We start from the raw sequence: 110,754 nt of genomic DNA, 5'->3' as shown, positions 1-110,754 counted from the left end.
ACCATCGTAATCGAATATCTCACCGCCTATTATCCCGGGCCGGTCGAGCTCATTCCCGCCGACGTCGACCTCGCCATCACGGTGCGCCAGGCAGACCGCTTCTACGACTTCTACGTGCAGGAGCCGATGCAGAAGATCGTCGGCGACCGGCTGCGGCCAAAGGACAAGACCGATCCGTTCGGAGTCGAGCAGGCGCGCGAGCAGCTGCGCAATTCCTACGCCATCATCGAACGGGAGATGCAGTCAAAAACGTGGGCGGTCGGCGACCACTTCACTTTGGCCGACTGCGCCGCCTCGCCGGCGCTGTTTTACGCCAACAAGGTCGAGCCGTTCGGCGACAAATTTCCCGCCGTGAAACGCTATCACGACCGTCTGCTCGAACGGCCGAGCTTCGCCCGCGTGATCGAGGAGGCGCAGCCCTATTTCAAGTTCTTCCCCTACAACAATGGCTAAGCCTCGATGCTGCATGATCCCGCCCAGCTCGATCTGATGTTCCAGGCGCTTGCCGATCCCGCCCGGCGCCATATGGTGGAACGTCTGTCGCGCGGACCGGCATCGGTCAGTCAGCTCGCCGAGCCGCTGGCAATGTCGCTGTCGGCCGTCGTCCAGCATCTCGCCGTTCTTGAGACGAGCGGGTTGGTGAGCACCGAGAAGCTTGGCCGGGTGCGAACCTGCCGGATCGAGCCAAACGCATTGCGGGCAGCCGAGCATTGGATCAACGAGCGGCGACTGGCCTGGGAACGCCGGCTCGACCGGCTCGGCGATTTTCTCACGGACATCACCGACCAAACCTGAAGGGGCCCGTCATGACCGAACGATCCGTCGTCCATTCCACCTTCGTCATCGAACGCCTCTATCCGGCGCCGCCCGAAAAGGTCTATTTCGCGCTCAGCGATCCGGCGGCCAAGAAGCGCTGGTTCTTCGATCCCGACAACCCGATGCCGAGCCGGCATGAAATGGACTTTCGCATCGGCGGCAAGGAGGTGAATGCCGGCTGCCCGAGCGACGGGCAGACGCATTTCTTCAACGCCGTCTACCAGGACATCGTGCCGAACAAACGCATCGTCTACAGCTATGAGCTGCTGTTCGGCGAAACCCGAGTTTCGGTTTCGCTGGCGACGATCGAGCTCATCGCGGAAGGCAGGGGAACGCGACTGATCCTGACGGAGCAAGGGGCCTTCTTCGACGGCATCGACTCGCCGGCCACGCGCGAGCATGGCACCGGCGAACTGCTCGACGCGCTTGGCGCGGCGCTGCAGGGAGCGAACTGAGGGCCTCTGGCTGGTGGCCAGCGGTCACTCTCCAGGGGAGAGTTCCCAGAACTGATCCAGCCAGACATTCAGCCTGAGGAAGCCGGCGGTGCTGACGGCGTAGACGCGTCTGGTGCCCTCGGCCCTGGCTTTGACCAGACCGGCGTCGAGCAGGACTTTCAGATGCTGGGAAACGGCCGGGCGCGAAACCGGCAAACCGGCGGCCAACTCATTCACCGTCTTGGGACCGCGCCGGAGCTCTTCCAAGAGATAGCGCCGGTTGGGATCGGCTATCGCCACGAAAGCGTCGGAAAACATCATGCCTCATTTGTGGGGCAAAGTTCCCCAAATCTCAACCATCGGTTTCAACCTTTGTGCGCGGGTCGAGCCGCAAGGCTTCCGGCGTGACGGCGCGGTCGGCCGGCTGCGTCTTGAAGGCATCGCGGTTCTCGATCGGAACCGGCGCGCGGGCGCGGATGCGGAGCAGGGTGTAACCGGCAAGGCAGAGATGCGCGAGCGCGGTCGCAAGGAAGAGCGCTTCGGGGCGCAGCCAGCCCATCAAAGCGGCGGCCAGCAGCGGTCCGATCATGGTGCCGAAGCCATAGAGCAACAGCAGGCCGCCGGAAACCTTGACGAAATCCTCCGCCCGCGCGTGGTCGTTGGCATGCGCGACGGCGATCGAATAGAGCGTGTAGGCGAAGGCGCCGTAGGCGGCCGTCAGCAAGATGACGAAAACGCCGGAACGCGGCTCGACCAGAAAGACCAGCACGGCAAACAGTGCCGCGCCGAAGGCTGCGCCCGCCAGCACGAAACGGCGGTCCGTGGTGTCGGATAGCCGGCCCGCGGGAAGCTGCATGGCCGCGCCGGCGATGACCACCAGGCTCATCATCAGCGCGATCTCGGCGGTAGAGATGCCGATGCGGGCGCCATAGACGGCGCCGAGCGTGCCCCAGGCGCCATTGGCTATGCCGATCAGAAGGCAGGCAACCGCCGACACCGGCGAATTGGCGTAGAGGCCTTTGACGTCGAGCTTGACATCCTGCAGCGGCTTCGGATGCGACTGGGTCGACACCGCAGTCGGAAGGAGCGACAGGCAGAACAGGATGCCGGTGATCATGAACAGCGAGGCCGATTTCACATCGCCGCCGGCGACGATCATCTGGCCGCCCATGATCGAAGCATAGGTGACCATCATATAGAGGCCGAAGACGGTGCCGCGATTCTCGTTGGTGGCCTTCTCATTCAGCCAGCTTTCGATGACCATGAAGGCGCCGGCCATGGTGAAGCCGGTGAAGGCGCGCAGCAGGATCCAGAAATACTCGTCGATGATGAGGCCGGTGAGGAGCGCAATGATTGCGCCGGAGGCGGCGAAGGCGCCGAACGCCCTGACATGACCGGCACGGCGCACCAGCCGCGGCGCGAAGAAACAGCCAGTGACGAAGCCGCCCGCCCATGCCGTGCCCATCAGGCCGAGCGAGGCGGTCGAGAACCCCTCAAGCTGGCCGCGCAGCGGCAAAAGCAGGCCATGCAGGCCGGAGGCCGCCAGCAGGAACGCGGTGCCGCGCAGCAGCGAGAGGATCGGTCGGTAGGTTGCGAACATAGGCTGATCCGGCTGGTAATTTCGAAGCGCAGGTCTGTTTGAGGGTGCAGCTCTGGCAGTCGCTTTCAGGCTTTTCCGGGGCGGCTGGCCATGCAGCCAGGATTATCCGCGGCGAAACAGTGCCTCGGCGGCGGATTTGGTGGCGCCCCTGGCGGCCCGCTCGGCTTCCAGCCTCGCGATCTCTTCGCGCAGCAGGTCAATGCGCTCGGACAAATCATCGACAGACAGCAGCGACAGATCCTGTCCGATCTCGTGTGGGCGGGGCTTCTTCCTGGGTTCGTCGTCGAAGATCGCCATCGTCGCTTCTCCCTGATTTCACCATTTGCCTGATTTGGTAATGAGCATACATAGGGCAGGGATGCCGATGCAAACAGCCGGCCAGCGGCATGAGGAAACGGGACAATTCATGGCAAGCGGACAGCATATTCCGGCAAAGATGACGGCGATCGCAATCTCGCAGCCTGGCGGTCCCAGGGTGCTGAAGCCGGAGACGCGGGACGTGCCCACGCCCGGCCCCGGCGAGGTCCTCATCCGCGTGCACGCGGCCGGCGTGAACAGGCCCGACGTGCAGCAGCGCAAAGGCGCCTATCCGCCGCCGCCCGGCGCCTCGGACCTGCCCGGGCTCGAGGCGGCCGGTGAGATCGCGGCGCTCGGCGACGAGATATCGCGCTGGCGCACCGGCGACCGGGTCTGCGCGCTGACGCCGGGCGGCGGCTATGCCGAATATGTCAAGGTCCACGCCGGCAGCGTGCTGCCGATCCCGGCGGGCTTTACCTATTCCGAGGCCGCGGCCGTGCCTGAGAACTACTTCACCGTCTGGCACAACGTGTTCGAGCGCGGCGGGCTGAAGAAAGGCGAGACGGTGCTTGTCCATGGCGGCTCGTCCGGCATCGGCACGACGGCCATACAGCTCGCCTCGGCATTTGGTGCCTATGTCATCACCACCGCCGGCAGCAAGGAGAAGTGCGACGCCTGTCTTAGGCTCGGCGCTGACCGGGCGATCAATTATCGCCAGCAGGACTTCGTTGCCGAGGTCAAGGACGCAACCGGCGGCCGGGGCGCCGACGTCATCCTCGACATGGTGGGCGGCGACTATGTGGCGCGCAACTACGATGCGGCGGCGGTCGAAGGACGCATCGTCCAGATCGCCGTACAGGCCGGTGCGGTCGCCAGCACCGACTTCGCAAAGCTCATGGTCAAGCGCCTTGTCCATACCGGCTCGACGCTTCGGCCGCGCACTGTCGAATTCAAGGCAGCCATCGCGGCGGCGCTCGAGGCTCAGGTCTGGCCGCTGCTCGGCACCCGCAAGGTCGCTCCGGTCATGGACATGATCTTCCCACTGACGGAGGCCTGGCGGGCGCATGAGCGGATGGAGGAGGGCGAGCATATCGGCAAGATCGTCCTCGACGTCGGCTAGGATGTCGCCCGATAGGTGAGGCCGGCCTGCAAACAATTGTGTCCTGCGCTTCCGCTGCTCACGTTCCGCTCCGGTTTGCGGACCAACCGTTTTGGGCTTGGCCTAACCTGAATCCTCGACGCATCCTGGGCGTTCGGATCCCTGACGAGAGACTGAACAAAGGCCTAATGCTGCAATGCACAAAATGCATTGCCGCCATGCAAAAGAGTCCGTTCAATTCGTAGGCAAGGGTGCCTATTTACGCGGCATCGAACAACTGATCCCGTGAATGGAGGACTGAAATGAACCCGATCCGCGCTTTCCGCAACTGGCGCCTCTACAATGAGACGGTGCGTGAGCTGAACAAGCTGAACGCCCGCCAGCTGAACGACCTCGGCATCAACCGCGGCGACATCGAGCGTATCGCTCGCCAGGCTCTTTGATTTGAAGCACGACCCGGCCGCAAGGCTGGGCCGTAGTCTCGAAGCCAGAGCCGTCTCAGACGCTTGCTCGTCTCCGGTTCCGAACCCGCTGGACTCCGTCCGGCGGGTTTTGTCTTTTTGGGTCCCAGCTGCTCCCCTCCCAAAAACATTGCGAAATCGTGACGGAGCGTTTATACAGGCCGCGAATTTCCCATTTTGGTGGCTCTAAAACCACCGCCCGCGCGGGAACGCGGGCGAACGAGAAGGATTTTTGATATGGCCAATACGCTGCTGATGCCCAAGGCCACCGCCGTCTGGCTGGTCGACAACACCGCGCTCTCCTTCGAGCAGATCGCGCAGTTCTGCGGGCTGCATCCGCTGGAGGTCAAGGCGATCGCGGACGGCGAGTCGGCTCAGGGCATCAAGGGCATGGACCCGATCATGACCGGCCAGCTCACCCGCGACGAGATCGCGCGCGGCGAGAAGGATCCGAACCATCGGCTGAAACTCTCGGACCCCAAGGTGCGGGTGCCGGAATCGAAGCGCAAAGGCCCGCGCTACACGCCGCTGTCGAAGCGCCAGGACCGGCCGAACGCCATTCTCTGGCTGGTACGCAATCATCCCGAGCTCAAGGACGCGCAGATCGCGCGGCTGGTCGGCACGACCAAGTCGACGATCGAGCAGATTCGGGAGCGCCGGCATTGGAACTCGGCCAATCTGCAGCCGATGGATCCGGTGACGCTGGGCCTGACCTCGCAGATCGACCTCGACATGGAAGTCAACCGCGCCTCGCGAGGCCGCGAGCAGGCACAGCCGGTCGCCGGCGACACGCTGCTGCCGGCGGCGCTGACCGAAAGGCTGACGCCGGCTCCGGAGAAGCCGAAGGACGAGGATCAGGAGCTCGACGCCAATGCCGTGTTCGCCAAGCTTTCGGCGCTGAAGTCGAAGGACAAGAAAGAAGACGGGGAAGAGGAGTAAGGTCTCCCAGCCCGACAAAAAAGCCCGCTTCGCGCGGGCTTTTTTGTCGGCCGTGCCTGGGGAGGTCAGGTCCGCGCCGCTCGATCGGGCGCCATGCCGTAATCCTCGCTGCGTTCCACGGCGCGGTAGAAGTCGGCGAGCTGCTTGCCGCGCTCCGGCTTGTAGATACGCCCGGCAATCACCACCGAGGCGATGCGGTCGATGCGGAAGGCGCGAAAATCGTCGCGCATCTCGCACCAGGCGACCAGAGTCCATACCTTGCCCCAGAACCAGAGGCCCAGGGGCCGGATGTCGCGCGCCGTGCCGCGCCCGGCTTCGTCCGAGTAGTCGATGGTGAGCACCTGGCGCTTCTCGATGGCGCGCTCGATGAGGTCGATCGCCTCGCGCGCGGCATCGCTCACCACCCACATCGGCGTGTGGATCTCGGTGCGGGCGATGCGATCCTTTTCCGTGTCGGGCAGCACCGCGCCGATCTTGACCAGCGCCTCGTCGGCGGCCCTTGCCATCGCCGCGCCGCCAAAGGCGCGCACCATGCGGGCGCCGGCAACGAGCGCCACGATCTCGTCACGCGTGAACATCAGCGGCGGAAGGTCGAAACCTTCCCTCATCATGTAGCCGACACCCGCCTCGCCGTCGATCGGCACGCCGGTCGACTGCAAGTCGGCTATATCGCGGTAGATGGTCCGCTCGGACACCTCGAGCCACGTCCCGAGCTTCTGCGCGGTGACCAGTCTGCCTCCGCGCAGATGCTGCACGATCTGGAAAAGCCTGTCGGCGCGGCGCATCGTTTGACCCCTTGCCTTCGGTTCTACGCATGCCGCGGTCCCAAAACCGGTTCCCGCAGGTTCGAGGCTGCTTCAATAACGCAGGCCTCCTGACAACATACTGTCAGGAGGCTGCAGCCACTCCACCACCGGACAACGGCGTCTTTCCTGAAACCCAGCGTTTCAACCGACATTACATCTGGGCGCGGCATGGCCGCTATCCAAGTCATGCGCCGAAAAATTTCAGTTCTCACGCACGCGGCCGTTATAAAGGTCCGGCCAACCGATGTCCTTGCGAATGTCCGCCGGCAAAGTATTCAGGAAACGCTGGGTCCGGATCTCGTTCCGCACGGTGCGGATCTTGCCGACATAGTGCTGCACGCTACGCAGGATGGTAAAACCGTTCATGACCGAGCTCCTCTTTTTGACGAGAGGAGTATCTCACACCCCTGCTGACAGCAGTCTGTCAGCAGGGGTGCGAGGTAGCCGAAGCCGGCGCCAGAACGATCAGCGCGGTCCCAGGGCGCCCCTTTGTTTGTCAGGAGCGATACGATGGCGAAAGCGCCCAAGAACCGCTTTGACAGCCGCCGAGGATGCTGCTCAAAGGCGGCATGACGAAACTGCTCGCCCTTGTCATCATCGGCATCATGCTCATCCAAATCATCAAGCCGCTCGGCTGGCCGGGGCTGAAGCGCCGCAGCGATTTCTGGAAGCTGGCGCTGCTTGCAATGGCCGCAATCTCGCTGGCGGCCGTGCTTGGTCATTGGGCTTGAGGCACGTCGATATCAGGTGGGGACGGCCTGCGAAAGGCGGCGCTGGCCCCCCGCTGTTTCGATGCCTCAGCTAGGAGTGCGGCCGGCAAAAACAAAACCCGGGCCTTGGCACCCGGGCCTTGGCCCGGGTTTTCAGCGCTTTAGGGAAAGCTCAAAGCGCGTCGACGCGCTTCAAGCCGTTATTGATGCATATCGTTGCCCCAGAACCGCTGCACACTTCTGGGCGACATGCATTGCTATCAGGCGGCCTTTTCCAGCGCCGGCTGCCATTGTCCGAGCGCCGCCAGATGATTCATGTGGGCGCGATGGATGAAGGCAGCCTGGCCGGTGGCGACGTTCGACGCCTTGCCGCTCCAGGCCTTCTGCGCGGCCGCCTGCAGGGCGCGGCCGTAGGAGAAGGAGAGCTTCCACGGATGCGGGCCGATGACATTGATGGCGTTAAGGTTGGCCGTCGCTTCCTCGTCGTCCTGGCCGCCCGACAGGAAGGCAATGCCGGGCACCGCCACAGGCACGGCTTCGCGAAACAGCTTGATCGTCTTCTGGGCGACCGCTTCGGGACTGTCCTTCTTGCCCGATTTCTTGCCGGAGATGACCATGTTCGGCTTGAGGATGGTGCCTTCGAGGACCACGCGCGCGGCATAAAGCTCGCCATAGAGCTTCAGCAGGGTCGCCTTGCTCACCTCGTAGCAGGTGTCGATCGAGTGGGCGCCGTCCATCAGCACTTCCGGCTCGACGATCGGCACGATGCCTGCCTCCTGGCAGAGCGCGGCGTAGCGTGCCAGCGCATGCGCGTTGGAGGCGATCGAGGTGGCTGACGGCACGCCCTTGGCGGTGTCGATGTCGATCACCGCGCGCCATTTGGCGAACCGGGCGCCGAGCTTATAGTAGTCCGCCAGCCGCTCGCGCAGGCCATCGAGACCCTCGGTGATGGTGTCGCCGGGAAAGCCGGCGAGAGGCTTGGCGCCGACATCGACCTTGATGCCCGGAATGGCGCCGGCGGCCTTGATGATGTCGACCAGCGGCGTGCCGTCGGCAGCCTTCTGGCGAATGGTCTCGTCATAGAGGATGACGCCGGAAATATACTTGGTCATCGCCTCCTTGGCGCGGAACATCATCTCGCGATAGTCGCGCCGATTGTCGGCGGTCGATTCGACGCCGATGACGTCGAAGCGCTTCTTGATGGTGCCGGAGCTCTCATCGGCGGCCAAAAGGCCCTTGCCATCCGCCACGATCGCGGCGGCAATGTCTTCGAGACGTTCGCTCATGGTGCTCTCCTAAGGTGCGTTTATTCCGCGCTAGCAGAACACTACCGCCAAAGGAATGACGCCGAAAAGCTCGAATCGATTGAAAGTCTCGATAGCGGCGTCCGTTCGGAAAGTCTTGAATGACTCAGCGCTTCAGCACCTCGACGCCCGGCAGCGGCTTGCCTTCCATCCATTCGAGGAAGGCGCCGCCGGCGGTGGAGACATAGGTGAAGTCGTCGGCGACGCCGGCATGGTTGAGCGCGGCTACCGTGTCGCCGCCGCCGGCGACCGAGACCAGCTTGCCTTCCTTTGTGCGGGCTGCCGCATGCTTTGCCGCAGCCACCGTGGCGCGGTCGAAGGGTTCGATCTCGAATGCACCGAGCGGGCCGTTCCAGACCAGCGTGGCAGCGCGGTCGATCCAATCGGTGACGCTCTTCACGGTTTTCTCGCCGACATCGAGGATCATGCCGTCTGCGGGCACGTCGGAGATGGCGACGGTTTGGCTGGCGGCACCCGCCTTGAATTCCTTCGCCACGACGCCGTCGGCGGGCAGAATGATGGCGCAGCCGGCTTCGGCCGCCTCGATCATGATCTGCTTGGCGGTGGAGGCCAGGTCATGCTCGCAGAGCGATTTGCCGACATCGGTACCCCGCGCGGCGAGGAAGGTGTTGGCCATGCCGCCGCCGATGACCAGCGCGTCGACCTTCTTCACCAGGTTCATCAAAAGATCGATCTTGGTCGAGACCTTGGCGCCGCCGACGATGGCCACGACGGGCCGCACCGGATTGCCGAGACCTTGTTCCAACGCGTCGAGCTCGGCCTGCATGGTGCGGCCGGCATAGGCCGGCAGGCGGTGCGCCAGGCCTTCGGTCGACGCATGCGCGCGGTGCGCGGCGGAAAAGGCGTCGTTGACGTAGATGTCGCCATTGGCGGCGAGCTTTTCGGTGAAGGCCTGATCGTTCTTCTCCTCGGCCTTGTGGAAGCGGGTGTTTTCCAAAAGCAGGACCTCGCCATCCTTCATGGCGGCAACCGCGTCGGCGGCCTTGTCGCCGATGCAGTCGGAGGCGAAGCCGACCGGGCGGCCGAGCACTTCCGCCGTGGCGCGAGCGATCGGCTCCAGCGAGAATTCGGCCGACGGGCCGTCCTTCGGACGACCGAAATGCGCGAGCAGTATCACCCTGGCGCCTTTGCCGGAGAGCTCGGAAAGGGTCGGCGCGATGCGCTCGATGCGGGTGGCGTCCGTCACCTTGCCGTCGGCGACGGGAACGTTGAGGTCGACGCGCACCAGGATGCGCTTGCCGCCAACGGCGCCGATATCGTCGAGTGTCTTGAAGCCGGCCATGGTCGTCCTTTCCGCCAAAAACGCGGCGACCTTACCCGCCACCGGGCACGATGCAAGGCCTGGGCCGCACAGCGCGTGCAAAAATGATGTCGTTGTGTGACGTCAGCTCTCGCTGGCTGATTTTGGCGCTATGGGCTTGGACGTCGTCATTTCGTCCGGCTCGCTTTGAGGAACCTTGCTTGGCGCTGGTTTGCGCCAGCCGCGGATAAAGGCGGCGATGCGGTCGGCGATCTCGCCGGCGCTCAGGAAAACCGGCACGCGCGCCACCGGCGCGGTCGGCTCGAAGGACAGGCCAAGCCCGGTGATCCGGCCCTTCTCGTCGACATCGCGTACGATCAGCTCGATCGGGCCGATCATCACGCGGTCGGCATATTCGGCCTGGCCGCCGAGCCGCTCGGTGACCAGCGCCGCGACGGTGAGCTTCTGTTCGGCCTCGGTGAGGCCGGGCCCATAGGCGGCTTCGAGCTCGGCGGCGGAGCGGGCCGGATCGACGGCAAAGGCGCCAAAGAAGTCGGCATCCTCGGGGTCGACGACGGCGCGGCTGGCGAAGAGCTTGTCGAGCAAGCGCGGATAGCGGTCCGGCACGAAGATGTAGACCTGATCGCCGGCGGCGAGCCGGCCCATGTCCTGGAACCGCATGGAGCGGCCATCGCGCAGCACCAGCGAAGGCCTCGCCCAGCGCGGGATGCGTTCGCCGCGCGCCACCGGACTACCGGGAGCGACGCGATAGGCGAGCAGCTCGTGGTGAGCCGAGCCCGGCAGCTCGAGCTCGACCTTGTCGAGAGGTCCAAGCCTTGCCGGCACGATGAGGCCGAGGCGGCGCGCCAGCGGACCGACGGTCCAACCTTGCACCACCAGCGAGACCAGCACGATGATGAAGGCGACATTGAAGATGAGGCGACCGTTGGCGAGGCCGCCGAGCAGTGGCGTGATGGCAAGCAGGATCGAAACGGCGCCTCGCAACCCAACCCAAGAGACGAAAGCGACCTCCGGACGCGGCAGGCGGAACGGCATCAGGCAGAGCCAGACGGCCAAGGGCCGCGCCACGAAGATCAGGAACAGCCCGAGCAGGATCGCCGGCAGCAGGATCGCAGGGAACTGCGAGGGCGTGGCAAACAGGCCGAGGATCAAAAACATGATGATCTGCGCGAGCCACGACATGCCGTCCTGGAAGCGCTTCAGGATGGTGACGGCGCGAATGTCGGAATTGCCGGCGACGAGGCCGGCGAGATACACCGCAAGGAAGCCCGAGCCGCCGACGGCGCCGGCCGCGGCGAACACCATCAGCGACAGCGTCAGCACGAAGATCGGCAGCAGGCCATGGTCAAGGTTCAGTCGCTCGACGAGGCGCACGATCGCCAAGCCGCCGAGCACGCCGATGATGGCGCCGAGTCCCATGTTGATGACGAAGCCGATCACCAAACTGGTGGCGAGAACGTTTGCCTCGGGGTTGGCATGCGCGGCGATGATCTCGACCAAAGAGATGGTGAGGAAGATGGCGATCGGATCATTGGTGCCGGATTCAACCTCGAGCGTCGAGCGAACGCGCTCGCGCAAATGGATCTCCCCGGCGCGCAGTAGGAAGAACACCGCCGCTGCGTCGGTCGAAGCGACGGCGGCGCCGAGCAGCGAGGATTCCAGCCAGCTGAGATTGAGGAGGTAGTAGGCGGCGACGCCGAAGATGCCGGTGGTCAGGAGGACGCCGACGGTGGCCAGCGACAGCGCCGGCCCGGCCGCCTGGCGCAAGGCGTTGAGCGGCGTGCCGAAACCGGAATCGAACAGGATAATGGCCAAAGCCAACGAGCCGGCGAAATAAGCCAGCCGCGCATTGTCGAATTCGATGCCAAGGCCGTCGACGCCGGTGGCAAGGCCAATGCAGAGGAAGAGGAGCAGCAGGGGTGCGCCGAAGCGAAAGGCGATCAGGCTCGAAAAGGCGGCGGCGACAACAAGCGCTGTGCCGACCAGCGTCACGAGATAGATCGCATGCTCCATCCGGAATTGCCCCTCAAATCCGCGTCCCTCCCGCTTTACGGCAGAGTGGGGCGAAGACATGACCAGTGCAAGGCGGCAGCGTGGCTTTTTTGCCCCATGCCGCTGCGTCGAACGAAAAACGCCCGGCCGAAGCCGGGCGTTTCACACGATCAAAAAGGAAGCCTGAGGTCAGGCGATGGTCTTGCCGAAGGCGACAGCCGTGTCGCCCATGCGGTTCGAGAAGCCCCATTCGTTGTCGTACCAGGAGAGTACCGAGACGAAGTTGCCGTCCATGACCTTGGTCTGGTCGAGCGCCGCGATCGAGGAGTGCGGATCGTGGTTGAAATCGATCGAGACGTTCGGGTGATGGGTGACCGAGAGCACGCCCTTCAGCTTGCCCTTGGAGGCGGCGATCAGCGCTTCGTTGATCTCCTGCGCGGTGGTCGAGCGCTTCGCGATGAATTTGAAATCGACGACCGAGACGTTCGGGGTCGGCACGCGGATGGAGATGCCGTCGAGCTTGCCCCTGAGGTCGGGCAGCACCAGACCGATCGCCTTGGCGGCACCGGTCGAGGTCGGGATCTGCGACAGCGCCGCGGCGCGGGCCCGGTAAAGGTCCTTGTGCATGGTGTCCAGCGTCGGCTGGTCGCCGGTGTAGGAATGGATCGTCGTCATCATGCCCTTCTCGATGCCGACGGTCTCGTGCAGCACGGCGGCAAGCGGGGCCAGGCAGTTGGTGGTGCAGGACGCGTTGGAGATGACGACGTGGTCCTTGGTCAGCTTGTCGTGGTTGATGCCGTAGACGACCGTGAGATCGGCGCCTTCGGCCGGGGCCGAGACGATGACGCGCTTGGCGCCGGCGGTCAGATGCGCGGCAGCCTTGTCGCGCGCAGTGAAGATACCGGTGCATTCGAGCGCGATGTCGATGCCGAGATCTTTCCAGGGCAGCTGGGTCGGATCCTTGATGGCGGTGACCTTGAACTTCTCCTTGCCGACGGAGATCTGGTCGCCGTCGACCGTCACTTCATGCGGGAAGCGGCCATGCACGCTGTCGTAGCGGAGCAGATGCGCGTTGGTCTCTACCGGCCCGAGGTCGTTGACGGCGACGACGTCGATGTCCTTGCGGCCGGATTCATGAATGGCGCGCAGGATGTTGCGGCCGATGCGGCCAAATCCGTTGATGGCAACTCTGACGGTCATGTTTCTCTCCCTGGGGACTGGAAAGTGGATGGGTCCGCTGCTTCATAGCGGCGGGCGTGCAAAGAATCCAGCCGCAGAAGCCGGAATTTAAATCGATTAGGTTGGTCAAGTCCGCGACATCCTTTGAATGGGCTTCGCCGGACGGGGCGTTGCTTTTTATGCATGCCGCTCGAGATCGCTGCGCGCTTTTGAGCGACATGCGATGGCTCACTTGCCGTGCAGGCGCGCTTCCACGGCCTTCGCCGCGGCCTCGGCGGTGATGCCGAAATGCGGATAGAGCTGCTCGATCGAGCCGGAGGCGCCGAAGCCGGTCATGCCGACGAAGATGCCGTCGATACCGATCAGGTGGTCCCAGCCCTGGCGGATGCCGGCCTCGATAGCGACCTTCACCTTGGCGTTGCCGATGGTCTTCCTGCGATAGTTCTCGTCCTGCTGGTCGAACAGCTCGAAGCAGGGCACCGATACGACGCGGGTCGGATGGCCGTGTTTTTCGAGCAACTCGCGGGCGCCGAGGGCGACCTCGACCTCCGAGCCCGTGGCGAAGATCGTCACGGCCGCCTCGCCGTTTGCCGCGGCAAGCTCATAAGCGCCCGAGGCGCTGAGGTTCTTCTCGCTGTGTTCGCTGCGCACGGTCGGCAGGTTCTGGCGGGTCAGCGCGAGCGTCGAAGGCGTCTTTTCGGACTCCAACGCCAGCTGCCAACATTCCGCCGTCTCGACCGCGTCGGCCGGGCGGAAGACGTTGTGGTTCGGAATGGCGCGCAGTGCCGCCAGATGCTCGACCGGCTGGTGGGTCGGGCCGTCCTCGCCGAGGCCGATCGAGTCATGGGTCATGACGAAGATCGAGCGGATGCCCATCAGCGAGGCAAGGCGCATCGAGGGCCGGGCATAGTCGGAGAAACACAAGAAGGTGCCGCCATAGGCGATCAGGCCGCCATGCAGCGTCAACCCGTTGATGGCCGCCGCCATGCCGTGCTCGCGGATGCCGTAATGAACATAGCGCTGGCCGTAGTCGTCCGGAGTGATGTTCTTGGTCTGGCTGGTCTTGGTGTTGTTGGAGCCGGTGAGGTCGGCCGAGCCGCCGATGGTTTCGGGAACAGCGCCGTTGATCACTTCCAGCGCCATTTCCGAGGACTTACGGGTGGCCACCTTCGGCTTGTCGGCCGAGAGCTTCTTCTTGTACTCGGCGATGACGGCGTCGAAATTGTCCGGCAGCTTGCCGGCGAGGCGGCGCTCGAATTCGCCCTTCAGCTTGGCGTCGGCCTTGGCAAGGCGGCCTTCCCAATCGGCGCGCGCCTTGGCGCCGGCGGTGCCGACGCCGCGCCAGGCGTCGAGGATGTCGGCAGGAATCTCGAAGGACGGCGATTCCCAGTTGAAGAATTTGCGGGCGCCGGCGATTTCGTCGGCGCCGAGCGGCGAGCCATGCGCCTTGTTGGTGCCGGCCTTGGTCGGGGCGCCGAAGCCGATGGTCGTCTTGCAGGCGATCATCGTCGGCTTGTCGGAATGGCGGGCGGCTTCGATGGCATAGGCGATGGCTTCCGGATCGGTGCCGTCGATGTGGCTGGCGTTCCAGCCGCTGGCCTGGAAGCGGGCGACCTGGTCGGTGTTGTCGGCGAGCGAGACCGGGCCGTCGATCGAGATGTTGTTGTTGTCCCAGAAGACGATCAGCTTGTTGAGCTTGAGATGGCCGGCGAGCGCGATGGCTTCCTGGGAGACGCCTTCCATCAAGCAGCCGTCACCGGCCAGCACATAGGTGTAGTGGTCGACAAGGTCGTTGCCGAAGGCGGCATTCATGATGCGCTCGCCAAGCGCGAAGCCGACCGAGTTGGCGAGGCCCTGGCCGAGCGGACCGGTGGTGGTCTCGATGCCGGCGGCATGGCCGTATTCGGGATGGCCGGCGGTCCTAGATCCGAGTTGGCGGAAATTCTTAATCTGGTCGATCGTCATGTCCTCGTAGCCGGTGAGGTACAGGAGCGAATAGAGCAGCATCGAGCCGTGGCCGGCCGACAGGATGAAACGGTCGCGGTCTGCCCAGTGCGGGACCTTGGCGTCGAATTTCAGGAAGCGGGTGAACAGCACCGTAGCGATGTCGGCGCAGCCCATGGGCAGGCCGGGGTGGCCGGAATTGGCCTTCTCGACGGCGTCCATGGAAAGAAAACGGATCGCATTGGCCATCCGATCATGTTGTTCACGCGAGGTCATGCTTCCTCCGGAATAGGGGTTGGAGCTTTGGGAGAGCCCGTGGAAAGGGTGCGCGACACATAGCAGGCGCGGCCTTTGAGTCAACAAATCGGTGCTTTTTTGCCGGCCTTGTGAAGGCGCCGGCGACGCTACATTAGCGTTAGCGGGGGACAGTCGCGAGAGCTTTATTGACGCGCGCTTCACCCGGCGCCTAATCTTTCCGAGATAACGCGTTCTGAACGCGAGCGATTCGGTGACGGGCAGGGCATAGGACGAAGGCCATGACCGGGGAAACGACCCTCAAGGAAGTCATCGCCAGGCTCGGCAAAGCCATGGAGGGACTGGAAAACGCCGTGGCGGCGCGGCTCGAGCATGAGCGCGACTATTCCGAGGCCGAGGCCGAGGTGCAGCGCATGAACGCCGACCGCTCGCGGCTGGCGCAGGAGCTCGACAATTCCGAGGCCCGCGCCGAACGGCTGGAAGATGCCAACAAGGAAGTGTCGCGCCGGCTGGTGACCGCCATGGAAACCATTCGCGCGGTACTGGACAGGTAAGCCAATGGCACAGGTCACCGTTTCTATCGACGGCAAGCAGTACCGGATGGCTTGCGACGAGGGCCAAGAAGAGCATCTGATCGACCTCGCCGAGCGCTTCGACCGGTATGTCATGCATTTGAAGGATTCGTTCGGCGAGATCGGCGACCAGCGGCTGACCGTCATGGCCGGCATCATGGTGATGGATGAGCTTTCGGAGCTCAACAAGCGGGTCAAGGGCATGGAGAGCGAGGTGCTGACGCTGCGCAAGACGCGCGACGAGGCGCTGACCAAGGCCGACAAGAGCGACAGCGTGCTGACGACCGCGCTCGCGGCACTTGCGCAGCGCATGGAAGACCTTGCGACGACGCTGGCGGTGAAGAAGGCTTAAGCCGCCAATCCCCTGCGTCCGCTATGGAAATTCTGCTGTCTTTTCCAGGAAAAGCAGAAATTTTTCCATCGTTCCGATCACGCTTGCAGACACAAGCCTTTTGAACCGTTCCTTCCGGCGGTATAGAAGCTGACACGCGCCGATGGGGTTAGCCCCAGGCCGGCGCCATGTCACAGGGTAGGGAGCACGCGATGAGCCTTCGTATCAACGATATCGCGCCGGATTTCACGGCCGAGACTACGCAAGGGACGATCAATTTCCATCAATGGATCGGTGACGGCTGGGCAGTGCTCTTCAGCCATCCGAAGAACTTCACGCCGGTTTGCACGACCGAGCTCGGCACGATGGCCGGGCTCGAGGGCGAATTCAAAAAGCGAAACGTCAAGATCATCGGCATTTCCGTCGATCCGGTGTCGAGCCACGACAAATGGCAGGCCGACATCAAGACAGCTACCGGCCAGACGGTGAACTATCCGCTGATCGGCGACAAGGATCTCGCCGTCGCCAAGCTTTACGAGATGCTGCCGGCGGGCGCCGGCGAGAGCTCTGAAGGGCGCACGCCGGCCGACAACGCCACGGTGCGCTCGGTCTACGTCATCGGCCCGGACAAGAAGATCAAGCTGGTGCTGACCTATCCGATGACCACCGGCCGCAACTTCGATGAGATCCTGCGCGTCATCGATTCCATCCAGCTGACGGCCAAGCACCAGGTGGCGACGCCGGCAAACTGGAAGCAGGGCGAGGACGTGATCATCACCGCCGCCGTCTCCAACGAGGACGCGATCAAGCGCTTCGGCGCCTACGAGACGGTGTTGCCGTATCTGCGCAAGACCAAGCAGCCTTCAGCGTGAGCTTTCCTTCTCCCCGTGCTGCGGAGAAGGTGCCCGAAAGGCGGATGAGGGGCGGCGCGGCGTTCGATAGATGAGCGCCAAGCTGCTCGGAGATTTTTGCTGAGCAATCAACCTTGCAGCGTCGGCGCTGCCCCTCATTGTCCTGCCGGACATTTCTCCCCGTATCGTGACGGGGAGAAAGGGCTTGTTTCGCCGCCTTCGCCAATCGCAGGCGTTGGAACGTATTGTCGGACCGCAAAAGTGCGAAGCCGGAGGTCGACGAGTTAATATACCAATTCTGACTGCTCGCGTACGATCAACGCGTCGATGAAGGGTCGTCTGAAAACTTTTTGTTTGGGTAATAGCGCTTCTTCTGCCGTTTTAGCTGATAGAACAGTGTTCCGTGTATACCATTAACTTCGGTTTTTCTTTGTAAACCTCTACTTAAACTTTCTTGAACCTGCTTCGCCCTTTTGCTCCCAACGCGCTTAAAGAAATCCTCAATGAACTCGATATCCTGACCATTCGGAAAAATTAACTCAAAATCTTCATCTGAAACTGCATAGATATTGTACGCGGTGTTGTCGGCGCCATCGATTAACTGAACATTTTTCATTGACGCATCGCTCTGCACATGTGTCTGCTCGTTCAGAGCGCTAAATTTCCTACGCCGATACCTGTCGTAATACGGATAGCAACATTTGCCAAGGCTTTGGCGGTGCAACTCGCAAACGTGCCAAATTCTCTTCTTGTCTTGGCGGGAAGACATTTGCATCTGCCTTTGCGAAGCTTGCCAAATCGCAGGTGTTGCAACGTTAAAAAACGGCGGCGCCAGACGCTGGCGCCGCCGTTTTGTCTTTGCGTAATGCCTCGAGCTTTTACGCCGCCGGCTGCGCTTCGATGGTGCGCAGCGCCTGGTTTTGACGCTTGGCCGCGGCCTTGACCGCGTCCTGCACCTTCTCGAAGGCGCGCACCTCGATCTGGCGCACGCGCTCGCGGCTGATGTCGAACTCGGCCGACAGCTCTTCCAGCGTCAGCGGCTCTTCGGCCAGACGACGCGCCTCGAAGATGCGCCGCTCGCGGTCGTTGAGCACCGACAGCGCGCCCGACAGCATCGAGCGCCGGTTTTCCAGCTCGTCCTGCTCGATCAGCATCTCTTCCTGGCTTTCGTGATCGTCGACCAGCCAGTCCTGCCATTCACCGGACTCACCTTCGCTCGCCCTGATCGGGGCGTTGAGCGAAGCGTCGCCCGACAGGCGACGGTTCATCGACACCACTTCGGCCTCGGAAACGTTGAGACGCGTGGCGATCTCGGCAATCTGGTCGGGCTTGAGGTCGCCGTCGTCGAGCGCCTGGATCCGGCCCTTCACCTTGCGCAGGTTGAAGAACAGGCGCTTCTGGTTGGCGGTGGTGCCCATCTTGACCAGGCTCCACGAGCGCAGGATGTATTCCTGGATCGAGGCCTTGATCCACCACATAGCGTAGGTGGCGAGCCGGAAGCCGCGCTCCGGTTCGAATTTCTTGACAGCCTGCATGAGGCCGACATTGCCTTCCGAGATCACCTCGCCGATCGGCAGGCCGTAGCCGCGATAGCCCATGGCGATCTTGGCGACGAGCCGCAAATGGCTGGTGACGAGCTTGTGCGCGGCGGAAGTGTCCTGATGCTCGGCATAACGCTTGGCGAGCATGTACTCTTCCTGGGGCTGAAGCATCGGAAAGCGACGGATTTCTTCCAGGTAGCGGGCGAGACCGCCTTCACCGGAAACGATACTGGGTAGTGACTGGGCCATGATAGCGCCCCCTCTCTATTGGAGTGATGCCCCCGTAACGCGGCGGGCATGTGACGCGAATGCCAATCGGCTCACTCGCGGCAACTGCTGTATATAGGAACAAAACCAGAAAGGACAGGCATTTGTTCAACACGAAACAGTGTGTCACGCTGAAGTGAACAACGCCAGTCAGGTTTTTTGATGGCTGTTTGAAGCGTCTTGATGGCAGTTCAGAGCATTCGAAAGCCGCCGACAAGTTCCTCCATGTCCCTCGGCATCGGCGCCTCGAACCGCATCGGTAGATGGGAAGTCGGGTGTCGGAATTCAAGGAGCCAGGCATGGAGCGCCTGTCTGGAAAATGCCTTGACCTCGCCTTTCAGCGGTTCCGGCAGCCGGTTGGCCTTCGTGCGGAAGGCCTGGCCGTACTCCGGATCGCCGACCACGGGATGACCGATATGCGCCATATGCACCCTGATCTGGTGCGTCCGGCCGGTCTCGAGGCGGCATTCGATCAGACTTGCGGTGGTGAATTCCTTCTGCCGCCCGCCGAAACGCTCGACGACGGTGAAATGGGTAACGGCATGCCGGGCGTCGTCCCGGTCTTCGGGAACCACCGCGCGCCGTACCCGATCGGCGGCGCGGCCGAGCGCGGCCTCGACGGTGCCGGTCGGCCGCTGCGGAATGCCCCAGACCAGCGCCAGATAGGCGCGTTCGAGGTCGCCCGTCCGGCCATGATCGGCGAAGGCCTCAGACAGTGCCTTGTGGGCGCGGTCGGTCTTGGCCACCACCATGACGCCGCTGGTTTCCTTGTCCAGCCGGTGGACGATGCCCGGTCGCCTGACGCCGCCGATGCCGGAAAGACTGTCGCCGCAATGATGGATCAGCGCGTTGACCAGTGTGCCGGTCCAGTTGCCGGCGCCGGGATGCACAACCAGCCCCGCCGGCTTGTTGACGACGATCAGCTCGTCGTCCTCGTAAAGGATGTCGAGAGGAATGGCCTCGCCTTGCGGCTCGGCAGGCTCCGGCTCCGGCATGATGACCGCGACACGCTCGCCCGGCGCCATCTTGCGCTTTGCCTCCTCGACCGGCTTGCCGGCGATCGTAACCGCACCCTGCTTGATGAGGGCCTGCACGCGGCTGCGTGAGATCTCCGGGCCGAGCTGGGCGGTGAGCCACTGGTCGAGGCGCTTGCCTGCGGCATCGGCGCCGGCTTCCAGCTCCACCTTTCCATCCAACTCATCGCCCGGCAATTCATCCTGTCTCAAAATCGGGGCCCTATCAAAATCGAGGTCTCTTCGCTATGAGCGCTCATCGAAACCGTTGCGGATTGTTTAGTCATGGCCCGGCCGATCGCCGAAGAAGATGAGGAGAAGCCGCTCGACCCTGCGGCCGAAAAAGTGCGCCGGAAGCTCATCCGCTTCATGATCGTCAATCTCGGTCTTCTGTTCCTCGCCCTTATGGTGGTGATCGGAGCCCTTGTCTACAAAGCCCGCAATGCGCCCGGCGCCGGATCGGTGCATGCCGGCGATGTCCAGGCTCCGGCCGGCGCGCCCCTCTCCGGCGATATCGTGCTGCCGGTCGGCGCCAAGGTCGTCAGCCAGGCACTGTCCGGCAACCGCCTGTCGATCGATGCCGAGCTCGCCGACGGCAGCCGTTCCATCTTTCTCTACGACATTGCCGAGCGCCGCGTGATCGGCCAGTTCGCGATTCGCAACAAATGAGCGGCTTTGCCGATAACCGCAGCATTGCGACCGTGGCGCTCGTCGTCGAAAACTATGACGAGGCGATAGCCTGGTATGTCGAGCGGCTTGGCTTTGTGTTGAGCGAGGACGTCGACCTCGGCGGCGGCAAGCGCTGGGTGACGGTCACGCCGGCAAACAGGCAGGGCGCGCGGCTGCTCTTGGCGGCAGCCTCCGGCGAGAGGCAGGCAAGCCGCATCGGTGACCAGACCGGCGGCCGGGTGTTTCTTTTTCTCGAAACGGACGACTTCGCCCGCGACCATCAGGCGATGCTTGGCAGGGGCGTCGAATTCCGCGAGGCGCCGCGCTTCGAGCCCTATGGCACGGTGGCGGTGTTTGCCGATCTCTACGGCAATCTCTGGGATCTGATCGAGCCGAAACGGCAGGGTTGACGAGGGCAGTCCGCAAAGTCCGCGAACAGTCCGAAACCCCAGTTGCTTTTTTCCGGCCTTCATCCTATGTAGCCGGTTCTTGAGCGCGCCCATCGTCTAGCGGTCAGGACACCGCCCTCTCACGGCGGGAACAGGGGTTCGATTCCCCTTGGGCGTACCATTGATTCCAATAATTTAGCTGCCGCGTCGAATAGCGATCGAGAAGCCTTAGCCAGGCAATGCGCGAAGGAACACACAGCACCGTCGGCCGTTTGCCTTTCTTTCAGTGAAAGGATGAGACATGCCGACACCCGCTGAGCTCGAAGCGAAATTCTGGAAAGCACTGAAATCGGACATGACGATGATGATCGGCCTCGACGGCTCCAACATCATCCCTCGGCCCATGACGGCACAACTGGAGAAGGACGATACCGGTCCGATCTGGTTTTTCACGGCGAAAGACACGGAGCTTCCGATGGGCCTTTCCGGCGGCGACCAGGCAACGGCCACGTTCGTCTCCAAGGGACATGACCTCTTCGCAACGGTGCAGGGCAAGCTTCGCGTCGACAATGATCGGGCTGTGATCGATCGGCTCTGGAACCCCTATGTCGAAGCATGGTTCGAGGGCGGCAAAGACGATCCGAAACTCACGCTGTTGCGCTTCGATCCGGACCGAGCCGAAATCTGGCTCGATGCGTCGAGCGTGGTTTCGGGCATCAAGATGCTGCTCGGATATGACCCGAAGCAGGAATACAAGCATAATGTCGCCAAGGTCGACCTTTAGGGGCCGGTCGCGACAGGCTGTCGGCCGCGTAATTTCTGCTTCTCGGTTGATGCGGCAAAGGCCTCCAGCCTGGAATGCAACCACGCATCCACTCTATGGGCTCGCGACCAGAATGAACCGCGCCAGTTTGCGGCGGCAATGCGTTACGCGCCGGGATGGAAGATAGGCGCACGAATCCGCCACTGGCGCGCGCCTGGCGTTATACTCGACGTTATCGGAGCGCCGCTTTTTGCCCCTGGGCTTTGAAGCCCCTGTTTCCCCGCTGTCCCATGAGAGGAAGGCGCTGCGCTATTTCCCGGTAAGAAACGGCGTGGCTCAGTCATGCGATAGCGTCTAGCCACCGATTCGGCCTTGGCTACCATCCCAATTGGATTATCTGGGAAAGATCGGCGATGTCGCCATAGATCATCGAGCCTTTGACGAGAAAACACTTGCCATGCAAGACCTCGGACAGTGAGCTCGACGCGGTGCAAACCGGCAAAACTTTATGGCCATTGGCTTCGGTCGGGCCGATGCTGATGACGAGGAAAGCAATCGCAACGAGAGTCGTTCTGCTCATATCCAACCCCTCAAGCCTACTAGCTGCCAGGGCTGCAAAACCGGTTGCCTCCTCAAAGTAGCATCGGGCAATGATGGGATTCATCGTATCGATTGGAGAAGCGGCTCATCTATCTGCCGTAGGCGCAAAGACGGATTAGCCCCCGCCTGTTCAGTGGCCTCCACCTTGCAGGCTAACGCTTCTTTGTTTCCCAGCCGAACTACAACGCCTCGAATTGCCCACCACCAAGGCGCTTGAATTCCGAACTTCTTCAAAGCGTTCAGGAGCTTCACGACGTGCATCTATCGCGCTTGCTGAAAAAGGCGGCGCGGAACAGTGCAGCCTAAAGATGGGGGCGCCCGGCCTGTGGCATATCGGGGGACCTAGGGCAGACAGGCCGGGCCTTTTACCCCATGTGGGCAAGGGGCAAGTCTGTACTATGCGCCACCTTTCGACGGCTGACATCAGAACTTTAGGCGTAGCTAATAAACGCCGTCGCGATTAATGAGCGCAAGCGAGGGACCTTTGGTTGGCTCTGCGGCTACACCCCTGATGGGATTGACCGCTCATAGTCAGCACGCTCCCAAACGGAAGCGGCAAACCGCTCACCTGCGAAAGCGGGATGAGTTGCGCCATGACCGTTGCAAGTCCTCGCGCTTCTCAAGACAGGCTTTTCGCAAACGCTGACGGACTTGGAGTGTGACCTTGCGGCGCCATCAACGCTGTGGTGGCACCGGATCGAGCAGGGTGACATCGTCGGGCCCCGCGGGTGGCAGTTCGCCATTGGGCGTCAGCTTGTTGACCGCCTCGGGCAAGTCCCTGGTTATCCTGGCTATCAGCTCATCGCGGGACAAGCCGGTCTGCATTGAAAGAGAAGCGAGCGTTTCGTCGTCTATTGCCGCCTCGACCTCTTTCGGCTCGATCGGCTGGTTGGGTCCGCTACTAACCCAAGAATCCACCTTGGAACCGGCTCCCGCATTTCTGAAGCGGTCGACAATATCCCCAAGCGCCGTCCCCGATACGCCTTTGGACAGCTGATCCAAGATCCCTCCCTGCAGACTGTTTGGATCGCGATTTCCCGCGCCACGGAGCAGCTCTCCGATCTTGTCGCGATTTTGGTAGGCGAGAATGCCCAATATGGCGACAGCCAGTCTTCCCAGGTTTGCCATTGATTGCCTCCCAGCAATTACAAGGGAAGAGCCGGTGATCACAAAGGTTCCGTCTAACGTGAAAAGTTTGCCGAGAGGCCAGCAAGCGAGGTCATCTTGCAATCAACAGTCTGGATCACGAGCCGCTTGATTTAGACGCATAAAGTCCTGGACGAAGGCCGCTCGGAAAGCCGCAAAAATCTCCGGTGGCACCCCCTTCAACCTGCTTGCCACTGGCGACAAGCCATACTGAAGGAATCCTGCTGGCCGCGATCCTATTGGCTTTTGTTCAGGAGCGTGGCGGGACCGAAAACCCGGCAGCCGGGTCCTAGGGAAAAGAATGCCGGTACTCCTCGGCTAAATCAAACCGCGCTCGGAACAAAGATGTCGGACGCTTGTTGGGTTTGCAGCACGATCTGTGCCCAACCAGGAACCTCTCCATGAAAAATCGCCATCTATTGGTTGCGCTGACCACAGCCGCCGCCATCACATTTGCAGTGCCTGTCCTTGCCGCCGACGATGCCCAGGGGTTCGTCGACAAGGCTGCCAATGGGGGCATGTTCGCGGTCGAGTCGAGTAAGATCGCCCAAGCCAAAGCCCAGGATCAGGCGGTCAAAGACTTCGCCCAAAAGATGATCGACGATCATGGGGCGGCCAATGCAAAACTCGAAACGATTGCCGGCGAGCAGAAGCTCAAAGTGCCCGCCGAGACGGATGCCAAGCACAAGAGCGATCTCGACGCCCTTCAGAACGGCAAGGATCAGGTCGAAAAGACCTATGTGCAGATGCAGCGTGATGCGCACGCGGATGCCGTGGAGCTGTTCGAGAACTACGCCAAGGATGGCGACAATCCCCAGCTCAAGGCGTTCGCTTCGGAGACCTTGCCCACACTCAAAATGCATAAGGAAATGATCGAGAAGATCGCTTCCACCATGGACGATGAGACCGGCACGACGACGAGTTCGACAACTCCCGCCGTCACCACGACCGACACAAAAAATCCGGCTGCTCCGGTGCCAGGCGCCAATAGCTTCACCGAAGACCAGGCCAAGAGCCGGATCCAGGATGCCGGCTTCTCGGATGTCTCAGCGCTGACCAAGGACGATCAAGGCATCTGGCGCGGTCAGGCCACCAAGGACGGAAAGAAGACAACCGTGGCGCTCGATTATCAAGGCAACGTCGTTGCCGGCAGCAACTGAGAACGGATTGGAGTTCAACCATGAGAACTGTGACCGGACTATTTGACAATTATGACGACGCTTCCGATGCCGTCGGTGAACTCGAAGCAATCGGCGTTCCGCATTCCGACATCAGCATCGTCGCCAATAATTCGACCGGCTGGTACCAAGATGATCGCTCGAATGCCGCCGAAGATGCGGCTGGCGGTGCCGGTGTGGGTGCCCTCATTGGCGGCGCCGGCGGGTTGCTGACGGGGCTAGGGATCATGGCTATCCCAGGCGTGGGCCCTGTTGTCGCCGCAGGGTGGCTCGCCGCTACCGCTGCAGGCGCATTGGGAGGCGCAGTTGTCGGCGGGGCTGCCGGTGGCATCGTCGGAGCCCTTACCGACTCCGGGGTCCCGGAAAGGGATGCTCATGTCTACGCCGAAGGTGTGCGCCGCGGCGGGACGTTGGTCACGGCCAAGGTTAGCGACGCGTTGGCCGGCGAAGCCGAGAGCATCCTCGGTCAATCAAGATCGGTGAACTTGGAAGATCGCCGCAGTGCCTACGAAGCGGACGGTTGGACGAGTTTTGACGCTGGCGCCGAAAACTACACCGCCGACGAGATCGAACGCGATCGGGCGCGCTACGCAAATCGCGTTTGACCATATCGCCCCCAGGCGAAGGGCTTGGGGGCTTCACGCTCTGGCGCGTAGACAGCGCCTCCATGCCCGGAGCAACGCAGCTCGGTCCATCCGCTCAATAAAGTTCTCTGCGGCCTCGACGCGCGAGCCAGCTGTGATGCGGGGAGTGAAAAGTGATTTTGCGGCGCGCAACGCGCGGGTTACGCTATGTCACTTGCCAAAAGGAGGATGATGATGAAAGCCTTCCTCGGAACGATCTTAGCGCTGGGCCTGTCCGTCTCTGCAGCATCAGCCAATTGCCCGGCACACGCGAAGGATCAAGCCTCAGTCGACGCGCAGCAGACGGCGAGTGTTGACAAGTCCGACACGTCAACATCGACGGAAATCAAGAAAGAAACCCCGGCGAAGTCGGAGTAGTGCTTCTTCTTCGAAGGTAGATTGAGAGAGTGTCCGCGCTGCGGGTAGTAACACCCGAGAGCGGGCTACCATGAGGAGCCATGCGGCGCGAGGACGGCGTGAGTGTCGCCGCTATCGCTGAGAAGCTTCGCTGATCGGCGACGTGAAAGCGTAGCGGTGGCGCCATTTCGGGCGCCCTCAAGGACGGTCTACAAATAAGGCTTCCGCAGGCTGCCGACACTGAACCAAGCGGCCAAGTCTAAAATGCCGGCTCGGGTCCGTTCGCGAGACGCTCTCTCCAACAACAGCGACAGATGATGCAGGTGCATCAATTGGGCGTCTTCAAGCAACTGCAAAAAGCTGGACGCCTTGCATCGCGGCAACCGGCGGCGCTTTAGCGCAGCGATGCGCGCGCGCTGGCGCTTGATGTGCTGCTCGGCCTACAGAATATGGCGTTCCGCCATTTGGATGTCGTCAGCCAATGCCATCGTTGCAAACGGCGGTGTCGGGCAGGCGGTTCCGCTGGCCCGGCCGGCCCTCGAGCATGACGCAGCAGAGCCTTGCGCATCCTCCTTGCGGCCGGCGATGACCTGCTGGTGCGATGCCGTGTCGCCGCTTCTGGCGCAACGCGTCGGATTGAATTAGCATCCGATCAAAGTTTCGGCCGCGATCCAGCAGGATGCGGATTGCGGAACCAAGGGGGAAGCCGTGCGGCGGTCGCCTGCCGGGCGCCGATTTAAAGGCTGCCTGACCACATCGTCCGGCGGCAGGCGCGGCGGCGCCGGGAGGAGCCAATGCAAAAACTGCAGTCGCAAGGCGTCCATCACATCACGCTGGTCGGCGCCGATCGCCAGACCTCCATCGATTTCTGGGAAGGCGTGCTCGGCATGCCATTCATCTTCGAGCAGCCCAATCTCGACAAAGCGAGCGAAAGCCACCTCTATTTCGACCCGGGCGATGGCCGGCTGATCACGGTCTTCACCGACGAGAGCCGCAGCCCGGTCAAGCGGCGCACGCCGACCGATACCGGCTGTGTCCACCACATCGCGTTCTCGGTGTCGCGCGTGACGTTCCTGCAGGCAGTCGGCCGGCTCGACGAGCGCGCCATCAAGCACAGCGGCGTCAAGGATCGCGGCTTCATGGATTCGATCTATTTCGAGGATCCGCTTGGGCTGCTGATCGAGCTTGCCTCCTACCGGTTCGAGCCGCCCGCGGGCTTCAGCCATGCCGACGTGCTGATGGCGGCGCACAAGATCCGCGTTGCGCGCGGCGACTACAATATCGCCGAGGCGCACCTTGCCGACGCCATCCAGGCGCTGGTCGAGCGATCGCGCGAAACATTGTCCGAGAACCGGGCGGCGAAAAATCCATACTGAACAGGTCAGAGGGAGGACCAGATGGCAAAGGCTGCAACGAAGGGAACGAAGAAGGCCGCCGCCAAGCCGGCAGCGAAGATGGCAAAGCCGGCGGCAAAGGTGACTGCCGCCAAGATGTCGGCCAACGCAGTCAAGCCGGGCGCAAAAGCCGCGCCTAAAGCGACGGCAAAAGCCGCGTCTAAAGCAACGGCAAAGGCAGCGTTTAAAGCCAAGGCGAAGCCGGCGAAGAAGCCCGCGGTCAAGCTCAGCATGCTAAGACCCAGCGTCAACAACATGACGGTCCGGGTGTTCACGCGAGCGGCCGGGCTCGACCATGCCGAGACCGACGCCTGGGGCCTGACGCGCACGCCGGAATTCCTGGCGCGGAACCCGGCGCATCTGACTCCGATGATCGAGGACAAAGGACTTCCCAGAGGCGTGCTTTGGGAAAGCTGCGCAATCATGCAGTACCTCGCCAACAAGCACGGGCTGGACAAGTTCTATCCGAAGGCGCCGGCCAAGCGGGCGATGGTCGACAGCGCCATGTTCTACCTGGTCGGAACGCTCTATCCCTATGTGGCCAGGGCCACTTATCCGGCACTTGGCTTTCCGCAATATGCCGGCGAGGTCGGCCACAGCGATGCCCATCCCGACAAGAAATCGGAGGCGCAAAAGGCTGCCATCGCCGCAATCGCCGAGCCGCTGGAGGTCTTTCATAGCTTCTTCAGGGACGGCAAGCCTTTCATCGGCGGCAACAACCCCTCGATCGCCGACATCCGTCTGGCGGCGACACTGGAGTTTCTGGCGGTCATCGACTATGCGCTGCCCAGCTGGGCGAAGGACTATATGGCTGCGATCGAGAAGAAGCTCGGCAAGGCCTATGCTGAGCCGGCCGGCGACGTGCGCGGCTACATCGCCCATGTGAAGGCCCAGGCCACGGCTTAAGAAATGCGCGAGGTTTAGGGTTTCGTTAACCAAACCCTTGTCTAGTGTCTCGGTCCTCGCTGCGACCACGGATGTACTGGCGCGATTGCCGAGGAGAAGGAAAGGTCGGCTCAGCGCCGGCCTTTTTGCTTTTCCGCCGGCGCGCCAGCGTCACGGCAGCATGATTTTATCGGGTGCCGGCGCGGTTGAAATTCTATTGTCATCCGCGTCGTTGATCGTACCATGCGAACGGGCGAAAGCGGCGAGGACAAAGCCATGAGAAGCACGGCTAGACTTTCAGCGATCGCAGGCGCGCTGCTGGCGATGCCTTTTCCGGCAGATGCCGCATCGCTCAACACGATGAACGAGGTCGGCGCGGCGCTGCAGGCGTGCTGGACGCCGCCGGCCGAAGCCGGAACTGCCTCGGTCACCTTGAGCTTCAGCTTCAAGCGCGACGGCACGCTGATCGGCCCGCCGAAGCCAACGGCCATCAAGGTCAACGGCGATGACAAGGCGCGTCAGGCCTATGTCGACGCGGCGACCGCCGCCCTGCGAAATTGCCTGCCGCTCAGCTTTTCGCCGGACCTCGCAAAAGGAATTCCCGGGAAGATCTTTACGCTTCAATTCAATTCGCCGAAGGACAACGCCAAAGCAATTCAGCAGTAGAACTGCCAAGTTGCTCAGTTTCGCCTTCGCCGATTTCCAACAGAAAACGGCTATGCTTTCTAGGTGGCGCTTTGTTGCTGGACAGCGCTACGCCGGATTGCGCCTGCGGCGGGCATTGGCGTGTTTTTCCAGTTGCGGCATTTCGAAGACGTAGTCGCTCCAGGCCGATTCCGGAATTTGGCCGGCCAGATAGCATTCCAACAATAGATTTTGCTCGGGTGTCAGACGCCTCGGGGCCCGCTCGTGATCCAGTCCAAGCGAATGGATCAGGTTTCTGGTCAGGCCTGAGACGGTGAAATGAACAGACATCTTCGCTCCCCTTCGTGCTGCGCCGATAACGCCAGACGCCACACAAAGGTTTCACGCGCAGTGAGGAAACACGCGATCTTATCGTAGCTGCTACGCTACTCGCAGACGACGCGATAGCGCTTGCCGGGTTCGCTGACATTCCGGCAGGCGAGCGCCTTCTGTGGCTGGGAGGACGCATCAGCCAAATCCGGCTGAAAGGAAGGGGCCGTCGAAACACGTCTTCGACTGGGGGAACTCACCGGGGCGATCGGCGGCTGAGGAAACACGTCCGTCGCGATCTGCCTCGAGGCTGTTGTTCCTGGCGGGGCCTTGTCCCAAATGCGCCTGACGTCCATCCGGCTTGGAATGATGACGGTTCCGTCGTCGCTGCGCGTGCAGCCGCTTGCCGCGAGCAGCGCCGGACAGAGAACAAAAGTCAGCATTCGACCAAGCATCAGCTATACCCCCACCGATTTTATAGCCCGGCAGCGGTGGGTTCGCCAACGGACGGATTACCGCAGCGAGGTCGGACCGGCGTCCGCCTAAAACCCGTTAACGGCATCGGGCGTGTTCGGTTGCGAATCGTTAAGGTTAGCCGATCGTTAATGCTTGTCGGGCACATTCCGCCGACGAACCGGGAGGGTTCGGCCTGGGGGTAGGGATGGCGGATAGGGACGGTACTTTCGAGATGGGCGCCGCCCGTTCTTTCGAAGGCGCGGTCGAGCGCGGCGAGGCGGCGGTCCCCCGCGCCCCCGATCAGCATGCGGCCGCGACCTCGGAAGCGCTTGCCAATCTTCGCCTGATGGTCGATTCGATGCCGATCGGCGTCATTGTCCTCGATGCCGAGCTCAGGGCGGAGATCATCAACCGCGCCTTCTACGACTTCTGGAAGATCGATCCGCTTCGCGCCACTGCCGGCTGCGGCTTCCGCGAGCTGATGGAGGCCAGCCGCGACGCCGACCCCTATGGTGCCGACGAGGTGGGCTGGCAACGCCACATCGCCGAGCGCGAGGCCGAAATCCGGGCAGGCGTTGCCGGTTCCAGGCAGTTGCCGCGCAATGACGGCCGCGTGCTGATCGCCTCGCTGGCACCGCTTGCCGGCGGCAAGCGTCTGATCTCCTATGTCGACATCACCGACATGAAGCATCGCGAGACCGAGGCAGAGGATGCGCGCAAGAATCTCGCCACGGTGCTGGAGTCGCTGCCGGCCGGCGTCATCATCTATGACCGCCACGATGAATTCGTCTTCGCCAACCGCAAGCTCCATGACAGTTTGCCGGCGCTGAAGCCGGCCTGGCAGCCGGGCCGCACCTTACGCGAGGCGCTCGCTCTCGGTCATTCCGCCGGCTATTTCCGGTCGAGCTGCGACGTCGAGATCGACAATCTCTATGGTGTCGACAAAGAGCGCTGGCTCGACGCCATGCTGAAGCGTTACCACCTGCCCAATTCGTCCTATGAACGGCTCAATCCCGACGGTCGTTGGTTCCAGGTCTACGACATGAGAGCGGACGACGGCACGTTCATAGGGGTGCGCGTCGACATTTCCGACATCAAGGCCCGCGAGAAGGCGCTGCGGGACTCGATGCGGCAGATCGACCTTTACCGGCATGTCATGGACGAATTGCCGGTGGCGGCGTTCATCAAGGCCGAGGATCTTACAATCGAGTTCGTCAACAAGGCCTGGTGCGCGCTGACCGGCATTGCCAAGGAAGACGTCATCGGCAAGACGGACCGGCAGCTTTTCGGCGCCGAGGACGCCGAAAGCTACAGCCATGACGATGCCGAGGTCATCGCGACCGGCAAGGGGCGCGAAGTCGAGGAGCCTGTCAGCCATCGCGACGGCACGGTGCGGCAGCTGATGACGCGCAAGAGCCGCCTCATCGCGACCGACGGATCGGTGCATCTGGTCGGTTCCAGCACCGACATCACCGAGGTCAAGGCGCGCGAGCGGGCGCTCAAGGAAACCATGAGCGAGAACGAGGTGTTCCGCAACCTGATCGACAACGTGCCGGTGTCGATCTACGCGAAGCGTTCGGATCTAAGGCAATTCTACGTCAACAAGGGCTGGTGCGATCTCACCGGCTTCAGCAAGGAAGAGGCGATCGGCAAGACCGACGTCGAGATCTTCGGCGCGGACGGCGAAGCTTTCGTCGCCGGCGACCTGGCGGTGCTGCGCACCGGCGAGACGCAGGAGATCGAAGAACAGGTGACGCTGCCGGACGGCAGCGTGCGTCACCAGTTCGCGCGCAAGGGCGCGATGATCGCGTCCGACGGTTCGCTCTATCTGATCGGGTCGACCACGGACATTACGGAACTGAAACAGCGCGAGGCCGAGCTCAGCGAGGCGCGCCGGCGTGCCGTGCTTGCCGACCGCGCCAAGTCGGAGTTCCTCGCCAATATGAGCCACGAGATCCGTACGCCGATGAACGGCGTGCTCGGCATGGCCGAGTTGCTCGCAAAGTCGGACCTCGACCCAAAGCAGAGGACGTTCACCGACATCATCGTCAAATCGGGCAACGCGTTGCTCACCATCATCAACGACATCCTCGACTTCTCCAAGATCGACGCCGGCCAGCTCGTGCTCGACCCGGCGCCCTTCAACCTTGCCGAGGCGATCGAGGATGTGGCGACGCTGGTGTCGACCCGCGCCAAGGAAAAGGACCTCGAGCTCATCGTTCGCGTCCAGCCCGGGCTCGACGGGCAGTTCGTCGGCGACGTCGGCCGGATCCGACAGATCGTCACCAACCTGCTCGGCAATGCGGTGAAGTTCACCGACAAGGGCCATGTGCTGGTCGACGTGACCGGCGAGCGCGTTCCGTCGGGGACGAAGCTCGCCATCTCGGTCACCGATACCGGCATCGGCATTCCCGAAGACAAGCTGAAGCTGGTGTTCGAGAAATTCAGCCAGGTCGACACCTCCTCGACAAGACGGCACGAGGGCACCGGGCTCGGCCTTGCCATCACCTCGCGGCTGGTCGAGCTGATGGGCGGCGAGATCGGCGTCGACAGCGCCGAGGGCAAGGGCTCGACCTTCTGGTTCGCCGTCACGCTGCCGCGGGCCGAGCGAGGCGGGCAGCGGATCATGCCGGTCGACGTGACCGGCGCGCGCGTGCTGATCGTCGACGACAATGCCGTCAACCGCGCGATCCTCAGCGAGCAGATGGCTTCGTGGACCTTCGATTCCTGCGCGGCCGAAAGCGGCGCCGAGGGACTGAAGGTGCTGATTGCGGCTGCCGCCTACGGCGTGCCTGTCGACTGCGTCGTGCTCGACTACCAGATGCCGGGCATGACCGGCGCCGAAATGGCGCGCATCGTGCGCAACACCGCCGGCCTCGCGCACACGCCGATCATCATGCTGACCTCGGTCGACCAGTCGCTCGCCAGCGCCGCCTACCGCGATCTCGGCATCGATGCGCAGCTGATCAAGCCGGCGCGTTCCTCGATCTTGCTGGAGACGCTGGTCGCCACCATCCAGCGTCATCGCCACAGCACGGCGGCCATCCATCCGGCCTTGACCGGCGACGTCGAGACCGGGGCCGGCGCGCCGCAGGCGTCCACGGCGCAGGCGACCGCGGCGGATCGCGTCCTGCTGCAGCCGCCGCCGGCGCGTGCCCGTGCACGCCTGGCCGGCGCGGAGGCCGGGCTCGACATTCTCGTCGCCGAGGACAACGAGGTGAACCAGATGGTGTTCACGCAAATCCTGGGCGAGACCGGATACCAGTTCGAAATCGTCGGCAACGGCCGCAAGGCGCTGGACGCCTTCGGCAGGCTTAACCCGCGCATGATCCTGATGGATGTGTCGATGCCCGAGATGAGCGGCCTGGAGGCGACCGCGGCCATCCGCCGGCTCGAAGCCGAGATGGGCACGCATGTGCCGATCGTCGGCGTCACCGCGCATGCACTGAAGGGCGACCGCGAGCGCTGCCTGGAAGCCGGCATGGACGATTACCTGCCGAAGCCGATCAGCCCGAAGGCGCTGCTCGAGAAGCTTGAAAGATGGCTCGGGTCGGACGCGGAAGTCCGCCGCAGCGCCGGATAACAGCCTTTCTGCGCGGCCGTTCACGGCGTCATCGACGAGGTCCGTCGGCGGGCGTCCAACGCAGACATATGGTGTGATCGCACCATACAAAACGAAGGCCAGGTCAGGACAATGGCTGCTGTCGATTCCGCCCTTCGGTTACGGGCGGGAGCAGCGACCGCCGGCAAGGAACAGCGTCGACTCTACCCCAACGGACCTGTTTTCGGCGATGGCCAGGCCATGATCCGCTCTGGCGCACAGGCAACGCGCTCTCGTCCGGATTTTATTTCCCGGCGGCCGGAGATCCGGCCGCCAGGATAATTTTTGATTCAAAAGTCGGACAAGCTACTGATTCCGGCGGCAAACTTCGGCTGGGTCCGCAAATGGCGGCCGCAGGCCCCCCCAAGGCATCCCCGTTCAGGCGTTACCGGGCTGACACGAAACTGTCATGCGACTGTAATAATCGACGTCTATTGCGCTCGTCAGGCGCCGACAGAAAAGGGTTGCCGAAAGACCATATTCCGAACAGGAGCAGGCCACATGAGACATTTCATCCGCTCGGCGGCCGTTGCGATTGCAATGGCTGCGGCATCCACCCTTTCCCTCTCCGCCGCTATGGCGGCCGACATCTCCGGTGCCGGCGCTACCTTCCCCTATCCGATCTACGCCAAGTGGGCCGACGTCTACAAAAAGGAGACCGGCATCGGTCTCAACTATCAGTCGATCGGCTCCGGTGGCGGCATCAAGCAGATCAAGGCCAAGACCGTGACCTTCGGCGCCTCGGACGCGCCGCTCAAGGGCGAGGATCTCAAGTCGACCGGGCTCGCGCAGTTCCCGATGGTGATGGGCGGCATCGTTCCGGTCGTCAACCTCGAAGGTGTCAAGCCGGGCGAACTGGTGCTCGACGGCCCGACGCTGGCCGACATCTTCGTCGGCAAGATCACCAACTGGAATGACGAGGCGATCAAGAAGTTCAACCCCGACGTCAAGCTGCCCGACCAGGCGATCGCGGTCGTGCACCGTTCCGACGGCTCGGGCACCACGTTCAACTTCAGCTACTATCTGGCCGAAGTCAGCGCCGACTGGAAGTCGAAGGTCGGCGTCAATACCGCGCTCGAGTGGCCGGTGGGCATCGGCGCCAAGGGCAACGAAGGCGTCGCCAACAACGTCGCGCAGACTGGTGGCGCGATCGGTTATGTCGAGTATGCCTATGCCAAACAGAACAAGCTCACCTATACCGACCTGATCAATAAGGATGGCAAGAAGGTAGAGCCGACCGCTGCCGCGTTCTCGGCCGCTGCAGCCAATGCCGACTGGAGCTCCAAGCCTGGCTACGGCGTCATCCTGGCCAACCAGGCTGGTGCTGAAAGCTGGCCGATGACCTCCGCGACCTGGATCCTCGTCTACCAGAAGCCCGACGATGCGGCGGCCACCACCGAAGCGCTCAAGTTCTTCGCCTGGTCCTACGCCAAGGGCGACGACATGGCCGCCGAGCTGGACTATGTTCCGATGCCCGACGCGGTCGTGAAGAGCGTCGAGGAAATGTGGAGCAAGGACATCGTCGACAGCAACGGCAAGCCGCTCTACTCCGGCATGTAATTCCTCCGGAATAAGGAGGGCGCCTCGGGCGCCCTCCTGTCTCTTTCGAAATGCGAGGGCAAATGACAGCCGTTTCCGAAGCCGTGACATCGTCCGCCATACGGACCAGGGAAGCGACGGTGCGCCGCTTCGCCCTGACCGACACGATCTTCCGAACGGTCACGCGCCTCTCCGCCATACTCGTGCTGGTTCTTCTGGGCGGCGTCGCGGTCTCGCTGATCGCCGGCTCGTGGGAGGCGCTATCGAAGTTCGGCTTCTCCTTCCTGACGACTGAATCCTGGAATCCGGTCACCGAGAATTTCGGCGCGCTTGCGCCCATCTACGGCACCGTCGTCACCTCGGCCATCGCCATCCTCATTGCCGTGCCGATCGGCATCGGCATCGCCGTCTTCCTGACCGAGCTCTGCCCGCGCCCGCTCAGGCGCCCGATCGGCATAGCGGTCGAGCTGCTCGCCGGCATTCCCTCGATCATCTACGGCATCTGGGGCCTGTTCGTCTTCGCGCCATTCCTGCAGACGACGGTACAGCCGTTCATCATCAATCTTTTCCACGGCATACCGGGTCTCGCCAGCCTGTTTGCCGGTCCGCCCTACGGCATCGGCCTGCTGACGTCGTCGCTGATCCTCGCCATCATGGTGCTGCCCTTCATCACCTCGATCACCAAGGACGTGTTCGACACGGTGCCAGCGGTGCTGAAGGAATCGGCCTACGGCATCGGCTGCACGACCTGGGAAGTGACCCGGCGTGTGGTCATCCCCTATACGCGGGTCGGCATCATGGGCGGCGTCATGCTCGGTCTTGGCCGCGCGCTCGGCGAGACGATGGCCGTCACCTTCGTCATAGGCAATGCGCACCGCATCAGCGCCTCGCTGTTTGCGCCCGGCACGACGATCTCGGCGACCATCGCCAACGAATTCACCGAAGCCGACGGCGAGCTTTACACGTCCTCGCTGGTGGCGCTCGGACTGATCCTGTTCATCATCACCTTCATCATCCTCGCGCTCGCACGCTACATGCTGTTGCGCATCGATAGCCGCACGGGAGCCTGACCGATGTCGACAGCCGCATCGCTCCACCGAAGCCGCAAGCGCAAGAACGCCGTGATGATGGCGCTTTGCACCATAGCGGCGGGCATCGGCCTCGTCTGGCTGGCGCTGATCCTCGGCGCCCTTCTCTATAAGGGGCTCTCGGGTGTCTCGCTTTCGGTGTTCACGCAAATGACGCCGCCGCCCGGCGACGCCGGCGGCCTGCTCAACGCCATCTACGGCAGCATCGTGATGACCGTGATCGGCATCGTCGTCGGCACGCCGATCGGCGTGCTCGCCGGAACCTATATGGCCGAGTACGGGCGCTTCTCGCGCCTCACGACGGTGGTGCGCTTCATCAACGACATCCTGTTGTCGGCGCCATCGATCATTGTCGGCCTGTTCGTCTACGAGCTGATGGTGCGGCCGATGGGTCATTTCTCGGCGATCGCCGGCGCGGTGGCGCTGTCGATCCTGGTGATCCCCGTCGTCGTGCGCACCACCGAGGACATGCTGAACCTTGTGCCCAACGCGCTGCGCGAGGCCGGCACCGCCATCGGCGCGCCGCGCTGGGTAGTGATCCGCTCGGTCGCCTATCGCGCCGCACTGTCCGGCATCGTCACCGGTATATTGCTGGCGATCGCCCGGATTTCGGGCGAGACGGCGCCGCTGCTCTTCACCGCGCTCAACAACCAGTTCTGGTCGAGCAATCTCAACGCGCCGATGGCCAGCCTGCCGGTGACCATCTTCCAGTTTGCGCTGAGCCCTTATGAGGAATGGCAGCAACTGGCCTGGACGGGCGCACTGATAATCACCCTGACGGTTCTCGGGCTGAGCATCTTCGCCCGCAGCCTTACCGGACGCAGAGAGGACAGATGAAACCGATGTTGTCCACCGACCTGAACGTAGCCGAGACGACCGCCGAGAAGGCCAAGATCGAAGTCAAGAACCTCAACTTCTACTATGGCCAGTCGAAGGCGCTGAAGGACATCAACCTGTCGCTGCCCGAGCGCAGCGTCACCGCCTTCATCGGACCTTCGGGCTGCGGAAAGTCGACGCTGCTGCGCGTGCTCAACCGCATCTACGAGCTCTACCCGAAGCAGAGCGCCGAAGGCCAGGTGCTGCTCGACGGCAAGAACATCCTCGACCGTTCGCAGGACCTCAACCTGCTCAGGACCAAGATCGGCATGGTGTTCCAGAAGCCGACGCCGTTCCCGATGTCGATCTACGAGAACATCGCCTTCGGCGTCAGGCTGTATGAGAAGATCAGCAAGGCCGAGATGGACAATCGCGTCGAACAGGCGCTGAAGCGCGCCGCGCTGTGGAACGAGGTCAAGGACAAGCTCAACGCCAGCGGCCAGAGCCTTTCGGGCGGCCAGCAGCAGCGGCTCTGCATCGCCCGCACGGTGGCGGTGAAGCCGGAGGTCATCCTGCTCGACGAGCCGGCATCGGCGCTCGATCCGCTGTCGACCGCCAAGATCGAGGAGCTGATCGACGAGCTGCAGGCCGACTACACGATCGTGATCGTCACCCACAACATGCAGCAGGCGGCGCGCGTCTCGCGGCAGACGGCGTTCATGTATCTCGGCGAGCTGATCGAATTCGACCGGACCGAAAAGATTTTCACCTCGCCCCGCGAGAAGCGCACGCAGGACTACATCACCGGCCGCTTCGGCTGAGTTCATACGAGGACATAACCATGGCCCATACGGTCGCTTCCTTCGACGAGGATCTGAGGCAGATCAGCCAGCTCATCCGCGACATGGGCGATCTTGCCGGCTCGATGGTCGGCGCGTCGACCAAGGCTCTGCTGAATTCCGATAACGCGCTGGCGCAGCGCGTGGTCTCCGACGATGCCATCATGGACGCGCGCCAACGCGAGCTCGACGATCGCGCCATCACGCTGATTGCCAAACGCCAGCCGATGGCCGACGACCTGCGCAGCGTCGTTGGCGCCATCCGCATGGCCGGCGATCTCGAGCGCATCGGCGACCTTGCCAAGAACATCGCCAAGCGCGTCGGCTCGGTCGGCATCAGCGCCGCGCCGCGCGACCTTTCGCACTCCATCGATTCGATGGCGCAGCTGGTGCTGATCCAAGTGCAGGGCGTGATCGAGGAATACACGGCCGGCGACTCTACGGCGCTCGCCAAGCTCCGCAACGACGACGAGCGCATCGACGTCAAATACACCTCCGTCTTCCGCGAGCTCCTGACCTACATGATGGAGGATCCGCGCAACATCACGGCTTGCACGCATCTGTTGTTCTGCGCCAAGAATCTGGAGCGCATAGGCGACCACGTCACCAACATCGCCGAGAACGCCTACTATGTGCTGACCGGCACGCAATTGCCGGCGAATCGTCCTAAGCAGGACGAGACGGCGATGTCGGCGCCGGCGGCCTGACAGCGAAGGTGCCTGCTAAATGATCGCGCCACGCATCATGGTGGTGGAGGACGAGGAGCCGCTGGGGGTGCTGCTCCGCTACAACCTCGAATCCGAGGGCTATCAGGTCGAGGTGGTGACGCGCGGCGACGAGGCCGAGATCCGCCTGCAGGAGAATGTGCCCGACCTTCTGGTGCTCGACTGGATGGTGCCGGCGGTGTCCGGCATCGAGCTTTGCCGGCGCCTCAGGATGCGGCCCGAGACCGAACGCCTGCCGATCATCATGCTGACCGCGCGCGGCGAGGAAAGCGACAGGGTGCGCGGCCTCTCGACCGGCGCCGACGACTATCTGGTCAAGCCGTTCTCGACGCCGGAATTCATGGCCAGGGTCAAGGCGCTGCTGCGCCGCGCCAAGCCGGAGGTGCTGTCCAGCGTGCTCAAGGTCGGCGACATCGTGCTCGATCGCGAATCGCATCGCGTCTACCGCAAGAAGAGCGAGATCCGGCTCGGCCCGACCGAGTTCAGGCTGCTGGAATTCATGATGCGGCATCCCGGCCGGGTGTTCTCGCGCAGCCAGCTGCTCGACAATGTCTGGGGCGAGACGATCTATATCGACGAGCGCACCGTGGACGTGCATGTCGGCCGCCTGCGCAAGGCGGTCAACAACGGCCGCATGCCGGACGTCATACGTACCATCCGTGGGGCGGGCTACGCGATCAGGGAAGATTAGCCGCCGGCCTGGAGTTCATCCGTGCCTTCCAGGCGAGACAGTGCAGCCCAAAGCGCGTCGAACTCCGCTTTGGCAATCTCGCGGGTTTGCAAACCATCGTGCTCGGCCTCTTCCACCGTAGGCAGCTCCCCCTCGGGCAAGTGGTCGCCGTCGAGGCCTCCGGGATATGCGAGGAGCATGCGGCCATCGGCGTATATGTGTATTGCCCGACGACCAAGATTCTCGGCATCGCATTCGAAATAGTACAGGGTTGGCAAATCCGCGCCCCCAGGCGTGACACTCATGAGCCAGCGAGCGGGAGGGCCGAAGTCAGGCAGATAATAGGTTACGCCAAGCCGGTTCTTGTAGCTCTTCATCATAGGCACTCGTCGGCCTCAGGCGACATTCTTCCCCGCGCCGCTTCTCGCCTGCACGCCCGGCGCGAAAATCTCCTGGTCGACGAAGGTCAGCGCGCGCACGGCGCAGCCTTCGCGGATCAGCGGCAATTCGTTCGGCTCGGTATCGAAGGAGATCGAATTTGAATGCTGGCCGCCGGCGGTCTGGGCGATCGCCTCGCGCAGCGCCGGCTCGATCAGGTCGAAGGCGGCGGCGCTGACGCCGACCATGGCGACCGGCGCCGGGTCGATCAGCGCGAACAGGCTGCCGAGGCCGAAGCCCAGCGCCTCCCCGGCCCGGCGATAGGCCTCGCGCTCCGGGCCATCTGTCTCGCGCGCCTTGGCGGCGAGCGCCCGCATGTCGGCGTCGCCGACATCGACCGGCTCGGCGTCCTCGCTCATCTTCATGGCGCTGCGCCAGATGGCGTAGTTGCCGGCATAGGCCTCGACGCAGCCGCGGCGTCCGCAACGGCAAAGCGCGCCGCTCGGACGATGGATCATGTGGCCGAACTCGCCGCCGGACGAATGTGTGCCGGTGAACAGCTCGCCCTTCAGCACCAGGCCCATGCCGATGCCGTGCGAGAGCAGAATGGCGATGAAATTGTCGCGATAGCGGTGGGGATCGCGCCACTGCAGCGCCACAGCCATCATGTTGCAGTCGTTTTCCATGGTGGCCGGAATGCCGAATTCCTTTTCCAGGATGTCGGCGAAGGGAATGTCGGTCAGCGGCGTGATCGGCGACCATAGCATGGCGCGGGCATGGGAATCGGTGATGCCCTGGATGCCCATGGCGATGCGGGCGACGCTGCCGACGTCGAGGTCCGGATCGTCCAGCCGGCGCCGCACGATCGCCAAGCATTCGCCGATCAGCTCGTTGCGCGGCATGGTGAGCGTATCGAGGCGGCGCTGCTCCTCGGCGATGACCTGACCCGCATAATCAATAACGGCGACCGAGAGGAAATTGAGCGACAGCACCACCGTTACCACCGCCGCCGCCTCCGGCTTGAGCGCGAGGCCCACCTGTGGCCGGCCGCGCTTCAGAGACGCGGTCTCGCTCGGCTTGCTCTCGGCCAAGACGCCTTCCTGGATCAGGTCGGAAGAGATCGCCGAAATGGTCGAATGGCTGAGCCCGGTGGTCGCGGCGATTTCCGTGCGCGACGGCTGGCCGGCCCGGCGCACGGCCGAGAGCACCATGGCGCGGTTGCGCCGACGCAGATCGTCGTGGCGGATTCCGACCGACATTTTTGTCTCCTCCCAGTCAGCGCGGCCTCTCGATCATGCACAGGACTCGGCGACGCGCCAGATCGGTTCAGTCCCGCACGCCGGCACCCGAACCGTCCTGGTCTTACAAGTTTCGGTGGACCGGGCTGCGCCTCCTCCCGAACTGTTCCGCGATAGTGGCAGAAGCGGTCGGCACTGTCATTATTTATTGCGGGCCTCGAAAAAAGTACGTGACCACCTCAAAAACCGTCAGAATTGCAGTTGACAGCGCTTTAGCGTTAGATCAGTATTTTTTCGAGGCTCGAAAAAAAGCCTCATCGCCTTCGGGCCAGTCTGGGTCGCGCCGCAAGGGGCGCAGGGAGGATATCATGAAGAGATTCGCAGCCGCCATTCTGGCGGGCGTCGCCATGTCGTTGACGTTGGTGTCGGTCGCGCAGGCGAAGGACAAGGTGATCGGCGTTTCGTGGTCCAATTTCCAGGAAGAGCGCTGGAAGACCGACGAAGCGGCGATGAAGAAGGCGATCGAGGCCGCCGGCGACAAGTACATATCCGCCGACGCACAGTCCAATCCAGGCAAGCAGCTGACCGACGTCGAAAGCCTGATCTCGCAGGGCGCGAATGCGTTGATAATCCTGGCGCAGGACGCCTCCGCCATCGGGCCGGCGGTGCAGAAGGCACTCGACGAAGGCATTCCGGTCGTCGGCTACGACCGCCTGATCGAGAACAAGGACGTGTTTTATCTGACCTTCGACAACAAGGAAGTCGGCCGCATGCAGGCCCGCGAGGTGTTCAAGGCCAAGCCCGAGGGCAATTACGTCTTCATCAAGGGCTCGGGCGCCGACCCGAACGCCGATTTCCTGTTCTCCGGCTCGATGGAAGTGCTGAAGGAAGCCATCGACAGCGGCAAGATCAAGAATGTCGGCGAGGCCTATACCGATGGCTGGCTTCCCGCCAATGCGCAGAAGAACATGGAGCAGTTCCTGACCGCCAACGACAACAAGGTCGACGCGGTGGTGGCGGCCAATGACGGCACCGCCGGCGGCGTCGTCGCGGCTCTGACGGCGCAAGGGCTGGCCGGCACCGTTCCGGTCTCGGGCCAGGACGGCGACCATGCCGCGCTCAACCGCATCGCGCTCGGCACCCAGACGGTGTCGGTGTGGAAGGACGCGCGCGAGCTCGGCAAGCACGCCGCCGAGATCGCCTCGCAGCTCGCCGACGGCAAGAAGATGACCGACATCGCGGGCGCCAAGGACTTCACGACGCCTGGCGGCAACACCGTCAAGTCGCTGTTCCTGACCCCGGTCGCGATCACCAAGGATAATCTCAACCTCGTCATCGACGCGGGTTGGATCAAGAAGGATGAAGTCTGCGCGGGCGTTGCCGCCGGCAGCGTCGCGGTCTGCAACTAAGCTGGCCGTCAGGTTCAAACGCAGCGCCGCGGCCCGACAGCCGCGGCGTTTCTCCAAAGGCTTTCGGGCGTACTGAAGCCGGAGACCATTGGGGCAGTTCACTGTCCGGCAGGATCGCCGAACTGCTCCAGCCGTTTGTTTCCGCGCAATTCCAGGCGGCCACGCACTTTTCCTGGAATTGCTCTAGCATCGTGGTCCGGCATCCGCGCCAGACGGCAAGCCGGTGGGAGGAGATCATGACCGATACGACCTCTGATACGCCGGCCAACCCGGCGGCGGATCGCGCGCGGGCTTCCGAACTGAGCACCGTCGGGCGCTTCCTCAAGGCGACCGAGCTCGACACCCGCATGCTCGGCATGGTCGGCGCGCTGCTGATCATCTGGATCGGCCTGCATGTCATCTCGAGCCTGCGGCTCGGCGTCAATCCGCTCGATTTCGATAGCCGAACGTTCCTGACGCCGCGCAACCTGTGGAACCTGTCGGTGCAGACCTCGGCCGTGGCCATCATGGCTTCCGGCATGGTGCTGGTCATCGTCATGCGCAACATCGACCTCTCCGTCGGATCCGCCGAGGGTTTGATCGGCATGGTCATGGGCTTTGCCCAAGTGCATTTCCTGGTGCGAATGGTTGGGCTCGAGCTTGGCAATCCCTGGATCTGGGTGCTGGCGCTGTTGATCGGCCTGGCGCTCGGCCTGCTGATCGGCGCCTTCCAGGGCTTCGTCATCGCCTATCTCGAAGTGCCGGCCTTCATCGTGACGCTTGGCGGGCTGCTGGTCTGGCGCGGTGCTGCCTGGTGGGTCACCAGCGGCCAGACGGTGGCGCCGCTCGACGCCACCTTCCAGCTGATGGGCGGCGGACCGGCCGGCTCGATCGGCGCCAGATGGAGCTGGATCGTCGGCGCCGTCGCCTGTTTTGCCGTGGTGTTTGCGCTGTTCAACGGCAGGGTGCAGCGCAAGCGCTTCCGTTTTCCGCTGCGTCCGATCTGGGCCGAGACGCTGCTCGGCGCGGTCACCTGCGCCGTCATCATGGGCGCGGTGTGGCTGGCCAATTCCTATCCGTGGCCGGTCGGCATCGTGAACCGCTACGCCGCCGCCAACAATCTCACGGTCCCCGAAGGCGGCCTGTTCATCGCCCACGGCATCGCCGTTCCGGTGCTGATGGCGATCGCCGTCGGCCTCGTCATGACCTTCATCACCAAGCGCACTCGCTTCGGCCGCTATGTCTTTGCCATCGGCGGCAATCCGGAAGCGGCCAACCTTGCCGGCATCAACACGCGCTGGATCACCATGAAGGTGTTCATGATCATGGGCGTGCTGGCGACGATGGCCGCGGCGATATCGTCGGCGCGGCAGAATTCATCGACCAATGCGCTCGGCACGCTGGACGAGCTCCTGGTCATCGCCGCGGCGGTCATCGGAGGCACCTCGCTCGCCGGCGGCTCGGGAACCGTGCTCGGCGCTATGCTTGGGGCGCTGCTGATGCAGTCACTGCAGTCCGGCATGGTGCTCCTCGGCGTCGATTCGCCGCTGCAAAGCATCGTCGTCGGCGCCGTGCTAGTCATCGCGGTCTGGCTCGACACCATCTACCGCAAGCGGGTGTGAAGGAGGCAGCATCATGGCAGACAAGAACGCTCCCACCGGCGCCCCGCTGGTCGACATGCGCAACATCTCGATCGCCTTCGGCGGCATTCGCGCCGTCGACGATGCCTCCATCGATCTCTTCCCCGGCGAAGTGGTGGCGCTCCTCGGCCACAACGGCGCCGGCAAGTCGACGCTGATCAAGATACTGTCCGGCGCCTACAAGCGCGATGCCGGGCAGATCTTCGTCAACGGCGAGGAGGCAGCAATCTCCAACCCGCGCGACGCCAAGAAATACAGCATCGAGACGATCTATCAGACGCTGGCGCTTGCCGACAACGTCGACGCCGCCGCCAATCTTTTCCTCGGCCGCGAGCTGATGACCGCCTGGGGCACGCTGGACGACGTCGCCATGGAGGCCGAAGCGCGCAAGGTGATGGGCCGGCTCAATCCGCGCTTCCAGCGCTTCAAGGAGCCGGTGATCAAGCTGTCCGGCGGACAGAGACAGTCGGTGGCGATCGCGCGCGCGATCCTGTTCAACGCGCGAATCCTGATCATGGACGAGCCGACGGCAGCGCTCGGCCCCCAGGAGACGGCCCAGGTCGGCGAACTGGTGCGGCAACTCAAGGCCGACGGCATCGGCATCTTCCTGATCAGCCACGACATCCATGACGTGTTCGAGCTGGCGGACAGGGTCTGCGTCATGAAGAACGGCCAGGTCGTCGGTACGGCGCGCACCAGCGACGTGACCCAGGACGAGGTGCTCGGCATGATCATTCTGGGCAAGTGCCCGCCAGGCGCCATGCCAGGCCCGGGAGCGCTGAAAATCGCGGCCTAAGACTATAAATTGGTTGGCTAATTTGCGACTTGTTTGATGAGCCAATCGCGGCGTTGGGTTGGCCTTGCCATTGTATTGGCGCGGAGACTTGCCCATAAAGGTGGCCAACCATCCATGGGCCGCATCCTGCATTGAAAAAGCTTTTCCCGATCGTCGCCTTCATCGCCGTCGCGCTGATCAGCCTGACGATGGCGGGGTTCGCCTATTTCGCGACCCAGGAGGCGGCACGCATCAAGTTCGAGGGAACCGCCGACGATGCGCTCAACCGCATCGAGAGCCGCATCGACCTGCATCTGTCGCTGCTGCGCTCGACCCAGGCGCTGTTCGATGCTCGTAACGGCGATATCACGCGCGGCGAGTTCAAGGCCTTCCTCACCGCGCTCGACATCGACGACAATTTCGCCGGACTGCGCGGCATCGGCTTCCTGAGGCTGGCCAAGGCCGGCGACGAGGCCACGCTCGAGCGCGACATCCTGCGCGCTCGCGGTTCGGCCCACCCGGTCTATCCGGCAATCACGCAGCAGCAATGGCGCACGCCCATCGTGCTTTTCGAGCCGCTCGATACCTCCAACCAGTCGATCATCGGCTTCGACATGTTCAGCGACCCGGCACGGCGGGCGGCAATCGAGAAGGCCATGGCCGACGACCAGCAGCATGCCAGCGGGCTCGTTCAACTTGGCCAGGGACAAGGGCTGGAGCAGACCTTCCCCGGATTTCTGGTCTTCGTGCGGCTGAACGTGGAAACGGCCCCGGACGTCATCGATGCCAGCCGCTCCTCGACCGCCGGCTTCCTCTACGCCTCCTTCCGCGCACGCGATCTGTTCCAGGTGGCGCTCAGCAAGGCTCCGCTGCTGCCGGTCAACGTCGAAATCTTCGACGGCCAGCCGGGTGCCGACAATCTCCTGTTCCGATCGGAGGCGCCGCCGGCCGAATCGCTCGGCGGAAAGCTGCTGGCGCGCCGGGATATCGTCGTGGCCGGCCGGCCCTGGACCGTCCTGTTTCGGCCGACGAGCGCTTTCGCGCTGCCGTCCTCGCGCGCCATCCCGGTGATGCTCGGGCTGTTCGGCCTGCTGCTCGCCGGGGCGATTGCCTTGGTGGCCCGCTATCAGGAGCGCGCCTACGAGGCGAAGTCGCTGCTGCATGAGGCCACGGAGAAGAGCCTGCTGGAAAAGGAGCTGATCCTGCAGGAGATGAAGCACCGCATCAAGAACTCGATCACCAGGGTGCTGGCGATCGCACGGCAGACTGCTTCGCAGGCCACCGACGTCAAGGAGTTCTCGGCATCATTCTCGGCGCGGCTGCAGGCGATGGCCGCGTCGCAGGACATGCTGACACGCTCGCGCTGGCAGAAGGCGGACCTCGGCGACCTGCTGCGCACGGAGCTTGGGCAGGTGTTCGGCAAAGAGCTTTCCGAAGGCATATTGTCGGGGCCGGAAGTGCTGCTTGACGAGACGACGACGCAGGCGCTCGGCCTGACCTTCCACGAGCTTGCCACCAACGCGCTGAAATATGGCGAGGCCGGCAACTCGGTGGGCGCCCTGAAGGTCGAGTGGCGGGTCGAAGGACGTGGCCGGGAGCGGACGCTGGTGCTCGATTGGCGCGAGGCCGGGCAGAAGAAACTGGAGCCGCCGGCAAAGACCGGTTTCGGCACCAAGCTGATCGATCTCAATGTCACGCGCGAATTGCGCGGTACGATCAAGCGCGACTACCGGGCCGACGGGCTTAAGGTGGAAATCCGAATACCTCTGCCAGGCTGAGCGCCCGTCAGTCAGGGTCCAACGAGGATCTACCCGGGGACCGCTGGTCGGGCCCCCGGGTAGATGACTGTGTCTCGCGGAAAATCAGTTGCAGCGGGCCTTGTATCTCGTGCCGTCAGAGCGGCGATACACGCAATAGCCATTGCGCAGGTTGCGAACCAACAGGCCGGACCCGGCGCCCACAGCCGCGCCGATCAGCGCGCCCCTGCCGCCGCCGACCAGGCCGCCGACGCCGGCGCCGATCAGGCCGCCCCCGACGACGTCCTGCTCGGTCGTGGTGCAGCCGCTGACGGCGACCACGGCAACCATGGCAATGATCATTTTCCGCATAAATAGCTCCTCGCTTTTGTCCTCACTTTCGGCAGTGCCAACCGCCGTTTAGCACGAAAAAACGGGCTTTGCCTGTCCGATCTTATTATCGCTGAAGAGAGTGTCTTACGGGCGTGCCCCGTTTGACGCGACAAGCGCGCCGGAAGTTTCCAGCGACGCGACTAGCCTGCCGTCGGGACGCACGGTCCACAGCAGTTGATCGTAGTCGTCTTCAAGCGCCGGATCGACGGCAAGGCACTCGCCCATGACACGCGGCGTGCGCCCCTGCATGTCGCCCAGCGCAAACGGCCGTTCGGCGATGCAGGCCTCGAAAGTCTCGAAGACGCTGACCGGCACCGACAATTCGCGGCAATCGGTCATGGTGTCCGAGCAGCCAATGACGAGGAGCAAGGCGGCGATGTGTTCCACGGGTCGAATCCTCCCGCCGCAAAGAACGATTGTTGCCGCTCAAAAGTTCCTGCTCGGCGGAGTCGGCGCGCAATGGCGCGTGCCCTTGGCGCCGGCCGGCTGCTCGATTGGAAAGATCAGGCCAGTTGCCAGGCCACCGCCAGCACGAGAGCAGGAACAAGCGCGACGGCGCCGAGGCGAAGCGATGGATGGGAGGAACGGGGCGAGGGCCGTGCTTCGGTGTCCTGGAAGCCGCTCATCGAGACGCGGGCGGCCTGCTCCAGCCTGTTCATATCGGCAATCATCATTCGGTTCCTCCCAAATCGCGGTGTGATTGCGCGGCTGGGTTTGCTCCGTCGCGAGTGGTTCAGCGCCTGACGGGATCGCCGATCCGCTCCAAGGTTTTACGCAACTCGGAAGGGCATTGCGCGCTATCCTGGAGTTGCTTCTGCCGGGGAACACAATCGGATTTTATGGTGAATGGCAGGTTAACGCCTCTCCGGCGGCTGTCTGTTGCCCAAGACGTGGTTGTTCATTCTATCTCGAAATTGCCGCGCGGGATGGTCAGGCGATATTCGAGACGATCGTCGTCGATATCGAGACTGGCGGAGCCGTTCAGTAACGTCGGCACGACGCGTTCGAGGGCGACGCTGCCAAAACGATTTTCGGTGCGCCGACCGGCGCCGATCCTTTCTGTCCAAATCAGCAAAAGGCCAGGCGAAGTCTCGCTGCCGGCCGCGATCCTGGCGCTTACCCTGATCCGTCCGTCAGGCTGCGACAGGGCGCCGTAGCTTACCGAATTCACGGCCAGCTCGTGCATGGCCAGTCCGATATGAAGGGCAGCGTTCGGATTGAGGTAAGGGTTCTCCCCATCGAAACGCAGGCTGCGACTTGGATCGGCGCTATAGCGGCCGACCTGGCCGGACACGAGCTCACGAAGCGCCGCTCCCCGCCAGTTGGAGGATGTCACCAGATCCTGAGACGAGGCGAGCGACTGGATACGGCCGCGAAAGTGCGTCAGAAAATCGCCGAGCGTCTCCGAGTAGCGTCCGGTCTGGGTGGCTATGCTCTGGATGATGGCCAGAAGATTCTTCGAGCGATGGCTGACCTCTCGCAGCAGCGTTTTCAGCGTCTGCTCGCGGCGCTTCTGCTCCGTCGTCTCGACCATGGTGGTGACGACGCCCTGAACCTCGCCGGAGTCGCTGCGATCGGCATCGATCCAGACATGGAACCAGCGCACGCCGTCACTGTCGGAAATGCCGAGCTCGAGGCGATCCGGGTTGCCGGTTTCAATCACCTTGCGCTTGGCTGCGCCTATGCGCTCGGACTGCGCGGGGGAAAGCGCATCCTTGCCCTCGGCCGTCTCGCAGGCCCACGGGGCGCGCATGTTGCGCGCCCAGACGGTCTTCATTTCACGATCCTGGTAGAGGACCGAAATTCCAGCATTGTGGAGCGCGTGGAGTAGCGCGCGACCCAGCTGCATCCCGCTTTCCGCCGGATGCATCGCGATCACTTCGTCGCTGCGCTCTTGCGTATAGTCCTTCTCTGAGGCCTTGGAACGCATTCGATACTTCCCGCATCCAGGCGCGAACGGCTTACGAGGATTGCTGCCCCGGTCTTGACCTACTGATGCTTATGCTGCCCAAAAGCGGTCCGCCGGACGACATCCTTTTGGGGACATCGCCCGGCGGTGGCTGGAAACCGTTTGAGGGGTGCGGCTTCCAGTGTTCGGCACTCCCCCTGGTCAGGTTCTCCTGACGAGGCCGGCGATGAGTGAGATCACCAGGAAAGCAAGGAAGACGAAGAACAATATCTGCGCGATGCCAGCCGACGTGCCGGCGATGCCGCCGAACCCAAGCGCGCCGGCGATGATCGCGACCACAAGAAAAACGAGCGCCCAGTACAGCATGATATCTCTCCTTCTAACGTCCTGGAAAAAACGTGGCTGGATGGCGTTTGTTCCACCATTTGCGGAAAAAGACGATCCCCTGAAAACGCTTCACGGATGGGACTCCGCGCCGCATCGTGCGAGGCGCGGGCGCCTCGCATGAGACCTCAATGATCGGACATGCGGTCAGGCCGCGGCTTTCGCCTGCCGGTCGAAGAACAGCGCCTGACTGATCAGGGCCTTCACCATGTCTGGATTGAAGGGCTTGGTCACCAGAAACGCCGGTTCGGGACGCTCGCCGGTCAACAGGCGCTCAGGGAAAGCGGTGATGAAGATCACCGGCACCGGCGTCGAGGACAAGATCTCGTTGACCGCCTCTATGCCCGAGCTGCCATCGGCGAGCTGGATGTCGGCCAGCACCATTTTCGGACGCGTCTTGCCGAAAACGGCGACCGCCTCGGCGTGCGTGCGGGCGGTGCCGACAACGCGATGGCCGAGGCTTTCGACCATCTCCTCGATGTCCATGGCGATCAGCGGCTCGTCCTCGATGATCAGCACGTCGGTCGCGACCTGGCGAGAAATCTCGCTGCTTGCCTGGGCAAGCAATTCGGAGAACTCCTGTTCGTCGGCATCGAGGATTTCCGCCGCTTCATCCTCGCTGAAACCCTCTACGGCGACCAGCAGGAAAGCCTGCCTCGGCCGCGGCGCGATTGCGTTGAGATTGGCGGCCGCCCGCTGCTCCCAAGCTGTCTGCGCATGCTCTTGCGGCACGCGGATCGCAATCGAAGTGAAAAGCCTGGCAAAGACCTTGTACAGCGCAATGCGATCGCTCGATGCCTTGGGGAAAACTTCGGTGTCGGCGATGATGGCCTCCAGCATCGCAGCAACCAGGGCGTCACCGCTTTCCTGCGATCCCGACACGGCGCGCGAGAAACGGCGGAGGAAAGGCAGGTGAGGAGCGATGGTTGCGGACAGGCTCATATTTGACGTCTCCCTCAGATGACGTTGTTGCATTGCAAAGGCTAGACTCACTGGAAGTCCCGGCAAAACCAACGTCGGCTTTCTGAAAAAGTTCCGCCGGGCAGGGAACTAAATTAGGAAGCGGGCGTTTCCGGCTTTGGGATGGGCAACCAGACAAGGGTGCCGCTTGCGTCGTGATCTATGGTTCTAAAGCGGTTTCAGGTGCTGGGACTTAGGGCAAACATGAAAGAAATGTCAAAGAATGCAGTAACTGGCGCCCCGAGCAGGCACCGGAACGGGGGTAGCAGTCCGCTCGGACCGAACTCCGAAATCGCCCGCAAACTCAAGCAATATTACGACGAGCTGGTCTCCGATCAGGTGCCGGATCGATTCGCTCAGTTGCTCAGCCAGCTGGAAAAGGCCGAACCCGCCGAGAAAAAGGACTGAGACATGGCGGCGGTCTCCCAGAGCTTCAAGACCGAGCTGCTCGGCGCGATCCCAAGCCTGCGCGCCTTTGCGGTGTCGCTGACGCAGAATGCCGACAAGGCGGACGACCTCGTCCAGGAAACCCTGGTCAAGGCGTGGGACAAACATGAGAGTTTCCAGCCGGGCACCAACCTCAAGGCCTGGCTGTTCACCATCCTGCGCAACGAATTCTATTCGCAGATGCGTAAGCGCGGTCGCGAGGTGCAGGACAGCGACGGCATCATGACCGCCAGGCTCGCCGTCCACCCGGCCCAGCATGGCCAGCTCGATCTCAAGGATTTTCGCGGCGCGCTGGAGCAGCTGCCGGAGGATCAGCGCGAAGCGATCATCCTGATCGGCGCGTCCGGCTTTTCCTACGAAGAGGCGGCGGAGATCTGCGGCTGCGCGGTGGGCACGATCAAGAGCCGGGTCAGCCGCGCGCGCGCCCGGCTGCAGGACATCCTGAAGATTTCTGGCGAGGACGAATACGGCCCCGACGCGATCTCGGCGCAGGTGACAGGATCAAACGCCGCCTGACACCGACCTCCGGCTCTTCGACGCTACGTCGTCACGCCGCTTTCGCGCGCCTGCAGGCGAGCGCCAGGGCCTGGATCAGATCGTCTCCCGAGTAGGGCTTGGTGACCAGCTTAATCTCGGGAAAAGAGCCTTCGAGATCCTCGGCGTCGGAGTAGCCGGACGCGAAGACGAATGGAATGCCTGCGCTGCGCAGCCGCTCGGCGAAGTCGAGTGTCGAGGTGCCGCCGAGCATCAGGTCGACGATAGCGGCGTCGAACCAGGAAAACCCATCCCGCAGGTCGATTTCAGCCAGGTCGCCAACAATCGTGACCTCGGCGGCCCCTTGGTCGCGGCATAGTTGCTCGACATCCATCGCTATCAGGAATTCGTCTTCCAAGACCAGGATACGCAATCCGTCTAGCAATGGGGGCACGTGGCGGCGACTCCTATAAGGCTGCAGTCATGCGCGGTATTCGGCGCTCTGTCATTTAAAAAAGACATGACCAGCGATGCATTGCGTGAGCGGCGGAACCTCGGTCCGGGTGAAGCGTTTGTATTCGCCCGATCGGGGCAGGGGTTTCGAAGAGGGGTCGAAATGTCCGGCCAGAGCGCATATTCCCTTGCCACCCGCCAATATCCTTGCGGCAAATGCCCGCTGCGGCCGCTGCCAGTCTTTCGCGAATTCGAGAGCCAGGAGCTGTTGTTCGTCAGCGGGTTCAAGAAAGGAGAGCTTGCGGTCGACAAGGGGGCGACCGTGCTGGTCGAAGGCAGCCACAGCGCGCATCTCTACACCATACTTTCAGGCTGGGCATTCCGCTACAAGCTGTTGCCCGACGGGCGGCGGCAAATCCTCAACTATTCCATGCCCGGCGATCTCATCGGCCTGCAAGGCAGCCTAATGGGCGAGATGCAGCATTCCGTCGAGGCCTTGTCGCCGATGCTGCTGTGCGTCTTCGAGCGCGACCAATTGCACGAGCTTTACCGTAACTACCCGGGCCTGGCCTATGACATCACCTGGATGGCGTCGCGCGAGGAGCGCATGCTCGATGAAAACCTGCTGAGCATCGGTCGCCGTTCCGCGCTGGAGCCCACCGCCTATCTTGTCGCCTTCATCTCCAGCCGTGCCCGGGGCGCAGGCCTGAACGGCAAGCGGCCGGTGCAGATCCCGATCACGCAGCAGCATATCGCCGATACGCTCGGCCTTTCGCTGGTGCATACCAACAAGACGATCCGCAACCTGATGGACCGTAAGCTGATCATTTGGCGTGACGGTGGTTGCGAGGTTCTCAGCCATGAGGGGCTGACGGAGTTGGCCGGCTGGCAAGGTTTGGGTGAGGAGCGCAGACCGCTTATCTCAGGACGACCCGGACCGGGAAAACGGAACCCCGGTCTCGGCCAAGCGTTGAAATGGAAGCAAACATAAGGAGTTACGCAATGGCGACCGCCGCAGGCAGATCCGCAACAGACACTCCCCCCAGCGCCGACCTCGAAGCCGACATCCGGCAGTTGAAGGCCGATATCGAAGAGCTCACCAGGCAATTGGCCAAGACCCGGGACGACAGTTACGGGGCAGCGCGCCGCGCGGCCGCCGAAGGCGTCGAGCAGCTGCGCGCGCACGGCGAGGCAGCGTTCGAAAGCATGCGCGGAAGCGCTCAGGATTTGGAAGGGCAGTTGATAGCCAGCGTTCGCGAAAAGCCGGTGACGTCGCTGGCGATTGCGGCGGGAGTAGGCTTCCTGTTCGCGCTGCTGTCGCGCCGCTAGCAGCCCTCATATGGGGACGCTGGTTTCGCTTATTTCCGGCCTTGCTTCCGGCGAGGCAGTGGCGGCCTTGCAAAGAGCGCGGCTGACCGCAATCCTCTACGGACTTGCCGGTGTTTTTGCCCTGTGCGGCGTCGGTTTCCTCATCGGCGCGGCCTATATCTGGCTGGCGGCGCGCTACGGGCCGCTAGCGACCAGCCTCGGCTTCGGCATCGGCTTCCTGGTGATCGCCGGGCTGATTGTCGTGATCCACAAGTTGACAACCAGCATGCGGGCGCGGCGGCGCGCGCGAAGGCGAAAGGCCGACATGACGGCGGTTGGCGTTACCGCGGCGCTCGCGCTGCTCCCGGCGCTCGCGAAAAGCAAGGGCGGCCTGGGGACGCTTCTCGCGCCCGCGATCGCGCTCGCCGCCTACGCCATCTACCGCGAGAACGTGAAGGCTGGGCCTCGAGACAAGGATCGCAGCGAAACGCCATAGGCGCGGCAAGCCGATCGGGGCGGCCGACCGTGCCGGATATAGCTGTCGGATTGGGAACTTTCGCGGAAAGGGTCCGTTACCCGACCATCCCGTGCTCGGCGTGCGCGCCCCCACACCTGGAGACCGACAATGCCCAAGACCGTTCCTGAAAACGAAGCCCGCCAGGGGCACTGGGGCTGGCATGCGCTCAGGATTCTCGTCGCCGGGCTGCTGCTGGTATTCATCGCCTGGGGCGTAGCCGAGATTTATGGCGTGCTGATCAAAGAGCCGAGCACCGAACAGCAGCACGTCCCACAACCTCCAGGGACCGAGCAGGCGCCTGCTCCCAGCGGTCAAACACAGTAGTTTTGAGGTCTTGGCTCCATTCAGGCTGCCTTTGCCTGCGCGCTGCTTCTAGGGACCAGCACGTTAAGGGTCGCTGGATGGATCTCGACCGTGGTTTCGCGTTCCAGCTTGACCAACTCTCCGTCCATCACCGCCTTGAACTTTGTCGGCGAGGAATGAATTTTCAGCACGGCCTTGTCAGCCTGGTGGATCTCGACATGTTCGCTTTGGCGCCACCGGCCGCGCAGCATGGCAAGCAGCAATTTTACCAAGTCACGGCGCCGGCGCGCAACGCTGACATAGATGCCAAGCACGCCGCCGGCCGGATTGTCCGCATAAGGCAGATGACCCTCGCCGAACAGGTTGTTGCTGATGCCAATTCCGGTCGCGCGGGTGATGATGTCGGTCTTGCCGATGGTCAAGGTCACCTTGAGGGTGCGCGGGTTCTTGATCGTTGCCCATGCGGCGCGAACTGACGCCCGCATCTTTCCCAGCCGCGAGCCAAAATCCATCTTCTCGCGGAGCTGGACCATTCTGGCATGCATGCCGATTGAAAATTGATGCACGAAGGGACGGCCATTCGCGGTCGCCATATCGACCGCCTTGACCTCGCCGTCGGTAAAGGCCTTCAAGGCGGCTTCCAGTGTCTGGGGGATGCCAAGGCTGCGCGCGAAAAGGTTCATCGTACCAGCCGGCAATATGGCCAACGCCTTCTTCTTGTTCATCAGAAGCGAGGCGGCGGTGGACACCGTTCCGTCGCCGCCTCCGGCCAGCACGACATCGACGTTGCGCCTGGCTATGGCCTTTTCCAAAGCCGTAGCGATTTCGCCGCCCGCAACGATGTCGATCTGAACCGAATGTCCAGCCGCTTCCAGAAGCTCGCGGACCCGGTCGGCAAAGGCTGCAACATCGGTCGTGCGCAGGGTGCCCCCCTCCTTGTTCAGCACCGCAGCAAACCGCATGCCCCTCTCCGTCCTGCTATTGTTAGGCCAAAAACGAGCTCTCAGCCGGAGGCTGAAACGGAAAAGGGCCGCCGAAGGTTCCGCGTCAGGGAGCAAGTCAAGCGCCGTGGACGGGCGCCGTTTGGAACAAGGCTCCCCTCACGACGTTGTGAAATCGTGGAATATTGCCGCGCTCGCCCTTGCCTTGTGCGAGGCCGCGAACGCGGCGCGTAGGAAATCAGGCACGAGGAGAGACGATCATGATGCGCACTCTTTTTGCAACGACCGCGCTTGCAACCCTCCTAGCAACCGGGGCCTTTGCGCAGAACACAACGCCTGCACCGGCGCAGGCGCCCGCCACCGAAACCCCCGCGCCCGCCGCCGAGACCCAAGCTCCAGTAGTACGTGCAGACGGGGCGCTGATGACCAATATCATCGGTGAATCCGTCTATAATGGGACCGGCGACGATGCCGAAGACATCGGCAAGGTCGACGACGTCGTTTTCGATGCAAGCGGCAACGTAAAATCCGTCATCATCGGCGTCGGCGGCTTTCTTGGCGTCGGCACCAAGGATGTCGCCTTCGATTACAACAAGCTGGAATGGGCCGAGAAGAACGGCGACCGCTGGCTCGTAGCGAAGACGACCAAAGACGAGCTGAACGCGCAGGCGGCCTTCGATCGCAAGGCCTATGATCCGGCCCCGGCGCAAACGACCGATGCCACGCAGCCAGCGACCACCGACACCGGAACGGCGCAAGCGCCCGCTCAGCCGGCCCAGCCGGTAGAGAAGGCTGAAGGCAATCTCGCCACCAACATCATGGGCGAGTCGGTCTATAACGGCACCGCCGACGACGCCCAAAAGATCGGCGACGTCAACGACATCGTTCTTGCCAAGGACGGCAAGGCCGAATCCCTCGTGATCGGCGTCGGCGGCTTCCTGGGCATTGGCGAGAAGAACGTTACCTTCGACTTCGCCAAGGCCAAATGGGCGGAGAAGAATGGCGATCGCTGGTTGATCGCCGAGACGACGAAGGAAGAACTGGAGGCCCAGCCGGACTTCAACCGCAAGGCTTATGATCCGGCGCCGGCCGCAGCCACCACGGCTTCGAACACTGCTCCGGCAACGACCACCCCTGCCGTGACCTCGTCCGACACCACGGCCGACAAGGAGGCCAAACCGGCTCAGCCGGCCCAGACGACGGCTGAGACCAAGCCCGCGGCGCCGGCTGCGAATACGACGGCTGAGAACAAGCCAGCCGATACCGGCACAGCCGCCACCGACACGACCAAGACAGCCTCGATCGACAAATCGACGTTGAACGAAATGCCGATGGGCAACATCAGAGTCGACGATCTGAAGGGCACCACGGTATACGGCGCCAACGATGTCGAGATCGGCGAGATTGGCGACGTCGTGCTGACGCCCGACAACAAGCCGGATGCGGTGGTTATCGATGTCGGCGGTTTCCTCGGCATCGGCGAGAAGGAAGTCGCCCTCGGCATGGATAAGCTGAAGTTCATGACCGACAAGGACGGCAACAAGTATCTCTACACCAACTTCACCAAGGAGCAGTTGGAGGCGCAGGCAGCCTACGACAAGAGCTCCTATGCCGCAAACCGCGACAAGCAGAGGATGGTCCTGCAGTAAGGGACCAGGCAGCAGCAGGCAGCAGGGAATACGCGTTTCGCTATTCCCTGCTGCCTGCTGTCTTGCTCACGTGGCCGACCACTCCGTCCTTTGTCAGCTCCGCCAGCGCGAGTGATTGGTCGAGATGGTTGGCGCGCCAGGTGAGCATCTTCTCGGCGAGTTCCACGCGCACCGGCAGATAGGCGGGGTCGTGCGCGACGTTGCTCAACTCGTCCGGATCCTTAGACAGGTCGAAGAGAAGCGGCGGCAGGCCGCCGCCGAAATGGACATATTTGAAAGCCTCGGTGCGAAGGACGGCAAGGTTGCAGTCGCGTGAGCCGATGCCGAAATGCCGCTCGGCTTCGCCGTCGGCGACCGAGCGGAAATCGAATTCCCAGTGCGCCGCGTCGCGCCAGTCGGCCGGCTCCTCGCCGTCGAGCCAGGACGCCAGCGACCTGCCGTCGAGGTGCGGTTCGGGTGCTGCGCCGATCAGGTCGAGCAAGGTCGGGAAGACGTCCACCGCCTCGGTGAAACGATCGATGGAAGCGCCGGCCGCTTCTGTCCGGCGCGGATCGCGCACGATCAGCGGAATGTGGTAGCTGGCGTCGAAGAAGCCGCCTTTGCCAAGCATGAAGTGGTCGCCCATCATCTCGGCATGGTCGGAGGTGAGCACAACCACAGTGTCATCCCAACTGCCGGCCGCCTTCAGCGCTTCCCAGATGCGGCCGAGCTGCGCGTCGAGCTCGGAGATCATGCCGTAGTAAAGCACACGGATCCGGCGGAAATTCTCCTCGCTCCAATCCCGCACCTTGCCCTCGGCGCCGGGAACGAACTTCGTCCGCTTCTGCAGGCCAAGATCGTATGCGAGGTAGGGGTGGCTTTGCGCCTCGGCCTGCCAGTTCGCCGCGCGCCGGAAAGCGGGGCCGTCGGCCGGGTCGTACATGGTGTTGTGGGGCTGCGGCACGATGAAAGGCGGGTGCGGGCTGATGAAGGAGATGTGCCCGAACCACGGCGCCGCCTGCTCCTGTTCGCCAAGCCAGCGGATGAATTCGCCGGCCAGGAAAGCCGCCGGCGTCTGGTCCTTCGAATAGACCGGCGGCGCATTGCTTACATCATCGCCGACCTTGCCCTGCTTGCCAGCCGGACGATGGATGCCCGGTATCCCGGTGCTCGTGTCGATGCCTTGCGTCCGCAGCCAGGACAGCCACTGCTTCTGATGTTCGGGCAGCAACTGCCGGACGCTGAAGCCGGGCAGCACGCCTTCATAACTCCTCAGCCGCGGATCGCCGGCCGCAAGCCGGCGCGGACCCGGCGCAACATCGGTATAACCGAACAGCGTGGGGTCATAACCCACCGCGCGTGCAGAAAGCGCGATGTTACCGTGGCGGGCGTCGAGCGGCGAGCCGTTGCGGCAGACCCGGTTGTTCATCTGATAGAGGCCGGTGTAGAGGCAGGCGCGCGCCGGCGAGCAGGGCGCCGCTCCACCGTAGTGGCGCTGGAACAGCACGCCCTCGGCCGCGAGCGCATCCACATGCGGCGTTTTCACCACCGGATGTCCCGCCGCCGACAGACAATCGCCGCGCCACTGGTCGCAGGTGATGAGAAGAACATTCGGGCGGCTCACTCGGTTCTCCAAACTCTTCTCCTCAAGACGGTGCGCCCGCTCATGGAGCCGAAATTTCCCGATCGGCGCAAGGAGGCAGTTTCATCAATTGGTGAACATAGGTCTTATGGCCGTTCACTTTTGTGATACAGTCCATTCTGAGTTTGGTCGCTTTGCCGGGCCCGGCGCTATCCTCATATTGCGGTGGACAGCGGCAAGGGCCGCAGCAAGGATAGGGAAGGAGCAAGACCATGCTCAATCAGATCAAGGGCCTGCATCACGTTACCTCGATGGCAAGCGATGCGCGCCGCAACAACGAATTCTTTACCAAGAAGCTCGGCCTGCGCCGGGTGAAGAAGACCGTCAATTTCGACGCACCGGACGTCTATCACCTCTACTATGCCGACGAGTTCGGCACGCCGGGCTCGGTGATGACCTATTTCCCGTTCCCCGACATCGGCAAGGGCCGGCATGGGGTGGGTGAGGTCGGCACCACCGTCTTCTCGGTGCCGGAAGGCACGCTCGGCTATTGGGAAAAGCGCTTCGCCGACGAGGGCGTCAGCGGTGTTGGCCGCAGCGAAAGCTTCGGCGAGAAGCGGCTTGCCTTCACCGGCCCCGACGGCGACAGTTTTGCGCTGGTCGAAGACAAGGCCGACGGCAGAGCGCCCTGGGTGAAGGGCGGCGTCCCCGCCGATGAGGCGATTCGCGGCTTCCACTCGGTCGCGCTGAGACTGAAGGACGGCGGCGCCACCGAGGAGCTGCTGAAGTTCATGGGCTATGAAGAGGTCGACAAGTCCGGCAACATCCGCCGGATGGCGATCAAGAACGGCAACGGCGCCGACGTCGTCGACATCGAATCGCTGCCGGGCGCAGGCTTTGCCAATCTCGGCGCCGGCTCGGTGCACCATGTCGCCTTCGCGGTCGAGGATCGCGCTAGGCAGCTCGAAGTGCGCAAGGCGCTTGTCGACACGGGTTACGGCGTGACGCCGGTCATTGATCGGGACTATTTCTGGGCGATCTATTTCCGCACGCCGGGCGGCGTGCTGTTTGAGGTGTCGACCAACGAGCCGGGCTTCAACCGCGACGAGGACACCGCGCATCTCGGCGAGGCGCTGAAGCTGCCGACGCAGCATCAGCATCTGAGACCCTATCTCGAACAGCATCTGCAGAAGCTGGAAGACTGACGCCATGAGCAAGAACGCCTACATCCACAAAGTGCTGCCCGGTTCGCCGGGCAGCGCGCTGCTGTTCGTCTTCCACGGCACCGGAGCCGACGAGAACCAGCTTCTGTCCTTCGGTCGCGAGCTCGCGCCTTCGGCGACGATAGTCTCGCCGCGCGGCGATGTGTCGGAGCAAGGTGCCGCCCGTTTCTTCCGCCGCACCGGCGAAGGCGTCTACGACATGGACGACCTCGCGCGGGCGACGGCCAAGATGGCCGGCTTCGTCAAGGCGCATGTCGAGGCGGCAAAGCCCTCGGCGGTGTTCGGCCTCGGCTATTCCAACGGCGCCAACATCCTGGCCTCGGCGGTGTTCGCCGAGCCAGGACTGTTCGATGCCGCGGCGCTGATGCATCCGCTGATCCCGTTCGAGCCGCAGGTGCAGGGCAGCCTTGCCGGGCGCCGCATCCTGATCACGGCCGGCAGGCGCGACCCGATCTGCCCGCCGAACCTGACAACGCGGCTGGAGGCCTATTTGCGCGCCGACGGGGCCGATGTCACAGTGGAATGGCACGACGGCGGGCACGAGGTGCGGCCGAATGAAATCGAAGCGGCGCGGCGGCTCTTTGCCCTCTCGCTCGTCGGCGCAGGAGGCAAGAAAAATGGCTGACCAGCTGCCTGAGATCGAACTGGAAGATCGCGGCTCCAAGGGTCGCTACGTGCTGCGCGGACCAGGCGGCGCCGAGGCCGAAATGACCTTCACCAAGGTCGGCGAGCACCAGCTCATCATCGATCACACCGAGGTGCCGGATGTCTTTCGCGGCCAGGGCGCCGGGCTTCGCCTGGTAGCCCGCGCCGTCGAGGACGCGCGCGCGGCGGGTAAGAAGATAATCCCGCTCTGCCCCTTCGCCAACGCCCAGTTCCGCCGCCATCCGGAATGGGCCGACGTGCTGAAATAGTAGCACTTGTCTTCCCCTTCTCCCCCGGGGAGAAGGGGGCCGCGAAGCGGCCGGCTGAGGGGAGTTCCAGGGAAAACCGACGTCTCACTCCGCTGCAGCGCCCCGAACCGTCTCGGCGCTGCGCGCCGATCCATCGCCGCCGGGGGCGAGCGACGCGTCTCGCCCAGCCATAAATGCGAACACGCGTCTGGCATTTGCGCAGTTCGGCCATCTTGCCTAATTAGACAGATCACCTGGGATTCTCCCGCCCCGATCCGCCACCTCAAAAAAGCGAATGGCCTGATGACCGAATCCGACCTCATTCCCGTTTTCGACGGCCACAACGACACGCTGCTGAGGCTCTACCAGTCGAACGAAGCGGATGTCGAAAAGCTGTTCATCGAGGGCACGCCGGGCGGTCACATCGACATGCCGCGCGCCAAAAAGGGCGGTTTTGCCGGCGGCATGTTCGCCATCTTTCCGCCGCCGATCGAAAAGACCAAGCGCAGCGCCGTGCCGCCGGCGCCGAGCGACAACGAACCACTGCCGCCGGAACTGCCGCGCGCCGAGGCGGTCACGTCGACCATCGGCATGGCCTCGATCCTGTTCAGGCTCGAGCGCGCCGGCGCGCTCACCGTCTGCCGCAGCGCCGGTGATGTGCGCGAGGCGATGGCGAATGGCTCGATCGCCGCGGTGTTCCATATCGAAGGCGTCGAGGCGATCGATCCCGAACTTGCCATGCTCGACGTGCTCCATGCCGCCGGGCTCCGCTCGCTGGGAATCGTCTGGAGCCGGCCGAACGCCTTCGGCAACGGCGTCCCGTTCCGCTTTCCCTCGTCGCCCGATACCGGGCCGGGCCTGACCGACGCCGGCAAGGCGCTGGTCAAGGCATGCAACCAGCTCAGGATCATGATCGACCTCTCGCATCTCAACGAGAAGGGTTTTCGCGATGTCGCCGCGCTCAGCGATGCGCCGCTGGTCGCGACCCACTCCAACGTGCATGCGATCTGCGGCCATTCGCGCAACCTCACCGACTGGCAGCTCGGCGCGATCCGCGAAACGGGCGGCATGGTGGGCCTGAACTTCGCCACCGGCTTCCTGCGCGAGGACGGCCGCATGAATGCCGACACCAGCCTCGACATCATGCTGCGCCACATCGAGTCGCTGTTGCAGGCGCTGGGCGAGGACGGTGTCGGTCTCGGATCCGATTTCGACGGTGCCATGATCCCGGCGGTGATCGGCGACGTGGCAGGCCTGCCGAAGCTCCTCGATGCGCTCGCCGCTCGCGGCTTCGGGCGCGCGCTGATCGAGAAGATCGCTTATCGGAATTGGCTGCGTGTCCTTGAAAGGACGATCGGATAAAGTGACAATCTTGGACGTTCGGAATTGGGCCAGAACGCTCCCCCAACGTCGTCATCCTAGGGCGAAGCAGGAGAGCAGCTCCGTCGCGCTGCGGGCTTACGCACCCAAGCGCTTAAGCCATTCCTTGCCGACACCGCGGTCGCGGATGATCGGCAAGGGGTCTTCATGGTCGAGCCGAGCGCAGATGCGGTAGACCTCCAGCGTGTCGGCATCCATCTCGCCGCGCTTGAAGAAGAACATCGCCGCCGCATAGCGGGTGCGGCCGGACCACATCTCGCCGAGCGGCGTGTTGACCAACTGCCACTGCTCGGCCGCTTCCGCCTCCGCGTCCAGCCTGTCCGCATCCCCTTCCACGTCAAAAATCCGTCGGCGGGTTGGCGGTGCGGCGGTCGAGCTTGATGAACGGTCGCGGCACCACTTTCGCCCGCTTCATCAGCTTCTGGTACCGCAGCTCGCGCAAGGCGTAGATCTCGACCCAGAGGTCGTCGACGACCCTATCGCCGTAAGGCCGTTGCAAGGAGGCGATGGCGATGTTGCGCTTGGCCATGGGCGACCACATCGCCGCGCTGACGAGCCCGACCTCCCGGCTCTTCTTCCAGTAGACGATGGCGTGCTCGGCCGGGATGTTGCCTTCGATCTCCAGCCCGACCAGCACATGGCGCAGCTGCTTCTTCGCCCGCGCTTCGAAGATGGGGCGGCGGCCGTTGAAGTGGCCTTTGTCCGGATCGACCATGAAGCCGAGGCCGATCTCGTCCGGCATGCGCAGGCGGTCGGCACGGATGGCGTGCTCGGCAGTGGTGAAGTCGGCATTGGCGACGATCAGCCCGGCTTCTAGCCGGGCGCGATTGAGCGCCGTGTAGCCGATGGCGCGGATGCCGCGCAGCCCGCCCGCCGCCATCAGCCGCTCCCATAGGCTCAACGCCTTGTCCGCCGGCACGAACAGCTCGTAGCCGAGATCGCCGGTGAAGCCGGTGCGCGAGATGGTGATGGCAGCGCCGTCATGCGCGAAGTCGGCGAGGTCGAAAACCTTCAGCCGCTCGATGCCGGCAAAGCCGGCGTCGCGCAGGATGGCGAAGGAGGTTGGGCCTTGCAGCGCGAGCCCGGCGATCGCTTCGGTTTCTTCCTCGACGCTGACCTCGTAGCCGATGGCGCTGTCAAGCAGCCAGGGCAGATGCCGCTCCTGCGAGCACAGCCGAAAGCGCGTCGGCGACAGCCGGAACAGCGTGCCGTCATCGAGGACGAAACCTTCGTCGTCGCACCAGGCGGTGTAGTGGACGCGGCCCGGCTTCAACCTAGTCACGTCGCGCAGCGTGACACGGTCGAGATAAGCTTCAGCGTCCGGACCCTCGATCCGGTATTTCGTCATCGGCGAGATGTCGAGGAGTGCCGCCTGGCTGCGAATGGCAAAATATTCCAGCTCCTCGTCCCAGAGCGAATGCGGCGCGCGGTAGCCGGCCCAATTGTACCAGTCGTTTGTCAGCGCCAGCGCGTCGATGCGCGGCTGGAAAGGTGTGCCGAGCCGAAGCGTGCGGAAGTGGGATTGCGCAAGGGTGCGGGCGGAATTGATTTTCACATGACGATTCATGTTGGCGTCGTAGAGCGCTGCGTTTGTGAATGGCGAAATCATCTCATGCCCTTATCGCGATGATGCGGCGTGCGGCGTTGAGGCCGGGGGCGCCGGAGATGCCGCCGCCGGGATGCGAACCGGCGCCGGCAAGGAACAGCCCTTCGAGCGGCGTGTCGTAGCCCGACCAACCGGAGACCGGCCGCGACATCAGCATCTGGTCGGCCTGCAACTCGCCGTGGTGCCAGTGACCGCCGGGCATGCGGTAGCGTCCCTCGATGTCGGCCGGAGTCAGCAACTCGGGATGACGCACCGTGGCGCCGATGCCAGGCGCATAGGCTTCGAGCTGCGCCATGATCGCCTTGAGGAATTGCGGCTTGCCGGCGGTCCAGCCCTGTTTCAATGCATAAGGTGCGTATTGCACCACCGCGGAGAGCACGCAGGCGCCGGAGGGTGCCAGCGAAGGATCGACCAGGCTGGGCAGCGTGATCTCCATCACCGGCTCGGGCGAGAACTCGCCATATTTCGACGGGTTGAAGGCGCCCTCGACATGGTCCGGCGAAGGCGCGATGACGAGTCGGCCCTTGTGGCCAGCGGCGTCGACGCCGGCAAATTGCGGCGGCCGGTCGAGCGCGAGATGAAGCTTCGCCGCATCGCCCTTCATGCGGATGTTCTTCATCTTGCGCACGAAACCGGTGTCGACCTCGCGCGGCCCGGCCAGATCGAGGATCGTGGTTGCGGGATTGATTGCCGAGACGACGGCTTTTGCGCGCAGCGCTTCGCCGCCCTGCGTGACGACACCTACGGCGCGGCCCTTCTCGACGACGACCTTGGCGACCGGCGAAGCCAGACGGATCGAAACCCCCGCTTGCTCGGCCGCCGAGCGGATGGCGGCAACGACCGCGCCCATGCCACCCTTGGGCTGTATCTGCGCGCCGGCGAGCCCGCCGATCTCGCCAGCGAGCCGATAGTAGAGGCCGAGCAGCGATGTCGGCGAGCGCGGACCGAGATGGCTGCCCAGTGTCGCGTCGAAAGCGAGCAGGCCTTTCAGCCTGTCGTCGGAAAGCTGCTCGTCGAGCAAGTCGTAGACGTTCATCAAGAGCACGCGCAGGAAGTCGCGCATGTCCTCCTTGCCGAGCTTCTTCAGCGCCAGCGCCGTCTGGCCGAGCCCGGTCATTTCGGCGAGCGACATGCCGGCGAGGTCCGGCGGGCGGCGCGACAGGAAGGGTTTCAGCACGCCGGCGTAGCGCAACAGCTGCGCGCGCAGGTCGCGCCAAGCCGACTGCTCCGACGGGCTGGCGCCCGTCAGCGCCTCGCCATAGGCGCCGTGCAGCACCAGCGGGCCGTCTTTCGACAATGCAATCGACGGCACCAAATCGCCGCGCTCGATCTTCAGCCCGTGGCGCTCGAGCTCCAGCGTCTTCACCACATCGGGATGCAGGCGGTTGAGCAGATGAGCGACCGAGGAGACGCGAAACCCCGGCGCGAATTCCTCGGTGCGCGCCGCGCCGCCGACCTCCTTGCCGGCCTCGAGCAGCAGCACCTTGCGTCCCGATTTCGCCAGCGTGGCGGCGGCGACCAGGCCGTTGTGCCCGCCGCCGATGACGATCGCGTCCCAATTCGTTTCAGATGACGTCATGGGCCGGGCTCATATGCAGGGTTGGTTTGGCGAGATCGCGCAGGATCTCGGCGGCGGCGTTGCGTCCGGGCGCGCCCATGACGCCGCCGCCCGGATGCGTGGAGGAGCCGCACATATAGAGCCCGCCGACCGGCGAGCGGTATTGCGCATAGCCCGGGACCGGGCGATTGAACAGCAGCTGGTCGAAGGTCAGTTCGCCTTGGAAGATGTTGCCTTCGGTGAGGCCGACCTCGGCCTCGATCTCGCGCGGCGTGCGCACCTCCATATGGACGATGCGGTCGCGGAAGCCGGGCGAATATTCGGCGATCTGCGCAACCACGCTCTCGGCGAAGCCGTCGCGGTCGGCGTCCGTCCAGTCTCGGCCGCCAATTTTGGGCGGCGCGTATTGCACGAAGCAGCTCATGAAATGTTTTCCCGGCGGCGCCATGGTCGGGTCGAGTGTGGTCGGGATCACCATGTCGAGGAAGGGATCGGCCGACCAGCGCCCGGCCTTCCAGTCGTCATAGGCGCGCTCCATGCGCTCGATTGAATCGGTGAAGTGCATGTCGGCGCGGTAGACCGGCGAATCCTTCGGCAGAGCCGGGAATTGGGGAAGTGAATCCAGCGCGATGTTGACCTTGCCGGACGAGCCGCGGATCTTGAAGTTCCTGACCCGCCGAAGGAAGATGTCGGGCAGCTCCTTCTCCTCGACCAGCTTCAGGAAGGTGCGCTTCACGTCGGCGTTTGAGACGACGAGCTTGCCGTGGACCTCTTCGCCGCCGGCCAGTACGACGCCCTTGGCCCTGCCGTTCCTGATCAGCACGCGCTCGACCTCGGCGCCGGTGCGGATCGTGCCGCCGGAGGCCTTGAACGAGGCGGCGAGCGCCTTGGTCACGGCACCCATACCGCCACGCGCGTAGCCCCAGGCGCCCACCGAGCCATCGACCTCACCCATATAGTGGTGGAGCAGGACATAGGCCGTGCCGGGCGACATGGGCCCAAGCGCCGTGCCTATGATGCCGGAGAGCGCAAAGTTCGCCTTGATGACGTCGGTCTCGAAATACTCGTCGAGGAAGTCGGAGATCGACATCGTCCAGAAGCGCAAGGTCAGCGCCATCTCCTCAGCGGTGAGACCGGCGAATTTCTTGCCGAGATAGAGCAGCTCGCCAAGATCGCGCGGCTTGAAGCTGGTGGGATCGGGCGCGGTGCGCATCAACAGCGGCTGGATGAAGCGGCACTGCCTTGTGACGTCGCGCGAATAGCGGTCGTAGGCCTCGGCGTCGCGCTTGGAGAAGCGGGCGAATTCGCGGCGATGCGCATCGTGGTCGCGGTAGTTGGCGAGATAGTCGCCGTCGCGCGTGAACACCGCGCCGCCTTCATAGGAGATCACCTGCAGGCCGAAGCGCGGCAGCTCCAGATCGCGCATGATCTCGGGCCGGAACAGCGAGCAGACATAGGAGCAGTTGGAGTAGAGAAAGCCCGGCGTCAGCTCGCGGCTGGTGGCCGCACCGCCGACCCAGTCGTTCTTCTCGACCACCAGCACGTCGAGCCCGGCGCGCTGCAGATAGCCGGCGTTGACCAGCCCGTTGTGGCCGCCGCCGATGACGATCGCGTCCCATGCCTTCATGTGCGCTCAACCTCCCTCCGGCCGCCCGTTTTTGGGTGCGATTTGTTCCCCGATCAGCCGAATTTGGCACGGCTCACGGTTTTTTGTCCAGCCATTTTGAATGAATGTTCAACAAATGGTGTTGCGTTTCTGCGTTGATGCGCTAGGCTTTGCCCCGCATTTCTGGTGTCCACTAGCGCGAAGGTGACTTCGGCATTTGAGGCCTCAGTCCGATGATCGAAACGGCTAACGCCGAGCCGGAATATGACGACGCGGCCATTCGCTTCCTCGAGGCGCTCTGGGGCGATGGCTACCTCTCCCCGGGCGGCCCGGACGAAGTGGACCGCGTGGTCGAAGGCCTCTCGCTCAAGGTCAAGACGATCCTCGATCTCGGCTGCGGCGCCGGCGGCGTCACGCTGGATCTGGTCGCGCGCCATGGTGCGGCGCATGCGACCGGTTTCGATGTCGAGAGGCCGGTGATCGAGACGGCAAAGCGAAAGGCGGCTGCGCAGGGTCTCCAGGACCGCGTGAGCTTCGTCCAGGCGCCGCCGGGACCGCTGCCTTTCACCGATGCTTCCTTCGACGTCGTCTTCTCCAAGGACGCACTGTTGCATGTCCGGGACAAGGATGCCCTGTTCGCCGAGATCTTCCGCGTGCTGAAGCCCGGCGGCGTCTTCGCCGCGTCGAACTGGATGATCTCGCATGACGGCGAGCCGTCTGCGGACATGAAGGCCTATCTCGCGGCGGAAGGCTTGTCCTTTGCCATGGCTTCGCCGGCGCGCTACGCCGAAGCGATGCGTCGTGCTGGCTTCCGCGACATCAGCGTCCGCGACCGCAACGCATGGTACCGGGAGGTGGCGCGGGAGGAACTGGCGCGCCTGAAGGGGCCACTCTATCAAGCGCTCGCCGCCGCGGTCGGCGGGGGCTATGTCGACAAGAACATCCGGACCTGGGAGGCGATGCAGAAGGTGCTTGACAGTGGTGAGCACCGCCCCACTCATCTGCGCGGTTGGAAGCCGGTCGGATAGCCGGCAATGCTGGAGACCGTCACGCTCATGAAGAATGCAGAGGCCAGGGATGCCTTGCCCGAACCGGCACGAAAAGGAGACGCCGAGAAGCGCGGCCGCAAGGCTTCGAAAGAAGTCAGGCAACTCCAGTTGATCGAGGCGACGATCGATTCACTGGCCAAGCGCGGCTATGCGGAAACGACGATGGCCGATGTGGCCGACGGCGCGGGCCTGTCCCGCGGCATCGTCAACTTCCATTTCGAAAGCAAGGAGAAGCTGCTCGTCGCCACGCTGCAATATATGTATGACGAGTATTCGGCGCATTGGCGCGCGGCCTTGCAGAAGGCAGGCGACGATCCGGCGCGGCAGCTGCAGGCGCTGGTGTGGGCCGACTTCGATCGCTCGATCTGCAACAAGCGCAAGCTCGCCGCCTGGTGCGCCTTCTGGGGCGAGGCCAAATCGCGGCCGACCTACCAGGCGCTGAGCAGCTCGCGCGACGCTTACTACCAGCAGGTGTTCATCGATCTCTGCGCGACGCTCAAGCAAAGCGGCGGCTATGCCTATGAGCCGCAGGTCATGGCGCTGGCGCTATCGGCCATGCTCGAGGGCCTGTGGCTGCGGTTGATGATGGGCACCCAGGACACCACGCGCGAGACCGCGCTGCAGGCGGCCAACGCGTTCCTGGCCGCCGCCTTTCCGAAACACTACGATTAACGTCAGCCCGGGGTTAGCAACAGCCGGCCAGCAAGACCGGCAAGACCAAAGAGGATGGAACAGCATGAAGAAACTCAGCCGACGCCTGACACTTACTTTGGCGCTCGCCGGCGCGCTGGCGTCTTCGGCGGCAGCGTTCGCCGTTGCCGCCGACAAGGACCTCATCGTGTTCGACTGGTCCGGCTATGAGGACCCCAGCTTCCACGGCAAATATGTCGAGAAGGACGGCGACTCGCCGACCTTCGCCTTCTTCGGCGATGAGGACGAGGCATTTGAGAAGATCCGCTCCGGCTTCAAGGCCGACCTCGGCCATCCGTGTTCGCAAAGCGTGGTGAAGTGGCGCGAGGCGGGGCTGTTGCAGCCGCTCGACACTTCCAAGATCGCCGGCTGGAAGGATCTCAACCCCGGCATCATGGCGATGAAGGACCTTGCCACCACCCCCGACGGCAAAGCCTGGTTCATGCCTTGGGACTGGGGTGACACGCAGCTCACCTTCAACTCCGACAAGATCGCCGAGAAGGACGTGCAGTCGCTGAAGGCCTTCGCCGATCCCAAGTATAAGGGACGCGTCTCGATCGGCGACAATGTCGACGACGCCTATGCGCTGGCCAGCCTCGCCATCGGGCTGAAGGACTGGACAAAGATGACGGACGAGCAGTTCAAGCAGGCGTCCGATTTCCTGCGCCAAGTGCACAAGAACGTGCGCTCCTACTGGACCGACACCACCGACATCGTGCAGCTGCTCTCAGGCGGCGAGGTCGATCTCGCCTGGGCCTGGAACGACGCGGCGGTGCAATCACAGGCCGCCGGCGTGCCGATCAAGTCCAAGAAGGATACCGAGGAGGGCATCTCGACCTGGGTGTGCGGCTATGTGCTGTTCAAGGACGCGCCCGGCAACATTGACAAGGCCTATGACTATCTCAATGCCGTCAACGATCCGGAAGTCGCCAAGGTGCTGGTCAAGGACTGGGGCTACGGCCAAGCCAACGCCAAGGGCATGGCCGGTGTCGACCAGGCGGTGCTCAAGGAAAAGGGCTACGACAACGTGGAAAAATGGGTCGACAAGACGCTGTTCCAGCAGCCGCTGCCTTCCGAGCTCAAGCTGAAGATGATCGCCGAGTTCGAGAAGATCAAGGCCGGCTATTGAACAGCAAGACCGAAAGCACCGACGTTGCAATCGTCGGCGCCGGCTTCACTGGCCTGTCGGCCGCGCTCGAATTGAAGCGCGCCGGCATCGATTTCCTTGTCCTGGAAGCGCGCGGCCGCGTCGGCGGTCGTGTGGAAGGTGTGCGAAACGGGCTCGGCGAGCTGATCGACAGCGGCGGCCAGTTCCTGTGCGAAGACATGCCGGAGCTGATGGCGCTGGCCAGGGCGCGCGGCAAGACCTTCGTCAAAACCTTTGTCGATGGCGATTTCATCACCCATCCACCGATGTCGGTCGACCAGGCCGGACAGACCTATGTGACCGCGATGGCGATCCGCGACCGCATGAACTGGACCGAGCCTGACGATCCCGCGATCGCCGGGCTGACCGTCGCCTCCTGGCTCGAACGCCAGACCGATCCGGTAGATGCCAAAGCCGCCTTCCGCTCGATGATCGAAGGACTGTGGTGCCTGGCGCTGGAAAAGGTGCCGCTCTGGTACCTGATCGACAATGATCGCCGCATCACCAACGACGTCCCGGAACTGCAATATTCTCTGCGCGAGACCATGCAGTCGCTGGCCGCGGACCTGGCGGGCGATCTCGGTGACCGGCTGCGGCTGAACGAGCCGGTCATTCGCGTCGAGCGCGGGCCGTCCGGCGTTCGTGTCGTCGTCGGCAGTGGCGCCGTCGAGGCGCGCGAGGTCCTGCTCGCCCTGCCGCCTGCGACGGCCAACAGGCTCGACTTTCGGCCTGCCTTGTCAACGGCCTTGAAGAAGGCGCTTGGCGTCTGGGAAAGCGGCGCGGTGGTCAAGATCCTCGTCCGCTATGCCAGGCCGTTCTGGCGCGAGCGCGATCTGAGCGGAATGGTTATGTGGCGCGACATGCCGGGCCTGTTTGCCTGCGATGCCAGCAGGGACGCCGAGCATGCAGCGCTCGTCGTCTTCATCGGTGGACCGCTGGCGCTGCGCTGCCGCAAGCTGGGTGCTGCGGCGTTGCGCGCCGAGGTCATTGCGAAGCTCGCGGATGCGCTCGGTCCGGACGCGGCCGATATTCTCGATTTCAGCCAGCGCGACTGGACGCATGACCGCTGGAGCGGCGGCGCCTATAGCGATCTCATCGTCGACGTGACGGCAAGAGATGCCGAGCGCACGATCCTTGCCGGCGCGCCGCCGATCCATTTTGCGTCGTCGGAAGTGTCGCCGTCCTTCCCCGCCTATGTCGAGGGCGCGATCGTGGCCGGACGCATCGCCGCCGGGAAGATTTTGGCGCGGCTTCAGTCCGCCATCGCCACCAGGGCCTCTGGGTCGTAGGCGAGACGGATCGGCGCGCCGACCGGAATGTCGTCGGCGCCGAAATCATTGGTCTCGGTCACTGAGAGCGGCTTTTCCAGCCCCTGGATTTCGACGATCAGATGCGTGATCTCGCCGAAATAGTGGCGCTCGACCACCGTGCCGGCGACCTCGAACTTGGCCGTCGCATTGTCCCAGAGCACGCGCAGCCGCTCCGGCCGGATGCCGAGCGTCGCCGCGCCGCCGTTGCGCACGAAGGCCTTCGGCTTGTCGGTCCTCACACGCCCGAAGCCAAGCGTGTCGACAACCAAGGACACGCCGTTCTCCTCGACGATCTCGGCCTTGACGAAATTCATGCCGCCGAGGAAGTCGGCGACCTGGCGGTTGACCGGGCGCTGGTAGATTTCCTTGGGCGAGGCGACCTGCGCGATACGGCCGCCGAACATGACGGCGATGCGGTCCGACATGGCCAAAGCCTCATACTGATCGTGCGTGACCAGCACGAAGGTGATGCCTACCGCCTGCTGCAGCCGGCGCAACTCGACCTGCATCTGCTCGCGCAGCTTCTTGTCGAGAGCCGATAGCGGCTCGTCGAGCAGCAGCACCTTGGGACGCATGACCAGCGCGCGGGCCAGCGCCACGCGCTGACGCTGGCCGCCGGAGAGTTCGGTGGCGCGGCGCTTGCCAAGGCCGGTCAGCGACACCTGCGCCAGCGCCTCCTCGACGCGGCGCTTTTCTTCGCCGCCCTGCAGTTTCAGCCGCTTCAGCCCGTAGGCGACGTTCTGCTCGACATTGAGATGCGGGAAGATCGCGTAGCTCTGGAAGACCATGTTGGTCGGACGCCGGTTGGCGGGAATGCCGTCCATCGGCTGGCCGTCGACCGCGATCGAGCCGCTGGTCGGCGTGTCGAAGCCGGCGATCATGCGCAAAAGCGTGGTCTTGCCGCAGCCGGACGGCCCGAGCAGCGAGAAGAACTCGCCCTCCCTGATCGCGAGCGATGCATTATCCAACGCCTTGAACGCGCCGTAGCTGCGCGTGACGTCGCGGATCTCGATCATGGTGCGATCGGACATCGTTCGCTCGGACTGGACCCGCTCAAGCATAGAGGCCTCCCTCGTTCTGGGTGCGTCTCGCCGCGCGGCGGCGCAGGATCTCGGCAACGGTCATCAGCACGAAGGACGCCGCCAACAGCAAGGTGCCGAGCGCCAGCACGCCGGGGAGCTTGGCCGCGAAGCGCAGCTGTCCCCAGATGTAGATCGGCAGCGTCGCCTCGGTGCCGGTGAGGAAGAAGGCGATGATGAACTCGTCGAGCGAGATGGTGAAGCAGGCCAGCAGGCTGGAGATGATCGCCGGCGCCACCATCGGCAGCGTCACGCGCCGGAAGGTGCCGAAGGCGCTTTCGCCGAGATCGGCGGAGGCTTCCTCGAGGCTGCGGTCGAAGCCTTCGAAGCCGGAGGTCAGCACCGTCATCGAATAGGGAATGCAGACCAGCACATGCCCAAGCACGACCGTGAACAGCGACAGGCTCAAGCCCAGTTGCAGCATCACCAGGAGCATCGAGATGGCAACGATGACCTCGGGCAGCACCAGCGGGGCCATGATCAGCCCGTTGACGGTGCGGCGGCCGGGATAGCGGTAGCGGGTGATCGAACGGGCAGCGAGAATGCCGAACACGGTCGACAGGATAGCGGCCGAGGCGCCGACAACCAAGCTGTTCCAGGTGGCGTCGATCAGTGCCGGCGTGCGCGGCAGGTCCTGGTACCAATGCAGCGTGACGCCTGAGAGCGGGAATTTCGGCGTCGCCGCGGTGTTGATCGAGAAGATCGGCAGGAAGATCACCGGCAGATAGAGGAAGAGGATGTAGAGCGCGGCGTAGCTCGACAGCCAGCTTGGCAGGTAACGTCTGATCGCCGTCATCGCGCCAGCCTCTGCAGCGCGCGGATGACCAGCACCGCGGCGCCGGCCATCAGCGAGACGATGACCATGGTGGTGACGGAGAGTGCTGCGCCGAGCGGCCAGTTCGACGCCTTGCCGAATTGCGCCTGGATCGCGTTGGCGATCATGACGCCGTCTTTGCCGCCGACTAGCTTCGGCGTGACGTAGTCGCCGACGGTCGGGATCATGACGATCAGCGCCGCTGAGATGACGCCTGGCGTCGACAGCGGCAAGGTCACGCGCAGAAAGGAGCGCAGCGGCCCGTCGCCGAGATCGGTCGCCGCTTCGACCAGGGTGCGGTCGACCTTCTCCAGCGAAACGAAGATGGGCAGGATGGCGAAGGTCGCCCAGGCGTGGGTCAGCGTGATGATGACCGCGTTGGAATTGTAGAGCAGCGCAGTCGACGGCTCGTCGATGAGACCGAGGCCCATCAGGCCGGAATTGAGCACGCCGTTGTAGCCGAGGATCACCTTCCACGACATCACGCGCAGCAGGTAGCTGGTCCAGAACGGGATGGTGATGAGGAACAGCCAGAGGCTCTTCTGGCGGCCGCCATGGAAGGAAATGAAATAGGCGATCGGATAGGCGAGCAGCACGGTGAGCAGGCTGACCGTCAGCGAGATGTAGAGCGAGCGCCAGAGCAGGTCGCGGTAGATCGGCTCGGTCAGCGCGATCCGATAATTCTCCAGCGTGAATGTGTGGTCGATGGTCAGGTAGTCCTGCGTCCAGAAGGAATGGGCTATAACAACCAGGATCGGCAGGACGAGAAGGATGAGCGCGTAAAGGAAGGTCGGGCTGATCAGCGCAATGCCCTGGACGGCTTCCGACTGCAGAAGGGGACTTCGTCTGGCTCTCGCCATGCGCAGCGGGGGCGACCCTTCCGCGGCGGCCGTCATTGCAGCGCTCCGGGCGTGATTGCAGTTGCCGGCTCGGACTGTCCCGCCATACGGCCTTCCCATTGATCAGCGCCGACTGCCTGGTCCCAATTTATGTGCCCGGAGCGATCACTCCAGACTTGCCGGCTTTCTTTCATCATGAGCGCATCCACCGATTGAAATCAAGCGCTATTTCTGCAATATTGATTGAATGGACATTCAAAATGAAGTGACGAAAAGCCGAATTTCCATGGCTTCCCGCTTCGTTTCATGTCTCTGGAAATCACCGCAACGGACCATGCGAGGCTAAGATGGCGGCTGCACGAGAGATCAAGGCGAGGGAAGTTGTCGAGCCCGGGGACGACGATGCGGTCGAGCTGGCCAAGCGCCATCTGGTCCAGCCCTGGCCCTATGCCGGTTCGGTCGGCGCCGAGGCACGGGCGCTGATCGGCGAGGGCGAGGGCATCTACATCACCGACGCATCCGGCAAGCGGCTGATCGACGGTCCGGCCGGCATGTGGTGCATCAATGTCGGGCATCGCCGCGAGGAACTGGCAAGGGTGATGTACGACCAGGCGATGGCGCTGTCCTACAACACGCCTTGGTATACGATGAATGCGCCCTCAGCCGAGCTTGCGAGACGCATCGCCGATGCCGCTCCCGGCGATCTCAGTCACACCTTCTTCACCACCGGTGGCTCGTCGGCGGTGGAGACGGCGCTGCGCTTCATGCAGTTCTACAACAATGTGCGCGGCAGGCCGGAGAAGAAGCTGATCCTCAGCCGCGGCGGCGCCTATCACGGCTCGACCTACCTGTCGGCCTCGCTCAACGGCCGCCCGCGCGACCGGCACTGGATGGATGGTGCCGACGAGCTGGTAATCAAGCTCTCCTCGCCCGATCCGTTCCGACGGCCGAAGGAGATGAGCATCGACGCCTTCACCGATTTCCTCGTCGACCAGTTCCGCGACACGGTCGCGCGCGTCGGCGCCGGTCGCATCGGCGCCTTTGTGGGCGAACCGGTGCAAGCTTCGGGCGGCGTCGTCGTGCCGCCGGACGGATACCTGAACCGCATCCGTGAGATCTGCCGCGAGAACGAGATACTCTATGTCTCGGACGAGGTGGTGACCGGCTTCGGACGGCTCGGCCATCTTTTTGCCTCAGGCGACGTGTTCGGCCTCGATCCGGACATGATCACCTTCGCCAAGGGGGTGACCTCGGGCTATTTCCCGCTTGGCGGCATGATCATCTCGGAGCGGCTGCTGGAGGAACTGCGCCGCTCCAACCATCCCGATGCGCTGTTTGGCCATGGCCTCACCTACACCAGCCATCCGATCGGCTGCGCCGTCGCGCTGAAGAACCTCGATCTTTTGGAAGAGGGCGTGCTTCAGCATGCGCGCGAGATCGCGCCCTATTTCCAGGCGCGCCTGAAAACGCTCGAGGAACTGCCGCTGGTCGGCGAGGTACGCGGCGCCGGCCTGATGGCTTGCGTCGAATGCGTCGCCGACCGCGAGAGCAAGGATCCGCTGCAGCTCGACAAGGATGTGGGAAAGCGTATCGACGCGCATTGCCATGAGCTCGGTCTCTTGGTGCGGCCGCTGATCAACATGTGCGTGATGTCGCCGCCGCTCATCATCAGCCGCGAGCAGATCGACGACATGGTCGCGATCCTGCGCGAAGGCATCTCGCGCACGATGGATGATCTGAGGAAGGAAGGCGTCTGGCGGGGGTGAGAGAGCGCCCCTCTCCCCGTTCTACGGGGAGTGTAGCCGGCGGGTGAGGGGCAGCGCCAGCTTGCGAGATTTAGTTCAGACGCTCCCTGAGGTTCGGGAGCCAGAGCCAATTGTGAGGCGCTTGCACTGCCCCGCCCTTCGGGCACCTTCTCCCCGTGTAACAGGGAGAAGGGAAGACGCTCACCCCTTCGACCGCAGCGCGTCGTTCAATCCCCACATGTCCTTTTCCTCCGGTGCGGTCTCCAAGTTCAGCACCGGCACCTGCCTGCGCAGATGGTCGTGGTGGGTGCGCACGCCATATTCGAGGTCGGAGAGGTAGAAGCCCCCGAACGCCTCGGAGAGCATGGATTCGTTCGACCAGACGGAGAGCTGGACATCCTCGTTCATGGTGTCGCGGTCGATGCGGTAGGCAAGGTAGCGCGCCGCCGCCTGCTCCCGCGTCTCGTCCTTGTAGCGATAGATCGCGCCGCGCAGCAGCGTCTCGCCGGTGGACAGCGGGAACTCCTGATAGAACTGCACCGATTCCGGCATGATCGACAGCGCGTTGTTGGGGAAGATGCCGTAATAGATCCAGGCTTTGCGCAGATGCTCCGGCAGGTGCGTCGGCTCGGGCGCTATTTTGATGTACTGGCTGACGCTCCAGCGCCGCCCGGCATGCGGGTTGTAGGTGGCGAAGGACCGCGACACGCCGTTGACGAAGGGTTCGTCGAAATAGGTCGCGCCGTAGAGGTCCTGCAGCGCCGGATGCGCCATGGCGACGTGATAGCCCTCATTGTCGACGTCGCGCACCGATTTCCAGTTGACCGGTGATTTCTGGGTCCAGATGCCCAAGCACGGCACCATGTCGGCAACATTGTAATGGGCGATCTCCGCCTCGATCGGCTTCAAGAGTTCAGCCACGGAAGGCTGCGGGCCACCGTTGCGGAAGCGGATGAAGATGAAGCCCATCCAGACTTCGAGATCGAGCGGCATCAGCCCGAACTCGGTCTTGTCGAGTTCCGGGAAGGAGCGCGGACGGGCAGCCCCCCGCAGCGTGCCGTCGAGATTGTAGACCCAGCCGTGGAACGGGCAGATCAGCGCGTTCTTGCAGGTGCCCTGGCTGTCGGCGACGACGCGGCTGCCCCGATGACGGCACATGTTGTTGAAGGCACGCACGACGCCGTCCTTGCCGCGCACGATCAGCGCCCGCTCGCCGATGACGTCCATCGTCAGATAGTCGCCCGGATTTGGCACGTCGGAGACATGGCCGGCGATCTGCCAGTGATTGCGGAAGACGTATTCCTTCTCAAGCTCGAGAAGGGCGTTGGAGTGGTAACTCCACCCCGGCAAACCCCGCCGGTCCCAATCGTTGGGGATCGCCACGTCACGCAGGTGCGGGTTCATGAAAATGCTCTCGTTTTGTTGAATGCTCGTTCAATAAAAACACATTTTCCGTTAAAATGCAATGGCTTGTGAAAGTATGGAAATTTCATGCCGACCGGCTTGCAGTCATCCGAGCCGAGAAAATCCCGGAAAATCCGAGCCTTAACCAGGAGTGCAAAACGGCGGTTCCAGCTTCGGATCCGCAGTTTGTGAGGGCACCGTTTCGACGCGCTTCGCGCATCGGACGATCGCGACAGCCATGCCAATTCTGCGCCTGTGTGAGGTCGCTTACAGTCCGCCGCATCCGACAGGAGCAAAAGGAACAGAAGCGATCCCCGTTTCAGTCCTGTTACATGGGCCATCCCGCCCTATCATCCGGCTGTTACGTGGTGCGGTTAAGTTCGTTTCAAGGAAAAAAGAAAGATAACGAAGGGAACAGCCGATGTTTGCCAAAGTCCGGATCGCCGATGCCAGCCGCCGCTCTTATGGTCCCGAGCGCAATGATCGCCGTCCGAAGCTGGCGTTGCGCCAGCGCGCCAGCGACCATCCGATGATGATGTTCATGCTGCTGAGCGTTGCCGCCTTCGCCAGCATGGTGCTTGCGCCAGCCGCGGGTCCCGCTTTCGCCTCGATCAATCCTCCGGCCAATGTCGTGGAGGGCGCGCCGACGACGCTCAAAACCGCGCGCCTGCCGCAGTCGCAAGTCGAATTCGCCTGCAAAGGGCAGAGCTGGGGCGCCGAGAACGCCGAATGCCTGCGTGCCATTGCCGAGCAGTCCGGTCAGCACCGGGCCCGAGCTGTGCGTATGATCGCCAATGCCGCGCCGCTGACCGACACCCCGAACGTGTTTTAGGCTCCCCTGAGCGCACCCTCCGCGCTCCAGTCAGGCTCCCGCCGCAAAGTCGGTCGGGAGCCTCTTTTTTCGAATCCGACGATATCCAGGTGAAGCCGCAGAGGGAGCAATTTCAGATGTCGGCGCCGTTGTCGGCCGCCGCGACATCGGCAACGGTCGCAAGGATGCCGCGGACGTCGAGCGTCGAGAAGGGCTTCTCCAGGATCTGCGGCCGCTGCTGCGGCGGCAGTGCCTCAATCTCGGCCTTGGCGCCGATGAGGTCGCCGGTGACCAGCACGAAACGCTGCGCCAGCCTCGGCCGTTCGGCCAGCAATTCACGGTAGATCGAGATGCCGCTGGTGCCCGGCATGCGCAGGTCGGAAAACACGATGTCCGGCGGCATATGCCCGCTCAGAACCTCGCCGGCGGACGTCCAGCTTGGCACGAGACGCGACTTGAGCCCCATGAGCTCCAATATGTCGGACAGCGAAGCGGCGACGTCGGGCTCGTCGTCGATGATCAGCGCATGGCGCAACCCGCTCGACCGCGCTGGACCCTCGCCGGCCTTTGCCGCATTGCCGGCAATCGCCGGCAACTGGACGACGAAGCGCGCGCCGTGCGGCTGCACCTCTTCGAACCAGATGTTGCCGTTGTGGCGCTCGACGATCGATTTCGAGATCGACAGGCCGATGCCGGTACCGACGCCGACCGGCTTGGTGGTGAAGTAGGATTCGAAGATGCGTGAGCGGATCGCATCGGGAATGCCGGGTCCGTTGTCCTCGACCGAGAAGCCCGGATTGCCGCGCTCGCTGCGAAAGGTCCGCACCTTGATGCGCCGCTCGCCGGTGAAGCCGGCAAGCGCATGCTGGCTGTTGATGAGGAAGTTGGCCGCGACCTGCGTGACATGGTCGGCGTCGGCCATGGCGAGCAGCGGGCCGTTGGCGAAGTCGGCGTCGATGATGATGCCGCTGGAGCGCGCACCATAGGCGGTCACTTCGAGCGCCGAGCGCATCACCTGGTTGAGGTCGGTTTCGGCCTGCTCGGTCGGATGCAGGCGCACCATCGACAGGAAGCTCTTGACGATGCGCCCGCAGCGTTCGGCGGCCGCGCGCACCTTTTCGGCGCGCACCTTGGTCTGCGGGTCGGCCGCGAATTCATGCAGCAGCGTCGATTGTGCGACCACAACCGCCAGCGGGTTGTTGAGCTCATGCGAGACGCCGGCGAGCAGCGAGCCCATTGCCGCCATCTTCTCATTCTGGTGCAGCTTCTCGCGCTGGCGGTTGATCTCTTCTTCGGCGTGCAGCTTCTCGCGCAGGTCGCGGATCGAGCCGAAGATGAGCCGGCGGTCGGCAACCCTCATCTCCGTCGCGGTCAGCTCGATCGGAAAGATCTCGCCGGCCGCGTTCTGGGTCACTGTCTCCAGCCGCTGGCCAACCATCGGCGCGCCCCGTCCGGCCATGTACTCGGCGCCCGATGAATAACCCTTGCGGTAATAGTGCGGCACGATCGTGTCGATCAGATCCTTGCCGAGGATGTCGCTGCGCTTGAAGCCGAACATCTTCTCGGCGGCCGGATTGAATTCGATGATGGAGCCGGCCTCGTCGATGACGATGATGGCGTCGAGCGAAGCCTGCAGCATGGTGCGGCGGATAACCTCGCTGGCATGCGCCTCTGAGGGCGAGCGCTCGATGGCGTCGCCGATGGCGAGCGCGATGATGTGAAGCGTCGCCTCCTCTTCATCCGTCCATTCGCGTTCGGCCGCGCAGTCATTGACCGCCAGAGTGCCCCAGAGATGGCCGTGGGCGAAGACCGACACCGAAATGAAGGATTTTATGTTCTGCTTCTCGAAGTCGGCCCGCAGGAAACCATCGAGGTCGCGCGTGTGGCCGGCGAAGACCTTGCCCTGGCGCTCATCCTCCTGCAACTGCTCCAGGAGCGGATCGGAGTTGATGATCGACTGCATGATCACGGTAGGCGATGCGAGCTCGCCGCCAAAAGCAGGGTCGATCCAATAGGAGGCCACGGACTGGGCGAAGCCCTCGCCCGGCAACTCGCGCAAACGGAAGAGAATGCCGCGCTGGCAGTCCAACGAACGGCACAGTGCCTCCAGTATGCTGTCGATCTCGCGCTGCCAGTCGCCTGCTTCGCGCAAGCGGCGAACGACATGGACGGCCGCCATCGCGGCGCCCTGGCGGGAGCCGTGCATTTCTGTCCGTGCGGCCTCAGCTGTCATCGTCGAACGTCATCTCCGGGGCCATATCGGTAAACCATCAAATCCAGCACACAAGCCCGAAAATCGACAACGGTTTTCTGGGGGCATGCCGCCGGACCGGAATGCTACAGCGTCGATTGCGTATCCGGAAGGTGCGCGGCGCCGGAGTCAGTTGCCGTCGCCAGCCGGCAGCGAGAAGATGTAGCCTTCGCCGCGAACCGTGCGCAGGAATTTCGGATTGGCGGGGTCCGCCTCGATCTTCTTCCTCAGACGCATGATGCGGATGTCGACAGCGCGCGACGATTCCGGGTCTTCCACGAAGCCGATCGCCTCCGAGATCGCCGCCCGCGTCAGAAGCCGGTTGGCGCGGGTGAGGAAAACTTCCAGCACGTCGAACTCGCTCTTGGCCATCTCGATGACCGCGCCATTGGCGCCGGTCACCAGCCTGCCGTCGAAATCGGCCTGGAAGCTGCCGAAATTCATGAAGCGGCGCGTGCCGGCCTCGGTCTTCGCGGCCTGCGGGGCGACCGGCTGCGGCACGCGGCGCAGCACACTGCGGACCCTCGCCAGCACTTCGCGCAACTCATAGGGCTTCACGATGTAGTCGTCGGCGCCGAGTTCCAGGCCGACGATGCGGTCGAGCGCGGTGCCGGCGGCGGTGGCGTAGATGATGCCGATCTGCGTCTTGGAACGCAGCCAGCGGCCGAGCGACAGGCCGTCCTCGCCGGGCATGGCGATGTCGAGGATGGCGAGGTGGAAGGGTTGCGCCTCGAGCAGGCTGCGCGCCGCCGCGGCATTCTCGGCCGTGGCAACGTCATAGCCGCTGGCGCCGAGATACTCGGCGACCGCTTCCCTCAGATCCGGCTCGTCCTCGACGACAATGATGCGCGCCTTCACAATGGTCTCGCTCCCGCTTTCAGCGGAAAGTAGATTGGGTATAAACATGATGTCCAGCGCTCATCTCGAGTTGTCCGTGGCGGAGTGGAGAAAATGGCAGCACGATCCGTCGTCGCGCTTGTGTCCGTTGCCGAAGTGGTGGCCGGCGACCTGGCCGACCATCTCGAGCGGCGCGGGCACGATGTGCGTCAGGCGCGCCAGCCCTGGGAGGCGGAGTCGCTGCTTTCGGCAGGCGGCATCGACGTCGTGGTCGTCGGTGACGACGTGACCCAGGCGGAGGGGCGCGAACTGCTCAAGCGCTATAGTAGCCAAGGCGGGGGCGGCGAGGGTGGCTGCGACTTCATCCTGATCTGCCGGCCCGCCGATCTCGTCGACAAGGTGCTGGCGCTGGAACTCGGCGCTGCCGACGTGATCGAAAGCCCGCTCAATGTGCGCGAGCTCGCGGCGCGCATCGGCCGCCTGCTGACGCGGCGCGGCCGCAACCCCCAGGAACTGATCGTGCTGGAGAATGCGACCGTCGACTTGAGGTCGGCCATGGTCATGCATCGTTCCGGCGCCGAGGATCAGCTGTCGCCGGGGCAGGTGGCGCTGTTGAGATTGTTTCTGGCGAGCCCGCGAAAGGTGCTGACGCGCGACGACATCATTGCCGCCGCGCCCGCCGAGAATACCGACGCTTTCGACCGCTCGATCGATTCGCGCATCGTGAGGCTGCGCCGTAAGCTCGATACGGAGACCATCACCACGATCAGGGGTGCCGGTTACCGGTTCGATCCGCCGACGCCGCGCACCGACTGAGGCGAGGGCCACCAGGTCTTTTCCTCGATCTTGCATCGGATTTCCAAAACCGCTTCGCACTTTTGGATCCGACGCCGGTGCCTAGCGCACCACGAGGATCGAGGGGCCGGACGGCAATTCGGCGCTGGCGGCGATCTCGGCGTGGGCGCGCTCCTTGAGCAGCACCGTTGCAAGCGCGGCAAAGCCAAGCAGCCCCTGGGCATAAAGCAGTGCGGACAGCACCGAAGCGGCAAATTTCGTCTTCATAACTCAATCCCCAATTCGATAGTCGTCGATGCTTCAGGAAACTCCCGAAGCGCCCGCGCCGCTTACGGAGCCCCCCGCTGCGGCGCGGGCCTTCGGTCCTCTCGGCAGCAAGTAGCCGGAGGGGCCGCGCATCCCTATCAGCCGAAGACCGACCCGCCAGAGGGCCCTCAGCCGGTTGACGCGCAGGCTGGAGATGATCCAGACCGTGGCGATGAACAGTGCGGTGTGCAGTGTCGAAACCTCGCCGGAATTCATGGCGCCAAGCGCCGTCACAGGGTTCCCGGCGACAGAGCCGACAGCACGGAGGATGCCTGCCGAGACGCCGACCCTGAGAAACCAGGTGCGAACTTTCGATTTCCTGCCCATTTTCGTTTGCTGATGTCTGTTCCCGTGACCTCGACATTGCTGCGGGCCTGTATCCGCATCATGCCGCGCAAGTCGCGTTTTGTTGCAATTCGGTTTCGAGATTAGGAGAAAGGCATTCATATCAAGGCGATATACGCTTTGCCCGCCGGTTTCGGCCTGCTTGGTATCGCCGGCAGCCGGTCCAAGGGAGCGTGTTCTCTGGAATTAGGCCGTTAACTTAGAGAAACGAATTCGAAACATTAACGCACATTAAGCGAAATAGGCCTGAAACAGGCGATCCCGATAAGACGATCCATCGAAATTGCAGCCGGCCCGACCGGCAAAAGAGAGAGGGATCGTCATGCATACCGCCATTTCAGCCAAGCTCATCCACGTCACCGCCGCCGCGCTCACCGGCGCGGCTTTGCTCTTCGGCAGCAACGCCGCTCATGCCAACCAGCTCGTCGCCCGGGTTTCGCTGTCGCAGCAGATCATGGAAGTCACGGTCGACGGCCGGCCGACCTTCACCTGGAAAGTGTCGACGGGCGACAGGGGGCACATCACGCCGACAGGGTCATTCAAGCCGACCCGCATGCATGAGATGTGGTATTCGAAGAAGTACGACAATGCGCCGATGCCGCATTCGGTCTTCTTCAGCGGCGGCTATGCGGTGCATGCGACCTATGCCATCAAGCATCTTGGCAGGCCAGCCTCGCATGGCTGCGTGCGTTTGCATCCCGATGCGGCGGCCGACTTCTATCAGCTCGTGGAGGCCTTCGGCCCGGGCAACACCAGCATCCTCATCGTAAAGTAACGGGTCAAGTAGCGGGCGGATTGCCGCCTTCAAGCCAGGTTCGACGCAATTCCGGACGGAAGGCCACGGCGAAGTCGCCGAGCAACCGTTCCACACTTTGTCCTGGAATTGCTCTGGCGCCGAAGCCGTGGGGCGACCGCCTAAAAAAGAGGCCGGGGTTTTCCGGCCTCTTTTTTGTTTTTGGAGCAGTCCTGGATTGCTTCAGGTGGGCAGCGCCGGCATCAGCTTCGGATCGGGCTTCTCGGCGAGATGCGGCAGGTCCTTGCTGGCGATGAAGGTGTAGAACATCGGCACGACGAACAGCGTGAACATCGTGCCGACCAGAATGCCGGTGAAGATGACGAGGCCCATCGAGTAGCGCGCTGCGGCGCCCGCGCCGCTGGAGATGATCAGCGGCACCACGCCGAGTGCCATCGCGGCCGTCGTCATCAGGATCGGCCGCAGGCGCACCTTGGCCGAGGCGATGATGGCATCGCGGCGCCGCATGCCATGGATTTCGCGCTGCTGGTTGGCGAATTCCACCAAAAGGATGCCGTGCTTGGTGATGAGGCCGATCAGCGTGATCAGTCCGACCTGCGTGTAGATGTTGAGCGTTCCGAGGCCGATATTGAGCGGCACGATGGCACCGAAGATCGAAAGCGGCACCGCCATCATGATGATTAGCGGATCGCGGAAGCTTTCGAACTGAGCGGCCAGAACCAAGTAGATCACGATCACGGCGGCCGCGAAGGCGATCAGGATGGTGTTGCCCTGCTCCTTTTCCTGCCGCGATTGGCCGGAATAGTCGATGAAGAAGGTGTCGGGCAGCGTTTCCCTGGCCAGATCCTCCAGCACTTTCAATCCGTCGCCGGTGGTCACGCCGGGCAAGGGCAGGGCGGAGATGGTGGCCGAGTTCAGCTGGTTGAACTGCTCGATCGCTGCCGGCGAGGCGTTGGTCGAGATATGCACCACCGCCGACAGCGGCACCATCTTGCCGTCGACGCTGCGCACGAAATACTCGCCGAGCTTCGCCGGATTGTCGCGGAACTCCTGCGGCACCTGTGGGATGATGTCATAGCTGTTGGAGTCGCGATCGAACTGCGCCACTTCGGCGCCGCCGACCAGCAGCGTCAGCGTGTTGCCGATGTCGGCGATGGGCAGGTTCAGCGCCGCTGCGCGCTCGCGGTCGATGGTGACGGTGACCTGCGGCGCGTCATAGGACATCGAGTTCTGCACGACGATGAAGCGGCCTGAAGCCTGCGCCTTGTTCTTGATCTTCTCGGCCTGGTCGAAGACTTCCGAGGGATCGCCGGTCGAGCGAACCACCATCGAGATCGGCAGGCCGCCGCCCGAGCCGGGCAGCGTCGGCGGCGCGAAGACGAAAGCCTCGACGCCGGCGACCTTGGCCAAGCGACCGGTGATGTCGGTCTGGATCTCCTTCGAACTGCGCTGCCGTTCGGCCCAATCCTTGAAGGCAAAGCCGACAAAAGCGCCGTTGGTGGCGCCGCCGAAGGCGACCGCCGAGAACTGCGCCCGCGTTTCCGGAATGTCCTTAACAAGACCGAGGATCTGGTTGACGTAGGTCTCGGTGTAGTCCGAGGTCGCGTAGCGCGGGGCGGTTACGATCGAAAGCAGGAAGCCCTGGTCTTCTTCCGGCGCTAGTTCGGTCGAGGTCTTGGTGAACATGAAGCCGGTGAGCGCAACCAGCGCGACGACGATGATAAAGGTAACCGGCCTGTTTCTGAGCGAAGCCGTCACGGCCCGCTCGTAGACGCGCTCGACACGGCTGAAGGTGCCGTCGACGATGCGCTGGAAGCGGCCGTGCGCGCCGGCCTTCAAGAGGCGAGCCGACATCATCGGCGTGATGGTCACCGCAATCAGGCCGGACAGCACCACGGAGCCGGCCAACGTGACCGCGAACTCGCGGAACAGCGCGCCGGTCAGGCCGCCGGTGAAGGCAAGCGGCGCAAACACGGCGGCCAGCGTAATGGTCATGGCGACGATTGCCGAGAAGATCTCGCGCATGCCGTTGAAGGCCGCCTGCATCGGCGACATACCGTCTTCCTCCATATGGCGGTGGATGTTCTCCACCACCACGATGGCGTCGTCGACCACAAGGCCGATCGCCAGCACCATGGCAAGCAGCGACAGAAGGTTGATCGAATAGCCTACCGCAAACAGAATGAAACAGACGCCAATCAGCGACAGAGGGATGGTCACGATCGGCATCATCACCGAGCGGAAGGATCCGAGGAAGAGCAGGATTACGAGAATGACGATGGCGACAGCCTCGCCGATGGTCTTGAACACCTCCTCGATCGAGGCGCTGATCTGCTCGGTGGAATCGTAGACGATCTCGATCGTCATGCCCTTCGGCAAGGTATCCTGGATTACCGGCACGATCTTGTGGATAGCCTCGGCCGTCGTCAGCGGATTGGCGGCGGGCGTCGGGAAGATGGCCAGGAAGGTGCCCGGCTTGCCGTTGAAGCTCACCCTTGTGTCGGTGCTGGCGGCGGCAAGCTCGACCCGCGCCACGTCGCGCAGCCGCACCACTTGGCCGTCGGTCGAGCGGATGGGGAGCTGCGCGAAGGCTTCCGGCGTCTGCAGGGTCGAGTGAACCGCGATCGAGGAGACCACATACTCGTTCTGCGTGTTGCCGGGCGCGGACAGGAAATTGGAATTGTTGATCGCAGTCAGCACGTCGGCGGCCGTGGCGCCGCGGGCGGCGAGCCTGACCGGGTCGATCCAGACCCGCATCGAATATTCCTCGGCGCCGAAGATCTGGACGTCGGCGACGCCTTCCACCGTCGAGATGCGCGGCCGCACGACGCGCTCGATGTACTCGGTCAACTGCTCCTTGGTCATGTTCGGATTCTGCATCGAGATATACATCATCGCGAACTGCTGGCCGGTGCCCTTGACGATCACCGGATCCTTGGCGGCATCCGGCAAGGTGCCGCGCACGCCTTGAACCTTGGACAGTACCTCGGTCAACGCAACATCGGGGTTGGAGCCGAGCTTCATCTGCACGGTCACCGTGCTCGAAGACGGGCGGCTCGACGAGGTGACGTAGTCGATGTTTTCCGTCGAGGCGACGGCGCGCGCGATCGGCGCGGAGATGAAGCCCTGAATCAGATCGGCGCTGGCTCCGGGATAGGCCGTGGTGATGGTGATCGCCGTCTCGTCAACCTTCGGATACTGGCGGATCGACAGGTTGAAGATGGCCTGGAAACCCAGGAGCAGGATCATGCAGGCCAGCACCGTCGAGAGGACGGGGCGGCGAATGAAGATATCGGAAAAGCTCATTGCTGAACCTGCTTGTTTGCCGATTTGCTGGGATCAACGGTGTTGTCGACCGCAACGGACATGCCGTTGAAGAGCCGGTTCTGACCGGCGGTCACGACCTGGTCGCCGGCCTTCAGGCCTTCGACGATCTCGACCATGCCGTTGTCGCGGCGGCCGAGCTTGACGAAGACCTGCGATAGAACGAGCGCCGGTTGCTGCCCGGTTTCGGCCGGCTTTTGAGCGTTCTCAGCCGGCTTCGCGGCGCTGTCGGCGGCGTTTGCCGTATCGGAGGCCGGCTTCGAGGCATCGGCTTGCGGCCTGGCTGCATCGCCGGCAGGCTTCTCCGCGCCGGACTTCTGGTCTTCCGGTTTTGCTGGCGCGGCAGCGCCGGCCTCAGCGGGCTTGGGCGGCACCACCACGAAGACATAGTCGCCGTACAGGCTTGAGGTCACCGCCGTCTGCGGCACCGAGATGACGTTGCTTTCCTCCGGCAACTCAACGCGGATTTGCACGAACTGGCCCGGGGTCAGCTTGCCCTCCGGGTTGGCGACCTCTCCGCGGATCGACACCAGCCGGCTTGCCGGGTCGATCTTGGGATCGATGCCGCGGATCGAACCGGCAAAGGACATGTCGGCAGCATTGCTGCCGATCCGCACCGTCTGGCCGATCTTCAGCAGCGGCAGCTGCTGTTCGGGCACGGTGAAGTCGACCCGCATCGTGTCCAGATCCTGGATCGTGACGACTGAGTTGCCGGGCGCCAGATACTGGCCAATGTCGATCTTTGGAATGCCGACCGTCCCGGTGAAGGGAGCTGCGAGTTGCTTTTGGTCGAGCACGGCTTGCAGCTTGTTCACTTGCGCGGCCGATGCGGTCGCCGCCGCGCGCGCGGCATCAAGCGTAGCGTCGGTGCCGACGCCACGCCGCTGCAATTCCAGCGCGCGGGTCAGCGCCGCCTGGTCGGATGCGGCCTGAGCCTTCTGCGCCACCAGATCGGCCTTCTCGACGGCATCGTCGAGCTGCAGAAGCACAGCGTCGGCCGCGACCTTCTGGTTGGCGTGGAAGAGGATGTCCTTGACGATGCCGGCCGTCTCGACGGTCAGGTCGACACCGCGCACGGCGTTGACGGTGCCGATCGCCTCGACGCCGGGCGTCCAGTTCGAAGGCTTCGCCACGATGGTCGACACTGTCGCCGCCGGCGGTTTCATGGTGGCGAAAAACTGCTTGATCGCATTGTCGCGAAACAGGTTGAAGCCGACGATGCCGGCGCACACCACGGCGAGCAGCAGCAGAATTCCGGTGATGATGAAGAAGCGCTTCACGGATAGTTCCCCTCGAGCCGGCAACCGGCAACGTCAATTGCCGGGACACATATCGACGATAAATCCCGATTTCAAATTGCGGGCGCCTTACTGTACCGTCTGGACGGTCTTGTCAATTCCACAAGGCCTAATGTAAGGGAAGGCGTGATGAAAGCTCGCAGGGCAAACTCGCGCGACAGGATACTTGCAGCGGCAGCCGACGTGGCGCGCGAGGCGGGCCCGGGAAGCCTGTCGCTCGACGCCATCGCGAATCGGGCCGGCGTGTCGAAGGGCGGTCTGCTCTACAATTTCCCGACCAAGGCCAAGCTGATGCAGGGGCTGGTCGAGAATTACCTCAATGCTTTCGAGCAGGCGCTCGAAGAACGCACGGCCGAGGCAAGCGATGAAAGCGCGCTCGCGGCCTACATACGGCTCTCGGCCGATGATTGCGAGAAGCCGAAACCTTCGGCCTCCTGGATGTTCTCCGCGATCGCCGAGGATCCGGAATTCCTGACGCCGATCAAAGCCTTCAAGCGGCAGCTGTTCGAACGGCTGAAGGAGGAAACAGACGACCTCGGCTCGCTGCTGGTTTGTTTCCTCGCCATCGAGGGGCTGCGCAGCATGAATCTTTTCGATTCAGACGTGCTGTCGCAGCAGGAGCACAGGCTCCTGGTTTCCTCGCTGCTCAAGATAGCCGGATAGGTCGCAGGCCTCACATCAGCGGCGGCAAAGACCGCCCTAGGACCGCCCGCTTCCTATCGCTCGAACTGCATCACAACATTGTAATCGCACCGAAATACGGGCATGGCATTGTTATGTTGCGACGCACAAACTATGTGCTTCAACAGTCCCTCCCTCCACGTGCGAGATCTGCCATGGGTTCCCTGTCCTCAAAGAATGCGCTCGTCACTGGCTCGACCAGCGGCATCGGCCTTGCAACCGCCCGCGCCTTTGCCGCCGAGGGCGCCAACGTCACCATCAACGGCCTGGGCGATGCCGCGGCGATCGAAAAGGAGCGCGCCGGCATCGAGAGGGATTTCGGCGTCAAGTGCCGCTATTCCGGCGCCAACATGATGGACGGCGGGGCGGTCACCGCCATGATCCGCGAGGCCGAGGAGGCGTTCGGCAGCCTCGACATCCTGGTCAACAATGCCGGCATCCAGCATGTCGCGCCGATAGACGAATTCCCCGACGACAAGTGGGAAGCAATCATCCGCATCAACCTGCTTGCCGCCTTCTATGCCATCAAGGCGGCGCTGCCGGGCATGAAGAGCCGCAAATGGGGCCGCATCATCAACACGGCTTCGGCCCATGCGTTGGTCGCCTCGCCGTTCAAGTCGGCCTATGTCTCTGCCAAGCACGGCATCGCAGGTCTGACCAAGACGGTGGCGCTGGAAGTCGCGCAGGATGGCATCACCGTCAATGCGATCGCGCCCGGTTATGTCTGGACGCCGCTGGTCGAGAAGCAGATCCCCGACACGATGAAGGCGCGCGGCATGACCGAGGAACAGGTCAAGCACGATGTGCTGCTTGCCGCGCAGCCGACCAAAGAGTTCGTCAGCGTTGAGGAATTGGCGGCACTGGCGCTGTTCCTGTGCTCGGATGCGGCCAAGCAGATGACCGGCACGACCCTGCCGATGGATGGCGGTTGGACGGCGCAGTAAGTGCAGCTTCCAAAGAAGGTGCGGGCCGCGCCTTCCTCGACAAGAATTCTTGACAATCGTAGGGGAGCGTTCCAGCATCCTGGCTAAGGGGTTCCCCGCGACGACCCCGTGAGGCGTCAGCCCAACGATCGCGTCCAAACTCTCTTCGTTCAGGAGGTGGACGCCATGCCGTCAACAACTCAGATCACAGTGCCGCAGCTTGCTCGACTGGTCGGCCTGCCGGATGCACCTCGTCTCGTCGACGTACGCATCGACGACGACTTTCAAGCCGATCCGCGGCTGCTGCCGGCTTCTTACCGACGCGACTTCAGAACCGTCTCGACCTGGGCGGCCGACTTCTCCGGATCCAAGGTCGTGGTCATCTGCCAGCGCGGAGAGAAGCTCTCGCAAGGCGTTGCCGCGTGGCTGCGCCACGAGGGCATTCCGGCGGAATCGTTGGAAGGCGGTTTCGCGGCCTGGGCCGCCGTCAAGGCGCCGTTAGTCGCGGCCGACGCAATTCCGCCTCGCGATGGGAAGGGTCGCACCGTATGGGTCACGCGTTCCCGGCCGAAGGTCGATCGCATCGCCTGCCCCTGGCTGATCCGACGATTTGTCGATCCTGGCGCCGTGTTCCTGTTCGTCGACCCGGCCGAGGTGCCCCTGGTGGCGGATCGCTTCGCCGCGGTGCCCTTCGACATCGAAGGCGTGTTCTGGAGCCATCGCGGCGATCATTGCACCTTCGACACGATGATTGAGGAGTTCGGCCTGCGCACCGAGGCGCTCGATCGTCTGGCGCTGATCGTGCGCGGCGCGGATACAGCGCGTCTCGACCTGGTGCCGCAGGCTGCCGGGTTCCTCGCCGCGTCGCTCGGCCTGTCGCGCATGTTCCGCGACGACCTGGAACAGCTCGAAGCCGGCATGCTGCTCTATGACGCTTTCTTCCGCTGGTGCCGCGACGCCACGGACGAGACGCATGACTGGCCGGCCGGGGGTAAGCAACAATGACCGTGCTTGCCAAGGACAGCGCCGAGCAGCCGGCCGATGTCCCGGTTGTGCCGACCTTCAGTGATGCGACGCGGCTGTGGGCCAAGATCGGCCTGCTCTCTTTCGGCGGGCCGGCCGGGCAGATCGCCCTGATGCACAAGGAACTGGTCGAGGAGCGCCGCTGGATCGGCGAGGAGCGGTTCCTGCATGCTCTGAACTACTGCATGCTTCTTCCGGGTCCCGAGGCGCAGCAGCTTGCCGTCTATATCGGCTGGCTGCTGCACCGGACGGCCGGCGGCCTCGTCGCCGGGACATTGTTCGTGCTCCCGGGCGCACTGGTCATGCTTGCCCTGAGCAGTTTCTACATGCTTTACAACGACGCGCCGGTCATCGAGGCGCTGTTCTTCGGCATCAAGGCGGCGGTGCTGGCGGTCGTCGTCGAAGCGGTGATCCGCATCGGCAAGAGGGCGCTGAAGAACCGGGTCATGGTGGCCATCGCGGTGGCGGCCTTTCTTGCCATCTATGTCCTCAAGCTGCCGTTTCCACTGATCGTGCTTGCGGCGGGACTCATTGGCTGGGTCGGCAATCACTTTGCACCCGGGCTGCTTTCGGGTTCGGCGCATGGCAAGGGCAACGCCGCCGCCGACAGAGGCGGCGTGGTCGACCTGATGTTCGAGCGCGGCGAGCTCGGCCACACGGTGCCGACCAAATGGCATGCGGCCCGGACCATCGCCATCTGGCTGCCGGTCTGGCTCGGACCGGTGGCGCTGATCGGCGTGCTGGCAGGGCCGGGGAGCGTATGGGCGCAGATCGGCGGCTTCTTCAGCCTGATGGCGGTCGTCACCTTCGGCGGCGCTTATGCGGTTCTTGCCTATGTCGCGCAAGCCGCGGTGACCTCGTTCGGCTGGCTTTCGCCCGGAGAAATGGTCGACGGGCTCGGACTTGCCGAGACGACGCCCGGGCCGCTGATCCTGGTGCTGCAATTCGTCGGCTTCGCCGCCGCCTATCGCCATGCGGGCACGCTCGACCCTCTGCTTGCAGGGTCGCTTGGGGCGGCGCTGACGCTCTGGGCTACCTTTGCGCCCTGCTTCTTCTGGATATTCCTCGGAGCGCCCTACATCGAGCAGCTGCGGCAGAACAAGGCGTTGTCGGCGGCGCTCGGTGCGATAACGGCAGCGGTCGTCGGCGTGGTGATGAACCTTGCGCTGTGGTTCGCGCTGCATGTCGTCTTCGGCAAAGTCGAGAGCGTCGGCTGGGGCGTCGAGGTTCCGGTCGTTTCCTCGCTCGACTGGCGCGCGGCGCTGCTGTCGGCGGCGGCGATGGTCGCCATGCTCAGGCTGAAGGCCGGCATGCTGCCGACGCTCGCGGCATCCGCGCTGGCGGGACTGGCTCTACAGGCATTGTGATTTGTTTCCGGCCGCAGCCAAGCGTGATCGAGAGCTTTGTTTACAGCTGACATGTCAGTATGCTATACCTGCTCGCGGATTGATGAATGGAGAGTTTCAGGTGGGTTCGCGCTTTGGTCTATCGGTTGCGCTCACAACGCCCTTTGATGCAGCCGGGCGGATCGCCGTTCCGCTGATGACCGAGCATGCTAGGGCCCGTCTCGATGCCGGCTGCAGCAGCGTGACGCTGTTCGGCACCACCGGCGAAGGCGCTTCCGTCGGTACGGCGGAGCGGCAGGCGGTCATCGATGCCATGCTTGCGGCGGGCCTATCCGCCGACCAACTCGTTGCCGGCGTGCTGGTCGATGCGGCGGAGGACGCTGCTGAACAGTGCCGCCAGGCGTTGCAGCGCGGCGCCCGCAACATCCTTCTGGCGCCGCCGAGCTATTTCAAGAATGTCGGTGACGACGGGCTGTTCGGCTGGTTCGGCGCCGTGTTCGCCGCGCTCGGTCCGCTGGCCCGCGGCATGCTGCTCTACAACATCCCCTCGGTCACGACGGTGCAGCTGTCGCTCGACCTGATCGGCCGGCTTCGTAAGGCGTATCCGGGCGTGGTCGCCGGGGTCAAGGATTCCGGTGGAGACTGGGGCTACAGCGAAGCGCTGCTTAAGACGCATGGCGACCTGATCATCCTCATCGGCGACGAACGGCATCTGGCTCCGGCGGTGCGGATCGGCGGCCAGGGCGCGATTTCCGGCATGGCCAATTTCGCCGCCGGCGAACTGCGCGCCATGATCGAGAGCGGACGCGACGACTCCCGCGTGGAAAGCTTCGTCCTGGAACTGCTTCGGCATCCGGTCATCCCGGCGGTTAAGGCCATGGTGGCGCGCCAGACCGGCGACGAACGCTGGCTGACGGTTCGGCCGCCGCTCGAGCCGGTAGCCTTGCAGGAACGGCAGCAGCTTGGCGCCGCTTACGACAGGCTGTTTGCGACACAGGCAGCCTGAACCGGGGAGGGCGCTGATCGGCATGGACGACACGAGCGAACCGGCAACCCTCAGGGAGAAGGCCTATGCCAGCTTCACGCGGCATCTGCTGGCCCGCGACCTCAGGCCCGGCCAGTTTGTTTCGCAGCGCGAGCTGGTCGCCTTCACTGGCCTGCCGCTCGGAGCCATCCGCGAGATTGTGCCGCGGCTCGAGGCCGAGGGGCTGCTGACCACCATACCGCAACGCGGCATGCAGATCGCGCATATCGACATCAGCCTGATCCGAGAGGCTTTCCAGTTCCGCCTGTTCATGGAGCGCGAGGCGGTCGCGCTGTTTGCCGTCAACGCGCCCGACGCCGAGATTGCGGGTCTGAGGCGCGAGCACGAGGACATGCTCGCCCAAGCGCTGGCGCAGACCCCGACCCCCGAAATGGAAGCCAAGGCCCAGAACATCGACTGGGCTATGCATGACACCTTCATCAGCGCGTTGGGCAACGAGATCATCGCCAAGGCCTATCTGGTAAATTCGGTGAAGATCCGGCTCATCCATCAGGAGCGGTTCCGCATCGACGGTCGCGTCGTGCCGGTCATGCGCGAGCATCTTGCGGTGATCGAGGCCCTGGAGAAACGCGATCCGCAGATGGCGGTCGAGGCGATCAGCCAGCACATCGACAATGCGCGCCGGCTGGCGCTGCAGATTTGAGGAAGCAGAACCGCGCCGCAATCGTCGTGGCGTAATCGACAACGACAACCGGGAGGAAGAAATGTCGTCCAATCCATTCAGTCCAACCAGAAGGCAGCTGCTCCAGGGAACCGCGGCTCTCGCCGCCACCGGCCTCGTCGGTCTTCGTCCGAGCTTCGCCGCGGGCGTCGACTGGAAGCGCTTTGCCGGCACGACGCTCGACGTCAACCTGGTCAAGAGCCCGCGCAGCGACACCATCCTGAAGAATCTCGCGGAGTTCGAGGAGCTGACCGGCATCAAGGTCAATGCCGAGGCGACACCCGAACAGCAGCAGCGCCAGAAGACGGTGATCGAGCTCAGCTCCGGCAAGCCGAGCTTCGACGTCGTGCATCTGAGCTACCATGTGCAGAAGCGCCAGTTCGAGAAGGGCGGCTGGCTGGCCGACATTTCCGGCTTCGTTGCCGATCCGGGCCTCACCGATCCCGGGCTGACCGAAAGCGACTTCGCCGAGGCGGGCATCCAGTTCGCCAAGGACGGCCAGGGCGTGCTGCGCTCGCTGCCGTTCTCGGTCGACTACTGGATCCTCTACTGGAACAAGGAGCTGTTCGACGCCAAAGGTATAAAATATCCCGAGAGCTTCGAGCAGCTGGTGGCCGCCGCTGAAGCGCTGACGGATCCCTCAAGCAACACCTTCGGTTTCGTCGCACGCGGTCTCAAGAACGCCAACACGCCGGTGTGGACGTCTCTGATGCTCGGCTACGACATGACGCCGCTCGGCAGCGACGGCAAGCTGCGCACCACCTCGCCGGAGGCGATCGAGGCTGCCGCCCTCTACCAGCGGCTGATGACCAAGGCCGCGCCTCCCGGCGTCACCGGCTTCAACTGGGCCGAGGCGCAATCCGCCTTCCTGCAGGGCAAGATCGGGATGTGGTTCGATGGCGTGGGCTTCGCACCGCCGATGGAAAATCCGGAGAAGTCGCGGGTGGTCGGCAAGGTCGGCTATGGCGTCATGCCGAAGGGACCCAAGGCGCATGCCGCAGGCACGTTCGGCGACGGCATCGGTGTCACGTCCGCCAGCGCGAAGAAGGAAGCGGCCTATCTGTTCTGCCAGTGGGCGGTCTCTCCGGCCATGGGCGCGCGCCTGCTGCAGGCCGGCGCCGGCGTGCCGTTCCGCAAGTCGGTGCTGGAAGACCCCAAGGTGCGCGAAGGCGTCACCATGCCGCCGAGCTGGCTGGATGCCGTGGTCGGCTCAGGCAACATCAGCCGGCTGGCGCTGCCGGTCATCATCCCGGTGACCGAGTTCCGGGACATCTATGGCGTGGCGCTGACCAACATGATTGCCGGCGCCGATCCCGTCGACGAACTGAAGAAGGCCACCGATCAGTTCCAGCCGGTTCTCGACAGGAGCGAGCAAGGCTGATGTCCGCCATCGCCCCGGAACGCGCAGGGGTGACGACGCAAGCCGTCGAAGAGCGCCAGCCGATCCGGCTGGCTCCAAACTACTGGCCTTTCGTCATTCCTGCGCTCGTCGTCGTCGGCGCCGTGATCGTCTTTCCCTGGGCCTTCACGTTGTGGATGAGCGTCAACAGCTGGACGCTCGGCCAGTCGCGAAGCTTTGCCGGGATGGAAAATTATCTGCGCCTGGCGAGCGATCCGCGGTTCTGGGAATCGCTTTGGCATACCTTGATCTATACTTTCCTGTCGGTGGTCGCGCCGATGTTTTTCGGTACCGTCGCCGCGCTCATTTTCGACGCCAGGTTTGCCTTGCGCGGTCTGCTGCGCGGCGTCTTCGTGATGCCGATGATGGCCACACCCGTCGCCGTGGCATTGGTCTGGACCATGATGTTCCATCCGCAGCTCGGCGTGCTCAACTATCTCCTGTCGCTGGTCGGCATTCCGGCGCAGGAGTGGATCTTCAACGCCAACACCGTCATTCCTTCGCTGGTCGCGGTGGAGACCTGGCAGTGGACGCCGCTGGTGATGCTGATCGTGCTGGGTGGGCTGGCATCCGTGCCGCGCGAGCCGTTCGAAAGCGCCGAGATCGACGGCGCCAATGCCTGGCAGCAGTTCCGCTACCTCACCTTGCCGATGATCGCGCCGTTTCTGATGATCGCGGTCATCATCCGCACGATCGATGCGCTCAAGAGCTTCGATATCATCTACGCGATGACCCAAGGTGGGCCGGGCACGGCATCGGAAACAATCAACATCTATCTCTACAACACCGCCTTCTCCTATTACGACATGGGCTACGGCTCGGCCATGGCGGTGGTGTTCTTCATCGTCATCGTGGCCCTGTCCTTCATCCTCCTGATGCTGCGCCAGCGCTCGCAATGGGTCGACACGGAGGGCAAATAGTGAGCTCGCGGCTGCTCAACAAGATAGGCCTGTTCTTCGCGGCGCTGGTGCTGGTCTCGCCGGCGATCCTGTTCTTCCTCTGGATGATCTCGCTGTCGCTGAAGTTCGAGATCGACAACGGCGCTTATCCGCCGATCCTGATCCCGGAGCGCTTCGCTTGGTCGAACTACGCAAAGGTGTTCGAGGAGAACAATTTCCTGCTCTATCTGTGGAACTCGGTGCTGGTGACCGGCACGGCGACGCTGCTGGCGCTGCTGATCGGAGTGCCGGCCGGCTATGGCATCGCCAGGCTCAAGGCGGAACGCTCGGCGATCGTCATCATGATCGCCCGCATGACGCCCGGGCTTTCCTATCTCATCCCGCTGTTCCTCCTGTTTCAGTGGCTGGGCATCCTCGGCACGCTCTGGCCGCAGATCATCATCCATCTGGTGGTGACGGTGCCGATCGTGGTCTGGGTGATGATCGGCTATTTCGAGACGACGCCGATGGAATTGGAGGAGGCCGCCAACATCGACGGCGCCAGTTCGTGGCAGGTGTTTCGCCTGGTCGCGCTGCCGATCGCCAAGCCCGGCATCGTCGTCGCCTTCATCCTGTCGATCATCTTCTCGTGGAACAACTTCGTCTTCGGCGTGGTGCTCGCCAGCCGCGAGACGCGGACATTGCCGGTCGCGGTCTACAACATGCTGTCCTACGAGCAGGTGAGCTGGGGGCCGCTCGCCGCCGCCGCGCTGGTGGTGACGCTGCCGGTGCTGGTGCTGACCATGTTCGCGCAACGGCAGATCGTCGCCGGGCTGACCGCCGGCGCGGTCAAGGGTGGCTGAGCGCCTGATCCGCCCTCATTCTTTCGGAGATACGCAATGGCATCGGTAAGCATCAACAACGTGCAGAAGGCTTTCGGAGCCACTCGGATCATCCACGATGTCAGCGTCGATATCGCCGATGGCGAGTTCGTCATCCTGGTCGGACCGTCGGGCTGCGGAAAGTCGACGCTGCTGCGCATGATCGCGGGGCTGGAAACGATCTCGGCCGGAAAGATCGCAATCGGCGAGCGCACCGTGAACAACCTCAGGGCACGGGACCGCAACATCGCGATGGTGTTCCAGAACTACGCGCTCTACCCGCACATGACGGTGGCGGACAATATGGGCTTCGCGCTCAAGATCAAGAAAGCCGATCCGGCCGATACCGCGAGCCGGGTGAAGCGGGCAGCCGGCATTCTCGGCCTGGAAAAGCTGCTCGACCGCTATCCGCGCCAGCTTTCCGGCGGCCAGCGCCAGCGCGTCGCCATGGGCCGCGCCATCGTGCGCGACCCGCAGGTGTTTCTGTTCGACGAGCCGCTCTCCAATCTCGACGCCAAATTGCGCGTGCTGATGCGCGGCGAGATCAAGGCGCTGCATCAGCGGCTCGGCACCACCACCATCTATGTCACGCACGACCAGATCGAGGCGATGACCATGGCCGACAAGATCGTCGTGCTGCACGACGGTCTGGTCGAGCAAATCGGCGCGCCGCTCGATCTCTACGACCGGCCGGCCAATCTGTTCGTTGCCGGCTTCATCGGCTCGCCGGCCATGAACTTCATCCACGGCCATATCGAGGAGGGCATCTTCCGCAGTGCCGGTGGGCTGACGTTGCCGCTACCGCAAGGCATCCGGCCGAGCGAAGCCGCGGGAAGGGAACTGGTCTACGGCATTCGTCCCGAGCATATCCGGGCGACCGGCCAGGGTCTCTCCGGCACAGCCACGCTCATGGAGGCGACCGGCTCGGAAATCTTCGCCACGGTCGACTGCGGCGGAGAGGTGATCTCCTGCCTTTTCCGCGAGCGGCTAGCGCTGAAGCAAGGCGAGAGCGTGCGGATCGAGATCGACCGCGCCTCGGCGCATCTGTTCGACGCCAAAACCGGCCGGCGCATCTGATTGCCCTGCCCGCGCTCTCACCGCGGCGGCCAGGGAGTGCTTGAGATTCGAGCGAACGGAAAGCAACGGGAGCCCAGTTGCAAGAAAATGCAACATGGGAGCATTGCAAAAGTCAGCCAACCCTTTGATTTAGTTGGTGATCCCGACAGGAATCGAACCTGTGACCTACAGATTAGGAATCTGCCGCTCTATCCTACTGAGCTACGGGACCACGCGGCCCGACACATAAACGCTTCGGGCCGGTTCGCCAAGAGGCGTTACCGGCCGATCGGCGGCAATCGGCCGGGAAGGTCGCCTCCGTGCAAAGCGGTCAGGCGGCCAGCGCCGTCTCCGCCAACCTCACCCAATAGCTCATGCCGTGCGGGATGACCTCGTCGTTGAAGTCATAGGCCGGATGGTGAAGGCCGGCGGTGTCGCCGTTGCCGATGAAGATGAAGGCGCCGGGGCGCGCTTCCAGCATGTAGGAAAAATCCTCACCGCCCATCACCGGCTGGATGGCGCGGTGGACATTCGCGTCGCCGGCGACGCCGGCGGCAATATCGCTGGCGAAGGCCGTCTCTTCCGGATGGTTGAAAGTGACGGGATAGTTGGGGTCGTAGTCGACCTCGATCGTCGCGCCGAAGGCTGATGCCAGGCCAGCGCAAATGGCGCGGATTTTCTCTTCCGCTTTCCTGGCCACTTCCTTTGTCAGCGTGCGCACCGTGCCCGCGATCTCGGCTTTTTCCGGTATGACGTTGTAGGCATCGCCGGCATGGAATTTGGTCACCGACACGACGACGGCCTCGACCGGATCGGTGCTGCGTGAAGCAATGGTTTGCAAAGCGCTCACCAAGTGGCTGGTAATTACGATCGGGTCGATCGTGGCATGCGGCATCGCCGCATGGCCGCCATGCCCCTTGACGGTGATGGTGAATTCGGCGGTCGCCGCCATGATCGGGCCGGGCTTGATGGCGAACTCGCCGACGGGCAGGCCGGGCATGTTATGCATGCCGAACACCTTCGAGATGCCGAAGCGTTCCATCATACCGTCCTTGACCATTTCGTTGCCGCCGCCGCCGCCTTCCTCGGCGGGCTGGAAGATCACCGCCACGGAGCCGACGAAATTGCGCGTTTCGGCGAGGTATTTGGCTGCGCCGAGCAGCATGGCGGTGTGGCCGTCATGGCCGCAGGCATGCATTTTGCCGGGAACGCTCGACGCGTAAGGCTTGCCGGTGATCTCGTTGATCGGCAAAGCGTCCATGTCGGCGCGCAGGCCGATGGCCGGACCCTCGCCCTTACGGCCGCGGATGATGCCGACGACGCCGGTTTTGCCGAGGCCGGTCACAACCTCGTCGCAACCGAAAGCCTGCAGCTTGTCGGTGACGAAGGCGGCGGTCTGGAAAACGTCGAAGTTCAGTTCCGGCGTCTGGTGCAGATGGCGCCGCCAGCCCGCGACTTCTTCCTGCATTTCCGCGGCACGGTTGAGAATTGGCATAATCGTTCCATTTCTTTGTTGGGGCAGGCAATTCAGGGCCGCTGCCCGGCAAGTGTGATCGTCTGGCGCTTTGCCATTTTGACGTCACATAGGGTAAATAGCACCGCATAATGCGGCCCGGAGTCGAGGGTCGGTCCGCAGTATGCTGGCCATCGCGCAGCGAAATCTTACGGAGCCAGCGGCAACTACGGCAAGAGGCGATTTCGGAATTGATCATGCGGCAAAGGCATTTCCTCAACCTATTGCTTGCGGGGGCGCTGGCGCTGCCGATGCTTTCCGGCACTGCGCGCGCCAATCCGGTGGTGCTGTTCGACCTGAAGAGCGGCAAGGTGCTGGAGCATCAGGACGCCTTCAAGCGCTGGTACCCGGCCTCGCTGAGCAAGCTGATGACGGCCTATGTGACGTTCCGGGCGATCGCCGCCGGCGAGGTGGCGCTCGATTCGCCGATCAAGGTGACGAAACATTCGGCCGGCGAGCCGCCGAGCAAGATGGGCTTCAAGCCCGGATCGGTCATGCGGCTCGACAATGCGCTGAAGATGATGCTGGTCAAGTCGGCCAACGACATCGCCATGGCCGTCGGCGAGAACATCGGCGGATCGCAGGCCGCCTTCGCCGACCGCATGAATGCCGAGGCCGCCAGGCTCGGCATGGTCGGAACGCATTTCGTCAACCCGAATGGGCTGTTCTCGCCGGACCAGTACACGACCGCGCGCGACCTTGCCGTCCTGGTGACGGCGCTTCGCAACGACTTCCCGCAATATGCGCCGTGGTTCTCTATCGAGGGCCTTGCCGTCGGTAAGAAGGCGATCCCGAACTACAATCTGCTGATCGGGCGCTATCCCGGCGCCGACGGGATGAAAACCGGCTTCGTCTGCTCCTCGGGCTTCAACATGATCGGCTCGGCGACGCGCGATGGCCGCACACTGGTTGCCGTGGTGCTCGGCGAAAAATCCGCCATCAGCCGCGCCGAAGCGGCGGCGAAGCTGCTCGACCAGGGTTTTGACGCGCCGGCGGCCGGGTCGACGACGCTCGCGGCGCTCAAGCCCTATGGCGACACGCTGTCGCCCAACGACCTGCAGGACGAGATCTGCAAGAAGAAGCCGAAGGAACAGCAGTCGGAGGCAGCGCCTGCCGTCGCCGCCAAGGACAAGGCCAAATCGCCCTATCAGGTGAAACTCGATCACCCGACGCTGATCGCGGTCGGCCTTGGCGGGGCCACCGGGCCGGCGCCCAAGGCTTTCGTCGACCAGACCGATCAGAACTATGCCGATGTGCCGCTGCCCAGTTGGCGGCCCGACAAGCCTCTGCCGGCCGGCGCCACACCCGCCGCAACCGCTGCCGCTGCAGCGCAGGGGGATCAGCCGGCCAAGGCGGCAAACTCGCCATGACCGGGCGCAGCGGCTTTCCCATACCCGTCTCGGTGCTCACCGGCTTTCTCGGGGCCGGCAAGACGACGCTGCTCAACCGGTTGCTCAAGGATCCGGCGCTTGCCGACACAGCCGTCATCATCAACGAGTTCGGCGAGGTGGCGATCGACCATCTGCTCGTCGAGCAAGCCTCAGACGGCATCATCCAGCTTTCCGACGGCTGCCTTTGCTGCACGGTGCGCGGCGAACTCGTCGATACGCTGGCCGACCTCGTCGACCGGCTGCAGACCGGACGCATCGCCAGGCTGGCCCGGGTCGTGGTCGAAACCACCGGCCTTGCCGATCCTGCACCGGTGCTGCAGTCGATCATGGCGCATCCGGCGCTGGTGCAGGCTTTCCGGCTCGACGGCGTCATCGCGCTGGTCGACGGCGTCAACGGGGCGGCCACGCTGGATGGCCATGTCGAGGCGGTGAAGCAGGCGGCAGTCGCCGACCGCATCGTGCTGACCAAGACCGATCTCACCGAGGCAAGCGACGTCGAGGCCCTGCGGGCGCGACTTCATCAGATAAATCCGAGCGCGGTCCTTCTCGACGTCAATGACCCCGCTACCGGGGCAGCGTCGCTTTTCGATTGCGGCCTCTACAATCCCGAAACCAAGAGCGCCGACGTGCGGCGCTGGCTCGGAGAGGAGGCGGCGCATGATCATCATCACCACGACGATGGTCATGATCACGCCTCCCATCATCACGACCACCGCCACGACGGCCGCGTGCGCTCCCACTCGCTCGTCCATGACGGGCCGGTGCCGTTCTCGGCGATCGAGATGTTCCTCGATTTGTTGCGCTCGACGCGTGGCGAGAAACTGCTGCGCATGAAGGGCGTCATCGAACTTCAGGAGGATCCGTCACGGCCGCTGGTGATCCACGGCGTGCAGAAGATCCTGCATCCGCCGGCCAGGCTGCCGTCATGGCCGGACGGACGGCGCGGCACGCGGCTGGTGCTGATCACGCTCGACATGCCGGAAGATTATGTCCAGCGGCTGTTTTCCGCCTTCACCAACAAGCCGTCGATCGACACGCCCGACCGGGCGGCGCTCGAGGCCAATCCGCTGGCGATCGCCGGGCTGTAGCTGCAGAGGTCCGATTGGCCTATGCCGCGCCGCCGCGCTCGACCAGGAAGCGATGGCCGCCGTCGACCGCCGCCGTCTCGATCAGCTGATGGCCGGCATCGGCGCAGAAGGCCGGAATGTCGATCACGGCCAGCGGGTCGGTGGTTTCCAGCCACAGACGGCTGCCAGGCCGCATCGCGGCCAGACGCTTGCGCGCCTTCAGCACCGGCAGCGGGCAGTTCAGCCCCTTCAGATCGTAGGTAGCGGCGGACCAGGCCAAGATCGAGAAATCTCAGCCGCCGAACATGCCGAGCAGTTTCTTCTTCAGCTTCGAGACCGTGCCTTCGTCGGCACTTGCCGCCTGCTGCGTTTCCGGCACCGGTTGCGCGGAAGCCGCCTCGACGCCCGCGGTGACCACCGGCTGCTGAGCCGCCTGCTTGGCGGCTTCCTTTTCGGCCAGAGCCTGCTCTTTGGCGGCCGCCTTTTCAGCCTGCGCTTGCGCCTTCGCGGCCTTGGCCGCCTCGATCGCCGCAAGCCGCTGCTCCTCGGCCTTGCGCTTGGCCTCCTTCTCCGCGTCGAGCGCGGCCATCTTGCGGCCGAGCGGGGAATCGATGCGGCCCATCCGCGTCGTCTCGGTTACCGAGCCGTCCGCATTCATCGACGGCGGGTCGATCGGCACGCGCTCGCCGCGGGCGCGGCGCTTGGACCAGTCGGAAACGATGCTAGCTTCCTTGATGCCGGCGATGGCCGGCTTAGGCGGTAGTATGCTTCCCTTGACCGCGGCGTTGAAGGCGGCGTCGTAGCGCGTTTCGTAGTCGGCGTAGGCCGTTTTCAACGAATCAGGCTGTGTCATTGCCGGGCAGGGGCCTGTCGGATCGAAAGTGGCGCCTTCGGGCGCTGCCTGATTGAAGACGTAGCGCTTCTCGCAGACGTCGACTTTCGGCGGCACCTTGGTGATCTCGAAATTGTCGTAGCCGACCTTCAGCATCTTCCAGAACTCGTAGTTCGGGTCGTTGCGGTAGCGCGCCATGTTGGCGGCGGTCATGCGGAACGGGAAGGCCTGGATCTGGAACTCGGTCTGGCCGCCCTGGAAGGCATCGCGGCCGAAAGCATAGATCTGCTCGATCTGGGCATCGGTCATCGAATAGCAGCCGGACGAGGAGCAGGCGCCGTGCACCATCAGATTGGAGCCGGTGCGGCCGTTGGCCCTGTCATAGGCGTTGGGATAGCCGATGTTGAAGGACAGATGGTAGTTCGAGCGCGGGTTCATCTGCGACGGACGCACCGTGTAGAAGCCTTCCGGCGCCTGGCGGTCGCCCTCGGTGTATTTGGGGCCGAGCTTGCCCGACCATTTGCAGATGTCGTAGGTGGCGACGAGATCGTAGCGGCCGTTGGTCTTGGCCTTCCAGATCTCCAGCTTGCCTTCTTCCTTGAAGATGCGCGCCATCACCGAGGAGGTGCGCACCATGCTTTTGGCCTTCATGTCGGCGAGGATCTTATCCGGCAGGGGCTTGTTGGCCTCCGGCGCAAAATCCTTCATCGACGAATCATTGCAGCCGGCGATGCCTATCGCGGCGACAAGGACTCCGGTGCGGGCAAGCTTGGCAAACATCGATACGGCTTTGTCTTTTCTCTCAGGCCAACGGCCTCGGCATGGCCGGCCCGCAGGCTCAACACCAATGGACCGTAAGCCCGTTAACCTTGAAAATTCCTTACCGCAAGCAATAGCCAACCCCTCGCGGATATTTTCATTGAGCCGAATGCGGCGGCATTTTTGTGGCGAAATTGTTAATCGCCGCCATAGTTGCGGCGAACGGCCGAATTAAACGGGTGGCGCTGGGGCAGACTCACGTGCTTTGTTTTCATGCATGTCGTTTTCGCAAAACCACTGCACAGTTTTGCGCGACATGCATTAAAGGCTGCGGCCCATCGCTAAATATTTCTCGCGGCGCTGCTCGCGGAAATCGGTGTTGGCGCCGGCAAAGTCCTTCATCGTCTTGGCGATCAGATCGCCGGTGGCGGCAATCACCGTTTCCGGCGCACGCTGGGCGCCGCCCATCGGCTCGGGAACGATGGCATCGATGATCTTCATTTCGAGAAGATCCTGGGCGGTGATCTTCATGTTGGTCGCCGCGTCCTTGGAACGGGTGGTGTCGCGCCAAAGAATAGAGGCCGCGCCCTCGGGCGAGATCACCGAATAGATGGCATGCTCAAGCATGTAGACGCGGTTGGCGGTGGCGATCGCGATGGCGCCGCCGGAGCCGCCTTCGCCGATGACCACCGAGATCGACGGCACTTTGAGCGCTAGGCAGGCTGAGGTCGAGCGCGCAATGGCCTCGGCCTGACCGCGTTCCTCGGCGCCGACGCCGGGATAGGCGCCGGCGGTGTCGACCAGCGTCAAAAGCGGGATCTTGAAGCGGTCGGCAAGCTCCATCAGCCGAACCGCCTTGCGGTACCCCTCGGGCCGTACCGAACCGAAATTGTGCTTGATGCGGCTTGCCGTGTCGGAGCCCTTCTCCTGGCCGATCACCGCCACCGGCTCGCCGCGGAAACGGGCAAAACCGCCGACGATCGCCTGGTCGTCGCCGAAATTGCGGTCACCGGCCAACGGCGTGAAATCGCTGAACAAGCCCTTGATGTAGTCTAGGCAGTGCGGCCGGTCCGGATGGCGGGCCACCTGGACCTTCTGCCAAGGGGTGAGCGCCTTGTAGAGATCGCGCAGCGCATCGCGCGAACGCTTCTCCAGCCTGCCGATCTCGTCGGCGACATCGACCGCCTCGCCGTTCTCCGCGAGCTTCTTCAGCTCAAGGATCTTGAGCTCCAGATCCTGCACCGGCTTTTCGAAATCGAGGTAATTATACATGCTGGGGCGGACCGATCCGTCGGAAGGCAATGGCTGGCGGAACCCTGGAAATGCTGGCTCCGGGCGGTGGAACGTCGCCCTCACATAGCGATATGAAGCCTAGTCGGCAAGCGGATGATGATCGTTGACCAGCCGCACCAGCCGCTCCTCCAGCACATGAGTGTAGATCTGCGTGGTGGAGATATCGGCGTGGCCAAGCAGTTGCTGCACGGCCCTGAGATCCGCACCGTTCTGCAGGAGATGGCTGGCGAAGGCGTGGCGCAGGACATGCGGCGAGATCTTGGTCGCGGCGATGCCGGCTCGCGCCGCCAAGCCTTTGAGATCGCGTGCGAAAACCTGCCGGGAGAGATGACCGCTGTCGGAAGAGGCTGGGAACAGGAACGGGCTGTCGGCGTAGGCCGGCACCTCCGCCCTGGCGGCAAGCCACGCCCGCATCGCGGCGCGCGCCTTGGCCGACAGCGGCACCATGCGCTCCTTGTCGCCCTTGCCGCGCACCATGAAGAAACGGTCGTCGCGCAGCGCCACCGTCACCGGCAGACCGACAAGCTCGGAAACGCGCAGGCCCGTGGCATAGAGCACCTCGACCAGCGCGTGCAGGCGCAGCGTCGCCAACCGGTCGCCGTCGGGCGCGGCCCCGCCCGCCTCCTCGGCCGCGCGGTCGACCAGGCGGCCCGTCTCAGCCTCGGTCATGGTCTTCGGCAGCGGCCGGCCCTTCTTCGGGCTGTCCAGCGTGCCGGTCGGGTCGTCGCCGCGGAGGCCTTCGGCATAGAGGAATTTGAAGAATTGGCGGATCGCCGACAATTTGCGCGCCTGCGAGGTCGGCGCGAAGCCACGCGCCGCGATGTCGTCCAGATAGGCGCGGATGTCGGCGGCTGCCGCTCCGGCCAGGCCGCCACCGATAGCTTCGGAGGCGTCTTCGAGGTCGCGTCGGTAGGAGGAAAGCGTGTTCTCGGCCGCACCCCGCTCGGCGCTCATCATCTCCAGAAAGGCTTCGATACGGGCCGCGCTGTTCATTTGGCCGGGTCAGTTCTTCTTCGGATTGAGCTTTTCCGCGGGAATGCGCACGCTCATTTCGGCCTTTTTCGGCTCCACGAACATCGCCAGCGCGAACATCGCGCCATAAGCGACGCCTGCAAGAACCGCCAGCGTCACGACAAAGCGAAACAATGTCGGCATTCAGTCTTCGCCCGTCTTCTTGTTCTGCGATTCCAAACCCTGTGCCCTTATGGGACGCCATTCCGGCCAATTCAAGGACGAAGGGCTGGGGCAGAGGATTTGTCGAGGAAGCTTCTCGACGGAAGAGGGGCGATCTGGCCTGCCTGCGGTGGCCTGCTTGACGCAAACAGGCTTTTGATGTCGATACGGCGCAAAGAGGGTTCCGCATGAACGCGCTGCCAGCAAATCCGCCGGACGAAGGCCGTGTCGCGCTGCTCGAGCGGCTCGGCAGCCGCTCGATCGTCTTCGTCGGCCTGATGGGCGCCGGCAAGACCGCAATCGGCCGCAAGGTGGCGACCATGCTTTCGCTGCCCTTCATCGACAGCGACCAGGAGATCGAGAGCGTATCGCGCATGACCGTGCCGGAGCTGTTCGAGCGTTATGGCGAACCCGAGTTCCGGGCGCTGGAGCAGCGGGTCATCTTGCGTCTGCTCGAAAACGGCCCGCAGGTGCTTTCCACCGGCGGCGGCGCCTTCATGAACGCGCAGACGCGCGAGGCGATCGAGGCGCATGGCGTCTCGGTCTGGCTGAAGGCCGATCTCGATCTCCTGATGGAGCGGGTTTCGAAGAAGCAGAACCGGCCGCTGTTGAAGAATCCGGATCCGCGCGGCGTTCTGGAGAAGCTGATGGGCGAGCGCTACCCGGTCTATGCCACCGCCGACCTCACGGTTTCGACCCGCGACGACCGCAAGGAAGTCATCGCCAGCGAGGTGGTATGCGCGCTTTGCGCTTACCTTGGGATCGCGCCAATCGCCACCTGCGACGACGAGGTGGAGCCTTGAGCCATAGCGAACCGGTGAAGGTCGAGGTCGGACTCGGCGACCGTGCCTATGACATACTTATCGGGCCCGGCCTGCTTTCCGGCTCAGGAACCGAAATCGCAGGCCGCCTTCCCGGCACGCGTGCGGCCATCGTCACCGACGAGAACGTCGCCGCAGCGCATCTCGAAACGCTGCAGGCCGGCCTGGAAAAAGGCGGCATCGAGGCCGCCGTCATCACCTTGCCGGCCGGTGAAAAGACCAAGAGCTTCACCCACCTCGAAGAGGTCGTCGACGGCGTGCTCGCCGCCAAGCTCGAACGGCGCGATGTCGTCGTGGCACTTGGCGGCGGCGTCATCGGCGACCTTGCCGGCTTCGCCGCCGGCATCGTGCGGCGCGGGATGAACTTCGTGCAGGTGCCGACATCGCTGCTGGCGCAGGTCGATTCTTCAGTCGGCGGCAAGACCGGTATCAACAGCGCGCGCGGCAAGAACCTTGTCGGGGTCTTCAACCAGCCAAAACTGGTGCTTGCCGATACCGGCGTGCTCGACACTTTGCCGATCCGCGAATTCCGCGCCGGTTATGCCGAGCTCGCCAAATACGGGCTGATCGACCGTCCCGGCTTCTTCGCCTGGCTGGAGGAGAACTGGCAAAAGGTGTTCGCCGGCGGCCCGGAACGGACCGAAGCCATCGCCGAGGCTTGCCGCGCCAAGGCCGATGTGGTCGCCCGCGACGAGTTCGAGACCGGCGACCGCGCGCTGCTCAATCTCGGCCACACATTCGGCCATGCGCTCGAAGCCGCCACAAATTATGACGGTGCCCGTCTCGTCCATGGGGAGGGGGTCGCCATCGGCATGGCGCTGGCGCACCGCTTCTCGGCGCGTCTCAATCTAGCGAGCCCGGACGACGCGGAGCGCGTCGAGGCGCACCTTCGCGCCGTCGGCCTGCCCTGGCGGATGGCCGACATAGCGGGCCAACTGCCGGATGCCGAGACGCTGCTTGGCTTCATCACCCAGGACAAGAAGGTCTCGCGCGGCGCGCTTACCTTCATCCTGACGCGCGGCGTCGGCCAGGCCTTTATCGCCAAGGACGTGCCGCCCTCCGAAGTGCTGTCCTTCCTCAAGGCGAGCCATCCCGGATGATCGACTTCGGCTGGATCGCCGCAGCCGTCCTTGCCGCCGTGATCGTGCTGGCGTTTCTCTTGCGCACGCGGCTCTTCGCGGCGCTCGGCTACAGTCTGCGGCCGATCGAACCGACGGAGCCCGAGCAGGATGAGCCGGACGAGAACGGCGACGAGACCCGCCGCAGCGGGCAGGCGCGCGAGGATCGCAACCGGCTGGGCGCGCTTTTCGAACTCGAGGAGCTCGAGGTTTCGGACGTGATGGTCCACCGCACCAACATGCGCTCGGTCAACGCCGACGATCCGCCGGAAATGGTGGTGCGCGAGATTCTGCAGAGCCCGCATACCCGCATGCCGCTCTGGAAAGGCTCGCTCGACAACATCGTCGGCGTGCTGCATGCCAAGGATCTGCTGCGGGCGCTCAACGAGGTCGGCAACGACTTTTCCAAGATCGACGTAACAAAGATCGCGTCGAAGCCATGGTTCGTGCCCGACACCACCACCTTGCAGGATCAGCTCAACGCCTTCCTGCGGCGCAAGGCGCATTTCGCCATCGTCGTCGACGAGTATGGCGAGATGGAAGGGCTGGTGACGCTGGAAGACATCATCGAGGAGATCGTCGGCGAGATCGCGGACGAGCACGATGTCGACATGCAAGGCGTCAAGCAGGAGGCCGACGGCTCGGTCGTCGTCGACGGCACGGTGGCGATTCGCGACCTCAATCGGGCGCTCGACTGGGATCTGCCGGACGAGGAGGCGACGACGATCGCCGGTCTGGTCATTCACGAGACGCAGACGATCCCAGACGAGAAGCAGGCCTTCACCTTTCACGGCAAGCGTTTCGTGGTGATGAAGCGCGACAAGAACCGCATAGCAAGGTTGAGGATCCGGCCCGCTGGCGAGGGTTAGGGTGTGCCGAGGTCAGACCGCCTGCAGACGGCGGCTTCCTGCGTCTCGGAGGTCAAAGTTCCTTCGTGGAGCGCTCGCTGAGCACGGCGCCGGTTTCGGCATCCATTGCCGCCAGGCTAACGTCATAACCCCATAGGCTCCGGATGTGGCGCAAGGTCGCGTCGCGGCTTTCGTCCTCTAGCTGGATGCCGTCCTTGACCTTGTGCTGCAGCCGCAAATGCCGGTCTCCCAGAAGATCCACGTCGACCACCTGGATGTCGGGCCGGCTCGCCCCTACATCGTAGCTTCGGGCCAGCGCGGACCGTATCTTGCTGTAGCCGCGCTCATTATGGATCGAGGCGACCTCGTAATGCGGCTCGTCGGCGCCGTCGGCCAGCACGAAGAGCCGCCATTTCCGGATCAGAGCGGGGCTCAGATACTGGCGGATGAAGGATTCGTCACGGTGGTTGGCCCAGGCATCGAGCAAGGTGTCGCGCCAGTCGCCACGGCCGGCGATGTCCGGAAACCAATCGCGGTCCTCTGCGGTCGGCTCGGTCGAGATGCGCTGGATGTCCTGCATCATGCCGAGGCCCAGCGCATAGGGATTGATGCCGGAATAACGCGGGTCGTCATAGGCCGGCTGAAAAACCACGTTCGAATGGTTTCGCAAGATCTCGAGCATGGCGCCTTCGCTGATGCGGCCGCGATCGAAAAGCATGTTCATCAGCGTGTAGTGCACAAAGGTGGCGCAGCCTTCGTTCATCACCTGGGTTTGCCGCTGCGGGTAAAAATATTGCGCAATCACCCGTACGATCCTGATGATCTCGCGCTGCCAGGGCTCAAGCACCAGGCTGTTCTTCTCGAGGAAGTAGAGCAGGTTCTCCTCGGGCAGATTGAGCGATTTCTTCCGCTCGGCCAAGCTTTCATCCCCTGCCTCCGGCTTGTTCTTGTCCTGCGCGGTCGGCAGTGTGCGCCACAGATCATTGTAGGAACGCTCCTCATATTCGAGGCGCTCGCGAAGGCCTTCGCGCTGTTGTTCCGACGACAGCTTCGGCGGCCGGTGATATCGGAACACCCCTTGCTCCATCAGCGCGTGGGCGGCATCGAGCACCGCCTCCACGGCCTGCAGTCCGTGCCGTTCCTCGCATCGGGCGATGTAGCCCTTGGCGAAGTCCAGATAGCTAAGGATGCCTCCGGCGTCCGTCCATTGCCGGAAGAGATGATTGTTTTTGAAGAAATGGTTGTGGCCAAGCGCGGCATGGGCGGTCACCAGGGCCTGCAAGGCCATGGTGTTTTCTTCCATGAGGTAGACGATGCAAGGGTTGGAGTTGATGACCAGTTCATAGGCCAGACCGCGCGCGCCCTTGCGGTAGAGAAGCTCGTTGTAGAGGAAATGCTTGCCGAACGACCAATGCCGATACATCAGCGGCATGCCGACCGAGGAATAAGCGTCGAGCATCTGCTCGGAGGAAATGACCTCCATCTGCACCGGATAGATGTCGAGGTGAAGCTCTTCGACCCCGATCGCCTCGATCTCGTCGTAAACCCGAGACAGTTTCGCAAAATCCCAGTCCGACCCGGAAAATAACAGTTCGGATTTGCGCGCCTGATTGACCATCGGCCTATGTCCCATCCGCCCGCGTTCTCACGCACTCTTGCGCAGACTAGGCTGCCTTGCGAAGAGCTCGCGAAAGACCGGATAGATATCGGCGGGAGCCGCGATGCGCCTCATCTGGAAATTCGGCCACTTTCCGTCGACCGCGTTGTAGGCGCGCCAGAGCGACGTTCCGTTCTCGGTGGAGCCGAAAATGTGGCTTTCGCGTTCGTCGATGATTTCCACATAGGCGAAATACTGGCACAGGCGCATGAGCTTGCGGTCGAGGAGTTCTATACAGCGCTCGGAATCGGTGGCGAAGTTGTCGCCGTCGGAAGCCTGAGCGGCATAGATATTCCATTCCGCGACCGGATAGCGCTGCTCTATGATGCGGTGCATTTCCTCGAGCGCCGTCGAGACGACGGTACCGCCGCTCTCGGTGTGGTAGAAGAAGGTGTGCTCATCCACCTCCTTGGCCTCATGGGTGTGGCGGATGAAAACGATGTCCGTCCTTTCGTAGCGCCGCGTCAGGAACAGATGCAGCAGCACGAAAAACCGTTTGGCCAGATCCTTCTCGCGCTCTCCCATCGATCCCGACACGTCCATCAGGCAAAACATGACGGCGCTGGCATTCGGCACCGGCTGGGGGTCGAAGCGGTTGAACCGAATGTCGACCGGATCGACATAGGCGATCCGCCTGCGCCGGCGTTCAAGCCGATCAACTTCCTCGCGCAGAGCAGCGATGCGTTCGCGCGTTGCCTCGGTTGGCGGCTTCGCTTCCAACTCGGCGATCTGCGTTGAGATGGCGTCCAGCTCCGCCTGCTTGGGACGCCTGAGCGCGATGCGGCGGCCGTGGCTGTTTCGCATGGTGCGTCCGACATTGACGTTGGTCGGCGCCCCGCTTGCCGTGAAGCCCGCCCGTCTTGGCTTGAAGCTCAGTATCTGCTTGAGATTGAGCTTGACCAGCTCGGGCAGTTCGAGATCTTCGAAGAAGAGGTCGAGCACTTCCTCGCGCGACAGCACGAAGCGAAAGTCATCCTCGGATTGCTTGGTTCCCGGCGCCGAAGAGCCAGTGCCGCCGCCGCCAGGCTTGGGTATCAGATCACCGGGACTGAACGATTTGTTGCCGGGCAGTATGTGCTGGCGCTGCCCACTATCCCTGGCGTCGCTGAAGGTCGGTTCGCTGGTGCCTTTGCGGGGCATCGGCACGGCATGCTCGCGGTCGACCTCGGCGATGCGGCCTGTCCGGACATGGTCGCGGATGCTGCGCTTGAGCTCTTCGCGAGCGCGCTTGAGGAAGCGCTGGCGATTGCTCAGGCTCTTGTCCTTCGGATTCAGGCGGCGGTCGATGAAGATCGGCATGCGAACCCTTCGGGCTTTGGTCAGCCAGCCTTGTTCACGCGCATGTACCAGTCGACCAGCCGGCGCACCTGCCGCTGAGTGTAGCCGCGCTCCACCATCCGCTGCACGAATTCGTTGTGCCGCTTCTCGGTGACGCTGTCCTGCTTGGAGCCGAAGCTGATCACCGGCAACAAATCCTCGACCTGACCGAACATGCGCTTCTCGATCACTTCGCGAAGCTTTTCATAGCTCGTCCAGGACGGATTGCGGCCATGGTTGCGCGCCCGGGCGCGCAAGGTGAACTTGACCACCTCGTTGCGGAAGTCCTTGGGATTGGCGATGCCGGCCGGCTTTTCAACCTGCGACAATTCCTTGTCCAGGACCTCGCGATTGAGGATCTGGCCGGTATCGGGATCCTTGTAGTCCTGATCCTCGATCCAGGCATCGGCATAGGCGATGTAGCGGTCGAAAAGGTTCTGGCCGTACTCGCTGTACGATTCCAGGTAAGCCTTCTGGATCTCGTGGCCGATGAACTCGGCGTAGCGCGCTGCAAGTTCCGATTTGATGAACTCGAGGTACGCGGCTTCGGTTTCCTTCGGGAATTGCTCGCGTTTGATCGCCTCCTCGAGGATGTACATCAAGTGCACGGGATCGGCTGCGACCTCCTTGGTGTCGTAGTTGAAAGTCTGCGACAGAATCTTGAAGGCGAAGCGCGTGCTGACCCCGGTCATGCCTTCGTCGACGCCGGCGGCATCGCGATATTCCTGGACCGACTTCGCCTTCGGGTCGATCTCCTTGAGGTTCTCGCCGTCATAGGCGCGCATCTTGGTGTAGAGCGGCGAGTTCTCGTGCTCGGCAAGCCGGGTCGAGACAGTGAAACGGCTAAGGATGTCCAGCACTTCGGGCGCGCAGGGACTGTTCGCCAGATCGCTCTCGCGCAAAAGTTTCTCGTAAATCTGTCTCTCTTCGGTGATGCGAAGGCAATACGGAACCTTGACCACGAGGATGCGGTCGAGGAAGGCCTCATTGTTCTTGTTGTTCTTGAATTGCTGCCATTCCGATTCGTTGGAATGGGCAACGACGATGCCCTGATAGGGGAAGGAGCCGAAATTCTCGGTGCCGTTGTAGCTGCCTTCCTGGGTTGCCGTCAGCAACGGGTGCAGGACCTTGATGGGCGCCTTGAACATCTCGACGAACTCGAGCAGGCC

At 63.4% G+C, this 110,754-nt stretch carries 113 protein-coding genes, 2 tRNA genes and 1 pseudogene (2 of these 116 cut by a window edge); 65 read left to right on the top strand and 51 right to left on the bottom strand.

The window, feature by feature from the left end:
* The 3 genes in view from A9K66_RS02525 to A9K66_RS02515 are tightly spaced (at most 11 nt apart) and all read left to right on the top strand, a layout consistent with a single transcriptional unit that may run on beyond the window.
* Nucleotides 1-453, top strand: partial view of a glutathione S-transferase family protein gene (locus tag A9K66_RS02525; protein ID WP_067319331.1) — the 3' portion only. Its footprint begins 204 nt before the window's first position; 453 of the gene's 657 nt are visible here — the last part of the coding sequence; its start codon lies off the left edge, out of view; it ends in the stop codon at nt 451-453.
* Nucleotides 454-459: 6 nt separating this feature from the next.
* Nucleotides 460-795, top strand: coding sequence for a metalloregulator ArsR/SmtB family transcription factor (locus tag A9K66_RS02520; protein ID WP_067319330.1), 336 nt, complete (start codon nt 460-462; stop codon nt 793-795).
* An 11-nt stretch (nt 796-806) separates the two neighbouring features.
* Nucleotides 807-1,271: an SRPBCC family protein gene (locus A9K66_RS02515; RefSeq protein ID WP_067319328.1), complete on the top strand. Its 465-nt coding sequence runs from the start codon at nt 807-809 to the stop codon at nt 1,269-1,271.
* A 24-nt stretch (nt 1,272-1,295) separates the two neighbouring features.
* Here A9K66_RS02515 and A9K66_RS02510 read toward each other — a convergent pair whose 3' ends face one another.
* The 3 genes from A9K66_RS02510 to A9K66_RS02500 all read right to left on the bottom strand — a co-directional run bounded on the left by A9K66_RS02510 (nt 1,296) and on the right by A9K66_RS02500 (nt 3,147).
* A complete protein-coding gene (locus tag A9K66_RS02510; protein ID WP_067319326.1) occupies nt 1,296-1,571 on the bottom strand; it encodes a metalloregulator ArsR/SmtB family transcription factor in 276 nt (91 codons plus the stop codon).
* Between the two features lie 31 nt (nt 1,572-1,602).
* Entirely contained in the window at nt 1,603-2,850 is a 1,248-nt protein-coding gene (locus A9K66_RS02505) for an MFS transporter (RefSeq protein WP_067002026.1), read from the bottom strand.
* 102 nt (nt 2,851-2,952) lie between these two features.
* Complete coding sequence (locus A9K66_RS02500) at nt 2,953-3,147, bottom strand: DUF1192 domain-containing protein (protein WP_067002029.1); 195 nt, start codon at nt 3,145-3,147, stop codon at nt 2,953-2,955.
* Nucleotides 3,148-3,256: 109 nt separating this feature from the next.
* On the opposite strand from A9K66_RS02500, the gene A9K66_RS02495 reads away from it, so the two are divergent.
* The 3 genes from A9K66_RS02495 (at nt 3,257) to A9K66_RS02485 (ending at nt 5,646) form a co-directional block, all read left to right on the top strand.
* A complete protein-coding gene (locus tag A9K66_RS02495; protein WP_067319684.1) occupies nt 3,257-4,267 on the top strand; it encodes an NAD(P)H-quinone oxidoreductase in 1,011 nt (336 codons plus the stop codon).
* Nucleotides 4,268-4,548: 281 nt separating this feature from the next.
* Nucleotides 4,549-4,689, top strand: coding sequence for a DUF1127 domain-containing protein (locus A9K66_RS02490; protein ID WP_067002031.1), 141 nt, complete (start codon nt 4,549-4,551; stop codon nt 4,687-4,689).
* 255 nt (nt 4,690-4,944) lie between these two features.
* Nucleotides 4,945-5,646: a DUF1013 domain-containing protein gene (locus A9K66_RS02485; RefSeq protein ID WP_067319324.1), complete on the top strand. Its 702-nt coding sequence runs from the start codon at nt 4,945-4,947 to the stop codon at nt 5,644-5,646.
* 65 nt (nt 5,647-5,711) lie between these two features.
* Here the strand turns inward: A9K66_RS02485 and A9K66_RS02480 are convergent, their stop codons facing one another.
* Complete coding sequence (locus A9K66_RS02480) at nt 5,712-6,431, bottom strand: YafY family protein (protein ID WP_059189944.1); 720 nt, start codon at nt 6,429-6,431, stop codon at nt 5,712-5,714.
* A 222-nt stretch (nt 6,432-6,653) separates the two neighbouring features.
* Complete coding sequence (locus tag A9K66_RS29015; protein ID WP_082953649.1) at nt 6,654-6,818, bottom strand: hypothetical protein; 165 nt, start codon at nt 6,816-6,818, stop codon at nt 6,654-6,656.
* A 185-nt stretch (nt 6,819-7,003) separates the two neighbouring features.
* Between A9K66_RS29015 and A9K66_RS02475 the strand changes: the two genes are divergently transcribed.
* Nucleotides 7,004-7,183: a hypothetical protein gene (locus tag A9K66_RS02475; protein ID WP_067319322.1), complete on the top strand. Its 180-nt coding sequence runs from the start codon at nt 7,004-7,006 to the stop codon at nt 7,181-7,183.
* Between the two features lie 239 nt (nt 7,184-7,422).
* Here the strand turns inward: A9K66_RS02475 and A9K66_RS02470 are convergent, their stop codons facing one another.
* The 5 genes from A9K66_RS02470 to tkt form a co-directional block, all read right to left on the bottom strand.
* Entirely contained in the window at nt 7,423-8,448 is a 1,026-nt protein-coding gene (locus A9K66_RS02470) for a class I fructose-bisphosphate aldolase (protein WP_067319320.1), read from the bottom strand.
* A 124-nt stretch (nt 8,449-8,572) separates the two neighbouring features.
* Nucleotides 8,573-9,769 carry a phosphoglycerate kinase gene (locus A9K66_RS02465; RefSeq protein ID WP_067319319.1) on the bottom strand — a complete coding sequence of 399 codons (1,197 nt, stop codon included), beginning with the start codon at nt 9,767-9,769 and terminating at the stop codon, nt 8,573-8,575.
* A 102-nt stretch (nt 9,770-9,871) separates the two neighbouring features.
* Nucleotides 9,872-11,761 carry a potassium/proton antiporter gene (locus tag A9K66_RS02460; RefSeq protein ID WP_067319317.1) on the bottom strand — a complete coding sequence of 630 codons (1,890 nt, stop codon included), beginning with the start codon at nt 11,759-11,761 and terminating at the stop codon, nt 9,872-9,874.
* A 168-nt stretch (nt 11,762-11,929) separates the two neighbouring features.
* Nucleotides 11,930-12,940, bottom strand: a complete 1,011-nt coding sequence (gene gap, locus A9K66_RS02455; protein WP_067319315.1) for a type I glyceraldehyde-3-phosphate dehydrogenase — start codon at nt 12,938-12,940, stop codon at nt 11,930-11,932.
* A gap of 207 nt (nt 12,941-13,147) precedes the next feature.
* A complete protein-coding gene (gene tkt / locus A9K66_RS02450; RefSeq protein WP_067319313.1) occupies nt 13,148-15,139 on the bottom strand; it encodes a transketolase in 1,992 nt (663 codons plus the stop codon).
* Nucleotides 15,140-15,399: 260 nt separating this feature from the next.
* Here tkt and A9K66_RS02445 point away from each other — a divergent pair, with 260 nt between their 5' ends.
* The 3 genes from A9K66_RS02445 (at nt 15,400) to A9K66_RS02435 (ending at nt 16,893) form a co-directional block, all read left to right on the top strand.
* Complete coding sequence (locus tag A9K66_RS02445) at nt 15,400-15,672, top strand: DUF4164 domain-containing protein (RefSeq protein ID WP_040973690.1); 273 nt, start codon at nt 15,400-15,402, stop codon at nt 15,670-15,672.
* 4 nt (nt 15,673-15,676) lie between these two features.
* The gene (locus A9K66_RS02440; protein ID WP_067002048.1) at nt 15,677-16,042 is read left to right on the top strand and encodes a cell division protein ZapA; all 366 of its coding nucleotides are present in this window, start codon (nt 15,677-15,679) and stop codon (nt 16,040-16,042) included.
* A 191-nt stretch (nt 16,043-16,233) separates the two neighbouring features.
* The gene (locus A9K66_RS02435; protein ID WP_067319311.1) at nt 16,234-16,893 is read left to right on the top strand and encodes a peroxiredoxin; all 660 of its coding nucleotides are present in this window, start codon (nt 16,234-16,236) and stop codon (nt 16,891-16,893) included.
* Between the two features lie 295 nt (nt 16,894-17,188).
* Here A9K66_RS02435 and A9K66_RS02430 read toward each other — a convergent pair whose 3' ends face one another.
* From A9K66_RS02430 to A9K66_RS02420, 3 genes are all read right to left on the bottom strand, one after another.
* Complete coding sequence (locus tag A9K66_RS02430) at nt 17,189-17,641, bottom strand: hypothetical protein (RefSeq protein WP_197507431.1); 453 nt, start codon at nt 17,639-17,641, stop codon at nt 17,189-17,191.
* Between the two features lie 109 nt (nt 17,642-17,750).
* The gene (rpoH, locus tag A9K66_RS02425) at nt 17,751-18,662 is read right to left on the bottom strand and encodes an RNA polymerase sigma factor RpoH (RefSeq protein ID WP_067002056.1); all 912 of its coding nucleotides are present in this window, start codon (nt 18,660-18,662) and stop codon (nt 17,751-17,753) included.
* Between the two features lie 209 nt (nt 18,663-18,871).
* Nucleotides 18,872-19,864 carry an RluA family pseudouridine synthase gene (locus A9K66_RS02420; RefSeq protein WP_245307358.1) on the bottom strand — a complete coding sequence of 331 codons (993 nt, stop codon included), beginning with the start codon at nt 19,862-19,864 and terminating at the stop codon, nt 18,872-18,874.
* Between the two features lie 114 nt (nt 19,865-19,978).
* Here A9K66_RS02420 and A9K66_RS02415 point away from each other — a divergent pair, with 114 nt between their 5' ends.
* The 4 genes from A9K66_RS02415 (at nt 19,979) to A9K66_RS02400 (ending at nt 21,535) form a co-directional block, all read left to right on the top strand.
* The gene (locus tag A9K66_RS02415; protein WP_067002059.1) at nt 19,979-20,362 is read left to right on the top strand and encodes a fimbrial protein; all 384 of its coding nucleotides are present in this window, start codon (nt 19,979-19,981) and stop codon (nt 20,360-20,362) included.
* Entirely contained in the window at nt 20,359-20,772 is a 414-nt protein-coding gene (locus A9K66_RS02410) for a VOC family protein (RefSeq protein WP_067002062.1), read from the top strand. Before A9K66_RS02415 ends, A9K66_RS02410 begins: the two co-directional genes overlap by 4 nt.
* An 85-nt stretch (nt 20,773-20,857) precedes the next feature.
* Nucleotides 20,858-20,932: transfer RNA gene (locus A9K66_RS02405), tRNA-Glu, on the top strand.
* A gap of 120 nt (nt 20,933-21,052) precedes the next feature.
* Complete coding sequence (locus A9K66_RS02400; RefSeq protein ID WP_067319308.1) at nt 21,053-21,535, top strand: pyridoxamine 5'-phosphate oxidase family protein; 483 nt, start codon at nt 21,053-21,055, stop codon at nt 21,533-21,535.
* Nucleotides 21,536-21,890: 355 nt separating this feature from the next.
* Here A9K66_RS02400 and A9K66_RS02395 read toward each other — a convergent pair whose 3' ends face one another.
* Entirely contained in the window at nt 21,891-22,178 is a 288-nt protein-coding gene (locus tag A9K66_RS02395; RefSeq protein ID WP_245307357.1) for a hypothetical protein, read from the bottom strand.
* Nucleotides 22,179-22,789: 611 nt separating this feature from the next.
* A complete protein-coding gene (locus A9K66_RS02390) occupies nt 22,790-23,242 on the bottom strand; it encodes a YidB family protein (RefSeq protein WP_067319306.1) in 453 nt (150 codons plus the stop codon).
* Between the two features lie 419 nt (nt 23,243-23,661).
* Between A9K66_RS02390 and A9K66_RS02385 the strand changes: the two genes are divergently transcribed.
* From A9K66_RS02385 to A9K66_RS02360, 6 genes are all read left to right on the top strand, one after another.
* The gene (locus A9K66_RS02385; RefSeq protein ID WP_067319304.1) at nt 23,662-24,420 is read left to right on the top strand and encodes a DUF4142 domain-containing protein; all 759 of its coding nucleotides are present in this window, start codon (nt 23,662-23,664) and stop codon (nt 24,418-24,420) included.
* Nucleotides 24,421-24,440: 20 nt separating this feature from the next.
* Nucleotides 24,441-25,043 (top strand): hypothetical protein, encoded by a 603-nt coding sequence (locus A9K66_RS02380; RefSeq protein WP_067002074.1) that lies wholly within the window; start codon nt 24,441-24,443, stop codon nt 25,041-25,043.
* Nucleotides 25,044-25,256: 213 nt separating this feature from the next.
* Nucleotides 25,257-25,439 (top strand): hypothetical protein, encoded by a 183-nt coding sequence (locus A9K66_RS02375; RefSeq protein ID WP_067002221.1) that lies wholly within the window; start codon nt 25,257-25,259, stop codon nt 25,437-25,439.
* Between the two features lie 773 nt (nt 25,440-26,212).
* A complete protein-coding gene (locus A9K66_RS02370; RefSeq protein ID WP_067319302.1) occupies nt 26,213-26,794 on the top strand; it encodes a VOC family protein in 582 nt (193 codons plus the stop codon).
* Between the two features lie 21 nt (nt 26,795-26,815).
* Nucleotides 26,816-27,718, top strand: a complete 903-nt coding sequence (locus A9K66_RS02365; RefSeq protein ID WP_067319300.1) for a glutathione S-transferase family protein — start codon at nt 26,816-26,818, stop codon at nt 27,716-27,718.
* Between the two features lie 255 nt (nt 27,719-27,973).
* Nucleotides 27,974-28,363: a hypothetical protein gene (locus A9K66_RS02360; protein ID WP_067002225.1), complete on the top strand. Its 390-nt coding sequence runs from the start codon at nt 27,974-27,976 to the stop codon at nt 28,361-28,363.
* Between the two features lie 87 nt (nt 28,364-28,450).
* Here the strand turns inward: A9K66_RS02360 and A9K66_RS02355 are convergent, their stop codons facing one another.
* Entirely contained in the window at nt 28,451-28,672 is a 222-nt protein-coding gene (locus A9K66_RS02355; RefSeq protein WP_067319298.1) for a hypothetical protein, read from the bottom strand.
* 640 nt (nt 28,673-29,312) lie between these two features.
* On the opposite strand from A9K66_RS02355, the gene A9K66_RS02350 reads away from it, so the two are divergent.
* The 7 genes from A9K66_RS02350 (at nt 29,313) to phoB (ending at nt 38,406) form a co-directional block, all read left to right on the top strand.
* Nucleotides 29,313-32,690: a response regulator gene (locus A9K66_RS02350; protein ID WP_245307356.1), complete on the top strand. Its 3,378-nt coding sequence runs from the start codon at nt 29,313-29,315 to the stop codon at nt 32,688-32,690.
* 519 nt (nt 32,691-33,209) lie between these two features.
* Nucleotides 33,210-34,268, top strand: a complete 1,059-nt coding sequence (gene pstS, locus A9K66_RS02345) for a phosphate ABC transporter substrate-binding protein PstS (protein ID WP_067319296.1) — start codon at nt 33,210-33,212, stop codon at nt 34,266-34,268.
* Nucleotides 34,269-34,330: 62 nt separating this feature from the next.
* Nucleotides 34,331-35,317, top strand: a complete 987-nt coding sequence (pstC, locus tag A9K66_RS02340; protein ID WP_067002087.1) for a phosphate ABC transporter permease subunit PstC — start codon at nt 34,331-34,333, stop codon at nt 35,315-35,317.
* Between the two features lie 3 nt (nt 35,318-35,320).
* Nucleotides 35,321-36,172: a phosphate ABC transporter permease PstA gene (gene pstA, locus A9K66_RS02335; RefSeq protein ID WP_067319294.1), complete on the top strand. Its 852-nt coding sequence runs from the start codon at nt 35,321-35,323 to the stop codon at nt 36,170-36,172.
* A complete protein-coding gene (gene pstB, locus A9K66_RS02330; RefSeq protein WP_067002093.1) occupies nt 36,169-36,972 on the top strand; it encodes a phosphate ABC transporter ATP-binding protein PstB in 804 nt (267 codons plus the stop codon). Before pstA ends, pstB begins: the two co-directional genes overlap by 4 nt.
* 20 nt (nt 36,973-36,992) lie before the next feature.
* Entirely contained in the window at nt 36,993-37,697 is a 705-nt protein-coding gene (gene phoU, locus A9K66_RS02325) for a phosphate signaling complex protein PhoU (RefSeq protein ID WP_067319292.1), read from the top strand.
* 19 nt (nt 37,698-37,716) lie between these two features.
* Entirely contained in the window at nt 37,717-38,406 is a 690-nt protein-coding gene (phoB, locus tag A9K66_RS02320; RefSeq protein ID WP_010911896.1) for a phosphate regulon transcriptional regulator PhoB, read from the top strand.
* Here the strand turns inward: phoB and A9K66_RS02315 are convergent.
* Nucleotides 38,403-38,765: a hypothetical protein gene (locus A9K66_RS02315; protein WP_067319289.1), complete on the bottom strand. Its 363-nt coding sequence runs from the start codon at nt 38,763-38,765 to the stop codon at nt 38,403-38,405. The two genes, phoB and A9K66_RS02315, sit on opposite strands and share 4 nt — an antisense overlap.
* Nucleotides 38,766-38,780: 15 nt before the next feature.
* A complete protein-coding gene (locus A9K66_RS02310; RefSeq protein ID WP_067319287.1) occupies nt 38,781-40,022 on the bottom strand; it encodes an ROK family transcriptional regulator in 1,242 nt (413 codons plus the stop codon).
* Between the two features lie 347 nt (nt 40,023-40,369).
* Between A9K66_RS02310 and xylF the strand changes: the two genes are divergently transcribed.
* The 4 genes from xylF (at nt 40,370) to A9K66_RS02290 (ending at nt 45,582) form a co-directional block, all read left to right on the top strand.
* The gene (xylF, locus tag A9K66_RS02305; RefSeq protein WP_067319285.1) at nt 40,370-41,410 is read left to right on the top strand and encodes a D-xylose ABC transporter substrate-binding protein; all 1,041 of its coding nucleotides are present in this window, start codon (nt 40,370-40,372) and stop codon (nt 41,408-41,410) included.
* A gap of 236 nt (nt 41,411-41,646) precedes the next feature.
* Complete coding sequence (locus A9K66_RS02300) at nt 41,647-43,011, top strand: sugar ABC transporter permease (protein ID WP_067319679.1); 1,365 nt, start codon at nt 41,647-41,649, stop codon at nt 43,009-43,011.
* Between the two features lie 13 nt (nt 43,012-43,024).
* Nucleotides 43,025-43,825 (top strand): ATP-binding cassette domain-containing protein, encoded by an 801-nt coding sequence (locus tag A9K66_RS02295; RefSeq protein WP_067319282.1) that lies wholly within the window; start codon nt 43,025-43,027, stop codon nt 43,823-43,825.
* Between the two features lie 131 nt (nt 43,826-43,956).
* On the top strand, nt 43,957-45,582 hold the full coding sequence (locus A9K66_RS02290; RefSeq protein ID WP_067319280.1) for a CHASE domain-containing protein: 1,626 nt from the start codon (nt 43,957-43,959) through the stop codon (nt 45,580-45,582).
* Nucleotides 45,583-45,666: 84 nt separating this feature from the next.
* Here A9K66_RS02290 and A9K66_RS02285 read toward each other — a convergent pair whose 3' ends face one another.
* From A9K66_RS02285 to A9K66_RS02265, 6 genes are all read right to left on the bottom strand, one after another.
* The gene (locus A9K66_RS02285; protein ID WP_067319279.1) at nt 45,667-45,912 is read right to left on the bottom strand and encodes a YMGG-like glycine zipper-containing protein; all 246 of its coding nucleotides are present in this window, start codon (nt 45,910-45,912) and stop codon (nt 45,667-45,669) included.
* A gap of 105 nt (nt 45,913-46,017) precedes the next feature.
* On the bottom strand, nt 46,018-46,320 hold the full coding sequence (locus tag A9K66_RS02280; RefSeq protein WP_067319277.1) for a hypothetical protein: 303 nt from the start codon (nt 46,318-46,320) through the stop codon (nt 46,018-46,020).
* A gap of 116 nt (nt 46,321-46,436) precedes the next feature.
* Nucleotides 46,437-46,607, bottom strand: coding sequence for a hypothetical protein (locus tag A9K66_RS30630; RefSeq protein WP_197507430.1), 171 nt, complete (start codon nt 46,605-46,607; stop codon nt 46,437-46,439).
* Between the two features lie 224 nt (nt 46,608-46,831).
* Nucleotides 46,832-47,863 (bottom strand): sensor histidine kinase, encoded by a 1,032-nt coding sequence (locus A9K66_RS02275; protein ID WP_067319275.1) that lies wholly within the window; start codon nt 47,861-47,863, stop codon nt 46,832-46,834.
* A gap of 180 nt (nt 47,864-48,043) precedes the next feature.
* Nucleotides 48,044-48,208, bottom strand: a complete 165-nt coding sequence (locus A9K66_RS02270; RefSeq protein ID WP_067002119.1) for a DUF1328 domain-containing protein — start codon at nt 48,206-48,208, stop codon at nt 48,044-48,046.
* Between the two features lie 165 nt (nt 48,209-48,373).
* A complete protein-coding gene (locus A9K66_RS02265) occupies nt 48,374-49,168 on the bottom strand; it encodes a response regulator (RefSeq protein WP_067002122.1) in 795 nt (264 codons plus the stop codon).
* A gap of 222 nt (nt 49,169-49,390) precedes the next feature.
* Between A9K66_RS02265 and A9K66_RS02260 the strand changes: the two genes are divergently transcribed.
* Nucleotides 49,391-49,594 carry a NepR family anti-sigma factor gene (locus A9K66_RS02260; protein WP_067319677.1) on the top strand — a complete coding sequence of 68 codons (204 nt, stop codon included), beginning with the start codon at nt 49,391-49,393 and terminating at the stop codon, nt 49,592-49,594.
* Between the two features lie 3 nt (nt 49,595-49,597).
* Nucleotides 49,598-50,149, top strand: a complete 552-nt coding sequence (locus A9K66_RS02255; RefSeq protein ID WP_040973662.1) for an RNA polymerase sigma factor — start codon at nt 49,598-49,600, stop codon at nt 50,147-50,149.
* Between the two features lie 31 nt (nt 50,150-50,180).
* Here A9K66_RS02255 and A9K66_RS02250 read toward each other — a convergent pair whose 3' ends face one another.
* On the bottom strand, nt 50,181-50,525 hold the full coding sequence (locus A9K66_RS02250; RefSeq protein WP_336618911.1) for a response regulator: 345 nt from the start codon (nt 50,523-50,525) through the stop codon (nt 50,181-50,183).
* A 198-nt stretch (nt 50,526-50,723) separates the two neighbouring features.
* Here A9K66_RS02250 and A9K66_RS02245 point away from each other — a divergent pair.
* From A9K66_RS02245 to A9K66_RS02230, 4 genes and pseudogenes are all read left to right on the top strand, one after another.
* Nucleotides 50,724-51,482 (top strand): annotated as a pseudogene (locus tag A9K66_RS02245) (Crp/Fnr family transcriptional regulator); the annotation flags it as partial.
* Nucleotides 51,483-51,562: 80 nt separating this feature from the next.
* Nucleotides 51,563-51,889 (top strand): DUF883 family protein, encoded by a 327-nt coding sequence (locus tag A9K66_RS02240; protein ID WP_067319273.1) that lies wholly within the window; start codon nt 51,563-51,565, stop codon nt 51,887-51,889.
* 10 nt (nt 51,890-51,899) lie between these two features.
* The gene (locus A9K66_RS02235; protein ID WP_067002131.1) at nt 51,900-52,364 is read left to right on the top strand and encodes a phage holin family protein; all 465 of its coding nucleotides are present in this window, start codon (nt 51,900-51,902) and stop codon (nt 52,362-52,364) included.
* A 129-nt stretch (nt 52,365-52,493) separates the two neighbouring features.
* Nucleotides 52,494-52,709 (top strand): hypothetical protein, encoded by a 216-nt coding sequence (locus A9K66_RS02230; RefSeq protein ID WP_067002134.1) that lies wholly within the window; start codon nt 52,494-52,496, stop codon nt 52,707-52,709.
* A gap of 20 nt (nt 52,710-52,729) precedes the next feature.
* Here A9K66_RS02230 and A9K66_RS02225 read toward each other — a convergent pair whose 3' ends face one another.
* Entirely contained in the window at nt 52,730-53,650 is a 921-nt protein-coding gene (locus A9K66_RS02225) for a diacylglycerol kinase family protein (protein WP_067319271.1), read from the bottom strand.
* A gap of 239 nt (nt 53,651-53,889) precedes the next feature.
* Here A9K66_RS02225 and A9K66_RS02220 point away from each other — a divergent pair, with 239 nt between their 5' ends.
* Entirely contained in the window at nt 53,890-55,278 is a 1,389-nt protein-coding gene (locus A9K66_RS02220; protein WP_067319269.1) for a PRC-barrel domain-containing protein, read from the top strand.
* A gap of 40 nt (nt 55,279-55,318) precedes the next feature.
* On the opposite strand, the gene A9K66_RS02215 is transcribed toward A9K66_RS02220, so the two are convergent.
* Entirely contained in the window at nt 55,319-56,881 is a 1,563-nt protein-coding gene (locus tag A9K66_RS02215) for an alkaline phosphatase family protein (protein ID WP_245307355.1), read from the bottom strand.
* A gap of 230 nt (nt 56,882-57,111) precedes the next feature.
* Here A9K66_RS02215 and A9K66_RS02210 point away from each other — a divergent pair, with 230 nt between their 5' ends.
* The 4 genes from A9K66_RS02210 (at nt 57,112) to A9K66_RS02195 (ending at nt 60,317) form a co-directional block, all read left to right on the top strand.
* Nucleotides 57,112-58,044, top strand: a complete 933-nt coding sequence (locus tag A9K66_RS02210) for a VOC family protein (protein WP_067319265.1) — start codon at nt 57,112-57,114, stop codon at nt 58,042-58,044.
* A gap of 4 nt (nt 58,045-58,048) precedes the next feature.
* Nucleotides 58,049-58,687, top strand: a complete 639-nt coding sequence (locus A9K66_RS02205) for an alpha/beta hydrolase (RefSeq protein ID WP_067319263.1) — start codon at nt 58,049-58,051, stop codon at nt 58,685-58,687.
* Nucleotides 58,680-58,976, top strand: a complete 297-nt coding sequence (locus A9K66_RS02200; RefSeq protein WP_067319261.1) for a GNAT family N-acetyltransferase — start codon at nt 58,680-58,682, stop codon at nt 58,974-58,976. The genes A9K66_RS02205 and A9K66_RS02200 overlap by 8 nt, the downstream gene beginning before the upstream one ends.
* Before the next feature lie 282 nt (nt 58,977-59,258).
* Nucleotides 59,259-60,317 (top strand): dipeptidase, encoded by a 1,059-nt coding sequence (locus A9K66_RS02195; RefSeq protein WP_067319258.1) that lies wholly within the window; start codon nt 59,259-59,261, stop codon nt 60,315-60,317.
* Between the two features lie 96 nt (nt 60,318-60,413).
* Here the strand turns inward: A9K66_RS02195 and A9K66_RS02190 are convergent, their stop codons facing one another.
* The 4 genes from A9K66_RS02190 to A9K66_RS02175 are packed head-to-tail and all read right to left on the bottom strand — an operon-like array spanning nt 60,414 to nt 65,126.
* Nucleotides 60,414-60,671, bottom strand: a complete 258-nt coding sequence (locus tag A9K66_RS02190) for a hypothetical protein (RefSeq protein ID WP_082953643.1) — start codon at nt 60,669-60,671, stop codon at nt 60,414-60,416.
* Between the two features lies 1 nt (nt 60,672).
* Nucleotides 60,673-61,902 carry an aminomethyltransferase family protein gene (locus tag A9K66_RS02185; protein WP_067319671.1) on the bottom strand — a complete coding sequence of 410 codons (1,230 nt, stop codon included), beginning with the start codon at nt 61,900-61,902 and terminating at the stop codon, nt 60,673-60,675.
* A gap of 43 nt (nt 61,903-61,945) precedes the next feature.
* Entirely contained in the window at nt 61,946-63,520 is a 1,575-nt protein-coding gene (locus A9K66_RS02180) for an NAD(P)/FAD-dependent oxidoreductase (protein WP_067319256.1), read from the bottom strand.
* Nucleotides 63,507-65,126, bottom strand: a complete 1,620-nt coding sequence (locus tag A9K66_RS02175; RefSeq protein WP_067319254.1) for an NAD(P)/FAD-dependent oxidoreductase — start codon at nt 65,124-65,126, stop codon at nt 63,507-63,509. Before A9K66_RS02175 ends, A9K66_RS02180 begins: the two co-directional genes overlap by 14 nt.
* A gap of 212 nt (nt 65,127-65,338) precedes the next feature.
* Here A9K66_RS02175 and A9K66_RS02170 point away from each other — a divergent pair, with 212 nt between their 5' ends.
* From A9K66_RS02170 to A9K66_RS02155, 4 genes are all read left to right on the top strand, one after another.
* Nucleotides 65,339-66,133, top strand: a complete 795-nt coding sequence (locus tag A9K66_RS02170) for a class I SAM-dependent methyltransferase (RefSeq protein WP_067319251.1) — start codon at nt 65,339-65,341, stop codon at nt 66,131-66,133.
* A gap of 6 nt (nt 66,134-66,139) precedes the next feature.
* Entirely contained in the window at nt 66,140-66,826 is a 687-nt protein-coding gene (gene betI / locus A9K66_RS02165; protein WP_067319249.1) for a transcriptional regulator BetI, read from the top strand.
* A 64-nt stretch (nt 66,827-66,890) separates the two neighbouring features.
* Entirely contained in the window at nt 66,891-67,973 is a 1,083-nt protein-coding gene (locus A9K66_RS02160) for an ABC transporter substrate-binding protein (protein WP_067319247.1), read from the top strand.
* A complete protein-coding gene (locus A9K66_RS02155; RefSeq protein WP_067319245.1) occupies nt 67,970-69,280 on the top strand; it encodes a flavin monoamine oxidase family protein in 1,311 nt (436 codons plus the stop codon). Before A9K66_RS02160 ends, A9K66_RS02155 begins: the two co-directional genes overlap by 4 nt.
* Here the strand turns inward: A9K66_RS02155 and A9K66_RS02150 are convergent.
* Genes A9K66_RS02150 through A9K66_RS02140 form a run of 3 tightly spaced genes read right to left on the bottom strand, consistent with a single transcriptional unit; the run spans nt 69,244 to nt 72,090 of the window.
* Nucleotides 69,244-70,317 (bottom strand): ABC transporter ATP-binding protein, encoded by a 1,074-nt coding sequence (locus tag A9K66_RS02150; RefSeq protein ID WP_067319669.1) that lies wholly within the window; start codon nt 70,315-70,317, stop codon nt 69,244-69,246. The two genes, A9K66_RS02155 and A9K66_RS02150, sit on opposite strands and share 37 nt — an antisense overlap.
* A gap of 37 nt (nt 70,318-70,354) precedes the next feature.
* On the bottom strand, nt 70,355-71,176 hold the full coding sequence (locus tag A9K66_RS02145) for an ABC transporter permease (protein WP_067319243.1): 822 nt from the start codon (nt 71,174-71,176) through the stop codon (nt 70,355-70,357).
* Nucleotides 71,173-72,090, bottom strand: coding sequence for an ABC transporter permease (locus tag A9K66_RS02140; RefSeq protein ID WP_067319241.1), 918 nt, complete (start codon nt 72,088-72,090; stop codon nt 71,173-71,175). The genes A9K66_RS02145 and A9K66_RS02140 overlap by 4 nt, the downstream gene beginning before the upstream one ends.
* 290 nt (nt 72,091-72,380) lie before the next feature.
* Here A9K66_RS02140 and A9K66_RS02135 point away from each other — a divergent pair, with 290 nt between their 5' ends.
* The gene (locus tag A9K66_RS02135) at nt 72,381-73,799 is read left to right on the top strand and encodes an aminotransferase (RefSeq protein ID WP_067319239.1); all 1,419 of its coding nucleotides are present in this window, start codon (nt 72,381-72,383) and stop codon (nt 73,797-73,799) included.
* A gap of 180 nt (nt 73,800-73,979) precedes the next feature.
* Here the strand turns inward: A9K66_RS02135 and A9K66_RS02130 are convergent, their stop codons facing one another.
* Nucleotides 73,980-75,182 (bottom strand): aromatic ring-hydroxylating dioxygenase subunit alpha, encoded by a 1,203-nt coding sequence (locus tag A9K66_RS02130; RefSeq protein ID WP_067319237.1) that lies wholly within the window; start codon nt 75,180-75,182, stop codon nt 73,980-73,982.
* Nucleotides 75,183-75,603: 421 nt separating this feature from the next.
* On the opposite strand from A9K66_RS02130, the gene A9K66_RS02125 reads away from it, so the two are divergent.
* Nucleotides 75,604-76,014: a hypothetical protein gene (locus A9K66_RS02125; RefSeq protein ID WP_067319234.1), complete on the top strand. Its 411-nt coding sequence runs from the start codon at nt 75,604-75,606 to the stop codon at nt 76,012-76,014.
* 112 nt (nt 76,015-76,126) lie between these two features.
* Here A9K66_RS02125 and A9K66_RS02120 read toward each other — a convergent pair whose 3' ends face one another.
* Nucleotides 76,127-78,226, bottom strand: coding sequence for a sensor histidine kinase (locus tag A9K66_RS02120; RefSeq protein ID WP_067319232.1), 2,100 nt, complete (start codon nt 78,224-78,226; stop codon nt 76,127-76,129).
* Between the two features lie 147 nt (nt 78,227-78,373).
* A complete protein-coding gene (locus A9K66_RS02115; protein ID WP_067319230.1) occupies nt 78,374-79,102 on the bottom strand; it encodes a response regulator transcription factor in 729 nt (242 codons plus the stop codon).
* Between the two features lie 93 nt (nt 79,103-79,195).
* Here A9K66_RS02115 and A9K66_RS02110 point away from each other — a divergent pair, with 93 nt between their 5' ends.
* Nucleotides 79,196-79,897 carry a response regulator transcription factor gene (locus A9K66_RS02110; protein ID WP_067319228.1) on the top strand — a complete coding sequence of 234 codons (702 nt, stop codon included), beginning with the start codon at nt 79,196-79,198 and terminating at the stop codon, nt 79,895-79,897.
* A gap of 81 nt (nt 79,898-79,978) precedes the next feature.
* Here the strand turns inward: A9K66_RS02110 and A9K66_RS29005 are convergent, their stop codons facing one another.
* Together A9K66_RS29005 and A9K66_RS02105 are read right to left on the bottom strand one after the other, a co-directional pair.
* Nucleotides 79,979-80,143, bottom strand: a complete 165-nt coding sequence (locus tag A9K66_RS29005; RefSeq protein WP_082953640.1) for a hypothetical protein — start codon at nt 80,141-80,143, stop codon at nt 79,979-79,981.
* 33 nt (nt 80,144-80,176) lie between these two features.
* Nucleotides 80,177-80,509, bottom strand: a complete 333-nt coding sequence (locus A9K66_RS02105) for a hypothetical protein (RefSeq protein ID WP_067319226.1) — start codon at nt 80,507-80,509, stop codon at nt 80,177-80,179.
* A 340-nt stretch (nt 80,510-80,849) separates the two neighbouring features.
* On the opposite strand from A9K66_RS02105, the gene A9K66_RS02100 reads away from it, so the two are divergent.
* A complete protein-coding gene (locus A9K66_RS02100) occupies nt 80,850-81,302 on the top strand; it encodes a L,D-transpeptidase (RefSeq protein WP_066990426.1) in 453 nt (150 codons plus the stop codon).
* A 201-nt stretch (nt 81,303-81,503) separates the two neighbouring features.
* Here the strand turns inward: A9K66_RS02100 and A9K66_RS02095 are convergent, their stop codons facing one another.
* Nucleotides 81,504-84,587, bottom strand: a complete 3,084-nt coding sequence (locus tag A9K66_RS02095) for an efflux RND transporter permease subunit (RefSeq protein WP_067319223.1) — start codon at nt 84,585-84,587, stop codon at nt 81,504-81,506.
* Nucleotides 84,584-85,885, bottom strand: coding sequence for an efflux RND transporter periplasmic adaptor subunit (locus A9K66_RS02090; RefSeq protein ID WP_082953639.1), 1,302 nt, complete (start codon nt 85,883-85,885; stop codon nt 84,584-84,586). Before A9K66_RS02090 ends, A9K66_RS02095 begins: the two co-directional genes overlap by 4 nt.
* A gap of 147 nt (nt 85,886-86,032) precedes the next feature.
* Here A9K66_RS02090 and A9K66_RS02085 point away from each other — a divergent pair, with 147 nt between their 5' ends.
* From A9K66_RS02085 to ugpC, 10 genes are all read left to right on the top strand, one after another.
* The gene (locus A9K66_RS02085; RefSeq protein WP_067319219.1) at nt 86,033-86,566 is read left to right on the top strand and encodes a TetR/AcrR family transcriptional regulator; all 534 of its coding nucleotides are present in this window, start codon (nt 86,033-86,035) and stop codon (nt 86,564-86,566) included.
* 173 nt (nt 86,567-86,739) lie between these two features.
* A complete protein-coding gene (locus A9K66_RS02080; protein WP_067319217.1) occupies nt 86,740-87,528 on the top strand; it encodes a 3-hydroxybutyrate dehydrogenase in 789 nt (262 codons plus the stop codon).
* Nucleotides 87,529-87,693: 165 nt separating this feature from the next.
* Nucleotides 87,694-88,512 carry a sulfurtransferase/chromate resistance protein gene (locus A9K66_RS02075; RefSeq protein WP_067319215.1) on the top strand — a complete coding sequence of 273 codons (819 nt, stop codon included), beginning with the start codon at nt 87,694-87,696 and terminating at the stop codon, nt 88,510-88,512.
* A complete protein-coding gene (gene chrA, locus A9K66_RS02070) occupies nt 88,509-89,897 on the top strand; it encodes a chromate efflux transporter (RefSeq protein ID WP_067319213.1) in 1,389 nt (462 codons plus the stop codon). The genes A9K66_RS02075 and chrA overlap by 4 nt, the downstream gene beginning before the upstream one ends.
* A 100-nt stretch (nt 89,898-89,997) precedes the next feature.
* Nucleotides 89,998-90,882, top strand: coding sequence for a dihydrodipicolinate synthase family protein (locus tag A9K66_RS02065; protein ID WP_082953663.1), 885 nt, complete (start codon nt 89,998-90,000; stop codon nt 90,880-90,882).
* A gap of 22 nt (nt 90,883-90,904) precedes the next feature.
* Nucleotides 90,905-91,564 (top strand): GntR family transcriptional regulator, encoded by a 660-nt coding sequence (locus A9K66_RS02060; protein ID WP_067319209.1) that lies wholly within the window; start codon nt 90,905-90,907, stop codon nt 91,562-91,564.
* Nucleotides 91,565-91,625: 61 nt separating this feature from the next.
* Complete coding sequence (locus A9K66_RS02055; RefSeq protein ID WP_067319667.1) at nt 91,626-92,963, top strand: sugar ABC transporter substrate-binding protein; 1,338 nt, start codon at nt 91,626-91,628, stop codon at nt 92,961-92,963.
* On the top strand, nt 92,963-93,901 hold the full coding sequence (locus tag A9K66_RS02050) for a sugar ABC transporter permease (protein ID WP_067319207.1): 939 nt from the start codon (nt 92,963-92,965) through the stop codon (nt 93,899-93,901). The genes A9K66_RS02055 and A9K66_RS02050 overlap by 1 nt, the downstream gene beginning before the upstream one ends.
* Nucleotides 93,877-94,722, top strand: a complete 846-nt coding sequence (locus A9K66_RS02045) for a carbohydrate ABC transporter permease (RefSeq protein ID WP_067319205.1) — start codon at nt 93,877-93,879, stop codon at nt 94,720-94,722. The genes A9K66_RS02050 and A9K66_RS02045 overlap by 25 nt, the downstream gene beginning before the upstream one ends.
* A gap of 36 nt (nt 94,723-94,758) precedes the next feature.
* Nucleotides 94,759-95,817 (top strand): sn-glycerol-3-phosphate ABC transporter ATP-binding protein UgpC, encoded by a 1,059-nt coding sequence (ugpC, locus tag A9K66_RS02040; protein WP_067319203.1) that lies wholly within the window; start codon nt 94,759-94,761, stop codon nt 95,815-95,817.
* 134 nt (nt 95,818-95,951) lie between these two features.
* On the opposite strand, the gene A9K66_RS02035 is transcribed toward ugpC, so the two are convergent.
* Together A9K66_RS02035 and A9K66_RS02030 are read right to left on the bottom strand one after the other, a co-directional pair.
* Nucleotides 95,952-96,028 (bottom strand) — tRNA-Arg (locus A9K66_RS02035).
* Between the two features lie 99 nt (nt 96,029-96,127).
* Entirely contained in the window at nt 96,128-97,291 is a 1,164-nt protein-coding gene (locus tag A9K66_RS02030; protein ID WP_067319201.1) for a M20 aminoacylase family protein, read from the bottom strand.
* 215 nt (nt 97,292-97,506) lie between these two features.
* On the opposite strand from A9K66_RS02030, the gene A9K66_RS02025 reads away from it, so the two are divergent.
* Nucleotides 97,507-98,679: a D-alanyl-D-alanine carboxypeptidase family protein gene (locus A9K66_RS02025; RefSeq protein ID WP_067319665.1), complete on the top strand. Its 1,173-nt coding sequence runs from the start codon at nt 97,507-97,509 to the stop codon at nt 98,677-98,679.
* Nucleotides 98,676-99,788 (top strand): GTP-binding protein, encoded by a 1,113-nt coding sequence (locus A9K66_RS02020; RefSeq protein ID WP_067319199.1) that lies wholly within the window; start codon nt 98,676-98,678, stop codon nt 99,786-99,788. Before A9K66_RS02025 ends, A9K66_RS02020 begins: the two co-directional genes overlap by 4 nt.
* Nucleotides 99,789-99,807: 19 nt before the next feature.
* Here A9K66_RS02020 and A9K66_RS02015 read toward each other — a convergent pair whose 3' ends face one another.
* The 5 genes from A9K66_RS02015 to A9K66_RS01995 form a co-directional block, all read right to left on the bottom strand.
* The gene (locus tag A9K66_RS02015; RefSeq protein ID WP_067319197.1) at nt 99,808-100,047 is read right to left on the bottom strand and encodes a sulfurtransferase TusA family protein; all 240 of its coding nucleotides are present in this window, start codon (nt 100,045-100,047) and stop codon (nt 99,808-99,810) included.
* A gap of 12 nt (nt 100,048-100,059) precedes the next feature.
* Entirely contained in the window at nt 100,060-101,379 is a 1,320-nt protein-coding gene (locus tag A9K66_RS02010; RefSeq protein ID WP_067319194.1) for a murein L,D-transpeptidase family protein, read from the bottom strand.
* A gap of 300 nt (nt 101,380-101,679) precedes the next feature.
* Nucleotides 101,680-102,630 (bottom strand): acetyl-CoA carboxylase carboxyltransferase subunit alpha, encoded by a 951-nt coding sequence (locus A9K66_RS02005; RefSeq protein ID WP_067319192.1) that lies wholly within the window; start codon nt 102,628-102,630, stop codon nt 101,680-101,682.
* 99 nt (nt 102,631-102,729) lie between these two features.
* Nucleotides 102,730-103,644 (bottom strand): site-specific tyrosine recombinase XerD, encoded by a 915-nt coding sequence (locus tag A9K66_RS02000; protein WP_067319190.1) that lies wholly within the window; start codon nt 103,642-103,644, stop codon nt 102,730-102,732.
* Between the two features lie 9 nt (nt 103,645-103,653).
* A complete protein-coding gene (locus A9K66_RS01995; protein WP_066990358.1) occupies nt 103,654-103,806 on the bottom strand; it encodes a histidine kinase in 153 nt (50 codons plus the stop codon).
* Nucleotides 103,807-104,012: 206 nt separating this feature from the next.
* On the opposite strand from A9K66_RS01995, the gene A9K66_RS01990 reads away from it, so the two are divergent.
* Genes A9K66_RS01990 through A9K66_RS01980 form a run of 3 tightly spaced genes read left to right on the top strand, consistent with a single transcriptional unit; the run spans nt 104,013 to nt 106,632 of the window.
* Entirely contained in the window at nt 104,013-104,627 is a 615-nt protein-coding gene (locus A9K66_RS01990) for a shikimate kinase (protein ID WP_067319188.1), read from the top strand.
* Nucleotides 104,624-105,745, top strand: a complete 1,122-nt coding sequence (aroB, locus tag A9K66_RS01985; RefSeq protein WP_067319186.1) for a 3-dehydroquinate synthase — start codon at nt 104,624-104,626, stop codon at nt 105,743-105,745. Before A9K66_RS01990 ends, aroB begins: the two co-directional genes overlap by 4 nt.
* The gene (locus A9K66_RS01980) at nt 105,742-106,632 is read left to right on the top strand and encodes a transporter associated domain-containing protein (RefSeq protein WP_067319184.1); all 891 of its coding nucleotides are present in this window, start codon (nt 105,742-105,744) and stop codon (nt 106,630-106,632) included. The genes aroB and A9K66_RS01980 overlap by 4 nt, the downstream gene beginning before the upstream one ends.
* Before the next feature lie 52 nt (nt 106,633-106,684).
* Here A9K66_RS01980 and A9K66_RS01975 read toward each other — a convergent pair whose 3' ends face one another.
* The 3 genes in view from A9K66_RS01975 to A9K66_RS01965 are tightly spaced (at most 27 nt apart) and all read right to left on the bottom strand, a layout consistent with a single transcriptional unit that may run on beyond the window.
* On the bottom strand, nt 106,685-108,229 hold the full coding sequence (locus tag A9K66_RS01975; protein ID WP_066990347.1) for a SpoVR family protein: 1,545 nt from the start codon (nt 108,227-108,229) through the stop codon (nt 106,685-106,687).
* Nucleotides 108,230-108,256: 27 nt separating this feature from the next.
* Nucleotides 108,257-109,567, bottom strand: a complete 1,311-nt coding sequence (locus A9K66_RS01970; protein WP_067319182.1) for a YeaH/YhbH family protein — start codon at nt 109,565-109,567, stop codon at nt 108,257-108,259.
* A gap of 20 nt (nt 109,568-109,587) precedes the next feature.
* Nucleotides 109,588-110,754: the 3' portion of a PrkA family serine protein kinase gene (locus A9K66_RS01965; protein WP_066990342.1), read on the bottom strand. Its footprint extends 783 nt past the window's final position; the window shows 1,167 of its 1,950 coding nt (coding positions 784-1,950); its start codon lies beyond the right edge, outside the window; the stop codon is at nt 109,588-109,590.

Source organism: Mesorhizobium sp. AA23 (genome assembly GCF_001672435.1).
In the GTDB taxonomy this organism is placed as follows: domain Bacteria; phylum Pseudomonadota; class Alphaproteobacteria; order Rhizobiales; family Rhizobiaceae; genus Mesorhizobium.
This window is presented reverse-complemented; position numbering and strand designations above follow the sequence as displayed.

Excerpts from the sequence above, each read along its gene's own strand:
- A9K66_RS02520 (WP_067319330.1), top strand. The coding sequence starts at position 460 with ATGCTGCATGATCCCGCCCAGCTCGATCTGATGTTCCAGGCGCTTGCC.
- A9K66_RS02515 (WP_067319328.1), top strand. The coding sequence starts at position 807 with ATGACCGAACGATCCGTCGTCCATTCCACCTTCGTCATCGAACGCCTC.
- A9K66_RS02510 (WP_067319326.1), bottom strand. The coding sequence starts at position 1,571 with ATGATGTTTTCCGACGCTTTCGTGGCGATAGCCGATCCCAACCGGCGC.
- A9K66_RS02505 (WP_067002026.1), bottom strand. The coding sequence starts at position 2,850 with ATGTTCGCAACCTACCGACCGATCCTCTCGCTGCTGCGCGGCACCGCG.
- A9K66_RS02500 (WP_067002029.1), bottom strand. The coding sequence starts at position 3,147 with ATGGCGATCTTCGACGACGAACCCAGGAAGAAGCCCCGCCCACACGAG.
- A9K66_RS02495 (WP_067319684.1), top strand. The coding sequence starts at position 3,257 with ATGGCAAGCGGACAGCATATTCCGGCAAAGATGACGGCGATCGCAATC.
- A9K66_RS02490 (WP_067002031.1), top strand. The coding sequence starts at position 4,549 with ATGAACCCGATCCGCGCTTTCCGCAACTGGCGCCTCTACAATGAGACG.
- A9K66_RS02485 (WP_067319324.1), top strand. The coding sequence starts at position 4,945 with ATGGCCAATACGCTGCTGATGCCCAAGGCCACCGCCGTCTGGCTGGTC.
- A9K66_RS02480 (WP_059189944.1), bottom strand. The coding sequence starts at position 6,431 with ATGCGCCGCGCCGACAGGCTTTTCCAGATCGTGCAGCATCTGCGCGGA.
- A9K66_RS29015 (WP_082953649.1), bottom strand. The coding sequence starts at position 6,818 with ATGAACGGTTTTACCATCCTGCGTAGCGTGCAGCACTATGTCGGCAAG.
- A9K66_RS02475 (WP_067319322.1), top strand. The coding sequence starts at position 7,004 with ATGCTGCTCAAAGGCGGCATGACGAAACTGCTCGCCCTTGTCATCATC.
- A9K66_RS02470 (WP_067319320.1), bottom strand. The coding sequence starts at position 8,448 with ATGAGCGAACGTCTCGAAGACATTGCCGCCGCGATCGTGGCGGATGGC.
- A9K66_RS02465 (WP_067319319.1), bottom strand. The coding sequence starts at position 9,769 with ATGGCCGGCTTCAAGACACTCGACGATATCGGCGCCGTTGGCGGCAAG.
- A9K66_RS02460 (WP_067319317.1), bottom strand. The coding sequence starts at position 11,761 with ATGGAGCATGCGATCTATCTCGTGACGCTGGTCGGCACAGCGCTTGTT.
- gap (WP_067319315.1), bottom strand. The coding sequence starts at position 12,940 with ATGACCGTCAGAGTTGCCATCAACGGATTTGGCCGCATCGGCCGCAAC.
- tkt (WP_067319313.1), bottom strand. The coding sequence starts at position 15,139 with ATGACCTCGCGTGAACAACATGATCGGATGGCCAATGCGATCCGTTTT.
- A9K66_RS02445 (WP_040973690.1), top strand. The coding sequence starts at position 15,400 with ATGACCGGGGAAACGACCCTCAAGGAAGTCATCGCCAGGCTCGGCAAA.
- A9K66_RS02440 (WP_067002048.1), top strand. The coding sequence starts at position 15,677 with ATGGCACAGGTCACCGTTTCTATCGACGGCAAGCAGTACCGGATGGCT.
- A9K66_RS02435 (WP_067319311.1), top strand. The coding sequence starts at position 16,234 with ATGAGCCTTCGTATCAACGATATCGCGCCGGATTTCACGGCCGAGACT.
- A9K66_RS02430 (WP_197507431.1), bottom strand. The coding sequence starts at position 17,641 with ATGTCTTCCCGCCAAGACAAGAAGAGAATTTGGCACGTTTGCGAGTTG.
- rpoH (WP_067002056.1), bottom strand. The coding sequence starts at position 18,662 with ATGGCCCAGTCACTACCCAGTATCGTTTCCGGTGAAGGCGGTCTCGCC.
- A9K66_RS02415 (WP_067002059.1), top strand. The coding sequence starts at position 19,979 with ATGGCCCGGCCGATCGCCGAAGAAGATGAGGAGAAGCCGCTCGACCCT.
- A9K66_RS02410 (WP_067002062.1), top strand. The coding sequence starts at position 20,359 with ATGAGCGGCTTTGCCGATAACCGCAGCATTGCGACCGTGGCGCTCGTC.
- A9K66_RS02400 (WP_067319308.1), top strand. The coding sequence starts at position 21,053 with ATGCCGACACCCGCTGAGCTCGAAGCGAAATTCTGGAAAGCACTGAAA.
- A9K66_RS02395 (WP_245307357.1), bottom strand. The coding sequence starts at position 22,178 with ATGAATCCCATCATTGCCCGATGCTACTTTGAGGAGGCAACCGGTTTT.
- A9K66_RS02390 (WP_067319306.1), bottom strand. The coding sequence starts at position 23,242 with ATGGCAAACCTGGGAAGACTGGCTGTCGCCATATTGGGCATTCTCGCC.
- A9K66_RS02385 (WP_067319304.1), top strand. The coding sequence starts at position 23,662 with ATGAAAAATCGCCATCTATTGGTTGCGCTGACCACAGCCGCCGCCATC.
- A9K66_RS02380 (WP_067002074.1), top strand. The coding sequence starts at position 24,441 with ATGAGAACTGTGACCGGACTATTTGACAATTATGACGACGCTTCCGAT.
- A9K66_RS02375 (WP_067002221.1), top strand. The coding sequence starts at position 25,257 with ATGAAAGCCTTCCTCGGAACGATCTTAGCGCTGGGCCTGTCCGTCTCT.
- A9K66_RS02370 (WP_067319302.1), top strand. The coding sequence starts at position 26,213 with ATGCAAAAACTGCAGTCGCAAGGCGTCCATCACATCACGCTGGTCGGC.
- A9K66_RS02365 (WP_067319300.1), top strand. The coding sequence starts at position 26,816 with ATGGCAAAGGCTGCAACGAAGGGAACGAAGAAGGCCGCCGCCAAGCCG.
- A9K66_RS02360 (WP_067002225.1), top strand. The coding sequence starts at position 27,974 with ATGAGAAGCACGGCTAGACTTTCAGCGATCGCAGGCGCGCTGCTGGCG.
- A9K66_RS02355 (WP_067319298.1), bottom strand. The coding sequence starts at position 28,672 with ATGTCTGTTCATTTCACCGTCTCAGGCCTGACCAGAAACCTGATCCAT.
- A9K66_RS02350 (WP_245307356.1), top strand. The coding sequence starts at position 29,313 with ATGGCGGATAGGGACGGTACTTTCGAGATGGGCGCCGCCCGTTCTTTC.
- pstS (WP_067319296.1), top strand. The coding sequence starts at position 33,210 with ATGAGACATTTCATCCGCTCGGCGGCCGTTGCGATTGCAATGGCTGCG.
- pstC (WP_067002087.1), top strand. The coding sequence starts at position 34,331 with ATGACAGCCGTTTCCGAAGCCGTGACATCGTCCGCCATACGGACCAGG.
- pstA (WP_067319294.1), top strand. The coding sequence starts at position 35,321 with ATGTCGACAGCCGCATCGCTCCACCGAAGCCGCAAGCGCAAGAACGCC.
- pstB (WP_067002093.1), top strand. The coding sequence starts at position 36,169 with ATGAAACCGATGTTGTCCACCGACCTGAACGTAGCCGAGACGACCGCC.
- phoU (WP_067319292.1), top strand. The coding sequence starts at position 36,993 with ATGGCCCATACGGTCGCTTCCTTCGACGAGGATCTGAGGCAGATCAGC.
- phoB (WP_010911896.1), top strand. The coding sequence starts at position 37,717 with ATGATCGCGCCACGCATCATGGTGGTGGAGGACGAGGAGCCGCTGGGG.
- A9K66_RS02315 (WP_067319289.1), bottom strand. The coding sequence starts at position 38,765 with ATGATGAAGAGCTACAAGAACCGGCTTGGCGTAACCTATTATCTGCCT.
- A9K66_RS02310 (WP_067319287.1), bottom strand. The coding sequence starts at position 40,022 with ATGTCGGTCGGAATCCGCCACGACGATCTGCGTCGGCGCAACCGCGCC.
- xylF (WP_067319285.1), top strand. The coding sequence starts at position 40,370 with ATGAAGAGATTCGCAGCCGCCATTCTGGCGGGCGTCGCCATGTCGTTG.
- A9K66_RS02300 (WP_067319679.1), top strand. The coding sequence starts at position 41,647 with ATGACCGATACGACCTCTGATACGCCGGCCAACCCGGCGGCGGATCGC.
- A9K66_RS02295 (WP_067319282.1), top strand. The coding sequence starts at position 43,025 with ATGGCAGACAAGAACGCTCCCACCGGCGCCCCGCTGGTCGACATGCGC.
- A9K66_RS02285 (WP_067319279.1), bottom strand. The coding sequence starts at position 45,912 with ATGCGGAAAATGATCATTGCCATGGTTGCCGTGGTCGCCGTCAGCGGC.
- A9K66_RS30630 (WP_197507430.1), bottom strand. The coding sequence starts at position 46,607 with ATGATGATTGCCGATATGAACAGGCTGGAGCAGGCCGCCCGCGTCTCG.
- A9K66_RS02275 (WP_067319275.1), bottom strand. The coding sequence starts at position 47,863 with ATGCGTTCCAAGGCCTCAGAGAAGGACTATACGCAAGAGCGCAGCGAC.
- A9K66_RS02270 (WP_067002119.1), bottom strand. The coding sequence starts at position 48,208 with ATGCTGTACTGGGCGCTCGTTTTTCTTGTGGTCGCGATCATCGCCGGC.
- A9K66_RS02265 (WP_067002122.1), bottom strand. The coding sequence starts at position 49,168 with ATGAGCCTGTCCGCAACCATCGCTCCTCACCTGCCTTTCCTCCGCCGT.
- A9K66_RS02260 (WP_067319677.1), top strand. The coding sequence starts at position 49,391 with ATGAAAGAAATGTCAAAGAATGCAGTAACTGGCGCCCCGAGCAGGCAC.
- A9K66_RS02255 (WP_040973662.1), top strand. The coding sequence starts at position 49,598 with ATGGCGGCGGTCTCCCAGAGCTTCAAGACCGAGCTGCTCGGCGCGATC.
- A9K66_RS02240 (WP_067319273.1), top strand. The coding sequence starts at position 51,563 with ATGGCGACCGCCGCAGGCAGATCCGCAACAGACACTCCCCCCAGCGCC.
- A9K66_RS02235 (WP_067002131.1), top strand. The coding sequence starts at position 51,900 with ATGGGGACGCTGGTTTCGCTTATTTCCGGCCTTGCTTCCGGCGAGGCA.
- A9K66_RS02230 (WP_067002134.1), top strand. The coding sequence starts at position 52,494 with ATGCCCAAGACCGTTCCTGAAAACGAAGCCCGCCAGGGGCACTGGGGC.
- A9K66_RS02225 (WP_067319271.1), bottom strand. The coding sequence starts at position 53,650 with ATGCGGTTTGCTGCGGTGCTGAACAAGGAGGGGGGCACCCTGCGCACG.
- A9K66_RS02220 (WP_067319269.1), top strand. The coding sequence starts at position 53,890 with ATGATGCGCACTCTTTTTGCAACGACCGCGCTTGCAACCCTCCTAGCA.
- A9K66_RS02210 (WP_067319265.1), top strand. The coding sequence starts at position 57,112 with ATGCTCAATCAGATCAAGGGCCTGCATCACGTTACCTCGATGGCAAGC.
- A9K66_RS02205 (WP_067319263.1), top strand. The coding sequence starts at position 58,049 with ATGAGCAAGAACGCCTACATCCACAAAGTGCTGCCCGGTTCGCCGGGC.
- A9K66_RS02200 (WP_067319261.1), top strand. The coding sequence starts at position 58,680 with ATGGCTGACCAGCTGCCTGAGATCGAACTGGAAGATCGCGGCTCCAAG.
- A9K66_RS02195 (WP_067319258.1), top strand. The coding sequence starts at position 59,259 with ATGACCGAATCCGACCTCATTCCCGTTTTCGACGGCCACAACGACACG.
- A9K66_RS02185 (WP_067319671.1), bottom strand. The coding sequence starts at position 61,902 with ATGAATCGTCATGTGAAAATCAATTCCGCCCGCACCCTTGCGCAATCC.
- A9K66_RS02180 (WP_067319256.1), bottom strand. The coding sequence starts at position 63,520 with ATGACGTCATCTGAAACGAATTGGGACGCGATCGTCATCGGCGGCGGG.
- A9K66_RS02175 (WP_067319254.1), bottom strand. The coding sequence starts at position 65,126 with ATGAAGGCATGGGACGCGATCGTCATCGGCGGCGGCCACAACGGGCTG.
- A9K66_RS02170 (WP_067319251.1), top strand. The coding sequence starts at position 65,339 with ATGATCGAAACGGCTAACGCCGAGCCGGAATATGACGACGCGGCCATT.
- betI (WP_067319249.1), top strand. The coding sequence starts at position 66,140 with ATGCTGGAGACCGTCACGCTCATGAAGAATGCAGAGGCCAGGGATGCC.
- A9K66_RS02160 (WP_067319247.1), top strand. The coding sequence starts at position 66,891 with ATGAAGAAACTCAGCCGACGCCTGACACTTACTTTGGCGCTCGCCGGC.
- A9K66_RS02150 (WP_067319669.1), bottom strand. The coding sequence starts at position 70,317 with ATGATCGAGATCCGCGACGTCACGCGCAGCTACGGCGCGTTCAAGGCG.
- A9K66_RS02145 (WP_067319243.1), bottom strand. The coding sequence starts at position 71,176 with ATGACGGCGATCAGACGTTACCTGCCAAGCTGGCTGTCGAGCTACGCC.
- A9K66_RS02140 (WP_067319241.1), bottom strand. The coding sequence starts at position 72,090 with ATGACGGCCGCCGCGGAAGGGTCGCCCCCGCTGCGCATGGCGAGAGCC.
- A9K66_RS02135 (WP_067319239.1), top strand. The coding sequence starts at position 72,381 with ATGGCGGCTGCACGAGAGATCAAGGCGAGGGAAGTTGTCGAGCCCGGG.
- A9K66_RS02130 (WP_067319237.1), bottom strand. The coding sequence starts at position 75,182 with ATGAACCCGCACCTGCGTGACGTGGCGATCCCCAACGATTGGGACCGG.
- A9K66_RS02125 (WP_067319234.1), top strand. The coding sequence starts at position 75,604 with ATGTTTGCCAAAGTCCGGATCGCCGATGCCAGCCGCCGCTCTTATGGT.
- A9K66_RS02120 (WP_067319232.1), bottom strand. The coding sequence starts at position 78,226 with ATGACAGCTGAGGCCGCACGGACAGAAATGCACGGCTCCCGCCAGGGC.
- A9K66_RS02110 (WP_067319228.1), top strand. The coding sequence starts at position 79,196 with ATGGCAGCACGATCCGTCGTCGCGCTTGTGTCCGTTGCCGAAGTGGTG.
- A9K66_RS29005 (WP_082953640.1), bottom strand. The coding sequence starts at position 80,143 with ATGAAGACGAAATTTGCCGCTTCGGTGCTGTCCGCACTGCTTTATGCC.
- A9K66_RS02105 (WP_067319226.1), bottom strand. The coding sequence starts at position 80,509 with ATGGGCAGGAAATCGAAAGTTCGCACCTGGTTTCTCAGGGTCGGCGTC.
- A9K66_RS02100 (WP_066990426.1), top strand. The coding sequence starts at position 80,850 with ATGCATACCGCCATTTCAGCCAAGCTCATCCACGTCACCGCCGCCGCG.
- A9K66_RS02095 (WP_067319223.1), bottom strand. The coding sequence starts at position 84,587 with ATGAGCTTTTCCGATATCTTCATTCGCCGCCCCGTCCTCTCGACGGTG.
- A9K66_RS02085 (WP_067319219.1), top strand. The coding sequence starts at position 86,033 with ATGAAAGCTCGCAGGGCAAACTCGCGCGACAGGATACTTGCAGCGGCA.
- A9K66_RS02080 (WP_067319217.1), top strand. The coding sequence starts at position 86,740 with ATGGGTTCCCTGTCCTCAAAGAATGCGCTCGTCACTGGCTCGACCAGC.
- A9K66_RS02075 (WP_067319215.1), top strand. The coding sequence starts at position 87,694 with ATGCCGTCAACAACTCAGATCACAGTGCCGCAGCTTGCTCGACTGGTC.
- chrA (WP_067319213.1), top strand. The coding sequence starts at position 88,509 with ATGACCGTGCTTGCCAAGGACAGCGCCGAGCAGCCGGCCGATGTCCCG.
- A9K66_RS02060 (WP_067319209.1), top strand. The coding sequence starts at position 90,905 with ATGGACGACACGAGCGAACCGGCAACCCTCAGGGAGAAGGCCTATGCC.
- A9K66_RS02055 (WP_067319667.1), top strand. The coding sequence starts at position 91,626 with ATGTCGTCCAATCCATTCAGTCCAACCAGAAGGCAGCTGCTCCAGGGA.
- A9K66_RS02050 (WP_067319207.1), top strand. The coding sequence starts at position 92,963 with ATGTCCGCCATCGCCCCGGAACGCGCAGGGGTGACGACGCAAGCCGTC.
- A9K66_RS02045 (WP_067319205.1), top strand. The coding sequence starts at position 93,877 with ATGGGTCGACACGGAGGGCAAATAGTGAGCTCGCGGCTGCTCAACAAG.
- ugpC (WP_067319203.1), top strand. The coding sequence starts at position 94,759 with ATGGCATCGGTAAGCATCAACAACGTGCAGAAGGCTTTCGGAGCCACT.
- A9K66_RS02030 (WP_067319201.1), bottom strand. The coding sequence starts at position 97,291 with ATGCCAATTCTCAACCGTGCCGCGGAAATGCAGGAAGAAGTCGCGGGC.
- A9K66_RS02025 (WP_067319665.1), top strand. The coding sequence starts at position 97,507 with ATGCGGCAAAGGCATTTCCTCAACCTATTGCTTGCGGGGGCGCTGGCG.
- A9K66_RS02020 (WP_067319199.1), top strand. The coding sequence starts at position 98,676 with ATGACCGGGCGCAGCGGCTTTCCCATACCCGTCTCGGTGCTCACCGGC.
- A9K66_RS02010 (WP_067319194.1), bottom strand. The coding sequence starts at position 101,379 with ATGTTTGCCAAGCTTGCCCGCACCGGAGTCCTTGTCGCCGCGATAGGC.
- A9K66_RS02005 (WP_067319192.1), bottom strand. The coding sequence starts at position 102,630 with ATGTATAATTACCTCGATTTCGAAAAGCCGGTGCAGGATCTGGAGCTC.
- A9K66_RS02000 (WP_067319190.1), bottom strand. The coding sequence starts at position 103,644 with ATGAACAGCGCGGCCCGTATCGAAGCCTTTCTGGAGATGATGAGCGCC.
- A9K66_RS01995 (WP_066990358.1), bottom strand. The coding sequence starts at position 103,806 with ATGCCGACATTGTTTCGCTTTGTCGTGACGCTGGCGGTTCTTGCAGGC.
- A9K66_RS01990 (WP_067319188.1), top strand. The coding sequence starts at position 104,013 with ATGAACGCGCTGCCAGCAAATCCGCCGGACGAAGGCCGTGTCGCGCTG.
- A9K66_RS01980 (WP_067319184.1), top strand. The coding sequence starts at position 105,742 with ATGATCGACTTCGGCTGGATCGCCGCAGCCGTCCTTGCCGCCGTGATC.
- A9K66_RS01975 (WP_066990347.1), bottom strand. The coding sequence starts at position 108,229 with ATGGTCAATCAGGCGCGCAAATCCGAACTGTTATTTTCCGGGTCGGAC.
- A9K66_RS01970 (WP_067319182.1), bottom strand. The coding sequence starts at position 109,567 with ATGCCGATCTTCATCGACCGCCGCCTGAATCCGAAGGACAAGAGCCTG.